The sequence below is a fragment of the Enterobacter sp. AC1 genome (assembly GCF_050434705.1).
GTDB lineage: Bacteria > Pseudomonadota > Gammaproteobacteria > Enterobacterales > Enterobacteriaceae > Enterobacter > Enterobacter cloacae_L.
Genome location: NZ_JBNDIZ010000001.1, coordinates 1 through 115,343 on the forward strand (window position 1 = coordinate 1; position 115,343 = coordinate 115,343).

At 55.8% G+C, this 115,343-nt stretch carries 111 protein-coding genes, 2 pseudogenes and 1 riboswitch (1 of these 114 running past the window's edge); of the genes and pseudogenes, 73 read left to right on the plus strand and 40 right to left on the minus strand.

The window, feature by feature from the left end:
- Positions 1 to 327, plus strand: a pseudogene (locus M2433_RS00005) (IS481 family transposase); the annotation flags it as partial.
- A 331-nt stretch (positions 328 to 658) separates the two neighbouring features.
- Here M2433_RS00005 and M2433_RS00010 read toward each other — a convergent pair.
- Positions 659 to 1,162 (minus strand): non-heme ferritin-like protein, encoded by a 504-nt coding sequence (locus M2433_RS00010; RefSeq protein WP_429051998.1) that lies wholly within the window; start codon positions 1,160 to 1,162, stop codon positions 659 to 661.
- Between the two features lie 789 nt (positions 1,163 to 1,951).
- Here M2433_RS00010 and araF point away from each other — a divergent pair.
- From araF to otsA, 5 genes are all read left to right on the plus strand, one after another.
- A complete protein-coding gene (araF, locus tag M2433_RS00015; protein WP_008500409.1) occupies positions 1,952 to 2,941 on the plus strand; it encodes an arabinose ABC transporter substrate-binding protein AraF in 990 nt (329 codons plus the stop codon).
- Positions 2,942 to 3,012: 71 nt separating this feature from the next.
- Positions 3,013 to 4,527, plus strand: a complete 1,515-nt coding sequence (araG, locus tag M2433_RS00020; RefSeq protein WP_429052000.1) for an L-arabinose ABC transporter ATP-binding protein AraG — start codon at positions 3,013 to 3,015, stop codon at positions 4,525 to 4,527.
- Between the two features lie 14 nt (positions 4,528 to 4,541).
- Complete coding sequence (araH, locus tag M2433_RS00025) at positions 4,542 to 5,528, plus strand: L-arabinose ABC transporter permease AraH (protein ID WP_023336141.1); 987 nt, start codon at positions 4,542 to 4,544, stop codon at positions 5,526 to 5,528.
- A 177-nt stretch (positions 5,529 to 5,705) separates the two neighbouring features.
- Complete coding sequence (gene otsB, locus M2433_RS00030) at positions 5,706 to 6,509, plus strand: trehalose-phosphatase (RefSeq protein ID WP_429052002.1); 804 nt, start codon at positions 5,706 to 5,708, stop codon at positions 6,507 to 6,509.
- Positions 6,484 to 7,908 carry an alpha,alpha-trehalose-phosphate synthase gene (gene otsA / locus M2433_RS00035; RefSeq protein ID WP_429052003.1) on the plus strand — a complete coding sequence of 475 codons (1,425 nt, stop codon included), beginning with the start codon at positions 6,484 to 6,486 and terminating at the stop codon, positions 7,906 to 7,908. The genes otsB and otsA overlap by 26 nt, the downstream gene beginning before the upstream one ends.
- Before the next feature lie 15 nt (positions 7,909 to 7,923).
- On the opposite strand, the gene uspC is transcribed toward otsA, so the two are convergent.
- Entirely contained in the window at positions 7,924 to 8,352 is a 429-nt protein-coding gene (gene uspC, locus M2433_RS00040) for a universal stress protein UspC (protein WP_063957580.1), read from the minus strand.
- A gap of 794 nt (positions 8,353 to 9,146) precedes the next feature.
- Between uspC and flhD the strand changes: the two genes are divergently transcribed.
- The 6 genes from flhD to cheW all read left to right on the plus strand — a co-directional run bounded on the left by flhD (position 9,147) and on the right by cheW (position 14,579).
- Entirely contained in the window at positions 9,147 to 9,497 is a 351-nt protein-coding gene (flhD, locus tag M2433_RS00045; protein ID WP_023336137.1) for a flagellar transcriptional regulator FlhD, read from the plus strand.
- 2 nt (positions 9,498 to 9,499) lie between these two features.
- Complete coding sequence (gene flhC, locus M2433_RS00050) at positions 9,500 to 10,078, plus strand: flagellar transcriptional regulator FlhC (protein ID WP_013096051.1); 579 nt, start codon at positions 9,500 to 9,502, stop codon at positions 10,076 to 10,078.
- Positions 10,079 to 10,201: 123 nt separating this feature from the next.
- On the plus strand, positions 10,202 to 11,089 hold the full coding sequence (motA, locus tag M2433_RS00055) for a flagellar motor stator protein MotA (RefSeq protein WP_008500417.1): 888 nt from the start codon (positions 10,202 to 10,204) through the stop codon (positions 11,087 to 11,089).
- Positions 11,086 to 12,015 (plus strand): flagellar motor protein MotB, encoded by a 930-nt coding sequence (motB, locus tag M2433_RS00060; protein WP_429052005.1) that lies wholly within the window; start codon positions 11,086 to 11,088, stop codon positions 12,013 to 12,015. Before motA ends, motB begins: the two co-directional genes overlap by 4 nt.
- 4 nt (positions 12,016 to 12,019) lie before the next feature.
- Positions 12,020 to 14,056, plus strand: a complete 2,037-nt coding sequence (cheA, locus tag M2433_RS00065; RefSeq protein ID WP_429052006.1) for a chemotaxis protein CheA — start codon at positions 12,020 to 12,022, stop codon at positions 14,054 to 14,056.
- A gap of 19 nt (positions 14,057 to 14,075) precedes the next feature.
- On the plus strand, positions 14,076 to 14,579 hold the full coding sequence (gene cheW / locus M2433_RS00070) for a chemotaxis protein CheW (protein WP_008500420.1): 504 nt from the start codon (positions 14,076 to 14,078) through the stop codon (positions 14,577 to 14,579).
- A gap of 105 nt (positions 14,580 to 14,684) precedes the next feature.
- On the opposite strand, the gene M2433_RS00075 is transcribed toward cheW, so the two are convergent.
- A complete protein-coding gene (locus M2433_RS00075; protein ID WP_429052008.1) occupies positions 14,685 to 15,950 on the minus strand; it encodes a dicarboxylate/amino acid:cation symporter in 1,266 nt (421 codons plus the stop codon).
- 430 nt (positions 15,951 to 16,380) lie between these two features.
- On the opposite strand from M2433_RS00075, the gene M2433_RS00080 reads away from it, so the two are divergent.
- The 16 genes from M2433_RS00080 to M2433_RS00155 all read left to right on the plus strand — a co-directional run bounded on the left by M2433_RS00080 (position 16,381) and on the right by M2433_RS00155 (position 34,744).
- Entirely contained in the window at positions 16,381 to 16,953 is a 573-nt protein-coding gene (locus tag M2433_RS00080; RefSeq protein WP_429052010.1) for a spore coat protein U domain-containing protein, read from the plus strand.
- 12 nt (positions 16,954 to 16,965) lie between these two features.
- Positions 16,966 to 17,514 carry a Csu type fimbrial protein gene (locus M2433_RS00085; protein ID WP_429052012.1) on the plus strand — a complete coding sequence of 183 codons (549 nt, stop codon included), beginning with the start codon at positions 16,966 to 16,968 and terminating at the stop codon, positions 17,512 to 17,514.
- A gap of 16 nt (positions 17,515 to 17,530) precedes the next feature.
- Positions 17,531 to 18,286: a fimbrial biogenesis chaperone gene (locus tag M2433_RS00090; RefSeq protein ID WP_429052014.1), complete on the plus strand. Its 756-nt coding sequence runs from the start codon at positions 17,531 to 17,533 to the stop codon at positions 18,284 to 18,286.
- On the plus strand, positions 18,262 to 20,646 hold the full coding sequence (locus M2433_RS00095) for a fimbria/pilus outer membrane usher protein (RefSeq protein ID WP_429052016.1): 2,385 nt from the start codon (positions 18,262 to 18,264) through the stop codon (positions 20,644 to 20,646). The genes M2433_RS00090 and M2433_RS00095 overlap by 25 nt, the downstream gene beginning before the upstream one ends.
- Positions 20,643 to 21,605 (plus strand): Csu type fimbrial protein, encoded by a 963-nt coding sequence (locus M2433_RS00100; RefSeq protein WP_429052018.1) that lies wholly within the window; start codon positions 20,643 to 20,645, stop codon positions 21,603 to 21,605. The genes M2433_RS00095 and M2433_RS00100 overlap by 4 nt, the downstream gene beginning before the upstream one ends.
- A gap of 84 nt (positions 21,606 to 21,689) precedes the next feature.
- The gene (gene tar, locus M2433_RS00105; protein WP_429052020.1) at positions 21,690 to 23,357 is read left to right on the plus strand and encodes a methyl-accepting chemotaxis protein II; all 1,668 of its coding nucleotides are present in this window, start codon (positions 21,690 to 21,692) and stop codon (positions 23,355 to 23,357) included.
- A gap of 44 nt (positions 23,358 to 23,401) precedes the next feature.
- Positions 23,402 to 25,003: a methyl-accepting chemotaxis protein IV gene (gene tap / locus M2433_RS00110; RefSeq protein WP_429052022.1), complete on the plus strand. Its 1,602-nt coding sequence runs from the start codon at positions 23,402 to 23,404 to the stop codon at positions 25,001 to 25,003.
- A gap of 19 nt (positions 25,004 to 25,022) precedes the next feature.
- Positions 25,023 to 25,889: a protein-glutamate O-methyltransferase CheR gene (cheR, locus tag M2433_RS00115; RefSeq protein WP_023312253.1), complete on the plus strand. Its 867-nt coding sequence runs from the start codon at positions 25,023 to 25,025 to the stop codon at positions 25,887 to 25,889.
- A complete protein-coding gene (locus M2433_RS00120) occupies positions 25,886 to 26,935 on the plus strand; it encodes a protein-glutamate methylesterase/protein-glutamine glutaminase (protein WP_029741783.1) in 1,050 nt (349 codons plus the stop codon). Before cheR ends, M2433_RS00120 begins: the two co-directional genes overlap by 4 nt.
- A gap of 16 nt (positions 26,936 to 26,951) precedes the next feature.
- Positions 26,952 to 27,341: a chemotaxis response regulator CheY gene (gene cheY / locus M2433_RS00125; RefSeq protein WP_006176072.1), complete on the plus strand. Its 390-nt coding sequence runs from the start codon at positions 26,952 to 26,954 to the stop codon at positions 27,339 to 27,341.
- 10 nt (positions 27,342 to 27,351) lie between these two features.
- Positions 27,352 to 27,996 (plus strand): protein phosphatase CheZ, encoded by a 645-nt coding sequence (gene cheZ / locus M2433_RS00130; RefSeq protein WP_063957575.1) that lies wholly within the window; start codon positions 27,352 to 27,354, stop codon positions 27,994 to 27,996.
- 148 nt (positions 27,997 to 28,144) lie between these two features.
- Entirely contained in the window at positions 28,145 to 29,293 is a 1,149-nt protein-coding gene (flhB, locus tag M2433_RS00135; protein ID WP_429052025.1) for a flagellar biosynthesis protein FlhB, read from the plus strand.
- Positions 29,286 to 31,364 (plus strand): flagellar biosynthesis protein FlhA, encoded by a 2,079-nt coding sequence (gene flhA / locus M2433_RS00140; protein WP_047345946.1) that lies wholly within the window; start codon positions 29,286 to 29,288, stop codon positions 31,362 to 31,364. Before flhB ends, flhA begins: the two co-directional genes overlap by 8 nt.
- The gene (gene flhE / locus M2433_RS00145) at positions 31,364 to 31,756 is read left to right on the plus strand and encodes a flagellar protein FlhE (protein WP_429052027.1); all 393 of its coding nucleotides are present in this window, start codon (positions 31,364 to 31,366) and stop codon (positions 31,754 to 31,756) included. The genes flhA and flhE overlap by 1 nt, the downstream gene beginning before the upstream one ends.
- 260 nt (positions 31,757 to 32,016) lie before the next feature.
- Positions 32,017 to 33,600: an MFS transporter gene (locus M2433_RS00150; protein WP_429052029.1), complete on the plus strand. Its 1,584-nt coding sequence runs from the start codon at positions 32,017 to 32,019 to the stop codon at positions 33,598 to 33,600.
- A 4-nt stretch (positions 33,601 to 33,604) separates the two neighbouring features.
- On the plus strand, positions 33,605 to 34,744 hold the full coding sequence (locus M2433_RS00155) for a glycoside hydrolase family 88/105 protein (protein ID WP_429052030.1): 1,140 nt from the start codon (positions 33,605 to 33,607) through the stop codon (positions 34,742 to 34,744).
- A 32-nt stretch (positions 34,745 to 34,776) separates the two neighbouring features.
- Here M2433_RS00155 and argS read toward each other — a convergent pair whose 3' ends face one another.
- On the minus strand, positions 34,777 to 36,510 hold the full coding sequence (argS, locus tag M2433_RS00160; protein ID WP_429052032.1) for an arginine--tRNA ligase: 1,734 nt from the start codon (positions 36,508 to 36,510) through the stop codon (positions 34,777 to 34,779).
- 239 nt (positions 36,511 to 36,749) lie between these two features.
- On the opposite strand from argS, the gene M2433_RS00165 reads away from it, so the two are divergent.
- Both M2433_RS00165 and cutC read left to right on the plus strand, forming a co-directional pair.
- Entirely contained in the window at positions 36,750 to 37,310 is a 561-nt protein-coding gene (locus M2433_RS00165; protein ID WP_059312735.1) for a VOC family protein, read from the plus strand.
- Between the two features lie 78 nt (positions 37,311 to 37,388).
- A complete protein-coding gene (gene cutC / locus M2433_RS00170) occupies positions 37,389 to 38,132 on the plus strand; it encodes a copper homeostasis protein CutC (RefSeq protein WP_429052034.1) in 744 nt (247 codons plus the stop codon).
- Between the two features lie 135 nt (positions 38,133 to 38,267).
- On the opposite strand, the gene cmoB is transcribed toward cutC, so the two are convergent.
- The 5 genes from cmoB to M2433_RS00195 are packed head-to-tail and all read right to left on the minus strand — an operon-like array spanning position 38,268 to position 41,848.
- Positions 38,268 to 39,239, minus strand: coding sequence for a tRNA 5-methoxyuridine(34)/uridine 5-oxyacetic acid(34) synthase CmoB (cmoB, locus tag M2433_RS00175; RefSeq protein ID WP_063428214.1), 972 nt, complete (start codon positions 39,237 to 39,239; stop codon positions 38,268 to 38,270).
- The gene (gene cmoA, locus M2433_RS00180) at positions 39,236 to 39,979 is read right to left on the minus strand and encodes a carboxy-S-adenosyl-L-methionine synthase CmoA (RefSeq protein WP_429052035.1); all 744 of its coding nucleotides are present in this window, start codon (positions 39,977 to 39,979) and stop codon (positions 39,236 to 39,238) included. The genes cmoB and cmoA overlap by 4 nt, the downstream gene beginning before the upstream one ends.
- Positions 39,980 to 40,019: 40 nt before the next feature.
- Positions 40,020 to 40,415 carry an MAPEG family protein gene (locus M2433_RS00185; protein WP_429052036.1) on the minus strand — a complete coding sequence of 132 codons (396 nt, stop codon included), beginning with the start codon at positions 40,413 to 40,415 and terminating at the stop codon, positions 40,020 to 40,022.
- Positions 40,416 to 40,466: 51 nt separating this feature from the next.
- A complete protein-coding gene (locus M2433_RS00190; protein WP_429052038.1) occupies positions 40,467 to 41,285 on the minus strand; it encodes a DUF72 domain-containing protein in 819 nt (272 codons plus the stop codon).
- Complete coding sequence (locus M2433_RS00195) at positions 41,282 to 41,848, minus strand: hydrolase (protein ID WP_047345936.1); 567 nt, start codon at positions 41,846 to 41,848, stop codon at positions 41,282 to 41,284. The genes M2433_RS00190 and M2433_RS00195 overlap by 4 nt, the downstream gene beginning before the upstream one ends.
- Before the next feature lie 263 nt (positions 41,849 to 42,111).
- Here M2433_RS00195 and aspS point away from each other — a divergent pair, with 263 nt between their 5' ends.
- The 6 genes from aspS to ruvB all read left to right on the plus strand — a co-directional run bounded on the left by aspS (position 42,112) and on the right by ruvB (position 47,368).
- On the plus strand, positions 42,112 to 43,884 hold the full coding sequence (gene aspS, locus M2433_RS00200; protein WP_047345935.1) for an aspartate--tRNA ligase: 1,773 nt from the start codon (positions 42,112 to 42,114) through the stop codon (positions 43,882 to 43,884).
- Position 43,885: 1 nt separating this feature from the next.
- The gene (gene nudB / locus M2433_RS00205) at positions 43,886 to 44,329 is read left to right on the plus strand and encodes a dihydroneopterin triphosphate diphosphatase (protein WP_047345934.1); all 444 of its coding nucleotides are present in this window, start codon (positions 43,886 to 43,888) and stop codon (positions 44,327 to 44,329) included.
- Positions 44,330 to 44,356: 27 nt separating this feature from the next.
- Positions 44,357 to 45,097 carry a YebC/PmpR family DNA-binding transcriptional regulator gene (locus tag M2433_RS00210; protein WP_047345933.1) on the plus strand — a complete coding sequence of 247 codons (741 nt, stop codon included), beginning with the start codon at positions 44,357 to 44,359 and terminating at the stop codon, positions 45,095 to 45,097.
- Between the two features lie 34 nt (positions 45,098 to 45,131).
- Positions 45,132 to 45,653: a crossover junction endodeoxyribonuclease RuvC gene (gene ruvC, locus M2433_RS00215; RefSeq protein ID WP_003859749.1), complete on the plus strand. Its 522-nt coding sequence runs from the start codon at positions 45,132 to 45,134 to the stop codon at positions 45,651 to 45,653.
- 81 nt (positions 45,654 to 45,734) lie between these two features.
- Complete coding sequence (gene ruvA / locus M2433_RS00220) at positions 45,735 to 46,349, plus strand: Holliday junction branch migration protein RuvA (protein ID WP_429052042.1); 615 nt, start codon at positions 45,735 to 45,737, stop codon at positions 46,347 to 46,349.
- A gap of 8 nt (positions 46,350 to 46,357) precedes the next feature.
- Positions 46,358 to 47,368, plus strand: coding sequence for a Holliday junction branch migration DNA helicase RuvB (ruvB, locus tag M2433_RS00225; protein ID WP_047345932.1), 1,011 nt, complete (start codon positions 46,358 to 46,360; stop codon positions 47,366 to 47,368).
- Between the two features lie 59 nt (positions 47,369 to 47,427).
- Here the strand turns inward: ruvB and znuB are convergent, their stop codons facing one another.
- On the minus strand, positions 47,428 to 48,213 hold the full coding sequence (znuB, locus tag M2433_RS00230; RefSeq protein WP_429052044.1) for a zinc ABC transporter permease subunit ZnuB: 786 nt from the start codon (positions 48,211 to 48,213) through the stop codon (positions 47,428 to 47,430).
- Entirely contained in the window at positions 48,210 to 48,965 is a 756-nt protein-coding gene (gene znuC / locus M2433_RS00235) for a zinc ABC transporter ATP-binding protein ZnuC (RefSeq protein ID WP_429052045.1), read from the minus strand. Before znuC ends, znuB begins: the two co-directional genes overlap by 4 nt.
- Positions 48,966 to 49,042: 77 nt before the next feature.
- Between znuC and znuA the strand changes: the two genes are divergently transcribed.
- The 3 genes from znuA (at position 49,043) to lpxM (ending at position 52,414) form a co-directional block, all read left to right on the plus strand.
- A complete protein-coding gene (gene znuA, locus M2433_RS00240) occupies positions 49,043 to 49,987 on the plus strand; it encodes a zinc ABC transporter substrate-binding protein ZnuA (RefSeq protein ID WP_429053091.1) in 945 nt (314 codons plus the stop codon).
- A 15-nt stretch (positions 49,988 to 50,002) separates the two neighbouring features.
- A complete protein-coding gene (mepM, locus tag M2433_RS00245; RefSeq protein WP_264437894.1) occupies positions 50,003 to 51,322 on the plus strand; it encodes a murein DD-endopeptidase MepM in 1,320 nt (439 codons plus the stop codon).
- A gap of 120 nt (positions 51,323 to 51,442) precedes the next feature.
- Entirely contained in the window at positions 51,443 to 52,414 is a 972-nt protein-coding gene (gene lpxM / locus M2433_RS00250; RefSeq protein ID WP_429052049.1) for a lauroyl-Kdo(2)-lipid IV(A) myristoyltransferase, read from the plus strand.
- 44 nt (positions 52,415 to 52,458) lie between these two features.
- Here the strand turns inward: lpxM and pyk are convergent, their stop codons facing one another.
- Together pyk and M2433_RS00260 are read right to left on the minus strand one after the other, a co-directional pair.
- A complete protein-coding gene (gene pyk, locus M2433_RS00255) occupies positions 52,459 to 53,901 on the minus strand; it encodes a pyruvate kinase (RefSeq protein WP_008500455.1) in 1,443 nt (480 codons plus the stop codon).
- A gap of 114 nt (positions 53,902 to 54,015) precedes the next feature.
- Complete coding sequence (locus tag M2433_RS00260) at positions 54,016 to 54,885, minus strand: MurR/RpiR family transcriptional regulator (protein ID WP_063957565.1); 870 nt, start codon at positions 54,883 to 54,885, stop codon at positions 54,016 to 54,018.
- 356 nt (positions 54,886 to 55,241) lie between these two features.
- On the opposite strand from M2433_RS00260, the gene zwf reads away from it, so the two are divergent.
- The 3 genes from zwf (at position 55,242) to kdgA (ending at position 59,443) form a co-directional block, all read left to right on the plus strand.
- Positions 55,242 to 56,717 (plus strand): glucose-6-phosphate dehydrogenase, encoded by a 1,476-nt coding sequence (gene zwf / locus M2433_RS00265; RefSeq protein WP_047345927.1) that lies wholly within the window; start codon positions 55,242 to 55,244, stop codon positions 56,715 to 56,717.
- 233 nt (positions 56,718 to 56,950) lie between these two features.
- Positions 56,951 to 58,762 carry a phosphogluconate dehydratase gene (gene edd / locus M2433_RS00270; RefSeq protein WP_429052052.1) on the plus strand — a complete coding sequence of 604 codons (1,812 nt, stop codon included), beginning with the start codon at positions 56,951 to 56,953 and terminating at the stop codon, positions 58,760 to 58,762.
- Between the two features lie 39 nt (positions 58,763 to 58,801).
- The gene (gene kdgA / locus M2433_RS00275; RefSeq protein WP_429052055.1) at positions 58,802 to 59,443 is read left to right on the plus strand and encodes a bifunctional 4-hydroxy-2-oxoglutarate aldolase/2-dehydro-3-deoxy-phosphogluconate aldolase; all 642 of its coding nucleotides are present in this window, start codon (positions 58,802 to 58,804) and stop codon (positions 59,441 to 59,443) included.
- 41 nt (positions 59,444 to 59,484) lie between these two features.
- Here kdgA and purT read toward each other — a convergent pair whose 3' ends face one another.
- Entirely contained in the window at positions 59,485 to 60,663 is a 1,179-nt protein-coding gene (gene purT, locus M2433_RS00280; protein ID WP_429052057.1) for a formate-dependent phosphoribosylglycinamide formyltransferase, read from the minus strand.
- A gap of 170 nt (positions 60,664 to 60,833) precedes the next feature.
- Between purT and M2433_RS00285 the strand changes: the two genes are divergently transcribed.
- Together M2433_RS00285 and ptrB are read left to right on the plus strand one after the other, a co-directional pair.
- Entirely contained in the window at positions 60,834 to 61,484 is a 651-nt protein-coding gene (locus M2433_RS00285; protein ID WP_429052059.1) for a tellurite resistance TerB family protein, read from the plus strand.
- Between the two features lie 85 nt (positions 61,485 to 61,569).
- Positions 61,570 to 63,630 carry an oligopeptidase B gene (ptrB, locus tag M2433_RS00290; protein ID WP_429052061.1) on the plus strand — a complete coding sequence of 687 codons (2,061 nt, stop codon included), beginning with the start codon at positions 61,570 to 61,572 and terminating at the stop codon, positions 63,628 to 63,630.
- On the opposite strand, the gene exoX is transcribed toward ptrB, so the two are convergent.
- The 3 genes from exoX to M2433_RS00305 form a co-directional block, all read right to left on the minus strand.
- Complete coding sequence (exoX, locus tag M2433_RS00295; protein WP_047345922.1) at positions 63,627 to 64,289, minus strand: exodeoxyribonuclease X; 663 nt, start codon at positions 64,287 to 64,289, stop codon at positions 63,627 to 63,629. The two genes, ptrB and exoX, sit on opposite strands and share 4 nt — an antisense overlap.
- A 24-nt stretch (positions 64,290 to 64,313) precedes the next feature.
- Positions 64,314 to 64,964, minus strand: a complete 651-nt coding sequence (locus M2433_RS00300; protein ID WP_429052063.1) for a nitrilase-related carbon-nitrogen hydrolase — start codon at positions 64,962 to 64,964, stop codon at positions 64,314 to 64,316.
- 110 nt (positions 64,965 to 65,074) lie between these two features.
- The gene (locus tag M2433_RS00305) at positions 65,075 to 65,305 is read right to left on the minus strand and encodes a DNA polymerase III subunit theta (RefSeq protein WP_013096102.1); all 231 of its coding nucleotides are present in this window, start codon (positions 65,303 to 65,305) and stop codon (positions 65,075 to 65,077) included.
- A gap of 137 nt (positions 65,306 to 65,442) precedes the next feature.
- Here M2433_RS00305 and yobA point away from each other — a divergent pair, with 137 nt between their 5' ends.
- Genes yobA through M2433_RS00320 form a run of 3 tightly spaced genes read left to right on the plus strand, consistent with a single transcriptional unit; the run spans position 65,443 to position 67,040 of the window.
- The gene (yobA, locus tag M2433_RS00310) at positions 65,443 to 65,814 is read left to right on the plus strand and encodes a CopC domain-containing protein YobA (protein ID WP_429052066.1); all 372 of its coding nucleotides are present in this window, start codon (positions 65,443 to 65,445) and stop codon (positions 65,812 to 65,814) included.
- A 1-nt stretch (position 65,815) separates the two neighbouring features.
- Positions 65,816 to 66,685, plus strand: a complete 870-nt coding sequence (copD, locus tag M2433_RS00315) for a copper homeostasis membrane protein CopD (protein ID WP_429052068.1) — start codon at positions 65,816 to 65,818, stop codon at positions 66,683 to 66,685.
- Between the two features lie 16 nt (positions 66,686 to 66,701).
- Positions 66,702 to 67,040: a YebY family protein gene (locus M2433_RS00320; RefSeq protein ID WP_429052071.1), complete on the plus strand. Its 339-nt coding sequence runs from the start codon at positions 66,702 to 66,704 to the stop codon at positions 67,038 to 67,040.
- 407 nt (positions 67,041 to 67,447) lie between these two features.
- On the opposite strand, the gene M2433_RS00325 is transcribed toward M2433_RS00320, so the two are convergent.
- Positions 67,448 to 68,389: a VirK/YbjX family protein gene (locus M2433_RS00325; protein ID WP_429052073.1), complete on the minus strand. Its 942-nt coding sequence runs from the start codon at positions 68,387 to 68,389 to the stop codon at positions 67,448 to 67,450.
- Between the two features lie 166 nt (positions 68,390 to 68,555).
- Between M2433_RS00325 and pphA the strand changes: the two genes are divergently transcribed.
- On the plus strand, positions 68,556 to 69,200 hold the full coding sequence (gene pphA, locus M2433_RS00330) for a protein-serine/threonine phosphatase (RefSeq protein ID WP_429052075.1): 645 nt from the start codon (positions 68,556 to 68,558) through the stop codon (positions 69,198 to 69,200).
- Positions 69,201 to 69,234: 34 nt separating this feature from the next.
- On the opposite strand, the gene M2433_RS00335 is transcribed toward pphA, so the two are convergent.
- The 4 genes from M2433_RS00335 to yebS all read right to left on the minus strand — a co-directional run bounded on the left by M2433_RS00335 (position 69,235) and on the right by yebS (position 74,986).
- The gene (locus M2433_RS00335) at positions 69,235 to 69,474 is read right to left on the minus strand and encodes a YebV family protein (protein ID WP_008500472.1); all 240 of its coding nucleotides are present in this window, start codon (positions 69,472 to 69,474) and stop codon (positions 69,235 to 69,237) included.
- Between the two features lie 106 nt (positions 69,475 to 69,580).
- On the minus strand, positions 69,581 to 71,023 hold the full coding sequence (gene rsmF / locus M2433_RS00340) for a 16S rRNA (cytosine(1407)-C(5))-methyltransferase RsmF (RefSeq protein ID WP_429052079.1): 1,443 nt from the start codon (positions 71,021 to 71,023) through the stop codon (positions 69,581 to 69,583).
- Between the two features lie 77 nt (positions 71,024 to 71,100).
- Positions 71,101 to 73,734 (minus strand): MlaD family protein, encoded by a 2,634-nt coding sequence (locus M2433_RS00345; protein WP_429052081.1) that lies wholly within the window; start codon positions 73,732 to 73,734, stop codon positions 71,101 to 71,103.
- Positions 73,703 to 74,986 carry a membrane integrity lipid transport subunit YebS gene (yebS, locus tag M2433_RS00350; protein ID WP_047345852.1) on the minus strand — a complete coding sequence of 428 codons (1,284 nt, stop codon included), beginning with the start codon at positions 74,984 to 74,986 and terminating at the stop codon, positions 73,703 to 73,705. The genes M2433_RS00345 and yebS overlap by 32 nt, the downstream gene beginning before the upstream one ends.
- 132 nt (positions 74,987 to 75,118) lie before the next feature.
- Here yebS and M2433_RS00355 point away from each other — a divergent pair, with 132 nt between their 5' ends.
- From M2433_RS00355 to htpX, 4 genes are all read left to right on the plus strand, one after another.
- Complete coding sequence (locus M2433_RS00355; RefSeq protein WP_047345851.1) at positions 75,119 to 75,616, plus strand: GAF domain-containing protein; 498 nt, start codon at positions 75,119 to 75,121, stop codon at positions 75,614 to 75,616.
- Between the two features lie 96 nt (positions 75,617 to 75,712).
- The gene (proQ, locus tag M2433_RS00360) at positions 75,713 to 76,399 is read left to right on the plus strand and encodes an RNA chaperone ProQ (protein ID WP_047345850.1); all 687 of its coding nucleotides are present in this window, start codon (positions 75,713 to 75,715) and stop codon (positions 76,397 to 76,399) included.
- Positions 76,400 to 76,418: 19 nt separating this feature from the next.
- Positions 76,419 to 78,467 (plus strand): carboxy terminal-processing peptidase, encoded by a 2,049-nt coding sequence (prc, locus tag M2433_RS00365; protein ID WP_429052086.1) that lies wholly within the window; start codon positions 76,419 to 76,421, stop codon positions 78,465 to 78,467.
- A 193-nt stretch (positions 78,468 to 78,660) separates the two neighbouring features.
- On the plus strand, positions 78,661 to 79,542 hold the full coding sequence (gene htpX, locus M2433_RS00370) for a protease HtpX (protein ID WP_014884290.1): 882 nt from the start codon (positions 78,661 to 78,663) through the stop codon (positions 79,540 to 79,542).
- Positions 79,543 to 79,592: 50 nt separating this feature from the next.
- Here htpX and M2433_RS00375 read toward each other — a convergent pair whose 3' ends face one another.
- Positions 79,593 to 80,966, minus strand: a complete 1,374-nt coding sequence (locus tag M2433_RS00375) for an MFS transporter (protein WP_429052090.1) — start codon at positions 80,964 to 80,966, stop codon at positions 79,593 to 79,595.
- A 179-nt stretch (positions 80,967 to 81,145) separates the two neighbouring features.
- On the opposite strand from M2433_RS00375, the gene kdgR reads away from it, so the two are divergent.
- Positions 81,146 to 81,937 (plus strand): DNA-binding transcriptional regulator KdgR, encoded by a 792-nt coding sequence (gene kdgR / locus M2433_RS00380; RefSeq protein ID WP_059312762.1) that lies wholly within the window; start codon positions 81,146 to 81,148, stop codon positions 81,935 to 81,937.
- A 65-nt stretch (positions 81,938 to 82,002) separates the two neighbouring features.
- On the opposite strand, the gene M2433_RS00385 is transcribed toward kdgR, so the two are convergent.
- Complete coding sequence (locus M2433_RS00385; RefSeq protein ID WP_429052093.1) at positions 82,003 to 82,242, minus strand: YobH family protein; 240 nt, start codon at positions 82,240 to 82,242, stop codon at positions 82,003 to 82,005.
- 160 nt (positions 82,243 to 82,402) lie between these two features.
- Between M2433_RS00385 and mgrB the strand changes: the two genes are divergently transcribed.
- From mgrB to rlmA, 7 genes and pseudogenes are all read left to right on the plus strand, one after another.
- On the plus strand, positions 82,403 to 82,546 hold the full coding sequence (mgrB, locus tag M2433_RS00390; protein ID WP_006175995.1) for a PhoP/PhoQ regulator MgrB: 144 nt from the start codon (positions 82,403 to 82,405) through the stop codon (positions 82,544 to 82,546).
- Between the two features lie 74 nt (positions 82,547 to 82,620).
- Positions 82,621 to 82,911 carry a YebO family protein gene (locus tag M2433_RS00395; RefSeq protein WP_024909723.1) on the plus strand — a complete coding sequence of 97 codons (291 nt, stop codon included), beginning with the start codon at positions 82,621 to 82,623 and terminating at the stop codon, positions 82,909 to 82,911.
- Positions 82,912 to 82,934: 23 nt separating this feature from the next.
- A complete protein-coding gene (locus M2433_RS00400) occupies positions 82,935 to 83,924 on the plus strand; it encodes an MBL fold metallo-hydrolase (protein WP_429052098.1) in 990 nt (329 codons plus the stop codon).
- 525 nt (positions 83,925 to 84,449) lie between these two features.
- Positions 84,450 to 84,594: pseudogene (locus M2433_RS00405) on the plus strand (DUF2627 domain-containing protein).
- Positions 84,595 to 84,606: 12 nt separating this feature from the next.
- Positions 84,607 to 84,816: a transcription antiterminator/RNA stability regulator CspE gene (gene cspE, locus M2433_RS00410; protein WP_001062678.1), complete on the plus strand. Its 210-nt coding sequence runs from the start codon at positions 84,607 to 84,609 to the stop codon at positions 84,814 to 84,816.
- Positions 84,817 to 85,035: 219 nt separating this feature from the next.
- The gene (gene ftsI, locus M2433_RS00415) at positions 85,036 to 86,754 is read left to right on the plus strand and encodes a peptidoglycan glycosyltransferase FtsI (RefSeq protein ID WP_429052141.1); all 1,719 of its coding nucleotides are present in this window, start codon (positions 85,036 to 85,038) and stop codon (positions 86,752 to 86,754) included.
- A 65-nt stretch (positions 86,755 to 86,819) separates the two neighbouring features.
- Positions 86,820 to 87,635, plus strand: coding sequence for a 23S rRNA (guanine(745)-N(1))-methyltransferase (rlmA, locus tag M2433_RS00420; protein ID WP_429052143.1), 816 nt, complete (start codon positions 86,820 to 86,822; stop codon positions 87,633 to 87,635).
- Here the strand turns inward: rlmA and mntP are convergent.
- The 5 genes from mntP to manX form a co-directional block, all read right to left on the minus strand.
- Entirely contained in the window at positions 87,632 to 88,198 is a 567-nt protein-coding gene (gene mntP, locus M2433_RS00425) for a manganese efflux pump MntP (RefSeq protein ID WP_429052145.1), read from the minus strand. The genes rlmA and mntP overlap by 4 nt on opposite strands.
- Before the next feature lie 10 nt (positions 88,199 to 88,208).
- Positions 88,209 to 88,398, minus strand: a riboswitch (yybP-ykoY riboswitch).
- Between the two features lie 198 nt (positions 88,399 to 88,596).
- Positions 88,597 to 89,055, minus strand: a complete 459-nt coding sequence (locus M2433_RS00430; RefSeq protein ID WP_429052147.1) for a DUF986 family protein — start codon at positions 89,053 to 89,055, stop codon at positions 88,597 to 88,599.
- 62 nt (positions 89,056 to 89,117) lie between these two features.
- A complete protein-coding gene (locus tag M2433_RS00435; protein ID WP_006810994.1) occupies positions 89,118 to 89,969 on the minus strand; it encodes a PTS mannose transporter subunit IID in 852 nt (283 codons plus the stop codon).
- Positions 89,970 to 89,981: 12 nt separating this feature from the next.
- Positions 89,982 to 90,782: a PTS mannose transporter subunit IIC gene (gene manY / locus M2433_RS00440; RefSeq protein ID WP_024909729.1), complete on the minus strand. Its 801-nt coding sequence runs from the start codon at positions 90,780 to 90,782 to the stop codon at positions 89,982 to 89,984.
- Positions 90,783 to 90,828: 46 nt separating this feature from the next.
- Complete coding sequence (manX, locus tag M2433_RS00445) at positions 90,829 to 91,794, minus strand: PTS mannose transporter subunit IIAB (protein WP_429052152.1); 966 nt, start codon at positions 91,792 to 91,794, stop codon at positions 90,829 to 90,831.
- 316 nt (positions 91,795 to 92,110) lie between these two features.
- Here manX and M2433_RS00450 point away from each other — a divergent pair, with 316 nt between their 5' ends.
- Complete coding sequence (locus M2433_RS00450) at positions 92,111 to 92,269, plus strand: protein YoaL (RefSeq protein ID WP_406915712.1); 159 nt, start codon at positions 92,111 to 92,113, stop codon at positions 92,267 to 92,269.
- Positions 92,257 to 93,816 carry a CNNM family cation transport protein YoaE gene (yoaE, locus tag M2433_RS00455; protein ID WP_047345840.1) on the plus strand — a complete coding sequence of 520 codons (1,560 nt, stop codon included), beginning with the start codon at positions 92,257 to 92,259 and terminating at the stop codon, positions 93,814 to 93,816. The genes M2433_RS00450 and yoaE overlap by 13 nt, the downstream gene beginning before the upstream one ends.
- Positions 93,817 to 93,822: 6 nt before the next feature.
- Here yoaE and M2433_RS00460 read toward each other — a convergent pair whose 3' ends face one another.
- From M2433_RS00460 to pabB, 4 genes are all read right to left on the minus strand, one after another.
- Positions 93,823 to 95,421, minus strand: a complete 1,599-nt coding sequence (locus M2433_RS00460; RefSeq protein ID WP_429052154.1) for an EAL domain-containing protein — start codon at positions 95,419 to 95,421, stop codon at positions 93,823 to 93,825.
- Positions 95,422 to 95,551: 130 nt separating this feature from the next.
- Complete coding sequence (gene sdaA / locus M2433_RS00465) at positions 95,552 to 96,916, minus strand: L-serine ammonia-lyase (RefSeq protein ID WP_025756887.1); 1,365 nt, start codon at positions 96,914 to 96,916, stop codon at positions 95,552 to 95,554.
- Positions 96,917 to 97,101: 185 nt separating this feature from the next.
- On the minus strand, positions 97,102 to 97,680 hold the full coding sequence (locus M2433_RS00470) for a CoA pyrophosphatase (protein ID WP_047345838.1): 579 nt from the start codon (positions 97,678 to 97,680) through the stop codon (positions 97,102 to 97,104).
- A gap of 6 nt (positions 97,681 to 97,686) precedes the next feature.
- Positions 97,687 to 99,012 carry an aminodeoxychorismate synthase component 1 gene (gene pabB / locus M2433_RS00475; RefSeq protein WP_429052156.1) on the minus strand — a complete coding sequence of 442 codons (1,326 nt, stop codon included), beginning with the start codon at positions 99,010 to 99,012 and terminating at the stop codon, positions 97,687 to 97,689.
- 61 nt (positions 99,013 to 99,073) lie between these two features.
- Here pabB and M2433_RS00480 point away from each other — a divergent pair, with 61 nt between their 5' ends.
- Positions 99,074 to 99,259 carry a YoaH family protein gene (locus M2433_RS00480; protein ID WP_047345836.1) on the plus strand — a complete coding sequence of 62 codons (186 nt, stop codon included), beginning with the start codon at positions 99,074 to 99,076 and terminating at the stop codon, positions 99,257 to 99,259.
- A gap of 6 nt (positions 99,260 to 99,265) precedes the next feature.
- Here the strand turns inward: M2433_RS00480 and M2433_RS00485 are convergent, their stop codons facing one another.
- A complete protein-coding gene (locus M2433_RS00485; RefSeq protein WP_429052158.1) occupies positions 99,266 to 99,610 on the minus strand; it encodes a RidA family protein in 345 nt (114 codons plus the stop codon).
- A gap of 134 nt (positions 99,611 to 99,744) precedes the next feature.
- Here M2433_RS00485 and M2433_RS00490 point away from each other — a divergent pair, with 134 nt between their 5' ends.
- From M2433_RS00490 to rnd, 5 genes are all read left to right on the plus strand, one after another.
- On the plus strand, positions 99,745 to 101,655 hold the full coding sequence (locus M2433_RS00490) for an ATP-dependent DNA helicase (protein ID WP_429052159.1): 1,911 nt from the start codon (positions 99,745 to 99,747) through the stop codon (positions 101,653 to 101,655).
- Between the two features lie 66 nt (positions 101,656 to 101,721).
- Positions 101,722 to 102,417 (plus strand): tRNA (adenosine(37)-N6)-threonylcarbamoyltransferase complex dimerization subunit type 1 TsaB, encoded by a 696-nt coding sequence (gene tsaB, locus M2433_RS00495; protein WP_429052162.1) that lies wholly within the window; start codon positions 101,722 to 101,724, stop codon positions 102,415 to 102,417.
- A 37-nt stretch (positions 102,418 to 102,454) separates the two neighbouring features.
- Positions 102,455 to 103,036 carry a Slp family lipoprotein gene (locus M2433_RS00500; RefSeq protein WP_023344403.1) on the plus strand — a complete coding sequence of 194 codons (582 nt, stop codon included), beginning with the start codon at positions 102,455 to 102,457 and terminating at the stop codon, positions 103,034 to 103,036.
- A 203-nt stretch (positions 103,037 to 103,239) separates the two neighbouring features.
- Entirely contained in the window at positions 103,240 to 104,925 is a 1,686-nt protein-coding gene (gene fadD, locus M2433_RS00505; RefSeq protein ID WP_429052164.1) for a long-chain-fatty-acid--CoA ligase FadD, read from the plus strand.
- Between the two features lie 71 nt (positions 104,926 to 104,996).
- On the plus strand, positions 104,997 to 106,124 hold the full coding sequence (rnd, locus tag M2433_RS00510) for a ribonuclease D (RefSeq protein WP_429052165.1): 1,128 nt from the start codon (positions 104,997 to 104,999) through the stop codon (positions 106,122 to 106,124).
- Positions 106,125 to 106,196: 72 nt separating this feature from the next.
- On the opposite strand, the gene minE is transcribed toward rnd, so the two are convergent.
- From minE to minC, 3 genes are read right to left on the minus strand one after another with little or no spacing between them, the layout of a single operon-like run.
- Complete coding sequence (minE, locus tag M2433_RS00515) at positions 106,197 to 106,466, minus strand: cell division topological specificity factor MinE (RefSeq protein WP_008500504.1); 270 nt, start codon at positions 106,464 to 106,466, stop codon at positions 106,197 to 106,199.
- Positions 106,467 to 106,469: 3 nt separating this feature from the next.
- Positions 106,470 to 107,282 (minus strand): septum site-determining protein MinD, encoded by an 813-nt coding sequence (gene minD / locus M2433_RS00520; RefSeq protein WP_047345831.1) that lies wholly within the window; start codon positions 107,280 to 107,282, stop codon positions 106,470 to 106,472.
- A 23-nt stretch (positions 107,283 to 107,305) separates the two neighbouring features.
- Positions 107,306 to 108,013: a septum site-determining protein MinC gene (gene minC, locus M2433_RS00525; protein ID WP_059312772.1), complete on the minus strand. Its 708-nt coding sequence runs from the start codon at positions 108,011 to 108,013 to the stop codon at positions 107,306 to 107,308.
- Between the two features lie 123 nt (positions 108,014 to 108,136).
- Here minC and M2433_RS00530 point away from each other — a divergent pair, with 123 nt between their 5' ends.
- The 3 genes from M2433_RS00530 (at position 108,137) to M2433_RS00540 (ending at position 109,653) form a co-directional block, all read left to right on the plus strand.
- A complete protein-coding gene (locus tag M2433_RS00530; protein WP_429052166.1) occupies positions 108,137 to 108,412 on the plus strand; it encodes a YcgL domain-containing protein in 276 nt (91 codons plus the stop codon).
- Between the two features lie 47 nt (positions 108,413 to 108,459).
- Positions 108,460 to 109,119 carry a fumarylacetoacetate hydrolase family protein gene (locus M2433_RS00535; protein WP_429052167.1) on the plus strand — a complete coding sequence of 220 codons (660 nt, stop codon included), beginning with the start codon at positions 108,460 to 108,462 and terminating at the stop codon, positions 109,117 to 109,119.
- Positions 109,120 to 109,212: 93 nt separating this feature from the next.
- Positions 109,213 to 109,653 carry a YcgN family cysteine cluster protein gene (locus M2433_RS00540; RefSeq protein ID WP_429052169.1) on the plus strand — a complete coding sequence of 147 codons (441 nt, stop codon included), beginning with the start codon at positions 109,213 to 109,215 and terminating at the stop codon, positions 109,651 to 109,653.
- Between the two features lie 125 nt (positions 109,654 to 109,778).
- On the opposite strand, the gene dsbB is transcribed toward M2433_RS00540, so the two are convergent.
- A complete protein-coding gene (gene dsbB / locus M2433_RS00545) occupies positions 109,779 to 110,309 on the minus strand; it encodes a disulfide bond formation protein DsbB (protein WP_429052171.1) in 531 nt (176 codons plus the stop codon).
- 143 nt (positions 110,310 to 110,452) lie between these two features.
- Positions 110,453 to 111,991 (minus strand): Na(+)/H(+) antiporter NhaB, encoded by a 1,539-nt coding sequence (gene nhaB / locus M2433_RS00550; RefSeq protein ID WP_429052173.1) that lies wholly within the window; start codon positions 111,989 to 111,991, stop codon positions 110,453 to 110,455.
- A 201-nt stretch (positions 111,992 to 112,192) separates the two neighbouring features.
- Between nhaB and fadR the strand changes: the two genes are divergently transcribed.
- Complete coding sequence (gene fadR / locus M2433_RS00555) at positions 112,193 to 112,912, plus strand: fatty acid metabolism transcriptional regulator FadR (RefSeq protein WP_059312775.1); 720 nt, start codon at positions 112,193 to 112,195, stop codon at positions 112,910 to 112,912.
- 109 nt (positions 112,913 to 113,021) lie between these two features.
- On the opposite strand, the gene M2433_RS00560 is transcribed toward fadR, so the two are convergent.
- Positions 113,022 to 114,554, minus strand: coding sequence for a SpoVR family protein (locus M2433_RS00560; RefSeq protein WP_032658465.1), 1,533 nt, complete (start codon positions 114,552 to 114,554; stop codon positions 113,022 to 113,024).
- Positions 114,555 to 114,875: 321 nt separating this feature from the next.
- Between M2433_RS00560 and M2433_RS00565 the strand changes: the two genes are divergently transcribed.
- Positions 114,876 to 115,343, plus strand: partial view of a D-amino acid dehydrogenase gene (locus M2433_RS00565; RefSeq protein WP_429052175.1) — the 5' portion only. 831 nt of this gene lie beyond the right edge of the window; 468 of the gene's 1,299 nt are visible here — the first part of the coding sequence; it begins with the start codon at positions 114,876 to 114,878; its stop codon lies beyond the right edge, outside the window.

Genomic DNA, 115,343 nt, shown 5'->3' on the forward strand with positions numbered 1-115,343 from the left:
TGGCGGACGGTCTATAACCTTGAACGCCCGCATGAAGCGCTGGATATGGCGGTACCGGGCTCGCGGTATCAGCCGTCTGCGCGGCAGTACAGCAGCAACACAACGCCCCCGGAATACGACGAGGACGTGATGGTCAGGAAAGTGGATATCAGCGGGAAGCTGAGCGTGAAAGGGGTAAGTCTGAACGCAGGCAAGGCGTTCAGGGGAGAACGGGTCGGGCTGAAGGAGATGCAGGAAGACGGCAGCTACGAGGTGTGGTGGTACAGCACGAAAGTGGGGGTGATCGACCTGAAGAAAAAGTCGATCACCATGGGTAAAGGATGTTAAAAAGTGTTCACCATGTCCCCGAACACCTGTCTACCATGTCCCCGGACCGTACAAGGGAGAGGGCTGGGGTGAGGGGGAACATACGGCTATGGAGGTTATTCCGTCACTTTATGTTCCTTGCTACTCTGTAACGGCATGACCTGTGAACGTGCCAGGGTGGCTCAGTCGCCACCACCCTGCACCTCGCCCCGGCCTTACGGAAACGCTTCGGGGATTTACAGCCGGACCAGGACATCGCTGCAAGTTATCCACTTGCCTGATACAAAACTCATCGCTTCAGGTTAATAAATTCCTGGGAAACCCTCAGCCCGGGTTGGAGCAGATTAAAAACTCAGTGGTGTTGCACCGCCACAATGTCGAGCAGATGACGGTCGGTTTGCTCAGGGCATAAACCCGCCTGCTGCGCATGATGAATCTCATCCGCCAGCGTCTTCAGCAGCATTCCGTCCTGCTGCTGTTCTTTGTCCATATCACGTAAGAACATGAGGGTGGTCATGTCCTGCTGCGCTTTGGCTTCATCGGCCAGTTTACTGAGCGTGCTGCAGCGTTGTTCATACTCTTCAAGCGTTTTCTGGAAAAGCTCTTCCAGGGAGGAGTAGTTTTCATTAATTCCATCAAGGGCTTTCACGACAGGATTTGCCCCTGAGGCCTTAAGGAAGTTAAAGACGCGCATCATGTGAGTGACGTTACTTTGCGCCTGTGAGCGAAAGAATGTGGCAGAGCCCGTGAGGCTATTCTCGGCGCACCATGCGCTTAAGTGAAGGTGCAGATTCGAAGCGTAGAACTCAAGGTTCATCTGCGCGTTAAGTTTTTGCATCATCGTTTGGGTAGCCATACTCATATCCTTATTGACTGTGGGACGTGATGTCCGTTGCTTAACCTGAGCGCCAGGCAAATGCGGAGAAAAAAGCAGAAATACAATTTCTGCAGTGACCTAAGTCGACCGAAATACACTTCCTGTGTTCGATATAAATAAGCATACCCTTGTCTATGGTCTAAGAAAACTCTTAATTAGGCTGTGTTTACCATACATTACAAAGTTTAATATAGTACAGAAATGCAATAAGCTCGCGATGAAATAAATATTTCTTAATTCTTTGATAACTAATGTTTTTCATCAGGTGTGTACATTGTTGCTCTTTCGGGATTATTTAGCTGGAATAATCATCCGTGAAAAAGAGAAATACGGATTTATCAATTTGAATATATGATGTTTTAGTAAATTTGCGCTAAATCAATTTCTGCGAAATAACGGTTTTTCAGGTTCGTTATGCTTTCGTGATGAAACACATGCTCAATGCTTTTTAGGAATGGGTGCCATTTTGCTCGCCGTAGGGCATCAGGGATTTCTTAGCTAATCTTATGGACAATTCTGCTTAGGCACCTTTCATTTGTCAGACAAATCCTGCCTTTTTTATGTCATTTTTCGCTGAATTTATGTACGCAATTACTGTAATTCTGCGGTGTGATGGGGCTCTCTTATGGATGATTAATTTCCCGCTAAAACTATCACCAGCAATAACGCTTATGACGAGGTAAGCGCTAATGCCTTGTTTTAAGTCCGATTAAATAAGAAGCACGCAAATATTCCCTACAGAAAAGAATGCTAAAGCTGGAGTTTACCATGCACAAATTTACTAAAGCGCTGGCGGCCATCGGTCTGGCTGCCGTTATGTCACAATCCGCTATCGCTGAGAATTTAAAACTCGGTTTTTTGGTAAAACAACCCGAAGAACCCTGGTTCCAGACCGAGTGGAAATTCGCCGATAAGGCCGGGAAAGATTTAGGTTTTGAAGTGATTAAAATCGCCGTGCCTGACGGTGAGAAAACCCTGAACGCCATCGACAGTCTGGCGGCCAGCGGTGCGAAAGGTTTCGTTATCTGTACTCCGGATCCAAAGCTCGGTTCGGCCATCGCGGCGAAGGCCCGCGGTTACGACATGAAAGTGATTGCCGTTGACGATCAGTTCGTGAACGCCAAAGGTAAGCCAATGGACAGCGTTCCGCTGGTGATGATGGCGGCAACCAAGATCGGCGAACGTCAGGGCCAGGAACTTTATAAAGAGATGCAGAAGCGTGGCTGGGATGTCAAAGAGACCGCGGTGATGGCCATCACCGCGGATGAGCTGGACACGGCACGCCGTCGTACTACCGGTTCAATGGACGCGCTGAAAGCGGCCGGCTTCCCGGAAAAACAGATCTACAAAGTCCCAACCAAGTCCAACGATATCCCGGGCGCTTTTGACGCCGCGAACTCCATGCTGGTTCAGCATCCGGAAGTGAAACACTGGCTGGTGGTTGGCATGAACGACAACACCGTGCTGGGCGGAGTACGCGCGACGGAAGGCCAGGGCTTCAAAGCGCCTGACGTCATCGGGATTGGTATCAACGGCGTTGACGCCGTCAGCGAGCTGTCCAAAGCGCAGGCCACCGGCTTCTACGGCTCTCTGCTGCCAAGCCCGGACGTTCACGGCTACAAATCCAGCGAGATGCTCTACAACTGGGTAACCAAAGGGGCTGAACCGCCGAAATTTACCGAAGTGACCGACGTGGTGTTAATCACCCGCGACAACTTCAAAGAGGAGCTGGCGAAAAAAGGACTGGGCGGTAAGTAATACGCTGTGATTGTGCCCCTCACGCATCGTGAGGGGCCAGACGTACACACTACTGGAATCACGGAGACGTTATGCGACAGTCTGATCCGTATCTCTCTTTTCGCGGCATCGGGAAAACCTTCCCCGGTGTTAACGCGCTGACCGATATCAGCTTCGACTGCTATGCCGGCCAGGTTCACGCCCTGATGGGGGAAAACGGTGCGGGAAAATCCACGCTGCTAAAAATTCTTAGCGGCAACTACGCGCCAACGACCGGCACGCTGGCTATTCGCGGCGAAGAGATGACCTTTGCCGATACCACGGCGGCGCTCAATGCCGGCGTGGCTATTATCTATCAGGAGCTGCACCTCATTCCTGAGATGACCGTGGCGGAAAACATCTATTTAGGGCAGCTTCCGCACAAAGGCGGCGTGGTGAATCGTTCGCTACTTAATTATGAAGCGGGGCTGCAGCTTAAGCACCTGGGTCTGGACGTCGATCCCCAGACGCCGCTGAAGTATCTCTCCATCGGCCAGTGGCAGATGGTAGAAATTGCCAAGGCGCTGGCGCGTAACGCCAGAGTGATTGCCTTCGATGAGCCCACCAGTTCGCTCTCCGCGCGTGAAATCGACAATTTGTTCCGCGTGATCCGCGAGCTGCGTCAGGAAGGCCGTACGATTTTGTATGTTTCACACCGTATGGAAGAGATATTTGCCCTGAGCGACGCCATCACCGTGTTTAAAGATGGCCGCTATGTGCGCACCTTTACCGACATGGCGCAGGTTAACCACGACCAGCTTGTTCAGGCGATGGTTGGGCGCGAGCTCGGTGATATTTATCACTGGCAGCCGCGGGCGTACGGGCCTGAACGCCTGCGTCTGGACAGCGTCAAAGCGCCGGGCGTGCGTACGCCGGTGTCGTTATCCGTGCGCAGCGGCGAAATCGTCGGACTGTTTGGCCTGGTCGGGGCAGGGCGCAGCGAGTTAATGAAAGGCCTGTTCGGCGGTACCCGCATTACCGATGGGCAGGTCTCCATTGACGGCGAGCGGGTAGACATCCAGAAACCGGCCCACGCGATCAGGGCGGGGATGATGCTCTGCCCGGAAGACCGCAAAGCCGAGGGGATCATTCCGGTACACTCGGTGCGCGACAACATCAACATTTCCGCCCGCCGCAAGTTTATTCACGCTGGCTGCCTGATAAACGATAGCTGGGAGTCGAGCAACGCCGACCATCATATTCGCTCCCTGAATATCAAAACGCCGGGTCCGGAACAGCTCATCATGAATCTTTCCGGCGGCAACCAGCAGAAGGCCATTTTGGGCCGCTGGCTGTCAGAGGATATGAAGGTCATTTTGCTGGACGAGCCGACGCGCGGTATCGATGTGGGGGCAAAACACGAGATTTATAACGTGATCTATGAGCTGGCAAAACGCGGCGTGGCGGTGCTCTTCGCCTCAAGCGATCTGCCGGAGGTGCTTGGCGTGGCCGACCGCATTGTGGTGATGCGAGAAGGTGAAATTGCCGGCGAATTGCTTCATGAACAGGCGAATGAACAACAGGCGTTGAATCTCGCCATGCCTAAAGTCAGCCAGGCTGTCGCCTGAGTAAGGAGTTAATGATGTCCTCTGTTACTACATCCGGAGTGCCGAAGTCGAAATCGGCGTTGAGTTTTGGGCGTATCTGGGATCAGTACGGCATGCTGGTAGTCTTTGCCGCGCTCTTCCTCGCCTGTGCGATTTTCGTCCCGAATTTTGCCACCTTCATTAATATGAAGGGGCTGGGGCTGGCCATTTCCATGTCCGGAATGGTGGCCTGTGGGATGCTGTTCTGCCTGGCTTCCGGCGATTTTGACCTGTCGGTGGCGTCGGTGATTGCCTGTGCGGGCGTCACGACGGCAGTGGTGATCAACATGACCGAGAGCCTATGGATTGGCGTCCTGGCCGGTCTGTTACTCGGCGTCATCAGCGGTCTGGTGAACGGTTTTGTTATCGCCCGCCTGAAGATCAACGCCCTGATCACCACGCTTGCGACGATGCAAATTGTCCGCGGGCTGGCCTATATCATCTCCGACGGTAAAGCGGTGGGGATTGAGGACGAGCGCTTCTTTACGCTGGGTTATGCCAACTGGCTGGGTTTGCCTGCGCCTATCTGGCTGACCGTGGCCTGCCTGATCCTGTTCGGCTTCCTGCTGAACCGGACCACCTTTGGCCGTAACACGCTGGCGATTGGCGGCAATGAAGAGGCCGCTCGACTGGCCGGCGTGCCTGTCGTGCGAACCAAGATTATTATCTTTGTGCTCTCAGGACTGGTTTCTGCCGCCGCGGGGATTATTCTGGCTTCGCGTATGACCAGCGGCCAGCCAATGACCTCCATCGGTTATGAGCTGATCGTCATTTCGGCCTGCGTTTTAGGGGGCGTTTCCCTCAAGGGTGGCATCGGAAAAATCTCATATGTGGTGGCCGGTATCCTGATTTTAGGGACGGTAGAGAACGCCATGAACCTGCTGAATATTTCGCCGTTCTCTCAGTACGTGGTTCGCGGCCTGATCCTGCTGGCAGCCGTGATTTTCGACCGTTACAAGCAAAAAGCGAAGCGTACGGTGTAACCTCAATCTCTCTCTTTTATTGCTCAACTTATAACCTTAGTTGACTCCTTAACCGCCCCGCCAGTAAAACTGGCGGGGCGGTTGTCAAATGGCGAGCGACGTCACACTGTCTATACTTACATGGCTATGAAAGAGGTAAAGGCGTTTACCTCTCAGTAAACCGTAAGGAGGAAAAGGGTGGCTGACTTGTTAACCGCACCGCCTGTACTGCCCGGACATTATGCTTTCTTTTTTGATCTCGACGGCACGCTCGCCGGGATAAAACCGCACCCCGATCAGGTGTCTATTCCGGATGCGGTGTTACAGGATTTGCATCGGCTCTCGCTTATGAATGAGGGAGCACTGGCATTGATATCAGGGCGCTCAATGGCCGAGCTGGACATGCTCGCCAGTCCTTACCACTTTCCGCTGGCCGGTGTACACGGAGCGGAGCGCCGCGACATCCATGATCACACGCATATCGTTTCACTCCCCGACGCACTCACGCAAACGCTGCAGAAGCAGCTTTCTGCAGCGCTTGCCGAACTGCCAGGCACCGAGCTGGAAGCTAAAGGCATGGCCTTTGCCCTGCACTATCGTCAGGCACCGCAGCATGAAGAGGCCGTGCTTGCTCTGGCTCAGGCGGTTGCGGATGCGCATCCACAGGTGGCATTGCAGCCCGGCAAATGCGTTGTGGAGTTAAAGCCGAAAGGGATTAATAAAGGCGCGGCCATTGCCGCGTTTATGGCGACACCGCCTTTCAACGGGCGGACGCCCGTTTTCATTGGGGATGACCTGACCGACGAGGCCGGGTTTCGCGTGGTGAATCAGGCCGGAGGGATCGCCGTCAAGGTGGGGCCTGGTGACACCGTAGCCGAATGGCGGCTGGCGGATGTCGCCAGCGTCTGGCAATGGATATCTGACATCGCTAACCAGCAACAACAACAAATAGCGCAAAGCAAAGGGGGAAACCATTATGGGTCGCTTAGTCGTCGTCTCTAACCGAATCGCACCGCCGGATGATAAAAAAGCCAGCGCGGGTGGCCTGGCGGTAGGGGTGTTAGGTGCCTTAAAAGCCGCTGGCGGGCTGTGGTTTGGCTGGAGTGGGGAAATCAGTGAGGAAGAGAAACCGCTCAAAAAAGTGACGCGCGGAAATATCACGTGGGCTTCATTTGCATTGAAGGAGAAAGACTATGACGAGTACTACTCGCAGTTCTCCAATGCTGTCCTGTGGCCCGCATTCCACTATCGTCTTGACCTGGTCAAATTCCAGCGGGAATCGTTCGAAGGCTATTCACGGGTGAACGCGCTGCTGGCGGATAAACTGCTGCCTTTAATCGAAGAAGACGATATTTTATGGATCCACGATTACCATCTGCTGCCGTTTGCCAGAGAGCTGCGAAAAAGGGGCGTAAATAACCGAATTGGATTCTTCCTGCACATCCCGTTCCCGACGCCGGAAATCTTTACCGCACTGCCGCCGCACGAAGCGCTGCTTGAGGCGCTGTGTGATTACGATTTGCTGGGCTTCCAGACCGAGAATGACCGCCTCGCGTTTCTTGACTCCGTGTCAGGTAAAACGCGTCTGGTCACCAAAGGCGGGAAAACCCATACGGCGTGGGGGAAAACCTTCCACACTGAAGTGTATCCGATAGGGATTGAGCCGGACGAAATTGCGGAGCAGGCCTCGGGCCCGCTGCCGCCGAAGCTGGCGCAGCTTAAGAATGAACTCAAGCACGTGAAAAATATCTTCTCGGTTGAGCGTCTTGATTATTCCAAAGGGCTGCCGGAACGCTTCCTGGCGTATGAGACGCTGCTGGATAAATACCCGCAGCATCACGGCAAGATTCGCTATACCCAGATAGCGCCAACGTCGCGCGGTGAAGTTCAGGCCTACCAGGATATTCGCCATCAGCTGGAGACGGAAGCAGGGCGCATTAATGGCCGCTACGGCCAGCTGGGCTGGACACCGCTCTTCTACCTGAATCAGCACTTTGACCGTAAGATCCTGATGAAGGTCTTCCGCTATGCGGACGTTGGCCTGGTCACGCCGCTGCGTGACGGGATGAACCTGGTCGCGAAAGAGTATGTGGCGGCCCAGGACCCGGCCGATCCGGGCGTCCTGGTGCTTTCCCAGTTTGCCGGCGCCGCGAATGAACTCACGTCAGCGCTTATCGTTAACCCTTACGATCGGGATGACGTGGCTAACGCGCTGAATCGCGCCCTGACGATGCCGCTCACGGAGCGTATTTCCCGTCATGCTGAAATGATGGAAACGATCCGTGAGAACGATATTAATCACTGGCAGGCGCGCTTTATTGAGGATCTCCGGGATATTGCCCCGCAAAGTCATGAAGGGGATCTGCAAAAAAAGATCGCGACCTTTCCTAAACTAGCCTGATATTCCCCTGGGGGGTTAACGCCCCCCAAGCGGAACTAACAGCACATCAACCTGGCTTGACGCGACAATAGATTTTGCCGCACAGGCCGCGCGCGATAAAAAGCTGTGGTTATGATTCCCGCATATCACTAAATCAATATGGTGCTTACGGCACATATCGAGAATATGGGCGTTAAGTTCCCCCGTCGCAATAACGGTTTCAGAAACCGGATATTGTGCCTTTTCAACTAACTCTCGCAGAAATTGCTGCGTTTCCTCCTGAAGAACCTCACGAATATCCTCCAGCATCGGGGCAGCCAGCTGATTATACATCTCTGGCTCGGCCGCGAGAGTGATGAGGCTGATGCGGGCATTGTGGGGTCTGGCAATGGAAACGGCCCGGGCGACGAGCTGATGGCTTTCGGGGGAAACTGCAACAGAAACAAGAATATGGGAGTAACTCATGGCGCACTCCTTAGGTGTCTGACAGACAGCGTTTGATCACCATTACCGCGATTTGCCCGGTTCTGCAAGAGCGGATTACGACATTAGTGTGAAGCTTATCATAATTATTCATTAATTATTCTTATAAGAAGAATAACTAAAAAAAGCGCCTAAATGAAAAAAATTAACAACTTAACGTAAATCACACAAATTCCCGCTTTCACTGTTAAATGGTTTTGACAGGTAACAAAATCATTTCGAATGATTACTACTTGAAACAACATTTTTATACTACCTGCATAACTATATGTTTTTTCACGGTAAGAAAAATGTTTCCACGAGAGGTGCTCGATGTGAATGTTTCCGCGCGCCGCTTAAGGCAGCAAAAGCACGTTATGTGCCAGTTCGGATCGCCTTTTCGCATGAGTATTCGTCAATTAAGAATACAAAACAGTGCTGATTGGTTAAATAATGAACAAATTACAAGTCATACTGATGGATTTATGGATGATATTCACTTAAATTGTGTGACGTGGATCACATTTTTTTTAAATTTGAGGATGGCTGGATTGTATGTGGCAAAACTGACGAGTAGAGTTTGCGTCGAATTAGGAAAAATCTTAGTTATTTGTAAGAAATGATAAATCATGTAAGAGACGCACTCGCGTTTCATCTTTACGTGTTTCAGTGAATACAAACCTAAATTCAACTATGCATTTAGCCTTTTCTTTTTTATACCGGGTGATTTCCCGGCGACATCACGGGGTGCGGTCTTTCCGCATAAAAATAATAGTTGGTTATTCGGGATGGGAACAATGCATACATCCGAGTTGCTAAAACATATCTATGACATCAATTTGTCGTATTTACTGCTCGCGCAGCGTTTAATTAGTCAGGACAAGGCGTCCGCGATGTTTCGTCTGGGTATTAACGAAGAAATGGCAACCATGCTGGGTGGGTTAACCCTCCCGCAGATGGTTAAACTGGCTGAAACGAATCAACTGGTTTGCCAGTTCCGCTTCGACGATTCGCAGACAATAACGCGTCTGACGCAGGACTCCCGTGTTGACGATCTTCAACAGATCCATACCGGTATTCTTCTCTCCACCCGCTTGCTTAACGAAATCAGCCAGCCTGATGACGCAGCCCGTAAGAAAAGGGCCTAGCAATGAGCGAGAAAAGCATTGTTCAGGAAGCGCGTGACATACAGCTGGCCATGGAGCTGATTACGCTGGGTGCTCGTTTACAAATGCTCGAAAGCGAGACTCAGTTGAGCCGTGGCCGTCTCATCAAACTGTACAAAGAGTTACGTGGTAGTCCCCCGCCGAAAGGCATGCTGCCGTTTTCTACCGACTGGTTTATGACGTGGGAGCAGAATATTCACGCTTCCATGTTCTGTAATGCCTGGCAGTATCTTCTCAAAACCGGTTTGTGTAGCGGCGTTGACGCCGTGATCAAAGCGTACAAACTTTACCTTGAACAATGCCCACAGCAGGAAGAAGGCCCTCTGCTGGCGCTGACCCGCGCATGGACGCTGGTGCGTTTTGTTGAGAGCGGAATGCTTGAACTGTCGCGCTGCAACTGCTGCGATGGCAATTTCATTACCCATGCTCACCAGCCTGCAGGCAGCTTCGCCTGTAGTTTATGTCAGCCTCCATCCCGCGCAGTAAAAAGACGTAAACTTTCCCGGGATGCTGCCGATATTATTCCACAACTGCTGGATGAACAGATCGAACAAGCTGTTTAACCCGAACGTGTGGGCAAGATTCCAGCAGCGGTAAGCAATTACCGCTGCTTTTTTTTACCCCGCAAACGGTAAACGCTGCGAGCTGGACGTCCTTGCCATAGTCACTAGCGGAAGGATGATGTCGTGCTTATCTTATTAGGTTACCTGGTAGTTCTCGGTACAGTTTTCGGCGGTTACATGATGACCGGCGGGCACCTTGGAGCACTCTATCAACCGGCTGAACTTATTATCATCGGCGGTGCAGGGGTAGGGGCTTTTATCGTTGGCAACAACGGTAAATCGATCAAGGGGACGCTGAAAGCTATTCCACTGCTGTTCCGTCGGTCGAAATACACCAAAAGCATGTATATGGATCTGCTGGCACTGCTCTATCGCCTGATGGCGAAGTCGCGTCAGCAGGGGATGTTTTCTCTTGAACGGGATATTGAAAATCCTAAAGAGAGCGAAATTTTTGCCAGCTATCCGCGCATTCTTGCTGACGCCATGATGCTGGATTTCATCGTCGATTATCTGCGACTGATCATCAGCGGCAACATGAATACCTTCGAAATCGAAGCGTTGATGGACGAAGAGATCGAAACCCACGAAAGCGAATCTGAAGTGCCGGCCAACAGCCTGGCGCTGGTGGGCGACTCCCTCCCGGCGTTCGGTATCGTTGCCGCGGTCATGGGGGTGGTTCACGCCCTGGCTTCAGCAGACCGTCCGGCAGCCGAGCTGGGTGCGCTGATTGCCCATGCGATGGTGGGCACCTTCCTCGGTATTTTGCTGGCCTACGGCTTCATCTCTCCGCTGGCAAGCGTGCTGCGCCAGAAGAGCGCGGAAACCACCAAAATGATGCAGTGCGTGAAGATCACGCTGCTCTCAAACCTCAACGGTTACGCGCCACCGATCGCGGTTGAGTTTGGCCGTAAAACGCTTTACTCCAGCGAGCGTCCGTCGTTTATCGAGCTTGAAGAACACGTTCGCGCGGTCAAAAACCCAAACCAACAGACGACAACTGAGGACGCATGAAAAACCAGTCCCATCCGATCGTCATCGTAAAAAAACGCAAGCACAAGGGCGGTGGGCATGGCGCTCATGGCTCGTGGAAAATTGCGTACGCCGACTTTATGACCGCAATGATGGCGTTCTTTCTGGTGATGTGGCTGATCTCCATCTCCAGCCCAAAAGAGCTGATCCAGATTGCCGAGTATTTCCGAACGCCGCTGGCGACGGCGGTGTCCGGTGGGCCGCGTATCTCTAACAGCGACAGCCCGATCCCCGGCGGGGGGGATGATTACACCCAGCAGAAGGGTGAGGTGAAAAAAGAGCCGAACATCGACGAGCTGAAAAGAAAGATGGAACAGGCGCGTCTGAAGAAACTGCGCGGCGATCTCGACCAGCTCATTGAAGCCGATCCGAAGCTGCGTGCGTTACGCCCGCACCTGAAAATCGATCTGGTGCAGGAAGGGTTACGTATTCAGATTATTGATAGCCAGAACCGCCCGATGTTTAAAACCGGGAGTGCGGAAGTTGAACCGTACATGCGCGATATTCTGCGCGCCATTGCCCCGGTGCTGAACGGCATTCCTAACCGGGTCAGCCTGTCAGGACACACGGATGATTTCCCGTACGCCAGTGGGGAGAAAGGATACAGCAACTGGGAGCTTTCTGCCGATCGTGCCAACGCCTCGCGTCGCGAGCTGGTGGCCGGTGGGCTTGATGATGGCAAGGTACTGCGCGTGGTCGGCATGGCAGCAACCATGCGCGTCTCCGACCGCGGGCCGGATGACGCCATCAACCGTCGTATCAGTCTTTTAGTGCTGAACCAGCAGGCGGAGCAGGCCATCCTGCATGAAAACGCCGAAAGTCAGAATGAGTCACTGGACGATTTAAAACAGCCTGGGGCCGTTCCTTCGGCTGCCGTTCCAACATCGCCACCAGCCAACCCGAGGTGATAGCGTGAGCATGGATATTAGCGATTTTTACCAGACATTCTTTGATGAAGCCGACGAATTGTTGGCCGATATGGAGCAACACTTACTCGATCTGGTGCCCGAAGCACCGGACTCCGAGCAGCTCAATGCCATCTTCCGTGCGGCGCATTCCATTAAAGGCGGAGCCGGAACGTTTGGATTTACCATCCTGCAGGAAACAACCCATTTAATGGAAAACCTGCTTGATGAAGCACGACGCGGTGAGATGCAGCTCAATACCGACATTATCAACCTGTTTTTGGAAACCAAAGATATTATGCAGGAACAGCTCGACGCCTATAAAAGTTCGGCAGAGCCTGACGCCGCCAGCTTTGAATACATCTGCAACGCGCTGCGCCAGCTCGCGCTGGAAGCCAAAGGTGAGGTTGCCGCAGCCGTGGTTCCGGCCGCAAAACTGAGCGTTGTCGATGCGGTTGCCGCGCAGGAGTCAGCCCCTGCCGACGCACCAGCGGGCAAATTGCGCGTTGTGCTGTCACGCCTGAAAGAGAATGAAGTTAGCCTGCTGGAAGACGAGTTGGGTAACCTGGCGACGTTAAGCAACGTGGTCAAAGGCAAAGACAGCCTTGCCGCGACGCTTGATGGCGGTATTGGCCAGGACGATATCGTGGCGGTGCTGTGCTTTGTGATTGAAGCCGATCAGATTGCCTTTGAAACCGAAACCACCGCGGTTGAAGCCCCGGCGGCTGAGGACGCGGTGGCCGTCGTCGCTCAGGCTGCGGCACCGGCCGTTGCCCCTGCGGCTCCGGCGTTAAAAGCGGTGCCAAAAGAGGCGGCCGCGCCGGGCCGTGGTGAAAAACCTGCCGCGCGCGCCAGCGAGTCTACCAGTATCCGCGTTGCGGTTGAGAAGGTCGATCAGCTGATTAACCTGGTGGGTGAACTGGTCATCACGCAGTCGATGCTGGCCCAGCGTTCTAACGAACTGGACCCGGTTACCCATGGCGACCTGATTACCAGCATGGGGCAGCTACAGCGTAACGCCCGCGATCTGCAGGAATCGGTCATGTCCATCCGTATGATGCCGATGGAATACGTCTTCAGCCGCTTCCCGCGCCTGGTTCGCGATCTCGCCAGCAAGCTGAATAAACAGATTGAACTGACCCTGATGGGCAGCTCAACGGAGCTGGATAAGAGCCTGATCGAGCGCATTATCGACCCGTTAACGCACCTGGTGCGTAACAGCCTCGACCACGGTATCGAACTGCCGGAAAACCGCATTGCCGCTGGAAAATCTCCGGTCGGGAATCTGATCCTCTCTGCGGAACACCAGGGCGGGAACATCTGCATCGAAGTGACCGATGACGGCGCGGGCCTTAACCGCGAGCGCATCCTGGCAAAAGCCATTTCGCAGGGGATGGCGGTCAATGAAAACATGACCGACGAAGAAGTGGGCATGCTGATCTTCGCGCCGGGCTTCTCAACCGCAGAGCAGGTGACCGACGTGTCCGGCCGCGGCGTGGGCATGGACGTGGTGAAACGTAACATCCAGGAGATGGGCGGCCACGTTGAGATCAACTCTAAACAGGGTTCCGGCACCACCATTCGCATCCTGCTGCCGCTGACGCTGGCGATCCTTGACGGCATGTCGGTGAAAGTGGCGGACGAAGTCTTTATCCTGCCGCTGAACGCGGTGATGGAATCCCTGCAGCCGCGTGAGGAAGATCTGCATCCGCTGGCGGGCGGCGAACGCGTTCTCGAAGTGCGCGGTGAGTACCTGCCGCTGGTGGAACTGTGGAAAGTGTTCGAGGTGGACGGGGCGAAGACGGAGGCCACGCAGGGTATCGTTGTGATCCTGCAAAGCGCGGGCCGCCGCTACGCGCTGCTGGTCGATCAGCTGATTGGTCAGCACCAGGTTGTTGTGAAGAACCTCGAAAGCAACTACCGCAAAGTGCCGGGTATTTCTGCCGCCACCATTCTGGGTGATGGTAGCGTGGCGCTGATCGTCGACGTGTCGGCGCTTCAGGGATTAAATCGTGAACAACGTGTGGCGTACACAGCCGCCTGATTAAGTAGAAGGTAAAAACATGACCGGTATGAGTAACGTAACGAAACTGGCGGGCGAGCCATCAGGGCAGGAATTCCTGGTATTCACTTTAGGCGATGAGGAGTACGGCATCGATATCCTGAAAGTGCAGGAAATCCGTGGTTATGATCAGGTTACCCGCATCGCCAACACGCCTGCTTTTATTAAAGGTGTCACCAACCTGCGCGGCGTTATTGTCCCTATCGTCGATCTGCGCGTGAAGTTCAGCCAGGGCGACGTTGATTACAACGACAACACCGTGGTGATCGTCCTGAACCTGGGTCAACGCGTGGTGGGCATTGTGGTAGATGGCGTCTCAGACGTGCTTTCCCTGACGTCCGATCAAATCCGCCCTGCACCGGAGTTTGCGGTTACGCTGTCGACCGAATATCTGACCGGTCTGGGCGCGCTCGGCGAACGTATGCTGATCCTGGTGAACATCGAGAAGCTGCTGAACAGCGACGAGATGGCGCTGCTGGATATCGCGGCGAGCCACGTAGCGTAGGTAAATGCAAAACGGCAACCCAGGTTGCCGTTTTTTGTGTTTGCTCATTCTCCCTGAGGGAGAGGGCTGGGGTGAGGGCATCAGGCCTCACCCTTTTTTACATCCTTACGCTTCCTGCTTCACCAGCTCAGCTTCCGCTTCCGCTTCACGCGCGCCTTCATTCTGCGACAGCATCGCGGTTGCAATCCCGTTCCCCAGCACGTTAATTGCAGAGCGGCCCATATCCAGGAAGTGGTCGATCCCCATCAGCAGCAGAATGCCGGCTACCGGAATGTTAAAGCTCGGGATCGTCGCGGCCAGCACCACCAGCGAGGAGCGCGGCACGCCCGCAATCCCTTTTGAGGCCAGCATCAGGGTCAGCATCAGAACCGTCACCTCAGAGAAGCTCAGGTGAATATTGTACGCCTGAGCGATAAACATCGAGGCGAATGAGCAGTACACCATCGAACCCACCAGGTTGAAGGAGTAGCCAATCGGCAGAACAAAAGAGGCGATATTGCGTGAACAGCCAAAGCGCTCAAGCTGCTCCAGCGTTTTTGGATAGGCCGCTTCTGAACTGCTGGTGGTAAACGCAACCAGTACCGGGTCCTTCAGCATGCTGACCAGGCGAAACACCTCTTTTTTCAACACCATGTAACCCACGGCCAGCAGCACCATGCAGGTGAGAAGAATGGCAACATAGTAGCCGCCAATAAAGGAGGCATAGTTCAACAGAATGCCAAGACCCTGAGTGGCAATCACGGACGAAATCGCCGCGAAAATGGCCAGCGGCGCAACGTACATGACGTAACCCGTCACCTTGAGCATGATATGGGAAACCACGTCCAGCGCGGCCACCAGCGGTGCGTTGAACTTCTGCCCCAGCGACGCGCCGCCGATGCCAAAGAACATCGAGAACACCACAATCTGCAGGATCTCATTGTTCGACATCGCCCCTGCGATGCTGGTTGGAATGGTGTGGGACAGGAACGCTTTCAGCGTCATGCCCCCAACGGCCAGACCGGTATCGACCGCCTCGGTTGGGATCGTCAGGTTCAGACCGCTGCCCGGATGTTCCAGGGTGACAATAAACAGGCCCACCAGAATCGAGAGCACGGATGAGCTGATAAACCACACCATCGCTTTGCCACCCACGCGGCCAATGGTGGAGGTTTCGCCCAGCTTCATGATGCCGACGGTGAGCGTGCTGAAGACCAGTGGTGCAATGACCATTTTGATCAGACGAAGGAAAATATCGGTCAGAAGGGTAATATTATCCGACCAGGATTTGATGGCATCCGCAGATGCATACTCATGAATTGCTGCCCCTGAAAGAATACCCGCCAGCATGAATATCACGATGAAGAGTGTGAGTTTGTTTGCACTTGCCACGAAAAAAGACCCTCTATGCGCTTCGGTTGTCACTCGCATCGATACATATAAAATTTTTATTACGACGCGGGAAATTATTCGACACATAAATTGACGCAAAGTGTAGGGGGTTACAACTCCTTTTTAATTTTTATTAATTTTGTTGTTAATGCGCTGACGATATATTGTGATAAAGATCACACTTTAATGGATATATTCTCTCTGAATACAATAAAATTCCTGCCTGCATTAATTTAACCAGCTGTTATTTAAATAAAAATCCCGTCAATAAGACATATGCCTTATACGTCATGGGGCAGGTGGTCGAAGCGATATCCGTAAACTAAATTCACAATAACCCCCTCAGAGGAACCTTAAGCGGGGCTAACATCTTGAACGGCCAAAATAAAATATGGTCAGGGAACGGAGACGTCTTCTGGAGGGTGGTAAAATGAATAGAAAACTCCTGTTGATCTGTGCAGGCACTTTATTGACGGCGACAATTGCCCCGCGGGCGCTGGCCGTCACCAGTAGCGGCACTATCGGCGCGACGCTGACGCTGACAAACGGTTGCCTGATAAACGGATCGCCCACGCAAAACGGCATTAACTTCGGGACGCTCAATTTCGGCACCCATCCCGCCACATTTTCCACCCTGACTACGCAGTTAACCGGTGCCAGCGGCGGAAACACCTTCACCATTCAATGTACGACCGCCAGCTATACGGTGGCGATTACCGGCAACACCAACTCCACGGCACCTGGTACCGTTGTCGGCACGCCGGGAACGCCTGCGCGTTATCTGATCAACACCGCCAACGCGGCACAGGGCGTGGCATACAGCCTTTACAGCGACAGCGGGTTTAACAACGTTGTTGCCAACAACGCCGCGTTGCCTGTCGCGTCTACGACGGGAGGAGTGGATAGTTACACGCTCTACGGACGTATTACCGGCGGCGGTAACAGCGTAGCGGTCGTACCGGGAACCTACACCGACACGATAAACGTCAGCGTGACCTATTAGTCCTGCATCGCCATGAAGGCATTTATAACGGGTCTGCGCAAATGCGCAGAGGGACACGTGCAGCCTTTTTTCGCGCTGGTGGTCGGATTGCTGATGACGCCCGTAGCCGGCGCGGTGACGTCACAGTCCTTCAAGGTGAGCGCGACCATTGTACCGGGATGTGCGGTGGCCACCGGCAGCGGGGGGATTCTCGGTACATTGGATTTTGGCAGCCATAACGGCGTCGAGAGCGCGCCGGTAAGCACCAGCTTTGTGCCAAACGGGGCCTTATCCATCGCCTGTACGCCAGGCGTGGCGCTGAGCATGAGCATTAACGGCGGTCAAAATTATGCATCCATTCGCCGCATGAAGCGCACGGATGGTGCCGACCTGGTGGGTTACCGGCTCTACAGCAGCAGCTCGCTGGCCGCGAACAGCGAAATTGGCGTCAACCAGGCAATACCGGTGACCTACACCAACAGCAATAATATCGCGCTGCCGCTTTTCGGCGTGGCGCTACTGACCGGGTTTAGCCCGGCAGGAACGTATTCCGATCAGCTCACCGTGACCTTGTCATGGTAATAAAGGGAGAGTGCCGATGAAGCCATTTTTCAGACCTCTTTGTCTGGCGGGCGCGTTGGGAATGTCGACAGCCGGTCAGGCGCAGGCGGCAGCCACCATTCTGCTATGGCCTATCGATCCGTGGCTTTCTGCAGACGCCAAAGCCACGGAGCTGTGGATCCAGAACCAGAGAAGCAGCGCGGCGACGATGCAGGTGCGCATTGTGCGCTGGAAGCAGGAGGACGGGCACGAGCGTTACACCGCGCAGCAGGACGTGGTGGCCAGCCCGCCCATCGTCACAATTGGCACAGGCAGTAAGCAGCTTATTCGTCTTATTAAACAGGCTTCAGTTCCCGCAGGCGTTGAACAAGCCTACCGCATTATTGTGGATGAAATCCCCCAGCCGGATGCCAAAGCCGAACCCTCCATCGGCCTCAAATTACAGATGCGTTACTCCATTCCTCTGTTTGTTTATGGGCAGGGGATCCCGACAATAAAAGAGGGCGCGCATCACGCGCTGGCAGAGACCCAAAGCCTGAGCTGGCGGGTGACGCAGGCGGGTGGACAACCCGCGCTGGAAGTCCGAAACCGGGGTGATGTCCACGTCAGGCTGAGCCAGGTCTCGCTGGAGCAGGGAGGGCAGAAACGAACGGTTGCGGAGGGATTGCTGGGCTACGTGCTCCCGGGCAGCACCCGCAGCTGGCCGATACCCGCTGGCGTTCGTCAGCCAGAGCGGATGAGCGCGCAGATTAATGCCAGGGACGCACAATGGCAGTCGACCCCCGTCAACTGAAGCCGGCGATGATGATCCTGCTTTGCGTCAGTTCCGCGGCCTGGGCCGATCCCGGCGACGACAGTTTGCCGCCGCCTCCCCAGGCGCAGGCGATAAACGACGAGGCGGTGTTCCAGCTTGCGCTCGTGCTGAACCACTACGATACCGGCCTGGTCGTACCGGTGACGCAGCGTAAAGGCGCGTTCTTTATCTCCAGCGCCGACCTGCTGCGCGCGGGGCTGCCCCCGGAGCATGTGCCAACCGGAGAGGTGAATCTTTCCTCCCTTGCCCGGGTGCGGGTGGAGTACGACAGCGCCGCGCAGCGCCTGCTGCTGACCGTTCCCCGCGACTGGGTCACCGCCCGCGCGACTCCCTTTAGCGCCCAAACGGCGCAGACCAAACCGCATTTCGGACGCGGGGCGCTGCTGAATTACGATTTCTACACCAACCACACGGAGCATATCGGCGGCCAGGCCTCGCTCTGGCATGAGTTCCGCTACTTCAATGAGAACGGTTCGTTTTCCTCTACGGGCTATGCCCGGGAAAATTTCACCGGTAACCACGGCCAGCAGGAGGGGTATGTCCGCTACGACACGACCCTGCTGTTCACGAATGAAGAAGATGCGATGAGCTGGAGCGTGGGGGACGTGATCAGCGATGCCCTGAGCTGGAGCTCCAGCGTGCGGATTGGCGGGGTAAGCGTCGGGCGGGATTTCTCCCTGCGCCCCGATCTGGTGACGTGGCCGCTGCCCGAGTTCTCGGGAGAAGCCGCGGTTCCCACCTCGGTCGATCTCTTTATCAACGGCTATCGCTCCGGCTCAACCCAGCTTCAGCCGGGGCCATTTACCCTTACGAATCTGCCCTATATTAACGGCGCCGGGGATGCGGTGCTGGTGACCACCGATGCGCTGGGGCGCCAGGTGAGCACCACGCTGCCGTTTTACGTCACCAGTGATTTGCTGAAGCAAGGGCTGAGCGACGGCGCCGTGACCCTGGGCAGCCTGCGGCGAAATTACGGCATTAAGAATTTCGACTACGGTTCGGCGGCCGGCAGCGGCTCGTATCGCTACGGGGTGACGGACTGGCTGACGCTGGAGGGGCACGCGGAAGGAGCACAGGAGCTGGCGCTGGGCGGGGCAGGGACGGTAATAAAACTCGGGCAGCTTGGCGTGGTGAATACCGCCTACTCGCAAAGCCGCATGCGCGGGGACACGGGCGGGCAAATCAGCTGGGGTTACCAGTACAGCACCAGCGAATTTAGCGTCGCGACCCAGCACACGCGCCGCGGCCGCGGTTTTGGCAACCTCGCCCTCTACGACCAGCCGACGGTCTATGACGAAAACGACAAACCCATCGCCAGCTTTAGCCGCAATACGGACCAGTATTCTCTGACGTTCAATCTGGGACAGTACGGCAACATTGGCGCGGCCTGGATTGGCGTCGAGAGCTTTGACAGTCAAAAAACAGAGCTGCTGAACCTCTCCTGGAGCCGCAGCCTGTGGGGGGCGAGCAGTATTTACCTGGCCGGAAGCCGGGATCAGCAGCGGGGAGACTGGACGGTGGCGCTGTCGCTGCAGGTCCCGCTGGGCGCGCGCGACAGCGCTGCCTTCACCGTTGAAAACACCCCTGACGCAGGCAGTACCCAGCGGATCAACTACAACCACTCCATGCCCTCAGACGGTGGGTTTAGCTGGAACATGGCGTGGGCCAACCAGTCGAGAGCCAGTAATTATCAGCAGGGCACGCTGGGCTGGCGCAACAACAACGTTGAGCTGCAGGGCGGCGCCTATGGCGAAAGGGACATGATGACCTGGTGGGGCGAGGCGATGGGCTCTGTTGTTCTGATGGACGGCGAACTGTTTGCGGCGAACAAGATCAACGATGCGTTTGTGGTCATCAGTACCGACGGTCATCCGGATGTGCCCGTCAGCTATGAGAACCAGCCCGTCGGGAAAACAAACCGCAACGGTTACCTGCTGGTCAGCGGAGTGTCGGCCTATTACCCGGCAAGCTACCGGATTGATACCCTGAATCTGCCTGCGGATACCCAGCTGAAAGAGACCGAACGGCGAATTGCGATCCGCCGCCATAGCGGTTACCTGGTTGATTTCCCGATGGAGCAGGAGCGGGTCGCCAGCGTCATCCTGCACGATGCGCGCGGGCAGGCGATTCCGGTGGGCAGCCAGGTGCGCAGGGCCTCGCGCGGCAATGCGGTGGTGGGGTATGACGGCATCGCCTGGCTGGAAAATCTCAGCGATGTGAACCCGCTTGAGGTGGTGACGCCTGACGGGAAACGCTGCACGACCACCCTGACCGTGGGGACAAACCCGGAGCACAAGCTGGAAACCTACGGTCCGCTGGTTTGTCGGGAGGGGCCATGAGGCGCCTGCTGCTGTGGGTGCTGCTGCTGTTCTCCGGCGGCGGCTGGGCGGCGTGTACCGTCAGTACGGTCAATGCGTCGTTTGGCAGCGTCACGTCGTTCGCGCTCAGCGGAACCGGGGAGGTGGAAACGACCGGCACGCTGGTGGTGGCGTGTGATACCGTGCTCAACGTTCTGACCAACGACTCGGTGACGCTGAACTACACCGCGGCATCGGTGTCGGGCAGCAGTCGCGCGACCATGAAACGTACGGATAATACGGCCATCGCGGACGTTATCCCCACTCGGCTGTGCGGATTATCGGGCTGCGCGAGCAGCAGCGAGGTACAGATAAGTAAATCGTATACCTGGAGCGGAAACACCCTGCTGGGATTGCTGGGATCAAAGCAGTACAACATACCGCTCTATTTCCGCACCGTCGCCGGTCAAAACGTCACCGCCGGGCCTTACCAGGTGCTGTTGACGTTCAGCGTCAACTACAGCGTCTGCGCGTTAGGCGTGGGAAGCCTGTGTACGAATCCCCAGACGGGAACCGCGACGACCACTATTCTGCTTAATATGACCGTTACCAACGACTGCAGCGCGATGACCACCCCGGACGTCAACTTTAACAGCGCACCGCTGGTGCAAAGTTTCCCGACCGTCTCGCAGGCGATTGCCGTCACCTGTACCAAAGGCAGTACCTATACCATCGGCATTAATAATGGTGCTAACGCGCTGAATAACGTGCGGCGGATGGTGAGCGGCAGCAACTATATGAGCTACGACATCTATAAAGAAGCCACGACTAACCGCTGGGGCGGCAGCGGCAGCGAGCGCTGGGCCAGCGCGACGTCGTCGCAGGTCAGCACCGACGGTTTACTACGTACCTATAACTACACCGCGAAAGTCCTGACCAGTCAGGCCACGCCACCCGCAGGAGCCTACACCGACACGCTGATTGTCGACGTGGCGTTTTAACCCCGCGCTTTTCCCTTTCTCAAATGTAAAGTTCCTGTGGGCAATGCCGATAACACCGTTAATAAATCTATGAGAAGGTGTTGTATGTTGAACCGTATCCGCGTTGTCACAATGCTCATGATGGTGCTGGTCATTTTCGCACTTCTTCAGCTCATCTCCGGCGGGCTTTTTTTCTCGTCATTAAAACAGAACCAGGACAGCTTCGCGGCCTCGAACGATCTCCGCCTGCAGCAGAGTGAACTCACGTCGACGTGGGATTTGATGCTGCAAACGCGTATCAACCTGAGCCGTTCGTCCGCGCGCATGATGATGGACCCCAACAATCAGCAGAGCAGCGCGAAAACCGATCTGTTGAAAAATGCCCGCGCCACGCTCGCTGACGCCGCTAAACACTACGACGCCTTCAAAAAGATTACGCCGCAGCCTGCCATGGAGCAGGTGAGCCAGAATATTGATGAAAAATACAACGCCTACCATGCCGGTCTGACGGAGCTGATTCAGTTCCTGGAGAGCGGCAACATGGACGCCTATTTCGCGCAGCCGACGCAAGGGATGCAAAACGCCCTCGGCGCGGCGCTGGGGGAATATGCAAAGGCCAGCGGCGACCTGTACCACTCGGCCTTTACGGAAAGCCAGAATGACTACCGCTTTGCGAAATGGCAGATGGCGGTGCTGGCGCTGGCGCTGGTCATCGTACTGATTGCGGTATGGTACGGCATTCGCCATATCCTGCTGAACCCTCTCGGGCGCGTTATTGCCCACATTCGTGAAATTGCCGGCGGTGACCTGACCAAAACGCTGACCGTTTCCGGACGCAATGAGATCACCGAGCTGGCAAACAGCGTAGACCATATGCAACGTTCGCTTATTGAGACCGTCGCCAACGTGCGTAACGGATCCGAAGCAATCTATACCGGCACAAGCGAAATCGCGATGGGGAATAACGACCTCTCTTCTCGCACCGAACAGCAGGCGTCCGCCCTGGAAGAGACGGCTGCCAGCATGGAGCAGCTCACGGCAACCGTGAAGCAGAACGCCGATAACGCCCGCCAGGCGTCTCAGCTGGCGGAAAGCGCCTCCGAGACGGCGCAGCGCGGCGGTCGCGTGGTGGATGGCGTAGTCAAAACCATGCACGAAATCGCCGACAGCTCGAAGAAAATTGCCGACATCATCAGCGTGATCGACGGCATTGCTTTCCAGACCAACATCCTGGCGCTAAACGCCGCCGTGGAAGCGGCGCGCGCGGGCGAACAGGGGCGCGGGTTTGCCGTGGTGGCCGGTGAGGTACGTAACCTGGCCAGCCGCAGCGCCAACGCGGCAAAAGAGATCAAGTCGCTGATTGAAGATTCCGTCTCCCGCGTGGATACCGGCTCCGTGCTGGTGGAAAGCGCCGGGGAGACCATGAATGACATCGTGAATGCCGTTACCCGCGTGACGGACATCATGGGTGAAATCGCCTCTGCGTCCGATGAGCAGAGTCGTGGTATCGACCAGGTTGCCCTAGCGGTATCGGAAATGGATCGCGTGACACAGCAAAACGCCGCCCTGGTGCAGGAGTCCGCCGCGGCGGCCGCTGCGCTGGAAGACCAGGCGAGCCGTCTGAAGATGGCCGTCTCGGCGTTTCGTCTCGCTTCACTCGCTGGAAACACGGTCACCCCGCAGGCGACGTATCGCGCGCCAGCCGCTGAATCGGCTGCCAACCGTACGCGTACCGCGACGACCGGACAAGATGAAAACTGGGAAACATTTTGACTGACAATTAAACCGCGGCTGCTTGCCGCTTGATGGGAGCGTGGATGTTAAATCGTATTCGTATCTCGACCACACTGTTTTTGATTCTGATCCTTTGCGGTGTGTTGCAGGTTGGCAGTAACGGGTTGTCTTTTTGGGCGTTTCGCGATGGCTATCAGAATTTGCAGGAAGTTGAGGCGAGTAACCAGCAGCGCTCCGCACTGGCACAAACGCGTGCCGTGCTGTTGCAGGCAAGCACCGCGCTGAACAAGGCGGGAACCTTAACCGCCCTGAGCTATCCGCCGGATGACATTAAAGCGCTGATGGCGACCGCGCGCGACAGCCTGAAACAGGCAGACGCACAGTTTAAGGCCTTTACGGCGCAGGCCGCCGACAGCGAGAAAGAGAAAGCGCTGAAGGCCGCCATGAAGACGAACTTTGAGCAGTGGTACGGCGATCTGGACCACCAGGCGACCTGGCTTGAGAACAACCAGCTGTCGGACTTTATGACCGCGCCGGTTCAGGCCTCTCAGGCGGCGTTTGACGGCAGCTTTAACGCGTGGCAGCAGAATATTAACCAGACCGTTCAGCGTGCCGGTGAAGACAGCCGTAAAAGCTATCACATGTCCGGCGTCATCTTTGCCGCGGTTGTGATTCTGGCAGGGGTGCTGACCGGCGGGGCGCTGCTCTGGGCGCGCAGAATGATTGTGCAGCCGCTGGCGATCGTCAGCAGCCACTTCGACAGCATTGCGAAGGGGGACCTGGCGCGACCGGTGGCGGTGTTCGGCAAGAACGAAATTTCGGCGATCTTTGCCAGCCTGAAGGCGATGCAGGGATCGCTCAGGGAAACGGTATCCGACGTGCGTCAGGGCAGCTATGCCATGCACACCGGGATCTCAGAGATTGCGGCAGGCAATAACGATCTTTCGTCCCGCACCGAGGAGCAGGCGGCCTCGCTGGCGCAGACGGCGGCCAGCATGGAGCAGCTGACCGCGACGGTAAGCCAGAACGCCGATAACGCGCGTCAGGCGTCTGACCTGTCAAAACAGGCGGCGATGACGGCGAAGAAGGGCGGCGACCAGGCCTCTCACGTGGCCAGCACCATGCAGGATATCGCCGCCAGTTCGCAGAAAATTGGCGACATCATCAGCGTGATTGACGGTATCGCGTTCCAGACCAACATTCTGGCGCTCAACGCCGCCGTTGAAGCGGCGCGTGCGGGGGAGCAGGGGCGCGGGTTTGCGGTCGTTGCGGGCGAAGTGCGCAACCTGGCGAGCCGCAGCGCCAACGCGGCGAAAGAGATTAAAGGGCTGATAGAAGAGTCGGTCTCCCGTGTTCAGCAGGGATCAGCTCTGGTCGATACGGCGGCGAAAACCATGACCGAGATTGTCACTTCCGTCACACGGGTTAACGACATCATGGGTGAAATCGCCTCGGCGTCGGATGAGCAGCGCCGTGGGATCGAGCAGGTGGCCCAGGCCGTCAGCCAGATGGATCAGGTCACGCAGCAGAACGCGTCGTTAGTGGAAGAGGCGGCAGCCGCGACCGATCAGCTGGCCAGCCAGGCGGATCGTCTGACCGGGCTGGTCGCGGTATTTAATGTGAAAGAGCACGTTGAAGCAGTAACAGAAGTCGGGCGGTCGCAGGCCGTGCCAGTTGTATCCTGAATGTAATTAAGAAGGCGCTATGACATCACCAATGCCCCCTGGGCAAACGTCATTATTGTTGCAGATGACACAGCGCCTCGCGCTGTCCGACGCGCATTTTCGTCGGATATGTCAGTTAATCTACCAGCGTGCGGGGATCGTGCTTGCGGATCATAAGCGAGACATGGTCTACAACCGACTGGTGCGGCGCTTGCGTACGCTGGGGCTGGATGATTTTGGTCGCTATCTGAGCATGCTCGAAGCGAACCAGAACAGCGCTGAGTGGCAGGCATTTATTAACTCCTTAACCACCAACCTGACGGCGTTTTTCCGTGAAGCTCACCACTTCCCGGTACTGGCAGAGCACGCGCGCCGTCGCACCGGGGAGTACCGCGTCTGGAGTGCCGCCGCCTCGACGGGCGAAGAGCCTTACTCGCTGGCGATCACCCTTGCCGACACGCTGGGAATGACGCCCGGACGCTGGAAAGTTTACGCCAGCGATATCGATACCGAGGTGCTGGAGAAGGCGCGCAACGGTGTTTATCGCCAGGATGAGCTGAAAACGCTGTCGCCGCAGCAGCTGCAGCGCTACTTCATGCGCGGGACAGGCCCGCATGAAGGCCTGGTACGCGTACGCCAGGAGCTGGCGAACTGCGTTGAGTTCGCGCCCGTTAACCTGCTGGATAAGCAGTACAACGTGCCGGGGCCGTTCGATGCGATTTTTTGCCGTAACGTCATGATCTATTTTGATAAAACGACGCAACAGGACATTCTGCGTCGGTTTGTTCCGTTGCTCAAGCCTGACGGTTTACTGTTTGCCGGGCACTCGGAAAACTTCAGCAACCTCGCGCGTGAGTTTAGCCTGCGTGGGCAAACGGTATATGCGCTGAGTAAGGAAAAAGCATGAGTAAAATCAGGGTATTGTCTGTCGATGATTCAGCGCTGATGCGTCAGATCATGACTGAAATAATCAATAGCCACAGCGACATGGAGATGGTGGCGACAGCGCCCGATCCCCTGGTAGCGCGGGATTTAATTAAAAAATATAACCCCGATGTGCTAACGCTGGATGTCGAGATGCCGCGCATGGATGGCATAGATTTCCTCGAAAAGTTAATGCGTCTTCGGCCCATGCCGGTGGTGATGGTCTCCTCCCTGACCGGGAAAGGATCGGAAATCACCCTGCGCGCGCTGGAGCTGGGGGCGGTGGATTTTGTCACCAAACCGCAGCTCGGCATTCGTGAAGGGATGCTGGCGTACAGCGAAATGATCGCCGAGAAAATTCGCACCGCGTCGCGCGCGAAGCTTGCTGCCCACACGCCGCTGGCCGCGCCGGCAACCCTGAAGGCCGGCCCGTTACTCAGCTCGGAAAAACTGCTGGTCATTGGGGCGTCAACCGGAGGAACAGAGGCAATTCGCCATGTACTCCAGCCATTGCCGCTTTCAAGTCCGGGTATTCTGATCACTCAGCATATGCCGCCAGGCTTTACCCGGTCGTTCGCCGAACGCCTGAACAAGCTGTGCCAGATCAGCGTGAAAGAGGCGGAAGACGGCGAGCGCGTGCTTCCGGGACATGCGTATATCGCCCCGGGCGACAAGCATATGGAGCTGTCGCGCAGCGGCGCTAACTATCAAATCAAAATTCATGACGGACCGCCGGTTAACCGGCACCGTCCGTCGGTGGATGTGCTGTTTCATTCGGTGGCGAAACATGCGGGGCGCAACGCCGTTGGGGTGATCCTGACGGGGATGGGCAACGACGGTGCCGCCGGAATGCTTGCAATGCACCAGGCTGGCGCCTGGACGATTGCGCAGAATGAAGCAAGTTGTGTGGTGTTCGGCATGCCGCGCGAGGCCATCAATATGGGTGGCGTGAGCGAAGTGGTCGATCTTAGCCAGGTAAGCCAGCAGATGCTGGCGAAAATCAGTGCCGGACAGGCAATACGTATTTAAAGAGGAGTGTAGTTTTATGGCGGACAAAGAGCTCAGATTTTTGGTTGTGGATGACTTTTCCACCATGCGTCGCATTGTGCGTAACCTGCTGAAAGAGCTGGGCTTCAACAACGTTGAAGAAGCAGAAGATGGCGTTGATGCGCTGAACAAACTGCAGGCTGGCGGGTTTGGTTTTGTCATCTCTGACTGGAACATGCCGAACATGGACGGTCTGGAACTGCTGAAAACCATTCGTGCGGACGCGGCAATGGCCTCTCTGCCGGTTCTGATGGTTACCGCAGAAGCGAAGAAAGAGAACATCATTGCCGCTGCACAGGCGGGCGCAAGCGGCTATGTGGTGAAGCCATTTACCGCGGCGACCCTGGAAGAGAAGCTCGGCAAGATCTTCGAGAAACTCGGCATGTGAGGTGTTGGTCATGATGCAACCTGCTATGAAACCCGTTGAAGAACACTCGCCGAGCGACATCATCGTCCGCATCGGCAGCCTGACGCGCATGCTGCGCGACAGCCTGCGTGAGCTGGGACTGGATCAGGCAATTGCCGAAGCGGCGGAAGCAATTCCTGATGCCCGCGATCGTCTGGACTACGTGGTACAGATGACCGCTCAGGCCGCGGAACGTGCGCTCAACAGCGTTGAAGCGTCACAGCCGCACCAGGATGCGATGGAAAAGGGCGCGAAAGCGCTGAGCAAGCGCTGGGACGAGTGGTTTGAAAACCCGATCGAGCTGGCGGATGCCCGCGAGCTGGTGACGGATACCCGTCAGTTCCTGGGTGATGTGCCGGGTCACACCAGCTTCACCAACGCCCAGCTGTTGGACATCATGATGGCGCAGGATTTCCAGGACCTCACCGGTCAGGTTATCAAGCGCATGATGGATGTGATCCAGGAGATTGAGCGCCAGCTGCTGATGGTTCTGCTGGAGAACATCCCGGAACCGGCAGCCCGTCCAAAACGCGAGAATGAAAGCCTGCTCAATGGTCCACAGCTCGACGCCAGCAAGGCGGGCGTTGTGGCAAGCCAGGATCAGGTAGACGACCTGCTGGACAGCCTCGGCTTCTGATGGTCCGTTCCGCCTCAGGAGGTTAACGCCCTCTGAGGCGGTTTGCGCCAAAATCACCGAAAAGAGCCCGAATAAACGGGCTTTTCCCGCCATTGGATTTCCGCTGCGCTGGCATGATACCCGTGACGTAATGGGCTGAGCATGCACTGTGGCAGAAGAGAACGACGACAAAACGGAAGCCCCCACACCCCACCGACTTGAAAAAGCGCGTGAGGAAGGGCAGATCCCCCGATCCCGAGAATTGACCTCCCTGCTGATCCTTATCGTAGGCGTGTGCATTATCTGGTGGGGCGGGGAGTCGCTCGCCCGCAAGCTGGCGGGAATGCTCTCAACCGGCTTACGGTTTGACCACAGCATGGTCAACGATCCGAACCTGATACTCAGCCAGATTATTCAGCTTATTAAAGGGGCCATGGCCGCGCTGCTGCCCCTGATTACCGGGGTTGTGCTGGTCGCGCTGGTTTCTCCGGTGATGCTCGGCGGTCTGGTCTTTAGCGCCAAATCGCTGCAGCCGAAATTTTCCAAACTGAACCCGCTGTCGGGCATTGCGAAAATGTTCTCTGCCCAGACCGGGGCCGAGCTGCTCAAAGCCATTCTCAAATCGGTGCTGATGGGCAGTTCCGCGGGTTTTTACCTCTGGTACCACTGGCCGGAGATGATGCGTCTTATCAGCGAATCGCCGCTCACCGCGATGAGCAACGCGCTGAATCTGGTCGGACTCTGCGCGCTGCTGGTGGTGCTCAGCATTATCCCGATGGTGGGGTTTGACGTGATCTTCCAGCTTTATACCCACTTCAAGAAGCTGCGGATGTCGCGTCAGGATATCCGTGACGAATATAAGCAGATGGAAGGTGACCCGCACGTCAAAGGGCGTATCCGCCAGATGCAGCGTGCCGCCGCCCGTCGCCGCATGATGGAAGACGTGCCGAAGGCCGACGTTATCGTCACCAACCCGACACACTATTCCGTTGCGCTGCGCTATGACGAAAACAAAATGAGCGCGCCGAAGGTGGTGGCGAAAGGGGCGGGGCTGATCGCGCTGCGTATCCGCGAAATTGGCACCGAACACCGCGTGCCGATCCTCGAAGCCCCTCCGCTGGCGCGTGCCCTGTACCGCCATGCGGATATTGGACAACAGATCCCCGGACAACTCTACGCCGCCGTGGCGGAAGTGCTGGCCTGGGTATGGCAGTTGAAGCGCTGGCGTCTGGCCGGTGGTCAACGGCCTGTGAAACCTGAGAACCTTCCGGTGCCTGCCGCGCTGGATTTTATGAACGAGAAGGACACTGATGGCTAATCTGGTGGCAATGTTGCGCCTGCCCGGCAACCTGAAATCGACCCAATGGCAGATCCTTGCCGGACCGATTCTGATCCTGCTAATTCTGTCGATGATGGTACTGCCGCTTCCGGCGTTCATCCTCGATCTGCTTTTCACTTTCAATATTGCGCTGTCCATTATGGTGCTGCTGGTGGCGATGTTCACCCAGCGTACCCTGGAGTTCGCCGCGTTCCCGACCATTCTGCTGTTTACCACCTTGCTCAGACTGGCGCTGAACGTGGCGTCCACGCGTATCATCCTGATGGAAGGGCACACCGGTGCGGCAGCGGCGGGTAAAGTGGTGGAGGCGTTCGGCCACTTCCTGGTGGGCGGCAATTTCGCTATCGGTATCGTGGTGTTCGTTATCCTCGTTATCATCAACTTTATGGTTATCACCAAAGGTGCAGGGCGTATCGCGGAAGTGGGCGCGCGTTTTGTGCTGGACGGGATGCCGGGCAAGCAGATGGCGATCGACGCCGACCTGAACGCCGGTCTTATCGCCGAAGATGAAGCCAAAAAACGCCGTTCGGAAGTGACGCAGGAGGCGGACTTCTACGGCTCCATGGACGGTGCGAGTAAGTTTGTGCGCGGCGACGCCATCGCGGGCATTCTGATCATGGTGATTAACGTGGTCGGCGGCCTGCTGGTGGGGGTACTGCAGCACGGAATGGACATGGGCCACGCAGCGGAAAGCTATACGCTGCTGACCATTGGTGACGGTCTGGTCGCTCAGATCCCGGCGCTGGTTATCTCCACGGCGGCGGGTGTGATTGTCACCCGCGTCAGCACCGACCAGGACGTTGGCGAGCAGATGGTGGGCCAGCTGTTCAGTAACCCGCGCGTTATGCTGCTGGCCGCTGCGGTTCTCGGCTTGCTCGGCCTGGTGCCGGGGATGCCAAACCTCGTCTTCCTGCTGTTCACTGCGGCTCTGCTGGGGCTTGCCTGGTGGATGCGCGGCCGTGAAATCAAACCGGCGGCGGAGCCTGTTCCGGTCAAAATGCCGGAGAACAACCAGGCCGTAGAAGCCACCTGGAACGACGTTCAGCTGGAAGATTCCCTGGGAATGGAGGTCGGGTATCGCCTGATCCCGATGGTTGATTTCCAGCAGGACGGCGAGCTGCTTGGTCGTATCCGCAGTATTCGTAAAAAATTCGCGCAGGATATGGGCTTCCTGCCGCCGGTTGTGCACATCCGGGACAATATGGACCTGCCGCCCGCGCGCTATCGCATCCTGATGAAAGGTGTCGAAATAGGCAGCGGTGATGCCTATCCGGGCCGCTGGCTGGCGATCAACCCGGGCACCGCCGCAGGCACGCTGCCGGGCGAGCAAACCATCGACCCTGCCTTTGGCCTGGCCGCGATCTGGATTGAAAGCGCGTTGAAAGAGCAGGCGCAGATCCAGGGGTACACGGTTGTCGAAGCCAGTACCGTCGTAGCGACCCACCTTAACCACCTGATTGGGCAATTCTCGGCGGAGCTGTTCGGCCGTCAGGAAGCGCAGCAGCTGCTCGACCGCGTTACGCAGGAGATGCCTAAGCTGACCGAAGATCTGGTCCCGGGCGTGCTGACCTTAACCACGCTGCACAAGGTGCTGCAAAACCTGCTCGAGGAAAAGGTGCCGATCCGCGATATGCGCACCATTCTGGAAACGCTGGCAGAGCATGCGCCAATCCAGAGCGATCCGCACGAGCTGACGGCGGTGGTGCGCGTGGCGCTGGGACGTGCGATCACCCAGCAGTGGTTCCCGGGAACCGGGGAAGTGCAGGTCATTGGCCTCGATACGCCGCTTGAGCGTCTGCTGCTTCAGGCCCTGCAGGGCGGTGGCGGGCTGGAGCCGGGCCTGGCAGACCGTCTGCTGGCGCAAACGCAGGAGGCGCTGGCGCGTCAGGAGATGCTGGGCGCACCGCCGGTGCTGCTGGTGAACCACGCGCTGCGTCCGCTGCTGTCGCGCTTCCTGCGCCGCAGCCTGAACCAGCTGGTCGTGCTGTCGAATCTGGAACTGTCGGATAACCGCCATATCCGCATGACGGCGACGATTGGAGGAAAATAATGCGTAAATGGCTATGGATTTTGCTCTTCCCGCTGGTGGCGCAGGCAGCCGGCGAAGGCACCTGGCAGGCAAGCAGCATGGGCGTAACGCTCAGCAACCGGGGCGTGGCGATGTCCTCTAACCCGCTGGCGCCTTCTGACGCGGTATCCGGCCTGATGGGCCTTGTGGTCTGGAACTACCGGCTGATTGGCCCAACGCCTGCCGGGCTGCGGGTGCGCCTCTGTTCTCAGACGCGCTGCACGGAAATCGATGGAGAAAGCGGTACGACGCAGGCCTTCAACGGCGTGCCGGCAATCGAACCTTTGCGTTTTATCTGGGAAGTGCCGGGCGGGGGACGTTTGATCCCGGCGCTGAAAGTGCAGAGTAATTCCGTCATCGTGAACTATCGCTAAATCCCGCCTGACCTGCAGCCATCAGCATTTCTGATGGCTGTCTCGCAAAATTCGACCTCTCATTTTGAACTAAAAGAAACGCTGTTTTATAAAACGGTGACACGCGTAATGATACTCTTTGCATTTTTGCCAGCCAGACCCTATTGGTGGCAGAAATAGAAAGGTATCACCAGGACGATACTTCTACTGTAGCCGTGTAAAAACTCCCGGAACAGGTTTGCTGACAGGGAGTCTCCCAAACGTGACCAGGGGTGACGGCAATGAAAACACGCAAAATTGGATTGGCAAACTACCTTGCTTATGGGGCAGGCGATTTTCTTGGGGCGGGAACCACCGCCCTTACGGCGGCCTGGCTTTTATATTTTTATACGACGTTCTGCGGGCTCACACCGATAGAAGCAACGTTCATCTTCGCCGCCGCCAGGGTACTGGATGCTGTTGTCAGCCCGCTGATGGGCTTTCTGACGGATAATTTCGGTACGACGTGGCTCGGTAAGCGCTTTGGCCGCCGTAAGTTTTTCATTCTGCTCGGCATTCCCTGCGTATTCAGCTATTCCCTGATGTGGGTCGGGGACATGAGTTTTTGGTATTACCTGCTTACGTATCTGGTATTCGATATCGTCTACACCATGATCCTGGTTCCCTATGAAACGCTGGTGCCGGAGATGACGGACGATTTCAAACAGAAAACCAAATTTTCGGGCGCGCGTATCTCAATGGCGCAGATGTCCGCCATTCTGGCCTCATTCCTGCCGGGGATCCTCCTCACGCAGTTCGGTAAAGACAACGCGATTTCCTTCTTTTACGCCAGTCTGGTCTTTTCCGTCCTGTGCGCGCTGATGCTGACTTTTGTCTGGTTCTTCACCTGGGAGCGCCCGCGTGAAGAGTGGTCCGAAGCGGCCCTGCGCGCGGAAGCAGAGAAGAAAACCCTCACGCTCGGGCAGAGCCTGAACCGTCTGTTCGTGGAGCTAAGCTCGACGCTGCGAGTAAGGATTTTCCGTCAGCATCTGGGCATGTACCTGGGCGGCTATATCGCCCAGGACGTCTTTAATGCCGTGTTTACCTACTATGTGGTCTTTGTACTGATGCAGGAAGCGTCAATGGCTTCAAACCTGCTGGGCACAATGGCCATCTTCCAGTTCCTCGCCGTGATCGGCATGATCCCGCTGTGCATTCGCTTTGGACCTGCGCCGTCTTACCGCATGGTGGTGGTGCTGTTCGGCCTGGCTTCTCTCTCTTACGCCATGCTCTATTACGCGGGACTGAGTGACGTCTACGCTCTGCTGCTGCTTGTCTCAGCGGTGGCGGGCCTGGGTCGAGGCGGTATCAACTATGTGCCGTGGAACACCTATACCTACATTGCTGATGTGGACGAAGCGATCACCGGGCAGCGTCGCGAGGGCATCTTCGCCGGCATCATGACCCTCACCCGTAAAGCGTCTCAGGCCGGTGCGGTGATGCTGGTGGGCATCGTGATGCAGATGTCCGGCTTTGTCAGCGGTCAGAAAGTGCAGCCTGCGGGAGTGAGCCACACCATTCTGATGATCCTGAGCATCGGAACCCTTCTGGTGCTGTTCTGCGGCTTCCTTGTCTCCCTGCGCTTCAGGCTCAATCTGCAAACCCACAGCACGCTGCGCGAAGAGACCGCGAAAATGCGCGAGTCCGGCTATGCGATGCCTGAAGCGGCAACCCCGCAAGCCCGTGCCACCGTGGAAATGCTGGCCGGTATGCCGTTCGAATCCCTTTGGGGCAACAACAACATCGGTTACCTGAACCGCAATAAGCCAGCGGCCCTTTCGCTGAAGGATCGCGCTGTACTGAATTCGTCATATCACGGAGGTTAAGATCATGAAAGTTTGGCCTGTCAAACATAGCCCGCTACTGCGCCAGCCTGAGCGCTTTATTGCTAGGGATGAGCTGAAATCGCTGATTCAAAAAGTGACGCACAGTCTGGTCAATATCCACGACAAGACGGGGGAGTTTTTGCTGCGGCTGGACGACGGACGCGCGATCGATACCAAAGGCTGGGCCGGGTGGGAATGGACGCACGGCGTCGGTTTGTACGGTATTTGGCAGTATTACAGCCAGACCGGCGACGAGGGGATGCGCGATATTATCGACCGCTGGTTTGCTGACCGTTTTGCGGAAGGAGCAACCACCAAAAACGTGAATACCATGTCACCGTTCCTGACCCTCGCATATCGCTACGACGAAACCAGAAACCCGGCCTGGCTGCCATGGCTGGAAAGCTGGGCGGAGTGGGCGATGAACGACATGCCGCGTACCAACCACGGCGGCATGCAGCATATCACTCTGGCGGAAGAGAACCATCAGCAGATGTGGGATGACACGCTGATGATGACGGTGCTGCCGCTGGCGAAAATCGGCAAGCTGCTCAACAAACCTGACTACGTAGAAGAAGCTATTTATCAGTTCCTGCTGCATGTGCAAAACCTGATGGATCGGGAAACCGGCTTGTGGTTCCACGGCTGGAATTATGAAGGCAACCATAATTTTGCGCATGCCCGCTGGGCCCGCGGCAACAGCTGGCTCACCATCGTGATCCCGGACTTCCTCGAAATGGTGGATCTGCCGGAAAACAATGCCGTACGTCGCTACCTGGTGCAGGTGCTGAATGCTCAGATTGCCGCGCTGGCGAAATGCCAGGACGACAGCGGCCTGTGGCATACGCTGCTCGACGATCCTCACTCCTATCTGGAGGCCTCCGCCACGGCCGGTTTTGCCTACGGGATCCTGAAAGCGGTGCGTAAGCGTTACGTTGGTGCAGAATATGCTGACGTTGCTGAGAAAGCGATTCGCGGTATCGTGAAAAATATCTCACCGGATGGAGAGCTGCTGCAAACGTCGTTCGGTACGGGGATGGGAAGCAATCTTGAGTTTTATCGCCAGATCCCGCTGACGTCGATGCCGTATGGACAGGCAATGGCGATTCTGTGCCTAACGGAATATTTACGGAAATATTTTTGATAATAAAAAACCCGGCGAGTGCCGGGTTTCTTTTACATACGCTCTACGGTTTCGATACCCAGGGTATCCAGACCCAGCTTCAGGGTCTTCGCCGTGAGCTGCGCCAGCTTCAGGCGGCTGTTGCGGACCGATTCATTTTCCGCAGACAGAATAGGGCAGTGCTCGTAGAAGCCAGAGAACAGACCTGCCAGATCGTAAAGGTAAGCACACATCACGTGTGGGGTGCCGTCACGGGCGACAACCGTCAGCGTCTCTTCGAACTGCAGCAGGCGCGCCGCCAGCTGCGCTTCACGATCTTCCGTGATGGTCACGGCAGCGTTCGCCAGCGCGCTTTCGTCGATACTGGCTTTACGGAATACCGAGAGCACGCGGGTATAGGCGTACTGCATGTACGGCGCGGTGTTGCCTTCAAACGCCAGCATGTTATCCCAGTCGAAGATATAGTCGGTGGTCCGGTTCTTGGAAAGATCCGCGTATTTCACCGCACCGATGCCTACGGCGTTGGCCAGTTTTTCCAGCTCATCGGCAGGCATATCCGGGTTCTTCTCTGCCACCAGGCGACGGGCACGTTCCAGCGCTTCGTCCAGCAGGTCGGAAAGCTTCACGGTACCGCCCGCGCGGGTTTTGAACGGCTTGCCGTCTTTACCCAGCATCATGCCGAACATGTGGTGCTCCAGCGGAACGCAGTCTGGCACGTAGCCGGCTTTACGCACGATCGTCCACGCCTGCATCAGGTGCTGGTGCTGACGGGAGTCGATGTAGTAAAGCACGCGGTCGGCGTGCAGCGTTTCGTAACGATATTTCGCGCAGGCGATATCGGTCGTGGTGTAAAGGTAGCCGCCATCCTTTTTCTGGATGATCACGCCCATCGGTTCGCCTTCCTTGTTTTTGTACTCATCAAGGAATACCACTGTCGCGCCTTCGCTCTCAACCGCCAGGTTTTTCGCTTTCAGGTCGGCCACAATGCCCGGCAGCATTGGGTTGTACAGGCTTTCGCCCATCACATCGTCACGGGTCAGGGTGACGTTCAGACGGTTATAGGTGAGCTGGTTCTGAGACATGGTGATGTCAACCAGCTTGCGCCACATCTCGAGGAAGTATTGATCGCCGCCCTGCAGTTTTACCACGTAGCTGCGCGCGCGCTCGGCAAAGGCTTCGTCTTCATCGTAGTGTTTTTTGGCTTCGCGGTAGAACCCTTCCAGGTCAGCCAGCGCCATTTCACCCGCGTTTTCCTGCTGCTGTTTTTCCAGGTAGGCAATCAGCATGCCGAACTGCGTGCCCCAGTCGCCCACGTGGTTCGCGCGGATCACCTTGTGACCGAGGAACTCAAGCGTGCGCACTGCGGCATCACCGATGATGGTGGAGCGCAGGTGGCCGACGTGCATCTCTTTCGCCACGTTCGGGGCGGAATAGTCGATCACGACGGTCTGTGCCTCCGGCTGGGACACGCCCAGACGGTCAGATTTCAGCGCCGCGTCAACGTGGCGTGCCAGGAACGCAGGTTCCAGGAAGATATTGATAAAGCCCGGGCCGGCAATTTCGGTTTTGCTGGCAATGCCGGTGAGATCCAGATGCGTCAGTACCTGCTCAGCGAGCTGTCGCGGCGGCATGCCCAGTTTTTTAGCTACTGCCATCACGCCATTAGCCTGATAGTCGCCAAACTGTACTTTTGCTGACTGACGAACCTGCGGTTCGCAATCCGCAGGCGCACCTGCGGCAATCAGTGCCTGACTGACTTTTTCGGAGAGAAGAGCCTGAATATTCACCTGGATACCTTACGTTTTTGATGCGGGCCAACAACCGCCCGCGCCAGTTAAAGAATTTAGGGCGGGAGTATACTGCAAATGCCTTCTGGCGTCAGCATCGCGGGGGCCGAAGATTGTTCAGAATCCAGGCTAAGAAGGCGTGCATAATCATGCACTCATAAAAAGCCGTAATCTGCGGTTGGTCAAAACAGGGCAACAGAGTAAATTAGCGCCTTTGCGACACGAAAAGAGACTGATTTATGGCGAACTGGCAATCCATTGACGAACTGCATGATATTTCCGCAGATTTACCGCGCTTCACCCAGGCGTTCACAGAACTTGCCACCCGCCTCGGTCTGGATATCGCGCCGCTTGAGGCCGATCACATCTCTTTGCGCTGTCATCAGAACGCGACCGCCGAGCGCTGGCGTCGCGGGTTCGAACAGTGTGGCGAGCTGCTGTCCGAGAACATCATTAACGGTCGCCCCATTTGCCTGTTCAAACTGCACCAGCCGGTCTGCGTGGCGCACTGGCAATTCACCGTGGTTGAGCTGCCGTGGCCGGGCGAAAAACGCTATCCGCACGAAGGCTGGGAACATATCGAAATTGTCCTGCCGGGTGAGCCGGAAACGCTGAACGCCCGCGCGCTGGCCCTGTTATCTGATGAAGGCTTAAGCAAGCCGGGGATCGTTGTGAAGACGAGCTCACCCAAAGGCGAGCGCGAGCGGTTACCTAACCCGACGCTGGCCGTCACGGACGGACAGGTCACGGTGAAGTTTCATCCGTGGACCATTGAGCAGATCGTTGCCAGCGAAGCCTGAGAGTTGTGATTCCACGCTGAGACCGAAACCGGGCAGCGTGTCATGATGGTGCGTTACGTGGATTTTAAGGAGGATTGAATGGCGCTGCTGGAGATTTGCTGTTACAGCGTGGAGTGTGCCGTGACTGCACAACGGCAGGGTGCTGACCGCATTGAACTGTGCGCGGCCCCGAAAGAAGGGGGGTTAACGCCCTCGTACGGCGTGTTGAAGTCTGCCCGCGAGGCTGTCACCGTTCCGGTACACCCCATTATTCGTCCTCGCGGCGGTGATTTTTGTTATACGCCAGGCGAGTTCAGTGCCATGCTTGATGATATCGCCCTCGTGCGCGATCTGGGATTCCCCGGGCTGGTGATCGGTCTACTTGATGAAGACGGTCAGGTCTGCCTGCCGCGTATGCGTCAGGTTATGGACGCCGCGAAAGGGATGGCCGTCACTTTTCATCGCGCGTTTGATATGTGTAAAGATCCCCTGCAAGCGTTTGATACGCTTGCCGAACTGGGTGTGGCACGCATCCTGACATCCGGGCAGCAGGCCTCTGCTGAAAAAGGACTGCAATTAATTACGGAACTAAAAGCACATTCCGGTGTTCCAATAATAATGGCGGGTGCGGGAGTCCGTGCCAGCAATCTGGAACTGTTTTTAAACGCCGGGGTAGAAGAGCTTCACAGCTCGGCAGGCAAATGGATGCCGTCGCCCATGCGTTATCGCAATACAGGGTTGTCAATGTCGACGGATGCTGAAGCGGATGAGTATTCTCGCTACGGTGTAGATGGAGAGTCGGTTGCGGAAATGAAGTCGCTGATTGAGCGCCATCACGTGTAGCAACGTACCGATTTTTACCGCGCATCATGTCGCCCAATATGATGCTTGCTTGTACCAGGCCCCTGCAATTTCAACAGGGGCCTTTTTTTATTCGCCCCTCTCCCCTATGGGGAGAGGGTTAGGGTGAGGGGAAAACTACGGCTTCGTTGCAATCAACACCGCACGCATCGGGGCAGGATAGCCTTCAATGGTTTTGCTGTGGTCGGCCGGGTCGAGGAACTGCTCCAGCGATTCGGTGATCATCCAGTCGGTGCGGCGCTGTTCTTCGATAGAGGTCACGCTGACGTCGGCAATTCGCACATCCACAAACCCGCACTTCTCCAGCCAGTTTTTCAGCGCCAGCGCGGAAGGGATGAAGTAAACGTTGCGCATCTGCGCGTAGCGGTCGCCCGGCACCAGAACGGCATGTTCATCGCCTTCAATCACCAGCGTTTCCAGCACCAGCTCGCCGCCGCTGACCAGCTGGTCTTTCAGTTGCCACAGGTGCTCAAGCGGGGAACGACGGTGATACAGCACGCCCATGGAGAAGACGGTATCAAACGCCTTCAGGGCGGGGAGCTGCTCAATACCCAGCGGCAGCAGGTGCGCGCGCTGGTCGTTACCCAGCAGTTTACGCACCGCTTCAAACTGGCACAGGAAGAGCTGCATCGGGTCAATACCTACCGCCAGATGCGCCCCTGCGCCAATCATGCGCCACATGTGATAGCCGCTGCCGCAGCCGACGTCCAGAATAGTGCGCCCGGTCAGGTCGGAAAGATGCGGCAGAACGCGATCCCATTTCCAGTCAGAGCGCCATTCGGTATTGATGTTCACGCCGTAAAGGGAAAACGGCCCTTTGCGCCACGGCATCAGGTTACGCATCAGCGTTTCGATGCGGTTGACCTGACCTGCCGGAAGCGGCTCTTCACTCTCTGCGGTCACGCTGTGCAGGAGATCCAGACGATGCGGGGTCAGCTCGGGCAGAAACTCCACCGCGTTTGACCACTGCTTTAGCAGGCCGTGCTGCTGATCCCGCTGCCAGGCGGCAATCTGTGCAGGCAGCGTCTCCAGCCAGTGGGAGAGCTGGTTTTTGGCAATCAGCTGATAGAAATTGCTGAACTCGATCATGCGGGTTCCCCCGCTTTCAGCGCTACCAGAGAGCCAAAGTTAAAGCACTGGAACCACAGTTCGCTATGCTCAAATCCAGCCTGACGCAGGCGCGCCTTGTGGGTTTCCACGGAGTCCGTCAGCATCACGTTTTCGAGCATGCTGCGCTTCTGGCTGATCTCCAGCTCGCTGTAGCCGTTCGCACGCTTGAAATCGTGGTGCATATTGAACAGCAGCTCGCCAACCTCGGCATCTTCAAAGCTGAATTTCTCTGAGAGCACCAGCGCGCCGCCAGGATTCAACCCTTTATAAATTTTGTCCAGCAGCAGCTGGCGGTCTTCGGGCACCAGGAACTGAAGGGTGAAGTTCAGCACCACCATCGACGCGTTTTCGATCTCAATCTCGCGAATATCGCCTTCCACCACGTCCACCGGGGTAGGCGCTTTATAAGCGTTAATATGGCGACGGCAGCGTTCAACCATGGCCGGGGAATTATCGACAGCAACGATCCGGCAGCCTTCGTGGTGAACGTTACGACGAACCGACAGCGTTGCCGCGCCGAGCGAGCAGCCCAGGTCATAGACCTGCGTGCCGGGTTGAACGAAGCGCTCAGCCAGCATGCCGATCATAGAGATAATATTGGAATAACCGGGAACAGAGCGCTGGATCATATCCGGGAAGACTTCGGCTACCCGTTCATCGAAGGTCCAGTCGCCCAGGCTGGCGATAGGCGCGGAAAAAAGCGTGTCGCGATCTGACATAACGTAAAAATCCGGGAAAAATAAAGTGGCGTATTGTGCGCTAATGGAGGGAGAAAACCAACTCCCACGGCATATACCACAGGTTAGCCAGCACCATCAGCACAAGTGAGCACCAGGTCGCACTCATGCCGGAACGACGCCAGCGGAATAAGCGGTGGTGAAAGCCGTAATAATGCATCAGCCGGCCCGCAATCAAAAGCAGGCCGCAGATGTGCACCATCCAGGTTTCTGCGCCATTCATCTCCATAAAAAGCAGCAGGATTAATGCCGCGGGGATGTATTCGACCGCATTGCCGTGAATGCGGATAGCGCTCTGTAGCTCGGAAAACCCGCCGTCGCCGTAAGAGACGCGGTACTGCATTCTGAGGCGCACAACATCAAATGAAAACTTAATCAGCAGTAATGCACCTAACACCGCATACAGCGCGCTGACCATACAAACTCCCTGTTTTTGGCAGATGGCACTTCACTATGATAGGGGGTGATATCAGAAAAGAGAAGATTGTTGTGGGATGGAAGGGGCGCTGCCCACGGACGGCACCGCAGCCTGCAAGGCCTGCCAGAGAGCATCGACCAGTTCTGGCGCCTGGGCGATATCCGGCGTGTGCAAAAAGAGATACGGCGTGGTGGTATGTTCCCACTTCGCTAACGTTTGCAGCCAGACGGCGAACATCGCCTGGTTTTGCTGCATGTTATCGCTGCCGATGAACCGAACCATGGGGTGATGAGCGGTTACCAGGGCGTGAACAGGTACTTTGGGCTTTTTACGCTGCGCATCAATGATGGCCTCACTGTGCGGTATAGCGCTGTGCACCGGACGGCTGTCGAGGATCACCCGGTTAACGGAGCGCTCAAGCAGGCCCCGATTGAGCGCCTTTTCGGCTTCACCTTTTGCAAAAAACTCAGGATGCCTGACTTCCACGCCGTAGGTAAATGACCGGGGAAGCGCATCAAGAAACTGCCAGAGTGCGGGCAGATCGCGCGGGCCAAAGACGGCCGGAAGCTGCAGCCAGTACTGACCGATGCGGTTCGCCAGCGGCGACATGCGCGTAAAAAATTCTTCGGTCAAATCCCCGCAGTTGCGCAGCGCGGCCTGGTGGGAAATGGTGGCCGGAAACTTGAAGCAGAAGCGGAAGTCGTCGGTGGTTTGTTCCCGCCAGCGCGCCACAATCTCTGTCCTGGGAAGCGCGTACAGGGTAGTGTTACCCTCGACGCAGTTGAAGTGTCGGGCATATTCTTCAAGGCTGGTGATGCCAAGGCGCACCCATTTCGGGTGCGACCACTGGGGCAAACCGACATACATCATAGCGCGCTGATAATCTCATCCGTGCTGCGCACGCGACCGATGCGCGGGAAGATATGAGTCATACTGCCCTGATGCTGTTCCGCGGAGGCCGCGCTGCAGGCATCTTCCGCAATCACCAGATTAAAGCCCAGCTCCCAGGCGTTACGGGCGGTAGACTCCACGCCGATATTGGTGGAAATGCCGCATAGAATGATGGTGTCGATGCCGCGACGGCGCAGCTGCAGCTCGAGATCGGTACCGTAGAATGCGCCCCACTGGCGTTTAGTCACTTCGATATCGCTGTCGCGTTTGCCGAGTGAGACCGGGTACGTCCACCAGTTTTCAGGCAGGGCATGTGCCGCGGCCTGCGCGTCGACGGGCTGTTTTAAGGCTTCGGCAAAATCAGCGGACCAGCCGACGCGCACCATGACAACAGGGGCACCGCTGGCGCGGCATTTTTCCGCCAGGCGGGCGGCGCGGCTGACGACATCGTCCGCAGCGTGCGGGCCGCCGGCAAAGGGCAGAATGCCTTCCTGTAAATCAATCACAACAAGCGCGGTTTTGCTGGCATCAAATGTTAACATCGTTACTCCCGTTAAATTAATCGCTTCCTGACACCATACGACGTGATGGCCTGTTATCGGTCGGATAATTTTGTTAATTTTTGTGAGAATACGCAATAAGAGTGCAGCAAACGAGCGTCTGGCCGTGGTTCGCTCTTATCGTCCGGCGGAATTTCCAGTATAATAGCCGCCTTTTTTCATCCAGTTGTGACATACAGAAAGCTGCGACATAGTAGCCTGCATACCAGGCGACATTTAGCCTGCGGCTAATTAAGGGATATCTCATGCGTACAGAATATTGCGGGCAGCTGCGTCAGTCCCACGTCGGACAGCAGGTCACCCTGTGTGGTTGGGTCAATCGTCGTCGTGATCTTGGTAGCCTTATCTTCATCGATATGCGCGACCGCGAAGGTATCGTTCAGGTGTTCTTCGATCCGGATCGCGCAGACGCATTGAAGCTGGCTTCTGAGCTGCGTAATGAGTTCTGCATTCAGGTCACCGGCACCGTGCGTGCGCGTGACGAGAAAAACGTCAACGCGGATATGGCGACAGGCGCCATTGAAGTGCTGGCGTCCGATCTGACCATCATCAACCGTGCTGAAGCGCTGCCGCTGGACTCCAACCACGTCAACACTGAAGAAGCGCGTCTGAAATACCGCTACCTGGATCTGCGTCGCCCGGAAATGGCTCAGCGCCTGAAGACCCGTGCGAAAATCACCAGCCTGGTGCGTCGCTTTATGGATGACCACGGTTTCCTCGATATCGAAACCCCGATGCTGACCAAAGCCACGCCGGAAGGCGCGCGCGATTACCTGGTCCCATCCCGCGTTCATAAAGGCAAATTCTACGCGCTGCCGCAGTCACCGCAGCTGTTCAAACAGCTGCTGATGATGTCCGGCTTCGATCGCTACTATCAAATTGTAAAATGCTTCCGCGACGAAGACCTGCGCGCTGACCGCCAGCCAGAATTTACCCAGATCGATGTGGAAACCTCCTTCATGACCGCCGAGCAGGTGCGTGAAGTGATGGAAGCCCTGGTGCGTAGCCTGTGGAATGACGTGAAGGGCGTAGAGCTGGGCGATTTCCCAATCATGACCTTCGCCGAAGCCGAGCGTCGCTACGGTTCTGATAAGCCAGACCTGCGTAACCCGATGGAGCTGGTGGACGTGGCTGACCTGGTGAAATCCGTTGAGTTCGCGGTATTCGCGGGCCCGGCTAACGACGCCAAAGGCCGCGTAGCAGCGCTGCGTGTACCTGGCGGTGCGGCTCTGAGCCGTAAGCAGATCGACGACTACGGCAACTTCATCAAGATCTACGGCGCGAAAGGTCTGGCCTATATTAAAGTGACCGAGCGTGCGAAAGGCCTGGAAGGTATTACTAGCCCGGTCGCGAAATTCCTGAACGCGGAAATCGTAGAAGCAATCCTTGAGCGCACCGGCGCGCAGGACGGCGATATGATCTTCTTCGGGGCAGACAACAAGAAAGTTGTTGCGGATGCGATGGGCGCGCTGCGTCTGAAGCTCGGCAAAGACCTAAACCTGACCGACGAGAACAAATGGGCGCCGCTGTGGGTTATCGACTTCCCGATGTTTGAAGACGACGGTGAAGGCGGTCTGACCGCAATGCACCACCCGTTCACGTCGCCAAAAGACATGACGGCGGCAGAGCTGAAAGCGGCGCCGGAAGACGCGGTCGCTAACGCTTATGACATGGTTATCAACGGCTACGAAGTGGGCGGCGGTTCCGTGCGTATTCACAGCGGTGAAATGCAGCAGACCGTGTTCGGCATCCTGGGCATCAACGAGCAGGAGCAGCGCGAGAAATTCGGCTTCCTGCTGGACGCGCTGAAATACGGTACGCCTCCGCACGCGGGTCTGGCCTTCGGTCTTGACCGTCTGACCATGCTGCTGACCGGCACCGATAACATCCGTGATGTTATCGCCTTCCCGAAAACCACCGCAGCGGCGTGTCTGATGACCGAAGCGCCAAGCTTTGCTAACCCGGCCTCTCTGGCCGAGCTGGGCATTGAAGTGGTGAAGAAGGAAGAGAAAAACTGATATGGCATATAAGCTTCCCGTTTCGGTCCTGGTGGTCATTTATGCAGAAGACACGAAGCGGGTGCTGATGTTGCAGCGGCGCGATGACCCTGATTTCTGGCAGTCGGTTACCGGCAGTCTGGAAGAGGGGGAAACCGCGTCGCAGGCCGCCGCGCGCGAAGTAAAGGAAGAGGTCGCCATCGATGTTGCCCGCGAGCAACTGACCCTGAAGGACTGTCAGCGCACGGTGGAGTTTGAAATTTTTAGCCATTTACGTCATCGCTACGCGCCGGGTACCGAGCGCAATACGGAATCGTGGTTCTGTCTCGCACTCCCCCACGAGCGGGAGATCGTGTTTACCGAACACCTGACCTACCGCTGGGTGAATGCGGCGGATGCCGCCGCACTGACCAAGTCGTGGAGCAACCGGCAGGCGATTGAAGAATTTGTAATTAACGCAGCCTGAAAAGGTGCGATTTTTGGAGAACTTTTTATGGCAGGTCATAGTAAGTGGGCCAACACCAAACACCGCAAAGCGGCACAGGATGCCAAGCGCGGTAAGATCTTTACCAAAATCATTCGCGAGCTGGTAACCGCAGCGCGTCTGGGCGGCGGCGACCCGGCTTCTAACCCGCGTCTGCGCGCGGCGGTAGATAAAGCGCTGTCTAACAACATGACGCGCGACACCCTGAACCGTGCTATCGCACGCGGCGTGGGCGGCGATGAAGACGCGAACATGGAAACCATCATTTATGAAGGTTACGGTCCTGGCGGTACGGCGGTAATGGTTGAGTGTCTGTCAGACAACCGTAACCGTACCGTAGCGGAAGTGCGCCACGCGTTCACCAAAACCGGTGGCAACCTGGGCACCGACGGTTCCGTTGCGTACCTGTTCAGTAAAAAAGGCGTCATCTCCTTCGAGAAGGGCGACGAAGATGTCATCATGGAAGCGGCGCTGGAAGCCGGTGCGGAAGACGTCGTGACCTTCGACGATGGTGCTATTGACGTTTACACCGCGTGGGAAGAGATGGGCGCCGTGCGCGATGCGCTGGAAGCGGCTGGCCTGAAAGCGGACAACGCTGAAGTCTCCATGATCCCGTCTACCAAAGCGGACATGGATGCGGAAACGGCACCAAAACTGCTGCGTCTGATCGACATGCTCGAAGACTGCGATGACGTGCAGGAAGTGTATCACAACGGTGAAATCTCTGATGAGGTTGCAGCGACTCTCTAATGAGAGCGTGTAAATCCGTTACAGGAGACGCGTGATGTCGATTATCCTTGGGATTGACCCCGGCTCGCGCGTCACCGGTTATGGCGTTATCCGTCAGGTGGGACGCCAGCTAACCTACCTCGGAAGCGGGTGTATTCGCACCAAAGTGGACGATCTTCCTTCGCGCCTCAAGCTCATTTATGCGGGCGTGTCGGAGATCATCACCCAGTTTCAGCCTGACTATTTCGCCATTGAGCAGGTCTTTATGGCGAAAAACGCCGATTCGGCGCTAAAGCTGGGTCAGGCACGCGGTGTCGCCATCGTGGCTGCGGTGAACCAGGATTTGCCGGTATTTGAATACGCGGCAAGGCAGGTTAAGCAGACGGTGGTGGGCATCGGAAGCGCGGAGAAAAGCCAGGTGCAGCACATGGTGCGAACCTTGCTCAAGCTCCCGGCGAACCCGCAGGCGGACGCCGCGGATGCGCTGGCTATCGCGATTACCCACTGCCACGTCAGCCAGAACGCGATGCAAATGAGCGAGTCGCGGCTCAATCTGGCGCGGGGCAGGTTACGATAATCAGAAATCAGGCTGGATGTTTATCCAGCCTTTTTTTATTATATCGCCAGTCCAACATTTTCCAGAACGCAGGAGCGTCACGTGATAGGCAGACTCAGAGGCATCATCATTGAAAAACAACCCCCGTTAGTGCTGCTGGAAGTGGGTGGCGTGGGCTATGAAGTCCATATGCCGATGACCTGCTTCTACGAGCTGCCGGACGCGGGCAAAGAGGCGACTGTCTTTACCCAGTTTGTGGTGCGTGAAGATGCTCAGCTGCTGTACGGCTTCAATAACAAACAGGAACGCACCCTGTTCCGCGAGCTGATTAAAACCAACGGAGTGGGGCCGAAGCTGGCGCTGGCGATTTTATCCGGCATGTCAGCCCCGCAGTTTGTGAATGCCGTTGAGCGAGAAGATCCTGCGGCGCTGATTAAGCTTCCTGGCATCGGCAAAAAAACCGCCGAGCGCCTGATTGTCGAAATGAAAGACCGCTTCAAAGGGCTGCATGGCGATCTCTTCACCCCGGCGGCCGATCTGGTGCTCACGTCACCTGGCGGCCCTGCGACGGATGACGATGCCGAGCAGGAAGCGGTTGCTGCGCTGGTGGCGCTGGGCTATAAACCTCAGGAGGCCAGCCGTATGGTGAGCAAAATTGCCAAACCGGATGCCAGCAGTGAAACCCTGATTCGTGAAGCGCTGCGCGCTGCATTGTGAGGTAAAGGATGATTGAAGCAGATCGCCTGGTGTCGGCAGGCACCCTTCAGGCAGAAGACGTGGTGGATCGCGCGATCCGCCCGAAACTGCTTGATGAGTATATCGGCCAGCCGCAGGTGCGTTCCCAGATGGAGATTTTCATCCAGGCGGCAAAACTGCGCGGCGATGCGCTCGATCACCTGCTGATTTTTGGCCCTCCGGGTTTGGGGAAAACCACGCTGGCGAATATCGTCGCCAATGAAATGGGCGTTAACCTGCGTACCACCTCTGGCCCGGTACTGGAGAAGGCGGGGGATCTGGCGGCGATGCTGACCAACCTCGAACCCCATGACGTGCTGTTTATCGATGAAATCCACCGTCTGTCGCCGGTGGTGGAGGAAGTGCTCTATCCGGCGATGGAAGACTACCAGCTGGATATCATGATCGGTGAAGGCCCGGCTGCGCGCTCCATCAAAATCGATCTCCCGCCGTTTACCCTGATTGGCGCTACCACCCGAGCGGGATCGCTGACCTCACCGCTGCGCGACCGTTTCGGCATTGTGCAGCGCCTGGAGTTTTACCAGGTGCCCGATCTCCAGCATATTGTTGGCCGTAGCGCCCGCTATATGGGCCTGGAGATGAGCGAAGAGGGGGCGTTTGAAGTGGCGAAGCGTTCCCGCGGCACGCCGCGTATTGCCAACCGCCTGCTGCGACGCGTGCGCGACTTTGCCGAAGTAAAGCATGATGGCTCGATTTCCGCCGAGATTGCCGCGCAGGCGCTGGACATGCTGAACGTCGATGCAGAAGGCTTTGACTATATGGACCGCAAGCTGCTGCTGGCGGTGCTGGACAAGTTCTTTGGTGGTCCGGTCGGGCTGGATAACCTGGCGGCGGCTATCGGTGAAGAGCGCGAAACTATTGAGGACGTGCTTGAGCCGTATCTGATCCAGCAGGGCTTCCTGCAGCGCACCCCGCGTGGACGCATGGCGACGGTGCGGGCGTGGAATCATTTCGGCATTACGCCACCGGCAATGCCGTAATGCGGAACACCCTCTCCCCGTGGGAGAGGGGCAGGGTGAGGGCATCAGCGCCCTCGATGTTAACTTGCCGTCTTCTTCATCATACTGAAGATAAACAGCACCGCCGCGCTCAGCACCACGGACGGCCCCGCAGGCGTATCGTAGAACGCCGAGAAGGTTAACCCCCCCGTTACCGCAACCATCCCAACAATCACGGCCACGCCAGCCATCTGCTCCGGCGTACGGGCAAAACGACGCGCCGTGGCGGCGGGAATGATCAGCAGCGAGGTGATAATCAGCGCGCCGACGAACTTCATCGCCACGCCAATGGTTAACGCCGTCACCAGCATCAGCAGCAGCTTCACGCGCTGCAGCTTCACGCCGTCGACAAACGCCAGGTCCGGGCTGACGGTCATCGCCAGTAAATTACGCCACTGCCAGAGCAAAATCCCCAGGACTACAACCACGCCGATAGCGATGGCGATCAGATCGTCCGGCGTCACGGCCAGCAGGTCGCCGAACAGGTAGGCCATCAGGTCAACGCGAATGTTCGACATCAGGCTGACCACCACCAGACCCAGAGACAGGGCGCTGTGCGCCATAATACCCAGCAGCGTGTCGACAGCGAGGTGAGGGCGTTTTTCCAGCCAGACCAGACCGGCCGCCAGCAGCAGCGTGACCACAATTACCGCGTAGAAGGGATTCACATCCAGCAGCAGACCAAAGGCAACGCCCAGCAGAGACGCATGCGCCAGGGTATCACCGAAATAGGACATTCTGCGCCACACCACAAACGAGCCCAGCGGCCCGGCGGCGCAGGCGAGCATAATCCCGGCCAGCCAGCCGGGCAGTAACAGTTCAATCATGAGTGTCCATTTCCCCGGCGCAGGACAATTCGTCCCTGTAAATCATGGCGATGATTATGATGATGGCGATAAATGCCCAATTGTTCAGCGCCGCGAGGGCCGAACATGGAGATAAATTCAGGGTGCATTGACACCACTTCAGGCGTGCCGGAGCAGCAGATATGATGGTTGAGACACAGCACTTCGTCGGTTTTCGCCATGACCAGATGCAGATCGTGGGACACCATCAGCACCGCGCAGTTCAGCTCCCGGCGCAGCTGGTCGATAAGGTCGTAAAGCGCGACCTGGCCGTTGACGTCGACGCCCTGGGTTGGCTCATCCAGTACCAGCAGCTGCGGGCTGCTCAGCAGCGCGCGGGCCAGCAAAACGCGCTGCGTTTCACCTCCGGACAGTTTTTGCAGCGGCGCATCAATAAGATGGCCCGCCTGCACGCGTTTCAGCGCCGGAAGAATATCGGCTTTCCGCGTGCCGGGGCGCAGACGCAGGAAACGGCTGACCGTCAGCGGCAGCGTGGCGTCGAGGTGAAGCTTTTGCGGCACATAGCCGATGCGCAATTTTTCCTCACGCTTGATCACACCTTCGTCGGGAGCGACCAGACCCAGCACCACGCGCACCAGGGTGGATTTACCTGCGCCATTGGGACCGAGTAGCGTCAGAATTTTACCGGGCTTCAGATCAAGCGACACGTCAGAGAGGACGCGGCGCTGGCCAAATGAGACCGTAATATTTTCAAGAGAAACCAATGTCGTCATGTCATTTTAAGCTTGAAGAAGTCAACGAATGTTATAATATCACATTTCACGCATTCACTACGATGATTAGTCGCATTATGTTACATAAAAATACGCTTCTTTTCGCAGCATTATCCGCTGCCCTTTGGGGAACAACCGCACAAGATGTTAACGCGGCTGTTGTCGCTTCGCTTAAACCGCTCGGTTTCATCGCGTCGGCCATTGCAGATGGGGTCATTGAAACCCAGGTTCTGCTTCCCGACGGCGCATCTGAGCATGACTATTCTCTGCGTCCTTCGGATGTAAAGCGCTTACAAAACGCGGACTTAGTGGTATGGATTGGTCCTGAAATGGAAGCGTTTATGCAAAAGTCAGCAAAACAGGTTGCTGGCGAAAAACAGGTCGCGATTGCCGCGCTACCAGGCGTGAAACCGTTGCTCATGAAAGGGGCCGACGACGACGGCGACGACCATGACCATCACCCTGCAGATGCAGAAAAAGGTGACGGAGATCACCATCACGGCGAGTACAACATGCATCTTTGGTTATCCCCAGAGATAGCGCGCCTTTCGGCGGTTGCAATCCATGACAAATTAGTGGAACTTATGCCGCAAAGTCGAGCCAAACTTGACGCCAACCTGAAAGATTTTGAGGCACAATTAGCCGCAACCGATAAGCAGGTAGGTAATGAGCTCGCACCGTTGAAAGGAAAAGGGTATTTCGTTTTTCATGACGCCTACGGCTATTACGAAAAACACTACGGCCTGACCCCGCTGGGTCACTTCACCGTCAACCCTGAAATTCAGCCTGGTGCGCAGCGTTTACATGAAATCAGAACACAGCTGGTTGAGCAAAAAGCGACATGCGTTTTTGCTGAGCCACAGTTCAGGCCAGCGGTCGTAGAAGCCGTGGCCAGGGGGACATCCGTGCGCATGGGAACCCTTGACCCGCTAGGTACGAATATCCAGTTGAGCAAAGCGAGCTATTCGCAGTTCCTCAGCCAACTGGCGAACCAGTATGCGAGCTGCCTGAAAGGAGATTAACGAGGAAGTGAATACGTGCAACAGATAGCCCGCTCTGTCGCCCTGGCATTTAACAATCTGCCTCGACCCCATCGCGTTATGCTGGGGTCGCTTACAGTACTCACCTTAGCGGTCGCCGTCTGGCGGCCCTATGTTTACCACCCGAGTTCTGCCCCTATCATCAAAACCATTGAGCTCGAAAAGAGCGAAATCCGCTCTTTGCTGCCTGAAGCCAGTGAGCCTATCGACCAGGCGGCTCAGGAAGATGAAGCTATTCCACAGGATGAACTGGACGATAAAACCGAGAACGAAGCGGGTATCCACGAATATGTTGTGTCTACCGGGGACACGCTGAGCAGCGTGCTGAACCAGTACGGCATCGACATGGGTAATATCAGCCAGCTGGCGGCTGCGGATAAAGATCTTCGCAACCTGAAAATCGGTCAACAGCTCTCCTGGACATTAACGGCCGATGGGGACCTGCAGCGTCTGACCTGGGAAATGTCCCGCCGCGAAACCCGCACCTACGATCGCACTGCAAACGGTTTCAAAATGACCAGCGAAATGCAGAAGGGCGACTGGGTTAACAGCGTTCTGAAAGGCACCGTGGGTGCGAGCTTTGTCTCCAGCGCGCGAGATGCAGGATTGACCAGCGCTGAAATCAGCTCGGTGATCAAAGCCATGCAGTGGCAGATGGATTTCCGCAAGCTGAAGAAGGGTGATGAGTTTTCCGTTCTGATGTCCCGTGAAATGCTCGACGGCAAGCGCGAGCAGAGCCAGCTGCTGGGTGTGCGTCTGCGCTCCGAGGGCAAAGATTACTACGCGATCCGTGCCGAAGACGGCAAGTTCTATGACCGCAGCGGTACGGGCCTTGCGAAAGGTTTCCTGCGCTTCCCGACGGCTAAACAGTTCCGTATCTCCTCTAACTTTAACCCCCGTCGTCTGAACCCGGTGACCGGGCGCGTCGCACCGCACCGCGGCGTTGACTTTGCCATGCCTCAGGGCACGCCGGTACTGGCGGTAGGGGATGGTGAAGTGGTGGTCGCCAAACGTAGCGGTGCAGCCGGATATTATGTCGCGGTGCGTCATGGCCGTACGTATACGACCCGCTACATGCACCTGCGTAAGCTGCTGGTTAAACCTGGCCAGAAAGTGAAGCGTGGTGACCGTATCGCGATCTCCGGAAACACCGGGCGTTCTACCGGCCCGCACCTGCACTATGAAGTGTGGATCAACCAACAGGCAGTGAACCCGCTGACGGCGAAACTGCCGCGCACCGAAGGCCTGACGGGTAAAGATCGTGCTGATTACCTGGCGCAGGTGAAAGAGGTGCTGCCGCAGCTGAGCTTAAACTAAGCCCTCTGTTTTTGTTAAAAAGCCGGCGTCAGTATGCGCCGGCTTTTTCTTTTGTGCGTGAGCGCCAGCCTCGCTACACTATCTGAATATTTTTTTGCGTCATCAGACCCTGGATCCAGCATGGAAACCCCAAAAAACAATATTGAATACATTCCTGAGTTTGAGAAATCTTTCCGCCATCCGCGCAACTGGGGCGCCTGGCTTGGCGTTTACGCCTTTGCAGGGATGGCGATGTTACCCGCTGCCGTTCGCGATCCTGTGCTGGGTAAAATAGGCCGTCTGGCAGGGCGCTTAGGCAAAAGTGCTCGTCGTCGCGCACAAATTAACCTCTATTACTGCTTCCCGGAAAAGAGCGACGCGGAGCGAGAGGCCATTATTGATGCCATGTATACCACTGCGCCTCAGGCAATGGCGATGATGGCGGAGCTGGCGCTGAAAGGGCCGGAAAAAGTCATGGAACGCGTTGACTGGAAAGGGCTGGAGATCATTGACGAGATGCGCCGCAACGATGAGAAGGTCATTTTTCTCGTTCCGCACGGCTGGGGCGTTGATATTCCAGCCATGCTGATGGCATCACAGGGCCAGAAGATGGCGGCAATGTTCCATAACCAGGGCAACAAGATCTTCGATTACGTCTGGAATACTGTGCGTCGTCGTTTTGGTGGTCGTCTTCATGCGCGAAATGATGGCATCAAGCCGTTCATTCAGTCCGTGCGCCAGGGATACTGGGGTTACTATTTGCCGGATCAGGACCACGGCCCCGAGCACAGCGAGTTTGTTGATTTCTTCGGGACCTACAAGGCGACTCTGCCTGCGATTGGCCGTCTGATGAAAGTGTGTCGTGCCCGGGTCATTCCGCTTTTCCCGGTCTACGATGGCAACACTCATCGTCTGAGCATTGAGGTTCGCCCGCCGATGGACGATCTCCTCACCGCGGACGATCGCACCATTGCGCGTCGAATGAACGAAGAGGTGGAGATCCTGGTGGGACCGCATGTTGAGCAGTACACGTGGATACTGAAGCTGCTCAAAACGCGCCAGCCGGGTGAGATTGAGCCGTATAAGCGCAAAGAGCTGTATCCGACGAAATAAAAAAAGCCCTCTCCACTGGAGAGGGCTTTTTAACAGAGACGTTATTACTCGACGGTCATAACGCGCGTGGTGTTGGTTGAGCCGATGGTGCTCATCACATCGCCCTGGGTCACAATGACGATATCCCCGGAAACCAGATAGCCTTTGTCGCGCAGCAGGTTTACAGCATCGTGCGCCGCAGCCACGCCATCATTGGTGCTGTCAAAGTGAACCGGCGTTACCCCGCGGTACAGCGCCGTCAGGTTCAGCGTGCGTTCGTGGCGAGACATGGCGAAGATCGGCAGGCCGGAGCTGATACGGGAGGTCATCAGCGCAGTACGGCCGGATTCGGTCATAGTGATGATCGCCGTTACGCCCTTAAGGTGGTTCGCGGCGTACATGGCAGACATCGCGATCGCTTCTTCCACGTTGTCGAACTGCACGTCCAGACGGTGTTTAGAGACGTTAATGCTCGGGATCTTTTCCGCGCCCAGGCAGACGCGCGCCATGGCTGCCACGGTTTCTGCCGGATACTGGCCCGCGGCGGTTTCCGCAGAGAGCATGACCGCATCGGTACCGTCCAGCACGGCGTTGGCCACGTCCATGACTTCCGCACGGGTCGGCATTGGGTTAGTGATCATGGATTCCATCATCTGAGTGGCGGTGATCACCGCGCGGTTCAGCTGACGGGCGCGACGAATCAGCGCTTTCTGGATACCCACCAGTTCAGGGTCACCGATTTCCACGCCCAGGTCGCCGCGCGCAACCATCACGACGTCAGACGCGAGGATCACGTCGTCCATCGCGTCCTGATCGCAAACCGCTTCCGCACGTTCAACCTTGGCGACGATTTTGGCATCACAGCCTGCATCACGTGCCAGACGACGCGCATAGTTAAGATCTTCGCCGCAGCGCGGGAAGGAAACGGCCAGGTAGTCAACGCCAATCAGCGCTGCAGTCACGATGTCCGCTTTGTCTTTATCGGTAAGCGCCTCTGCAGAGAGGCCGCCGCCCAGCTTGTTGATGCCTTTATTGTTGGAGAGCGGGCCGCCGACGGTGACTTCGGTGAACACTTTCATGCCCTGAACTTCCAGCACTTTCAGCTGTACGCGCCCGTCGTCGAGCAGCAGAATATCGCCTGGCACCACGTCAGCCGGCAGGCCTTTATAGTCGATACCGACTTTCTCTTTATCGCCTTCGCCTTTGCCCAGGTTGGCATCAAGCAGGAATTTGTCGCCGATATTGAGGAAAACTTTACCCTCTTTAAAGGTCGAAACACGAATTTTAGGGCCCTGTAAATCGCCAAGGATAGCAACGTGGCGGCCCAGTTTTGCTGCGATTTCACGCACTTTATCGGCACGTAATTTATGGTCTTCTGGCGTACCGTGAGAGAAGTTCATACGCACCACGTTGGCACCAGCGGCGATAATTTTTTCAAGATTATTATCGCGGTCGGTGGCCGGGCCTAAGGTGGTTACGATCTTGGTTCTGCGAAGCCTTCTGGACATGTAATACTCCGTTGACTGAAACAACTTTGGTGTTGCGTGAACATTGAATCGGCCTTCATCTGCCGCAAGGCAGCAAAGAGGGGACCGAATGCCGTAAGTCGTACATCTTAGTTATTAGGGAACATCGCTCTTTATAAGCAATTCTTTATCAAAACGCGATTCCTTCAGCGCTTCCTTGACCCGCTTCAAGTTATCCCGGAATTTTGCGCCCCGACGCAAGGTAAAACCGGTCGCCAGCACGTCAATCACCGTAAGCTGCGCCAGACGGGAGACCATCGGCATATAGATGTCGGTGTCTTCCGGCACGTCGAGAGTAATTGCCAGCGTCGCTTCACGCGCCAGCGGCGTGCCCGCCGTGGTAAGGGCGATCACCATGGCATCGTTTTCACGGGCCAGCTGCGCCAGCTCGACCTGACTCTTGGTGCGGCCGGTATGCGAAATCAGCACCACGACGTCATCCTCACTGCAATTCATACAGCTCATGCGTTGCAGCACAATGTCATCGGAGTAAATCACCGGGACGTTAAAGCGGAAAAATTTGTTCATGGCGTCATGCGCCACGGCCGCCGACGACCCGAGACCAAAGAAGGCAATCCGCTTGGCCTGGGTGAGCAAATCCACCGCGCGATTCACGGAGCTCATATCCAGAGACTGGCGAACGTGATCAAGCGAGGCCATGGCCGACTCAAATATTTTCGCGGTATAGGCATCAACGCTGTCGTCTTCATCCACATTACGATTAACATAAGGGGTGCCGTTAGCCAGACTTTGTGCCAGATGCAGTTTAAAATCAGGAAAGCCGCGCGTTTCCATGCTGCGGCAAAAGCGATTGACCGTCGGTTCGCTAACACCCGCTTCCTGTGCCAGAGCGGCGATGCTTGAATGGATCGCCTGAGCGGGAGAGGCCAGAATGACCTCGGCCACTTTTCGCTCGGATTTGCTAAGGTGTTCCAGTTGAAACTGGATTTTTTCCAGCATGTTCATGTTAACAGGACGCTCATGGGTGTAAACGATTTCATAGATTGATGAAATCGTGATTCGATTTAGCCGATATTACCCTTGCGGCTTCCATAAAGGGTAACAATCGACAAGATAATGTTGTTGTTTTTTTTCATTACTTGATCGGTGTCGGGTTTTGCTGTGACCCTGTTGCGCAAAGAATCGACGCTTGTTGCGTCATTACGCCACCGTAACCCGCTAACGGGTGAAAAATCACGGTATCGCACGCGACGTTAAGCGCTAATGGTTTCGGGAATGACGTAAAAGCAGTACAGTGCATTGTAATAAAATTACAACGATACCTGGCAGAAGCACCAGGTGATCCAACTGAGGAGAATGACATGGCGGTAACGCAAACAGCCCAGGCATGTGACCTGGTCATTTTCGGCGCGAAAGGCGATCTTGCACGCCGAAAATTGCTGCCTTCCCTGTATCAACTGGAGAAAGCGGGCCAAATTCACCCGGATACCCGTATCCTGGGTGTTGGGCGCGCCGACTGGGATAAGGACGCTTATACTAAAGTCGTCCGCGAGGCGCTCGAAACGTTCATGAAAGAAAAAATTGATGAAAGTTTGTGGGATACCCTGAGTGGACGCCTCGATTTCTGCAATCTGGACGTCAATGACGTCAGCGCGTTTACCCGCTTAGGCGCGATGCTGGATCAGAAAAACCGTGTCACCATTAACTATTTCGCCATGCCGCCAAGCACCTTCGGCGCCATCTGCAAAGGCCTGGGCGAAGCCAAACTGAACGCCAAACCGGCTCGCGTCGTGATGGAAAAACCGCTGGGTACCTCACTGGCCACCTCGCGTGAAATCAACGACCAGGTGGGCGAGTTCTTTGAAGAGTGCCAGGTTTACCGTATTGACCATTACCTCGGTAAAGAGACGGTACTGAACCTGCTGGCACTGCGCTTTGCCAACTCCCTGTTTGTGAATAACTGGGACAACCGCACCATCGACCACGTGGAAATCACCGTGGCGGAAGAGGTGGGCATTGAAGGCCGCTGGGGTTACTTTGACCAGGCCGGCCAGATGCGCGACATGATCCAGAACCACCTGCTGCAAATTCTGTGCATGATCGCCATGTCCCCACCGTCTGACCTGACGGCTGACAGCATCCGCGATGCAAAAGTAAAAGTGCTGAAATCGCTGCGCCGCATCGACCGCTCCAACGTGCGCGAGAAGACCGTTCGCGGTCAGTACACCGCCGGGTTTGCGCAGGGCAAAAAAGTGCCAGGCTACCTGGAAGAAGAGGGCGCGAACAAGGCCAGCAACACCGAGACGTTTGTGGCGATCCGCGTGGATATCGACGACTGGCGCTGGGCGGGTGTTCCATTCTACCTGCGCACCGGTAAACGTCTGCCGGCCAAGTGCTCCGAAGTGGTGGTTTACTTCAAAAACCCGGAACTGAACCTGTTCAAAGAGTCCTGGCAGGAGCTGCCGCAGAACAAACTGACCATTCGTCTGCAGCCGGACGAAGGGGTGGATATCCAGATCCTGAACAAAGTGCCGGGTCTGGATCATAAACACAACCTGCAGACCACCAAGCTGGATCTGAGCTACTCAGAAACCTTCAACCAGACGCACCTGGCCGATGCTTACGAACGTCTGCTGCTGGAAACCATGCGCGGCATTCAGGCGCTGTTCGTGCGTCGCGATGAAGTGGAAGAGGCGTGGAAATGGGTCGACTCCATCACCGAAGCCTGGGCGGCCGATCAGGATGCGCCAAAACCGTATCAGGCGGGCACATGGGGACCTGTTGCGTCGGTGGCGATGATCACCCGCGATGGCCGCTCCTGGAACGAGTTTGAGTAAGATACTCCTCTAGTTCGAAAGTGTTATTTTACCGGTAACATGATCTAACACAGCTAGTGGCATAATTTTCAACTTTTAAGCTCCGCGTGGATTCACCCGCGGAGCTTTTTTTATTACACTGCCGGAAGTGATTTTGCCCCTGAGCTCCGGACAGCAAGCGTTTCAGCGTTGTTAACAACTGCCAGCGACTTTGTAAACTCCCGAGCCCGGACAGATAAATGAGAGGAGCTTTTATGAATCCGACATTGTTACGCGTAACACAGCGCATTATCGAGCGCTCGAAAGAGACCCGTTCGGCCTACCTCGCCCGGATTGAACAGGCAAAGAGCAACACCGTACATCGCTCGCAGCTGGCCTGCGGTAACCTGGCACACGGTTTCGCCGCCTGCCAGCCTGAAGATAAAGCCTCATTAAAGAGCATGTTGCGTAACAATATCGCCATCATTACCTCCTACAACGATATGCTTTCCGCGCACCAGCCATATGAGGTTTATCCCGATATCATCCGTAAAGCGCTGCACAGCGTGAATGCCGTGGGCCAGGTGGCGGGCGGCGTACCCGCCATGTGCGACGGCGTGACGCAGGGGCAGGACGGTATGGAGCTGTCTCTGCTCAGCCGAGAAGTGATTGCCATGTCCGCGGCGGTGGGTCTGTCACACAACATGTTTGACGGCGCGCTGTATCTCGGCGTGTGCGACAAGATTGTCCCGGGCCTGGTGATGGCCGCGCTGTCGTTTGGCCATCTGCCTGCGATCTTTGTGCCGTCCGGCCCGATGGCAAGCGGCCTGCCGAACAAAGAAAAAGTCCGCATTCGCCAACTGTATGCGGAAGGGAAAGCAGACCGCCAGGCGCTGCTGGAGGCGGAAGCAGCGTCCTACCATGCGCCGGGCACCTGTACGTTCTACGGCACGGCTAACACTAACCAGATGGTCGTGGAGTTTATGGGGATGCAGCTTCCGGGCTCGTCCTTTATCCAGCCGGATGCACCGCTGCGCAAGGCGCTGACCGAGGCTGCGGCACGTCAGGTCACGCGTCTGACCGGTAACGGCAACGAATGGATGCCGATGGGCAAAATGGTCGACGAAAAAGTCATCGTCAACGGTATCGTGGCGCTGCTGGCAACCGGGGGGTCAACTAACCACACCATGCACCTGGTGGCCATGGCGCGTGCGGCGGGCATTCTGATTAACTGGGATGATTTCTCCGAAATCTCTTCCGTGGTGCCTCTGATGGCACGCCTCTATCCGAACGGCCCGGCGGATATTAACCACTTCCAGGCCGCAGGCGGCGTACCGCTGCTGATGCGCGAGCTGCTGAAGGGCGGCCTGCTGCATGAAGATGTAAACACCGTGGCGGGCTTTGGCCTGCAGCGCTACACCCAGGAGCCGTGGCTGAACAACGGCGAGCTGGACTGGCGCGATGGGGCGAGCGTCTCTCTTGATGCGCAGGTGATTGCCACCATCGATAAACCGTTCTCTCCTCACGGCGGCACCAAAGTCCTGAGCGGCAACCTTGGTCGTGCGGTGATGAAAACCTCTGCCGTACCGGAAGAGAACCAGATTATCGAAGCACCGGCGGTGGTGTTTGAAAGCCAGCATGACGTATTACCCGCTTTTGATGCCGGTCTTCTCGATAAGGACTGCGTGGTGGTGGTGCGTCATCAGGGGCCAAAAGCCAACGGGATGCCAGAATTACATAAACTTATGCCACCACTTGGTGTATTATTGGACCGCCGTTTCAAAATTGCACTGGTAACCGATGGACGCCTCTCTGGCGCATCCGGTAAAGTGCCTTCAGCCATCCACGTGACGCCGGAAGCATACGACGGCGGCCTGCTGGCGAAAGTGCGTGACGGCGACATGATCCGCGTTAACGGTCAGACAGGCGAGTTAACCCTGCTGGTTAATGACGCAGAGCTGGCGGCACGTCAGCCCCATATTCCTGACCTGAGCGCCTCGCGCGTGGGGACTGGACGCGAAATGTTTGGTGCGCTGCGTGAGAAACTCTCCGGTGCTGAGCAGGGCGCAACCTGTATTACGTTTTAAGACGACTTGATTTTAACGATCTGGCGAGAGAAGACTCTGATGAAAAACTGGAAAACAAGTGCAGAAGCAATCCTGACCACTGGCCCTGTCGTGCCGGTTATCGTGGTAAACAAGCTGGAACACGCTGTACCGATGGCGAAAGCGCTGGTTGCGGGCGGCGTTCGCGTTCTGGAAGTGACCCTGCGTACCGCCTGCGCGATGGACGCGATTCGCGCTATCGCCAAAGAAGTGCCGGATGCCATCATTGGTGCGGGTACCGTTACGAACGCAAAACAGCTGGCTGACGTGACCGAAGCGGGCGCGCAGTTTGCCATCAGCCCGGGCCTGACCGAGCCGCTGCTGAAAGCGGCAACCGAGGGCACCATCCCGCTGATCCCAGGGATCAGCACCGTTTCTGAACTGATGCTGGGGATGGACTACGGTCTGAAAGAATTCAAATTCTTCCCGGCGGAAGCGAACGGCGGCACCAAAGCGCTGCAGGCGATTGCGGGTCCATTCTCTCAGGTGCGCTTCTGCCCGACCGGCGGTATCTCTCCTGCTAACTACCGTGACTACCTGGCGCTGAAAAGCGTGCTGTGCATCGGCGGCTCATGGCTGGTTCCGGCGGATGCGCTGGAAGCAGGCGACTGGGATCGTATCACCAAACTGGCTCGTGAAGCGGTTGAAGGCGCGAAGCAGTAAGTCATTCGCCGCATGAGAAACGGGCCTTACGGCCCGTTTTTTTATCCTGCTACCTTAACGTTTGCTGCGGCCGCTTTCGCTCTCGCCACGGCGGCGTCCACGTTATCCCCGGTGGCTAATGCCACGCCAAGACGACGGGAGCCATCGATTTCCGGCTTGCCAAACAAACGCACCTGCAGCCCTGCGCCCACCGCCGCGTCGACGTTATCAAACGTGACGTTCTGGCTGGTTAACTGCGGCAGGATCACCGCCGAGGCGGCCGGGCCGTACTGACGGATCCCGCCGACGGGCAGGCCGAGGAACGCGCGCACGTGCAGGGCGAATTCGGAGAGATCCTGCGAAATGAGCGTGACCATGCCGGTGTCATGCGGGCGAGGGGAAACTTCGCTGAAAATCACCTCATCACCGCAAACAAACAGCTCCACGCCGAACAGGCCGTATCCGTCCAGCGCCAGGACGGTCTTGCGGGCAATCTCCTGCGCACGTTCCAGCGCAAGGGCACTCATCTGCTGCGGCTGCCAGGATTCGCGGTAATCGCCATCTTCCTGACGGTGGCCAATCGGATCGCAGAAATGGACGCCGTCAACGGCGCTGACGGTCAGCAGTGTGATCTCGAAATCAAACTTCACCACGCCCTCGACGATTACGCGACCGGCTCCGGCGCGGCCACCCTGCTGGGCGTAATCCCACGCCTTGTCCAGCGTGCTGCTGTCGCGAATGAAGCTCTGCCCTTTACCGGAGGAGCTCATCACCGGCTTAATGATGCACGGGTAGCCAATCTCCTCGACGGCCTGCAGGAACGCGGCCTTATCGCCAGCAAAGCGGTAGCTCGAGGTGGGCAATCCCAGCTCTTCCGCCGCGAGGCGACGGATGCCTTCGCGGTTCATGGTCAGCTTTGCGGCTTTGGCACAGGGCACCACGCGCTGGCCTTCCTGTTCAAGGGCGATCAGCGTATCGGTGGCGATGGCTTCAATTTCCGGCACAACGAAATCCGGTTTTTCGCGCGTAATCAGCTCGCGAAGGGCATCGCCATCCAGCATATTAATCACATAAGAACGATGGGCGACGTGCATGGCGGGTGCGTCGGCGTAACGATCTACGGCAATGACTTCCACGCCTAGGCGCTGACACTCAATGGCGACCTCTTTCCCCAGTTCGCCCGACCCTAATAGCATCACTCGCGTCGCCGCAGGTCGCAGCGCGGTTCCTAAACGAATCATAACAATCCCCCTAAAAAAGTTGCGCGCAGTATAAACGAAAACGTTTGCGTCTGTCTTGTGCAGGGCTAAAGGCGCGGGCAGAAATTTGCGCTTCTTTAGCCCGTCCAGACATTTCCTGACGCCTGCTCGCTTACGCTGTGGAGCATGTTCACCGTTAAGTGAGGTAAACCATGTCTGGCTGGTTAAATCAATTGCAATCCCTGTTAGGGCAGAAAACATCCACCTCTGGCGAACAGGGGCTCAGTAAACTGCTGGTCCCCGGGGCGCTTGGCGGGCTGGCAGGCCTGCTGGTCGCGAATAAATCCTCGCGAAAATTGCTGGCAAAATACGGCACAGGCGCGCTGCTGGCCGGCGGTGGCGCCATCGCCGGCACCGTACTGTGGAATAAATACAAGGACAGGGTACGGACCGCGCACGGCGATGAGCCGCATTACGGCGAGCACACCTCGCCGCTGGATCTGCGGACCGAACGGCTGATCCTTGCGTTGGTCTTTGCCGCGAAAAGTGACGGGCATATCGACGATAAGGAGCGATCGGCGATTGAGCAGCAGCTGCACGAAGCCGGTGTCGAAGAGAAGGGAAGAGCGCTGGTGGCGCACGCGATTGAACAGCCGCTCGATCCGCAGCGTCTTGCGCAAAGTGTAAAAAATGAGGAAGAGGCGCTTGAGCTTTATTTCCTCAGCTGCGCCGCCATTGATATCGATCACTTTATGGAGCGGAGCTACCTTAACGCGCTCGGCGACGCGCTGAAGATCCCGCAGGATGTACGCGAGGGTATTGAGCGGGATATCAAGGAGCAAAAACAGGCGTTGCAGGGATAGCCATCGCCGTCCCGGCCATGTTTCGCTTGCATCATGCTCGGGTTTTGCCAACCTTATAGGGTGTAAAACTTAAAAGAATGATGCTATGCCACCGAAAGCCCGACGTACTCCTTATGCGATCGTCACGCATGGCGATACGCGTATAGACAACTATTACTGGCTACGGGATGATTCACGATCCCGGCCAGAGGTGCTCGACTACCTGCACGCGGAAAATGACTATGGCCGCAAGGTTATGTCCAGTCAGCAGACGCTTCAGGATCAGTTGCTGAATGAAATGGTGCAGCGCATTCCCCAGCGCGATATCTCCGCGCCCTGGACCAAAAACGGCTATCGCTATCGCCATATTTACGAGCCCGGCAATGAGTATCCCATCTACCAGCGTCAGTCGGTGTTAAGCGCCGAATGGGACGAGTGGGATATTCTGCTGGATGCTAACCAGCGCGCCGCCCACAGCGAGTTTTATACCCTGGGCGGCATGTCCATTTCGCCGGATAACGCGGTGATGGCGCTGGCGGAGGATTACCTCTCCCGTCGCCAGTACGGCCTGCGTTTTCGCAATCTCGAAACGGGTAACTGGTATCCGGAAATGCTGGAAAACGTCTCCCCGGATTTTGTCTGGGCGAATGATTCCGAAACGGTTTACTACGTTAAAAAGCACGCCTCCACGCTGCTGCCTTACCAGGTGTGGCGACACACCGTGGGAACGGACTCCGCAGACGACGAGCTGGTCTATGAAGAGAAAGACGAAACGTTCTATGTCAGCCTGCATAAAACCTCTTCCCGCCACTATGTGATTATCTTCCTTGCCAGCGCGACGACGTCTGAAGTCCTGTTGCTGGACGCCGAACTGCCTGACGCCCAGCCGCTTTGCTTCCTGCCGCGTCGTAAAGATCACGAGTACAGTCTGGATCACTTCCAGCACAGCTTTTACTTGCGCTCGAATCGCGAGGGCAAAAACTTTGGTCTTTATAAAACCAAGGTGCGCGATGAGCGCAAGTGGGAGGTGCTTATTCCCGCGCGGGATCAGGTGATGCTGGAAGGGTTCACCCTGTTTACCGACTGGCTAGTGGTGGAAGAGCGCCAGCGGGGATTGACCAGTATCCGGCAAATCAACCGCAAGACCCGGGAAGTGGTGGGGATTGCGTTCGACGACCCGGCGTATGTGACGTGGATTGGCTTCAACCCTGAGCCCGAATCGTCGCGGTTGCGCTACGGCTACTCGTCCATGACCACGCCGGACACCCTGTTTGAGCTGGATATGGCAACCGGGCAGCGTCAGGTGATCAAACAGACCGAGGTAAAAGGGTTTGAGTCCGAAAACTACCGAAGCGAGCACGTGTGGGTCATCGCCCGCGATGGGGTAGAGGTGCCCGTCTCGCTTGTCTATCACAAAGCACATTTCCAGAAAGGCAAAAATCCGATCCTGGTCTACGGCTACGGCTCTTATGGCTCCAGCATGGACGCCGATTTCAGCAGCAGCAGGTTAAGCCTGCTCGATCGCGGCTTTGTGTTTGCCATCGCCCATATTCGCGGCGGCGGTGAGCTGGGGCAGCACTGGTATGAAGACGGGAAATTCCTGAAAAAGAAAAACACGTTCAACGACTACCTCGACGTCTGCGATGCGCTGATTGAGCAGGGGTATGGCGATCCGCAGCTCTGCTTTGGCATGGGAGGCAGCGCGGGTGGCATGCTGATGGGGGCGGTTATCAACCAGCGTCCCGACCGCTTTAAGGGGATTGTTGCGCAGGTTCCGTTTGTTGATGTGGTTACGACCATGCTCGATGAATCCATCCCACTTACAACCGGGGAGTTTGAAGAGTGGGGGAATCCGCAGGATGAGATTTACTACCGCTATATGAAAACGTACAGCCCGTACGATAACGTAGAGGCGAAAGCCTATCCCCACATCCTGGTGACTACCGGTTTGCATGATTCTCAGGTGCAATACTGGGAGCCGGCAAAATGGGTGGCGAAACTGCGCGAGCTAAAAACCGATGACAATCTGCTGCTGCTGTGTACGGACATGGACTCCGGACACGGCGGGAAATCGGGACGGTTTAAATCGTATGAAGGCGTGGCCCTGGAGTATGCCTTTTTGATAGGCCTGGCGCAGGATACGCTGCCAGGCCGTGCGGAGCGTTAAGCCTCGCCCAGATAATGTTTCAGCGTTAAGCGCAGCTCCGGGCTCATTTTGTCGAGGTTGTTATACAGCCAGCGCAAATAGCCCGGGTCTTTATCTGCAATATCCGACACCGCTTTGCCCCGGTATTTACCAAAGGTGAACGTGGTCAGAAGCGCAGGGCGACCGGTAATCGTCGCCATATCATCCGGCGTCCAGCCAGAGATATTCATAATATCAATGAGCAACGCGGCGGTGATATAGCAGTCATACAGCGCGCGGTGATGGTGAAGCCCCTCAGGGGTACGAACGCTGAGCTTGCGGGACTTGTACAGCGCCATATTACTGTATTTGATCCCCGGCCAGAGGCGACGCGCCAGCTTCATAGTACAAATCCATTCGCCTGGCATTTCAGGCAACACCCGGCGGTCAAAGCTGGCGTTATGCGCGACGTACCACGGGCTACCGTAATAGTGGGGAATGATCTCTTCTATCCACGGCTTATCCGCCACCATCGATTCGGTAATGCGATGGATAGCCATAGCCTGCGGGCTGATGGGGCGATCGGGACGCACCAGATGGCTCATTGGGTTGACGATTTTACCGTCAACCACATCGACAGAGGCCACTTCCACAATTCCGCCCTGAAGATCGCAAGTTTCGGTATCGATGACGCGCAGCATTGAAAACTCCTGAGCTTAAAACGCTTAGCCTAAAGGAATGATATCGCCTTGCCAACCCCGTCTGCTGAGCGTACCGGTCAACAGCAGCTCGCCTTTATCCGCCCGGACAATTAGCTGGCCTCTTTCATCCCACAGCGCGCTGCCGCCGCAGGCATTCGCCATTAACACCGCGATGGCATATTTATGTGCAAACCGCTGCAGGGCGCTGATGGACTGCCGCCAGCGGTGATCCCCGACAGACTGACAGCTGGTAACAAGCGTGGCCCTGGGATCGAGAAGGGGAGAATCGGCATGGGCATCAATAATGGCAAGCTGTTTATCCCCCGGAATCAGGCTTGCACCGCTACCCTGCGGGTAGCGCAAAATACTCTGGCGAGAGGGTGAAAACAGGGCGAGGCCTTTCTGGCGCTGGCCATTCCGCTCAAGGGGGAGCCCGGCAATAACCGTAATCCGGTAAAAATGGGCCGCGTCAAGCAGAGGTTCCAGCTGCGCGTCGCCGGGTGGGGGAGGTAACGTCAGCGTACCTGACCCCGTTAACGACAGTTCAGGGAAGACCAGCAGATCGCACCGCTGCCGTGCTGCTTCAGCAATGAAGCGGAGGTGGTGCGTAACGTGTTCATCAACACTCTGGTGCTGCCCGCCATACTGGGCTGCCGCTATATTCCAATGTGACATCGTGACTTCCTTATACACTGAGTCGCAGAGATTTAAGAATACACCTAATTTTATCAGGGCTTTCTTATCCTGGCAGATTCCGCGTAAGGAAGTGTAACGACTCGTTAAGCTTATTTAACTTTAGGCTCGTACGGCAAACGAGAGAGGTTGACCGAGGCGAGACGGTGGGCGATTAACCTTTCGCGAAACCAGTCGCGCAGATGGGCGGGTTGTTCACGTTCTACCACTTCAGCCACGATGGGCATGTTGTAACGCTCTTTAAAAGCGACGCCAGCGGCAGCGAGATCGACATTCACTTTATCCATCTCGTCCTGAGGAAGGGCGGCCAGATTGATCTTCATTACCTTCTCCTTATTATGCGGCGGCAACGTTACCGCGATTGCACGACGATGACAAGCGGAGGTGGGATGATCCTCGACTCGTTTATTATACAGCGTTATTCTTTAGCATACAGACATAACAAAAAGGAATGATTGCGATGGGTTTCTCCGCTTCCCGCGCGGTATGCGCGCTGGTTTTTCTGTCCTCTACCCTCGTTACTCCCTCCGTGCTGGCGCATGCGCACCTTAAGCAGCAGATCCCGGCAGCTGACAGCCTGGTAACCGCACCGAAGGCATTAACGCTGAATTTTTCGGAAGGTATCGAACCTGGGTTTAGCGGCGTGGTGGTAACGGATGCGCAAAAGCAGGTCATCAGAACGGGCACCGCTACGCGAGATGAAAAGAACAATGCTCAGCTCAACGTGCCGCTGGAGCAAACGCTGACGTCCGGCATCTACCAGGTCGACTGGCACGTGGTCTCCGTAGACGGCCATAAAACCGCGGGCAGCTATCACTTTAGCGTGAAGTAACATGCTGGCGTTGTTTTATATCGGGTTGCGCTTTATCCATTTCGCGGCGCTGATGCTGGTTTTTGGCAATGCGCTTTACAGCGTCTGGTTTGCGCCTTCCTCTCTCCACCGTCTGATGTCCCGGCGTTTCCAGCGGCAGCAGAAAGTGGCATCCCTAATCTGCCTGGCGGCTGCACTCCTGATGTTTATGCTGCAGGGCGGACTGATGGGAAGCGGATGGGGCGATGTGTTTGCCCCGGCGGTCTGGCGCAGCGTGACGGGCACACAGTTTGGTGGCGTCTGGCTGTGGCAAATTATACTTGCGGCGATTACGGTCGGCGCAGCATGGCTCGCACCGCTGAAAGGTTCACGGCTGCTGCTGCTCGCAATGGGCCAGCTTATCCTGCTCGCCGGGGTAGGGCACGCGGCAATGAACGAAGGCCCGTTGGGGGCTTTGCAGCGTGTTAACCACGCTATTCATCTGATATGTGCCGCAACCTGGCTTGGTGGCTTATTGCCGCTGCTGTTCTGCATGCGGCTGGCGAAAGGTGACTGGCAGAATGCTGCCATCTATACCATGATGCGCTTCTCGCGCGTGGGCCATTACGCCGTCGCAGGCGTGCTGCTCACCGGCGTTGTTAATTCGCTATTGATACTGGGCGTTCATATTCCCTGGCAGGCTGGCTACGTGCAGTTTTTGTTGTTCAAATGTGCGCTGGTGGCGTTGATGGTGGTAATTGCGCTGGCAAATCGGTATTTTCTGGTGCCACGGTTTCGTTCAAAGACCGGGCGAGCACAACAGATTTTTATCAGGATGACACAGGCAGAAGTGGTTCTGGGGGCACTGGTGCTGGCAGCGGTCAGCCTGTTCGCCACCTGGGAACCCTTCTGACAAGGTTAAATATCATATGAAAAAGACAGTACTTTCTCTCGTATTGCTGGCCTGCACGGGTAGCGCTCTTGCCGCACCGCAGGTTATCACCGTCAGCCGTTTTGAAGTGGGTAAGGACAAATGGGCGTTCAATCGCGAAGAGGTGATGCTGACCTGCCGTCCGGGCCATGCGCTGTACGCGATTAACCCGAGCACGCTGGTGCAATACCCGTTAAATGATATTGCTGAGCAGCAGGTAGCCAGCGGCAAGAGCAGCGGCCAGCCGATTAGCGTGATTCAGATCGATGACCCGGCTCATCCGGGACAGAAAATGAGTCTGGCGCCGTTTATCGAGCGCGCCGACAAGCTCTGCTAACGTTCAGGTTTCCAATAAAAAACCGCAGATGCTCGCGAAAGCACTGCGGTTTTTTACATTTAATGATGCTCTGGCGCTTTTTTTCCGACCGCTTTAACTGTGGACTGGAAAACCTGGCGTCGTCATCTATTCTTAAAAGGCAAGGCGACTTAGCCTGCATTAATGCCAACTTTTAGCGCACGGCTCTCTCCCAAGAGCCATTTCCCTGGACCGAATACAGGAATCGTATTCGGTCTCTTTTTATCTGTATGAAAGTCAACGCGAAATCCCAACGCTATCTTTCCCATACAGCGCGCACATCCTGTACGTCCTGTTAAAACATAACACAACACAGCATGCGGAAGTCCAGCCCTTTTTGCCTGTTTTGTTAAATTATTGTGTGCAGTCAGCAAAAGCAGGAGCCGCGATTAAAAGCGGGATTTAACGGAAGCCTCAATTTCATCAAGCAGTTCAAAGCGACGGCGGTATTCGGCACGCTTTTTACTGGCAATGTCCTCAAGCGATTTGCGTTCCATCTGCAGCGGGAGTTGCCAGCAGAAGGCGGAGAGCTTTTTGCCGTCCAGCGAGCCCCAGAATTCGTCATAGCTGGCATGAAAATGGCGGCCTTTACTGAGGCGATAGCGCAGCGCGCGAAAAACGTGCCCCTCATCGCTGACGGCAAAAATGGCCCGGATAGATGACTGCGCTGCCAGCTGGAACAAGACTTCCATCAACACTCTTTTGGGGAATAAGCCGTGACAGGCGCGGGTGGCTTGCTTAATAGCGTCCCGCGTTACGTTCCGTCGGGGGCCCTGAAGCCCGCCAATGACCATGACCTGCTGACCATTGCTGCGTGCGACGCTGAACGTCAGGCTGGCAAGCACGGTATTCTCAGGGTCGCGCAGCCACAGCGTGCTTTCACCTTCACGTTCGGCTTTTCCGGCAGAAGAGACATTGACGGTAAAAATCGCGTCGTTTTTGGCGCTGAACCGGACGAACGGTTGCTCCAGCGGACTGGTCAGCGCCTGGGCGAGGCCGTTATCTTTCAGGCTATCAATCCAGTGGTAATGGTGAATGATAGCGTCAGCGCGATCGTTCGCCGTCAGACCGCGCATCAGGTACTGGCGATGGGTCTTGCTGGGTAATGTAATTTGAGAGGCAAGCAGTTTGTCGAAATCGTCTCGGCCTGAAAGGGCTTCCAGCATGCGATGAGTGGAAGACCAGAACAGGAGCGAACGTAAAAAGAACTTGAGTCGATAATCGCGTTTTTGCCAGATAGGCCCCGGGATGCGTTCGCCTTTCACCAGCTCGGAAATAATGTTTGTGCGATGCGGATAGAAAACATCGTTATGCAGGTGTGTATTAGACACGTTGAGGCCCTCGTTTTTTTCTACCCTTATTCTAAAGAGTCAGTAAAAAGGGATTAATAGTGCGAGGATCTATATTTCCGTTTGGTTTACCGTTTGTTTGATTTGGTGAGGGCTGCACCTGTCTGTCGTGTTTTCTGCGGCGGCTATACTACTAAAGGGAGGCCTTATGTATCAGCGAATAGAGGGGCAAATGTGGCGTCACGTCTGGGTTGTCAGCGATATACATGGCTGTTATCAGTGGCTTATGGATGAGCTTAAACGCCGTCACTTTAACCCGTATGAGGATTTACTCATTTCTGTAGGCGATATGATCGATCGTGGCCCTGACAGCGTGAAATGCCTGCAGTTAATGAATGAAAAATGGTTTCGCGCCGTGCGCGGCAATCACGAGCAAATGGCTCTCGACAGTCTGGATAATAACGATTTTGCGCTCTGGACGATGAATGGCGGAATGTGGTTTGCACAACTTAAACGCGACCAAAAACAGCTCGCGCTGGGGTTGCTCAATGCCTGCCGCAGTTTACCGCATATTATAGAGATAACCTGTGCTAACGGTCTGAATGTAATAGCCCATGCCGATTATCCGGCAGCTGAATATCGCTGGCAAAAACCGCTCAGCGCCCATCGCGTTTTATGGGACCGCGAAAGGTTAATGGGGTTTATGGTAGGTAAAGGGCAGGGCATCAGCGGCGCGGATCATTTCTGGTTTGGGCATACGCCCGTCGACAGACGATATGATTTTGATAATCTCCACTACATTGATACGGGGGCTGTTTTCGACGGTTACTTTACGCTGGCGCAGCTTCAGTAATAAATAACCCGCCTTCGGGCGGGTTCTTTTTAGGTCAGGCAAGGCGCATGACCCAGGCATCGGTTTTGCTATCGTAATGCTCACGGTAAAGGACAGAATGTTCGCCATCAAGTATTGCCGGGACGCTGGTGTCTGCATCCCATGCATCAAGCTGCATGCACAAATCCGGGTCGGATTTGCAGGGAATACTTAACGTTCGATCGCCTTGTGCTTCGCCGCGCAATTCTGCGTCGTCGATCTCAAAAGCGCCAATACGCACGCTGGTTTTCGTCATAGTGCTCTCCGGGTCGGTTGTCAAAATCTGGTATGACCAGTGCGGTCACCCATTTTTGATCGTAGACAAGGAGAGCAAAATCGCCAGTAAAAAAATGCGCTTTTTTTCAGGCCGTACGATCGTTACCGGTAAACAGCCGGCCATCCCGAACCAGCTCGCGCGGATAGCTATTTTTGAGGCGCGAGCCGACTTTTTTTGCCAGTCCCAGCGGATATCCCTGATACGTCACCACCACTTCATCGCCTGATGGCGTGTTTTCGGGATAAACATCGCGACCGCGATACCACTCTTCGGCTTCCTGATGCGTCAGGGCAAAGGTATTCTCGTGCCCGGCAAGCGCGATGACGGCCTCGTGCTGCCAGCGATAGCCTTTATTATGGACTTCTGCCAGGCGGATCCCGATGCGGGAGAAACGAACTTTGCCAATAAGTGGCTCAATATTCGCAGGGAACAGCCAAATCTCTTTATCTCGCTGCCAGAGATGGAGCGTTTCATCCCAGTTTAGTCCGGCTTTACCCGCGGCGAGGGTAACCTGTCCGGCCTCACGACCTTTTAGCGGCGCGAACGGGAAATTGCCGACCTTGAATTTAGGGGCTGGCAGGGGAGCAACCGCCTGCGTTTTACGCAGACGCGCCACAAAGAACCCTTCGCAGTCGTAGATCTGCGGAAACACGTGGAGAAAACCTTCAGGTGTGACGGCCTCTCGCGCTGAGGCAAACAGATCGTTAAGCGGCAGGAATTCGACTGCATCCGGATATTGCGCTTTCAGCCATAGACAGACCTCTTCGTTTTCATCGCGGTTGAGGGTGCACGTTGAATAGACCAGCGTGCCGCCGGGGCGCAGGGCGTGAAAGGCACTCTCGATCAGCTCTCGCTGCGTGGCGGCAATCTCAAGGTTGCTTTCCACGGACCAGTTTTTTAACGCATCGGGATCTTTACGCACCACCCCTTCGCCGGAGCAGGGGGCGTCCAGCAGAATGGCATCAAAGGCTTCCGGTAAGGCGGCGCCAAACACGCGTCCATCGAAGTGCGTCAGAGCGACGTTATGAATGCCGCAGCGGCTGATGTTGGCATGCAGCACTTTCACACGGCTGGCGGAAAACTCGTTGGCGAGGATCGCTCCGCGGTTACCCATCCGGGCGGCAATTTGCGTGGTTTTCGAGCCGGGCGCCGCCGCGACGTCCATCACGCGTTCGGGCGCATTGCCCTCTGCGAACAGGGCGGCAACCGGCAGCATCGAGCTCGCTTCCTGAATATAAAACAGGCCGCTCAGATGTTCAGCGGTACTGCCCAGCGGCACGGCGTCTTCGTCATCGCGTTCGATCCAGAAACCTTCAGCACACCACGGTACCGGCGTAAGCTGCCAGCCGTATGGCGCGACCAGCGTCAGAAAATCCCCGACGCTGATTTTCAGCGTGTTGACGCGAATGCTCCGGCGCAGCGGGCGCTGGCAGGCGGCAATAAAATCGTCTAACGACAGGTGAGAGGGAAGCGCCTCGCGCATCTGCGCCAGGAATTGTTCAGGAAGAAATACGGAGTTTTGAGCCACGGGCACACCACAGGGAAAAGTTCAGGTGCGCAGTGTAACATAAAGGCCCCGGCGCGTTGACACCGGAGCCTTTCAGATTAACGCGGCAGGGCCGTTCCCCATTCGCGCCACTCTTTCGGTTCACTTTCGAGCAGCAGGAAATGTTTACCCGGCTGCGCTTTCGGCGCCAGCGGCGTTCCCGGCGGCGTGGCAAACGCGATACCGCCGCGAATGAACTGGTTGAAGGTGCCGGTTTTCACCACGCCTCCCGTCAGGCCAAAGTCCAGCGAGTAGCCTGATGCCAGCCAGAATACCGAGTTATTACGGACCAGGTGCTGGTACCGTTCGCTGATACGCAATGCCACCATCACGCGGTCAGAGAGCGTACCGAGCGTCAGGCCCGTAACCGTACCCACCTCAATGCCGCGGAACAGTACCGGCGTGCCGATGTTCAGCGAGCCCGCTTCCGGCACTTCCACCACAATGCTCAGGCCACCAAGGTAGCGCGAGTCGGTGATCGTCGCTTCCTGCAGCTCAAAATCACGGCGGGCATTGCCCTGGCCGGGCTCAACGTTGATGTACGGCTGCAGGATAGTGTCGAGATGCTCAACGCCCGCGGCCGAAATCTGCGGTGTGACCACCGAGAAGCGCGAACCCGAACGGGCGAAGGTCTGCACATATTCCGGGTAAAGCACGGCGGTGGCCTGCACCTCGTTACGCGCCGTGATCAGCGTTAGCTTCTGGATTTGCCCGATATCAATGCCCAGGTAACGGATTGGCATGCCCTCCGCCAGTTTGCCGGCATCAAACGCGTGCAGGGTAATTTGTCCACCCACGGCACGCGCGGCGGTTTCGGACGGGAAGAGAATGCGTTTATCGCCTTTGCGCAGATTCGCGCCCGCACCGCTGAGATTATCGAAGCTAATCGCCCCGCGCAGTGCGCGTGAGAGCGGAGAGGCCTGCACGGTCAGTCCATTGCCGTTTAGCTGAACTTTCGCGCCGCCCTCGGCCCAGAAGACGCTGTTTGGCGTCAGCAGCTTGCGGTACTCTGGCTTGATATGCAGTTCAATATCAAACGCGTCCGCACGGGGGCGTACGGTGATGACTTCCCCGACTTCAAACTTGCGATACAGCACCACGGAGCCTGCCTGCACGTCCGGCAGCGTCTCGGCGCTTAACGTCAGCGTGGTGGTAGGGAGATCGCTCAGGCTGTTTTCTATCGCTTTATCCAGGTTGGCATACAGCGGGTAGCTCTCGCGTACGGGGCCTTTATTGCCCGGTAAAATACGGATGCCGCCGTTAACCCATTCGCTGGCGCTGGCCCCGAGGAACTCCACGCCGTCCAGACCTACCTTCACGTCGACGCGGCTATTCACCACGAATTTACTGTCGCCATGCACAAGGTCGCTGTATTGCGGATCGATGGCGACCGAGAAGCTCACTCCATTCGCGGAGAGCGTACGCTCCAGCACCTGCCCGACCTGCACGCCGTGCAAAATCAACGGCTGGCCGGCTTCGATACCGTAGCTTTCTGGCGCATTCAGCGTAACGGTTACCACTCCCGGCTTTTGCAGCAGGGCTTTATCCGCCGGGGCAATCACGAAGCTATTGCTGGGTTGACCATCGCCGGGGATCAGCTCAAACGTGTTTCCGGTCAGCAGGGTGCTGAGGCTGGCATCGTTCAGGGAGAGCTTTGGACTGCGCATTTCGATGCGCGTCTTTTCGCGCAGGAGATCGACCACGCTTGGATCGACCGTCATCTCGCCGGTGACCGAGCCGCCCGGGTTGAGCGTCATTTTGGTGAGCTGGCCAACCTGCAACCCCTGATACATCAGCGGCGTTGAACCGGCTTTTAGCCCCTTCGCATCGGGCAGGGCGAGTTTGACGATTACGCCGCGCTGGCTGTGCGCCAGGTCAGCGTACAGCCCGAACGTGTCATCGGCAGTGGCAGGACTTGAGTTTTCCGGGGAATCAAAGGCAATGGCGCCATTCACCAGGGCGGCCAGACTCTCCAGCTTCACCTTCGCACCGCTCAGGCTGAGGTCTGCGTCCACGCCGGAGACGTTCCAGAAGCGGCTGCCTTTTTTCACCAGGTTAGTGAAGCGACGCTCGATCAGAACATCAATGGTGACGCCCTGTTTATTCGGATTAATCGCGTAGTCGTACACGCGGCCAACCGGGATTTTACGGAAATAGACAAGAGAACCACTGTTCAGAGAACCGAGGTCCGGTGCCTGAAGGTGGATCATTAAATCGCCGTTATTGAGACGGTATTTGGGCTGGGTATCCAGCGCCACAAAGTGATCCTGAGGCTCACCTTTGCCCGGCATCATGCCGATATAGTTACCGCCCACGAGCGCATCAAGCCCGGACACGCCGGCCAGAGAGGCTTTCGGCGTCACCAGCCAGAACTGCGTTTCGCTGCGCAGGGCATCCTGCATGTCAGATTTAATACTGACCCGCACCTGTATTTTGTTTAGCCCCTTTCCAAGGGAAATATCCTGAACCGTCCCGACTTCAACCCCCTGGAAGCGAACCGGGGTTCGCCCGGCGACGATGCCGTCAGCGGTCTGAAAATCAATGGTGACCGTGCTTCCGCGATCTTCATAGCTCGTCCAGATAAGCCAGCCTGCAATCATCAGCGCGATGACGGGCAGCAGCCAGAATGGCGAAATGCGGCGTTTTGTTTTAATTCTCGCTTCAGTCGGCGAAGCGGGGGTTTCCTGACTCATGTGCATCCCAAAGTAAGCGGCTATCCAGCCATTCCACAGCAAGAATAGTCAATATCACCGCAGAGCCGAAATAAAAAGCCGCGGGTCCCATTGTAAAAGCAAGTAACTGGTCGCGATTGATTAGCGACATCATCAGCGAAATCACAAACAGATCTAACATTGACCAGCGGCCAATCCAGGTGACGAATCGCAGAAGCAGAATACGGGTACGTAAGCCTTGTTCACACTTAAAGTGAATGCTGATAAGCAGGGTAATCATCACCACGACTTTGGTAAAGGGAACCAGGATACTGGCAATAAACACAATCGCGGCCACCCCGACGTTGCTGTGCGCAAGGGAGATAATGCCCGAAAGGATAGTATCCTCCTGCCGCCCGCCATTCACGTAAATAATGGAAATAGGCAGCATATTGGCCGGGATCAGAAACACCAGGGAGGCAATCAGCGCGGCCCAGCATTTTTGCAGGCTGTTGTTGCGCCGCAGCCTTAATGGAATATGGCACCTTGGGCAGCGCCCACGCGCGTCGGGCAACCCGGTATAGTGGCATCCCAGGCAGACGCGGAGATTTTCATCAGGACGCGTGGCGGGGCGCTGAGGGTAAAATCGCTCCCAGAGCTGCTCAACGTTCAGATGTATCAGCGTCAGGATGCTCAGCAATACCAGACTGATGAAGGCAAAGAGCCCGATGCCGGGCTGCAAGAATGCATAGTCTTGCACCTTGATTGACGCAACGCCCACCCCCACCAGATAAATATCCAGCATCACCCACTCTTTGAGTTTGTCCAGCATTAGCAGCACCGGGCGAAGATTCATGCCAAGAATATTGCCAAACCAAAGATAGGCAATAGCGGCGACCAGCACCAGCGGCGCGCCGACGGTGCAGAACAGCACCATGGCAGCGGTGATCGGATCGCCCTGACGGGTCATCTGCCAGATACCCTGCAGCACGTTGGCATCGATGCGTACGCCAAGCAGGTAGAGCTTCAGCAGCGGCTCGCTCCAGGCGAAGGGCATCAGCAGCAGCATGGTGACGGCCATTGCGGCGAGGCGGGTTAACGACCAGTCGCGGCCGTCACGAATTTTGGCGTCGCAGCGGGGACAAAAGGCACTTTGGTGCGATTTCATCTTCGGCAACATAAAAAGCGTATCGCACTGCGGGCAACGCTGATAATGTGCACGGGGCAAAGCTTCGCTTACCGTATGGACAGTTATCTTTCTTGTCGGCGTAATTTTGGTTGTTTTTAAGGCCATCAGCTGCGCACAAATAAGTATTGTTGAAAGTTATAATAACTCATGAATGGATTCATCTTGAGCATGAGCGCATTTAATGCTTATTTTAATAGGCTCTGCGGTAATTTTGTAAGACAACCAAGTGATTGAATAATGAACAAAACAGAATTCTACGCGGATCTGAACCGCGATTTTAAGGCATTGATGGCGGGTGAGACCAGCTTCTTAGCCACTCTGGCAAATACGAGCGCATTGCTGTTTGAACGTCTCTCTGACGTGAACTGGGCTGGCTTTTACCTCCTGGAAGGTGAAACGCTGGTGCTGGGTCCGTTCCAGGGCAAGCTGGCCTGCGTGCGCATTCCGGTAGGGCGCGGCGTATGCGGCACGGCGGTGGCCGAAAATCAGGTACAGCGTGTGGAAGACGTTCATGCGTTTGACGGGCACATTGCCTGTGATGCCGCCAGTAATTCTGAAATCGTTCTGCCGCTGGTGGTAAAAAATCAGATTATTGGCGTTCTGGATATCGACAGTACGGTCTTCAGTCGCTTTACAACCGAGGACGAACAGGGGCTGCGCGAGCTGGTAGCGAATCTGGAAAACGTACTCTCTGCAACCGATTATCAAAAATTCTTTGCGAGCGTCGCAGGATAATCAACGGATAACGTAGCATTTACTGATAGCGTCATTATAATGACGCCTGTTCATGCCTGCGCTTGTTGGCAACGTCCGTTGTAATCAGGAAATTTCATGGAAAATCAACCTAAGTTGAATAGCAGTAAAGAAGTTATCGCATTTCTGGCCGAGCGTTTCCCGCAGTGCTTCAGCGCGGAAGGTGAAGCTCGTCCCCTGAAAGTCGGTATTTTTCAGGATCTGGTGGCGCGCGTTGAGGGGGAAATGAACCTCAGCAAAACTCAGCTGCGTTCCGCCTTACGTCTTTATACTTCGAGCTGGCGTTACCTGTACGGTATCAAAGCGGGCGCGACGCGTGTGGATCTCGACGGTAACCCTTGTGGTGAGCTGGACGAGCAGCACGTTGAGCACGCCCGTAAACAGCTGGAAGAAGCCAAAGCACGCGTTCAGGCACAACGTGCAGAACAGCAAGCGAAAAAACGCGAAGCCGCAGCGGCAAACGGTCAGGAAGAAGCGCCTCGTCGCGAGCGTAAGCCACGTCCTGCGCCGCGTCGTCACGAGAATAACGATCGCAAACCGCGTGCTGACAAACCAGCAGCTAAAGCCCCGCGTGCCCCTCGTGAAGAGCCGCGCCATACTCCAGTTTCAGACATTAACGCACTGAGCGTTGGTCAGGCGCTGAAGGTAAAAGCGGGTAACAATGCTATGGACGCCACCGTACTGGAAATCACCAAAGATGGCGTTCGTGTACAGCTGACTTCTGGTATGTCAATGATTGTACGCGCAGAACACTTGTTGTTCTGAAACGGAGGCCAAGCCTGGCATGAACACTTTTTTTAAGCTCACCGCGCTGGCGGGCCTGTTTGCCATAACAGGTCACGCTTTTGCAGTGGACGATATCACCCGTGTTGATCAAATTCCTGTACTCAAGGAAGAGACGCAACATGCGACGGTGAGCGAGCGCGTGACCTCACGTTTTACCCGTTCGCACTATCGTCAGTTCGATCTCGATCAGGCCTTTTCGGCCAAAATCTTTGACCGCTATCTGAACTTGCTGGATTACAGCCATAACGTTTTGCTCGCCAGCGATGTCGAGCAGTTCGCTAAGCGCAAATCCGAGGTGGGTGACGAGTTGCGTTCAGGCAAGCTGGATCTGTTTTACGATCTCTATAACCTGTCGCAAAAGCGCCGCTTTGAACGCTATCAGTATGCGCTGAAAGTGCTGGAGCGTCCGATGGACTTCACCGGTACCGACACTTTTAATCTGGACCGCAGTAAAGCACCCTGGCCGAAAGATGAAGCCGAGTTGAATGCGCTGTGGGACAGCAAAGTTAAATACGACGAACTGAGCCTTAAGCTGACCGGCAAAGATGAAAAAGAGATCCGTGATACGCTGACGCGTCGTTACAAATTTGCCATTCGTCGTCTGGCACAGACCAACAGTGAGGATGTCTTCTCGCTGGCCATGACTGCCTTTGCTCACGAAATCGATCCGCACACCAACTATCTCTCTCCGCGCAACACCGAACAGTTCAATACCGAGATGAGCCTGTCTCTGGAAGGTATCGGCGCGGTGCTGCAGATGGACGATGATTACACGGTGATCAATTCAATGGTCGCGGGTGGCCCGGCATCCAAAAGCAAAGCGATTAGCGTAGGCGATCGTATTGTGGGTGTAGGACAAACCGGCCAGAACATGGTCGACGTGATTGGCTGGCGTCTTGATGACGTGGTTGCGCTGATTAAAGGCCCGAAAGGCAGCAAGGTTCGTCTCGAAGTTCTGCCTGCTGGCAAAGGTACCAAAACCCGTATCGTTACCCTGACCCGAGAGCGTATCCGTCTGGAAGACCGCGCGGTGAAAATGTCGGTGAAAACCGTGGGTAAAGAGAAGGTGGGCGTCCTGGACATTCCTGGCTTCTACGTCGGCCTGACAGACGATGTGAAAGTACAGCTGCAGAAGCTTGAAAAGCAGAACGTCAGCAGCGTTATCATCGATCTGCGCAGTAACGGCGGCGGTGCGCTGACGGAAGCGGTTTCTCTCTCTGGCCTGTTTATTCCATCTGGCCCGGTGGTTCAGGTGCGCGATAACAACGGTAAAGTACGTGAAGATGCCGACAACGACGGTGTGGTCTACTACAAAGGCCCGCTGGTGGTCCTGGTTGACCGCTTCAGTGCCTCCGCGTCTGAAATCTTTGCCGCTGCCATGCAGGACTATGGTCGTGCGCTGATCGTCGGTGAGCCAACCTTCGGGAAAGGTACTGTACAGCAGTATCGCTCTCTGAACCGTATTTACGACCAGATGCTTCGTCCGGAATGGCCTGCACTGGGCTCGGTTCAGTACACCATTCAGAAATTCTACCGCGTGAACGGCGGCAGTACGCAGCGTAAGGGCGTAACGCCGGATATCATGATGCCGACTGGCACGGAAGAGACTGAAACCGGCGAGAAGTTTGAAGATAATGCGTTGCCGTGGGACAGCATCAATGCCGCGACGTACGTGAAGGCGGGCGACATGACGCAGTTTGGTCCTGAACTGCTGAAGGCGCATAACGATCGCATCGCGAAAGATCCGGAATTCCAGTACATCATGAAGGACATTGCTCGCTTCAATGCCCTGAAAGATAAACGGAATATTGTTTCTCTGAACTACGCTCAGCGTGAGAAAGAGAACAACGAAGACGATGCAACGCGTCTGGCGCGTATCAACGATCGCTTCAAGCGTGAAGGTAAGCCTCTGCTCAAGAAACTGGACGATCTGCCTAAAGATTACCAGGAGCCCGATCCGTATCTGGACGAGACGGTGCATATCGCCCTCGACCTGGCGAATCTGGAAAAAGATAAGCCTGCCGTACAGCCCGCTCCGGCAAAATAACCTCCCAACAGGCACAAGAAATTGTGCCTGTTTCTTTTTGTTCTGCATCCTTCCGTCAGCCTGATTTCCAATTGTGTAAAGTTGTGTCTTTCTGGTGACTTACGCCCGCCGGATGCTTGAAAATAGCCGCAATACCCATACGATGTGGGTAATCGCATAGTGCGTTTTGTTAAACTGAGGTAAAAAGAAAATTATGATGCGAATCGCGCTCTTCCTGCTCACCAACCTGGCGGTAATGGTGGTTTTCGGGCTCGTGCTAAGCCTGACAGGAATTCAGTCGAGCAGCGTTCAGGGTCTGTTGATTATGGCGCTGCTGTTTGGTTTTGGTGGCTCTTTCATTTCCCTGCTGATGTCAAAGTGGATGGCTCTGAAATCGGTAGGCGGTGAGGTTATCGAGCAACCGCGTAACGATATGGAACAGTGGCTGATGAATACGGTGGCTCAGCAATCCCGTCAGGCTGGGATCGCCATGCCGCAGGTGGCCATTTACCACGCTCCGGATATCAACGCCTTCGCCACGGGTGCCCGTCGTGATGCGTCACTGGTTGCCGTCAGCACCGGGCTGCTGCAGAACATGAGCCGTGACGAAGCCGAAGCGGTTATTGCCCACGAAATCAGCCATATCGCTAACGGTGACATGGTAACCATGACCCTGATTCAGGGCGTCGTGAACACCTTCGTTATCTTTATCTCCCGTATTCTGGCGCAGATTGCGGCAGGCTTTATGGGGGGTAACCGCGACGAAGGCGAAGAGAGTAACGGTAACCCGCTGATCTATTTTGCTGTCTCCATGGTTCTGGAGTTGGTGTTCGGTATTCTGGCCAGCATCATCACCATGTGGTTCTCACGCCACCGTGAGTTCCACGCGGATGCCGGCTCTGCGAAACTGGTTGGTCGTGAGAAAATGATTGCGGCGCTGCAGCGTCTGAAAACCAGCTACGAGCCGCAGGAAGCGAACAGCATGATGGCTTTTTGCATTAACGGTAAATCGAAATCATTGAGCGAGCTGTTTATGTCTCACCCGCCGCTGGATAAGCGTATTGAAGCGCTGCGCAGTGGGGAATACCTGAAGTAACGCGAAGAACCGCAATAAGCCGGGCAGGAGAATACTCCGCCCGGCTTTTTTTATGCCTGTGCCCTGGGCTGGGTCACCCGCAGTCCGCTGACGACAGCCGCGAGGGTGGCAAGGACGCCTGCGGTGAGTAGCGCAACGTGGTTACCGTTTTGTCCGGCGAGGTTAAACATCAGGGCAACCAGTGCCGCACCGGTGCTTTGCCCTAACAGACGCGCGGTCCCCAGCATGCCGCTGGCACCTCCGCTGCGATGACGCGGCGCTGAGGTGATAATGGTATGGTTGTTGGGGGACTGGAACAGGCCAAACCCCGCGCCGCACAGTATCATGCGCCAGATGATGTCCAGGTCGGTTGGTGATGACGGTAGCAACGCCAGCGCGAAGAGGCCTGTTGCCATCACCCCCAGCCCTAGCGCACCCAATAAACCGGCATGGACGCGTTCAATTAAGTAACCTGCCAGCGGTGCCATCACCATCGTGGCCAGCGGCCACGGGGTTAACAGCAGTCCGGTCTCCACTTCTGAACGTCCAACCACGCTCTGCAAAAAGAAGGGCAGAGATACCAGAGCCAGCATCTGAGCGCAGAATGAGCAAACAGAGGTACAAATAGAGAGCGAAAAGAGGGGGATGCGCAGCAGATCAACAGGCAGTAAAGGCACCGGGAGAGTGAGCTGGCGGCGAACAAAGAAGAAGCCTATGAACAGCAACGCGAGCAGTTCCACTCCGGTCAGCACCAGTGATTGCCCCTGCGCAAAGCCGCTCAGGGCTGTAATCAGCAGGCCAAAGGTGAGGGCATTCATCACCGCGCTCGCGACGTCGAAGCGCGGCATGGTGCTTTTGGGGCCGTTAGCGGGCAGGAAGCGCAGGGCAAAAAAGATGGCCACGATACCCAGCGGCACGTTAATGGCGAAGAGCCATTGCCAGGATGCAACGGAAAGAATAGCCGCCGCAATGGTTGGCCCGGCGGCGGAAGAGACGGCGACAATGAACGAGTTTATTCCCATGCCGCGCCCCAGATGACGCTGAGGATAAATTAAGCGAATCAATGCCGTGTTTACGCTCATGAGCGCCGCGCCACCAAAACCTTGCGCAATGCGTGCCAGCGTCAAGGTATGCAGTGAATCAGAAAGGGCACATAACAGTGAGGTAATGGTGAAAACCACCAGACCACACTGATACACCCGACGGTAGCCGAACATATCGCCGAGGAAGGAGAACGAGAGCAGGGAAACCACAATCGCAATCTGGTAGGCGTTAACAATCCAGATTGAACTGGCTGGGGAAGCATGCAGGTCGCTGGCGATAGTTGGGAGGGCAACGTTCGCAATTGCGCCGTCAAGGACGGCCATTGAGATACCGATAATAATGGTCGCTATCGCGCCGTACCGCTGGGGTAGCGGCAGGCCATCGGAAAGATTCTTTTCCATTAGGATTAAAAAAGCTCAACGTGAAATTATTCTCAGAGTAACTATTTTAGCATTGTTACTGCCGCGATATGTCGCAGATTTGTAACGAAGTAAACGCGGATTGATTGCAGGTGACATGACGGGAACTTATAATAAAAACCGGTTCTGATTTTTATAAAACACTCTCTATGAGGTGGTAAATGGCTATTGCGGATTTGGATAAACAGCCAGATTCTGTTTCTTCCGTGCTGAAAGTGTTTGGCATCTTACAGGCGCTCGGGGAAGAGCGTGAAATTGGTATTACAGAGTTGTCGCAGCGCGTGATGATGTCGAAAAGCACCGTTTATCGCTTTTTGCAAACCATGAAGTCACTGGGCTATGTTGCACAGGAAGGCGAGTCAGAAAAATATTCTCTGACCCTGAAACTGTTCGAACTCGGTGCCCGCGCGCTGCAAAATGTTGACCTGATCCGCAGCGCTGATATTCAGATGCGTGAAATCTCGCGCCTGACTAAAGAGACTATCCATCTCGGTGCGCTGGATGAAGACAGCATTGTTTACATCCACAAAATCGACTCCATGTACAATCTGCGCATGTATTCGCGCATTGGTCGTCGCAACCCGCTCTACAGTACCGCCATCGGTAAGGTTCTGCTGGCGTGGCGCGATCGCGAGGAAGTGAAGCAGATCCTCGATGGCGTGGAATACAAACGCAGTACGGCGCGAACCATTACCAGCACGGACGAACTGTTAACGGTGCTCGATCGCGTGCGTGAGCAGGGGTATGGCGAAGATAATGAAGAACAGGAAGAAGGGCTGCGCTGCATCGGCGTTCCGGTGTTTGACCGCTTTGGCGTGGTGATCGCGGGCTTAAGTATCTCATTCCCAACCCTTCGCTTCTCTGAAGAGCGTCTGCACGAGTATGTGGCTATCCTACACACCGCCGCACGTAAGATTTCGGAACAGATGGGCTATCACGACTATCCGTTTTAATCTCTGTTTGCATAAAAAACGCCGCGGATGTTGCGGCGTTTTTGTCAGTGATTAAAACCCGTTGATTAGCCATTATCGATGACGACGGACGTTTTACGCAGTACAGGACAGTTCGTTAAGCCAATGATTCCGCTGTCAGAATGTAGATACTGTGCAGTGCTCATTCCTTGTGCCGTTAAATACTTACACTGAATGCCTAACCCGGCTGCGTTTTCGGTGCTTCCCACAAGCACCCCATAACCCGTTAACAGAAGACCAATCCAGACGATGGCCAGTACAATAACTGTTCGAATGATTAAGCGCATCTTTACCTCTTTTATCGTTGTTATCATATAGCTAGCGTAAACGGTTTACGCGATGAAACAAGTGCACGATTCTGAAAAAGGCGCGATGGCGGTACAGTTAGTCCTTGTTTAAGATAACCGTGATAACCTGGTTACATCAGGTCTTTAGACGGAGTGTGGAGTGAAAAAAATACGCTGGGTGATTCTGATTATCGTGCTGATAGCGTGCGTGGTGTTATGGACGCAGACTATCAATGTCATGTGCGATCAGGATGTACAGTTTTTTAGCGGCGTCTGCGCAATCAACAAGTTTATTCCGTGGTAACACGCATTTTTTCTCAAGGTGATTTCCTTCCTTCGCGCCAGTGGTAAAATAGACGTTTTTATTGAGGTGGTGAAATGGGTGAGTTACTGAATTCAGGGCTGCTGAATATAGCATCCCTGATGATTTCTTTGGTTGTTCTGCTTGTGGGGCTAGTCATCTGGTTTTTCGTAAACCGGGCCAGTTCGCGTACGAATGAGCAGATCGAACTGCTGGAAGCGCTGCTCGATCAGCAAAAACGTCAGAATGCGCTGCTGCGCCGCCTGTGTGAAGCTAACGAGCCGGAAGAGAAAGACGCGCCGAAAGACGCGGTCGCTGAAGATAACAAAGACGAAGACGACTTTATCCGCCTGGTGGCTGAGCGTTAATCTTTTCGTGCTGGGAGGTGGCTGTGGTCTGGAAAAATCCCTGGTATGACCCCTCCCTGCAACATCACACCCCAAACGGCTTTCGTAATACCCACCCTGCAGAACATCAACCCGGCGACCTGGATCGCTGGCGTAAAGCGCGTAAAGAAGCCGGTTTGCCGAAACCACCCGCGCTGGGTTATGAAGATTTTATCCGTCAGTGGTGGCAACCCGCCGAGCTAACGCAGCCTCAGGAAGATGGGGTGTGGTGGCTGGGACATGCGAGTGTGTTACTCCAGCTAGACGGTAATTTCATCCTTACCGACCCGGTTTTTTCACAGCGCGCCTCTCCGCTCCCTTTTCTGGGACCACAGCGTAAGACGCCTCCTGCACTGTCTGTCGAAAAACTGCATCAGCTTGATGCGGTCGTCATTTCCCATAACCATTACGATCATCTGGATGATGCGACCATTCGCCGTATTCTCAAACGCTTTCCCGACGTGAGTTTCTTTGTCCCGTTAGGACTGGCCGCCTGGTTTCGACGTCGGGGAGCAAGGTGCGTGGTGGAGCTCGACTGGTGGCAGAGTTTCAGCTGGCAGGGGATGACGCTGACCGCCGTACCTGCGCAGCACTGGAGTATGCGCACGCCGTGGAACCGCAATCGCTCATTATGGTGCGGCTGGGTCATGGAAGGGCGGCATCATCGTTTCTGGTTTAGCGGTGATACAGGTTATTCGCCTGAACTGCTGTTGATACCTGAACGTCTGGGGCCTCTTGATGCTGCCGCGTTACCGGTGGGTGCCTATGCCCCACGATGGTTCATGGCGGTACACCATATGGATCCGCAATCTGCGGTGGCATTGTGGCAGCAGCTGGGTTGCCCTCTGGCGTTTCCCATTCACTGGGGTGTGTTTGAACTGGCAGATGAAGCGTTGGATGAGCCGGTGCAGGAGTTAACTGACGCGCTAGATAATTTAGCACCAGTTAACCATTCTTTCAGGATACTGAAAATTGGCGAATATTTATCCTTATAAACGACGCGATAAATTGTTGCATATATTCTGTAAGAAAACGCGCTTAAGAATGATTTATTTTTATCGAAACGTTTTGCTTGCCTTGTTTTGATGCAGAGTCATAAAAATTTCATTATTTTGGTGCATAACACTGTTTATTACCTGATGCATTTTAATACAGTTGGGCGCGTGTTATTAACCCTGTTTTTTCTCTGAAACAATTTGGCCGCGTTACAATGATTTAAGCATAAGTTTTCACAAATTGTTCTAACTCAATCAATGCGTAAAATTTCTTTTCCCGGTTGCTGGACGCTTTGTAATGATTGAGCTATGTTAAAAATGTCTTAGATTACAGCGGCCGTGCAAACAGCGTTGGATCTTTGTTGCGAAGCAGGGCTGTCTGTATGTGATGCGCATAATTGTGCAAAACCTGACGGGCATTGTTCGAATTTGTGCGGCGGATCGAGACATGTTTAAAAATGGCTTGCCATATTAAACATTGTGTGTGATAACACGTTTTGGGTCAAACGAGGTACAGTTCTGTTTATGTGTGGCATTTTCAGTAAAGAAGTCCTGAGTAAACACGTTGTCGTTGAATACCGCTTCTCTGCCGAACCTTATATTAGTGCCTCATGCAGTAATGTCTCAGTTTTATCTCAGTTAATGCCTGCGGGCTAAGAAAACACTCTAAGGAATTTTGCAAATGGCAAAGATTAAAGGTCAAGTTAAGTGGTTCAACGAGTCTAAAGGTTTTGGTTTCATTACTCCTGCTGACGGCAGCAAAGACGTGTTCGTACACTTCTCTGCAATCCAGGGTAACGGCTTCAAAACTCTGGCTGAAGGCCAGAACGTTGAGTTCGAAATTCAGGATGGCCAGAAAGGCCCTGCTGCAGTTAACGTAACTGCTATCTGATCGAACCACTGCTGACTGAAACGCACCGCGTTTCAATCTCAGACATAAAGCCTCGCATAACGCGGGGCTTTTTTATGCCCCTTATCTTTCAAAATATTACGATCCGCGGCCTTGTTAGTAACTTGTTTCAAAGCTGCGAGATTAGTAGCACTGTTTCGCCACCTTCCTCACGGCTTTTCCCGTTAAATCAGGGCGTTGTTTAACAGCCCTGGGGTTCAGGTGAAGAAGAAATTGATAACGGCCACTGGAAATTTCACGCCGGCGCGTTTTGCTCTGCTCTGTTTAGCTATTTTTTGTAGTCTGGCTTTTTTGCTGGGCCGCGTTGCCTGGCTGCAAATTATCAAGCCTGACAATCTGGTAAAGCAGGAAGATATGCGATCCCTCCGCCAGCTGGCGATTGATGCGCCGCGCGGCATGATAATGGATCGTGAAGGCCGACCACTGGCGGTGAGCGTGCCTGTCCGGGCCGTATGGGCCGATCCCAAAACGGTGCTGGCAAAAGGGGGCGTCGGTGCTGATGAACGCTGGCAGGCGTTGGCAAATGCGCTGCATCTCTCCCTGGATACGCTTTCGGCTCGCATCAACGCCAGTCCACAGGGGCGTTTCATTTACCTTGCCCGTCAGGTCGATCCAGCGCAGGCAAAGTGGATCGATAAACTGAATCTGCCCGGCATCAATCTACGCGATGAGTCCCGCCGTTTTTATCCTGCCGGTCATGTGGCTGCGAACCTGATTGGTTTCACCAATATTGACGGGCAGGGCATTGAAGGTGTGGAAAAAAGCTTCAATACGCAATTGACGGGTAAGGCCGGGGTGCGGCAGGTAAGGGAAGACCGCTATGGACGCGTGGTTGAAAACCTGACCGAAGTTGCTCCCGCGCCCGCGCACAACATTCAGTTGAGTATTGACGAGCGGCTGCAAACCATTACCGAAGATGCGCTAGATAATGCCGTGGCCTGGAACAAAGCCGAGTCAGGCGCATCGGTGTTAATTAATATCCCAACCGGGGAAATACTCGCCATGGCGAGCTATCCGGACTTCAACCCCAACAATCGGGAAGGCGCGACGATAAACGATTTCCGCAACCGCGCGATCAGCGATACGTTCGAACCCGGTTCGACCGTCAAGCCGCTGGTGCTGATGACGGCCCTGCAGCAGGGGCTGGTCCAGCCGGACAGCGTGATTGACACTCACCCGTATATCCTTGACGGGCATCGTATCCGCGATGTGGGCTACTATCCGGAACTGACGATGACCGGGATCCTGCAAAAATCGAGCGACACCGGCGTATCCCGGCTCTCGCTGGCGATGCCCGTTCAGCATCTTATTGATACCTATCGAAACTTTGGCTTTGGCACCAATACGGGGCTTGGCTTAACGGGTGAGAGTGCGGGACTGTTGCCACAGCGTAAATACTGGAGCCAGCTCGACAGAGCGACTTTTGCCTTCGGCTACGGGCTGATGGTAACCCCGCTCCAGCTGGCGCACGTCTACGCCACCATTGGCGGCTTCGGGCTTGAGCGTCCCCTTTCCATTACCCGTATCGATCCCCCCGTCATTGGCCACCGCGTCATGCCTGAAGAGATTGCCCATGAAGTGGAACACATGATGGAGAGCGTAGCGCTGCCCGGCGGCGGGGGCGTTAAGGCCGCCGTTCGTGATTACAGGGTGGCGGTAAAAACCGGTACGGCGAAGAAAATTGACGATAGCGGAAAATATGTTGATAAATACGTTGCTTACACCGCGGGCGTTGCGCCTGCCAGCGACCCGCGCTTTGCCCTGGTGGTGGTGATCAACGATCCCCAAAACGGGGCCTACTACGGCGGTGCCGTTTCCGCCCCTGTTTTCAGTGAGATCATGGGCAACGTGCTGCGTCTGGAGAACGTTAAGCCTGACGGATTACCGGCGGGTTCCGATCACCTCATCGTTATGCGCTAACCGGGCGTTTATAACCAGGGCGAATAGCGGTACACTTCGCCCTTTGATTATGCTCCGGAGTTGCCATGTCCTTCAGTTGTCCCCTTTGCCACGCGGTCCTGACGCGCTCAGATAAAAGTTATAGCTGTCCGCAGGGGCATCAGTTTGATATGGCGAAAGAAGGCTACGTGAATCTTCTGCCGGTACAGCATAAGCGCTCCCGCGATCCCGGGGACAGCGCTGAGATGATGCAGGCGCGCCGCGCGTTTCTGGACGCCGGACACTATCTGCCGCTGCGGGAGACTGTCGCGCAAATACTGAACGATATTTTGCCTGGTTCATCAACCGCCCTGCTCGATATCGGCTGCGGGGAAGGGTACTACACCGCGCGGTTTGCGGAGGTGGCACGCGAGAAGGGCGCGCTGACATTCGGTCTGGACGTGTCGAAAGTGGCGATTCGCGCGGCGGCAAAACGTTACGTTGACGTGACGTTCTGCGTGGCGTCCAGCCACCGGCTGCCGTTTGACGATGCCAGTATGGACGCGGTTATCCGCATTTACGCGCCCTGTAAGGCCGAAGAGCTGGCACGCGTGGTGAAACCGGGCGGACGGGTGGTCACCGTTACGCCAGGGCCGCGTCATCTGATGGAGCTGAAAGGGCTTATCTACGACGAGGTGCGTCTGCATGCCCCTCATTCTGAGCAGCTGGCCGGTTTTAGCCTGAAGCAAACGCAAAGCGTAGCGTATGACATGACGCTCAAAGGGGAAGAGGCTACCGCGCTGCTGCAGATGACGCCGTTCGCGTGGCGGGCAAAACCGGAAGTGTGGGAAGCGTTAGCTGCACACTCAGCATTTTGCTGCCAGACGGATTTCAGTATTCACGTCTGGCAGCGCGAGGATTAACCCGCGAAGTGTGCCCAGAGGATCTGGGCACCAATCCCAATCAATACAATCCCGCCCAGGATCTCGGCGCGTTTACCCAGCAGTGGGCCGATAAACCGTCCGACCATCATTCCCAGCGTGGCCATAATTAGCGTTGCACAGCCAATGGCCAGCGCGGTGGCGATAATATTAACCTGCAGGAAAGCCAGGCCGACGCCGACGGCCATCGCATCCAGACTGGTGGCGATGGCCGTGGTAACCAGCAGCCAGAATCCGTGACGGTGCAGCGGCTCCTCAGCTTCATCATCATTGCCGCGAAAACCTTCAATCACCATTCGACCGCCGAGAAATACCAGCAGGACGAACGCAATCCAGTGGTTCCACTCCAGCACAAACTGGCTGGCAAGCATGCCAAGGCCCCAGCCAATAAGGGGTGTCAGCGTTTCGATAGCGCCGAAAATCAGGCCGGTGCGCAGGGCTTCTGAGAATTTAGGTTTGTGGAGCGTGGCACCTTTCCCGATGGAAGCAGCAAAGGCGTCCATGGACATGCCAAAAGCGAGAAGGATCGTAGCGGAGATATTCATAACAGCGTCCAGACCGGGGATATCCATATGACACATCACTGCCCCCAGTAAACAGCAGTTGATGTATCTATGGTCTCGCCTGATCGCTTTGCACATAAAATGTGCTGAAAACGATCCGTACGCGCCACGTTTTTCAACGAGTATGTTGACACGTACATTTCCTGTGAACAGGAAATCGGCTACTCCCCAACGACGGGCGCAACCTTAACATATTTTGAGAATATAAAACAACAATGAAAAAGCATTATTTAAAACGCTTATTGATAACGATTTTCATTTGTCTTTAAGCGTAAAAATAGCGTTAAAAAATAGAGATAAAATTAACGTCCTGGATATAGCTTTGGCTATATTTCGTGCGCAAAATAAACACAGGATATAGCCATTGCTATATATCTAACTTATTGAGTTTTAAGGAGTAGGTTGTATATTTTTTCCAGGTCGTCAATATTCTTCACCCGGATAAGCAGGCGCCGCTGTTCTAATTGCATAACCAGCACACCGTCTTCGGATAAATTCATCTCTTTAATACGGTTATATTCTATCCATACGTTGGCGAAGAAAAATCCACGGGATTTAAAAATGATTTTCGGCGTGCGGATCCAGAACAGATAAATCGCCATTAATGCCAGCGCACATAATAACCATGTGGTTAATATTGCACCATGGCTGGTGACGTTATTGTAAATAAGGATGACGATGAGACCGGCGAAGATAAACGCATCCACGCGCCCGCGTCGCAGAAGGGGAAGGGAGAGCAGCGTCTCGCCGTGACGGCGGGGCATGATGAACTCGTCATAGATCGCGTAAGCCAGAAGGGCTGCAATAAAGAAAACCAGTACGATGTCCGTGACAGTCATTCATCCTCCAGAAAACAGATAAAAAAACCGGGGGCAAGCCCCCGGCGTCTAACGTTATTGCTTTACAGGCCCAGCAGACCGACCGCGTAGCCCGCGATACCGATGACGAAGAAGCCAACGATAATCCACAGCGGGTTCACTTTCTTACGCAGCAGCCACATACAGGCGAAGGTCAACAGCAGCGGGACCAGGCCAGGCATGAGCTGATCCAGGATAGTCTGCACGGTGGTGACGCGGGTCTGGCCATCCTGCCCGGTGATGGTCGATACCACCAGCGGGATGTTGACGTGCGTCCACTTGTTAACCAGCGCCCCCATGACAAACAGGCCGAGGATTGATGCCCCCTCTGTCAGTTTCTGCAGGAAGCCGCCGCCCATGTCCTTAACAATGTCCACCCCTTTACGGTAGCCGTAGGCCACGCCGTAGTAACGGGTTAGCAGGCGCACGGCGTTGAACAGGATGAAGAACAGCAGTGGACCCAGCAGGCTGCCGCTCATCGCGATACCGGCACCCAGTGCCGCAAAGACCGGACGCACGGTACCCCAGAAGATAGGGTCACCAACGCCGGCCAGCGGACCCATCAGACCGACTTTGATACCGTTGATGGCACCGTCATCAATCTCTGCGCCGTTCGCTCGCTGCTCTTCCATCGCCAGCGTAACGCCCAGAACCGGAGCTGCTACATAAGGATGGGTGTTAAAGAATTCCAGGTGACGCTTGATCGCCTGACGGCGCGCCTCGTTGTTTTCCGGATACAGGCGTTTGATCGCCGGTACCATGGAGAAGCAGAAGCCCAGCGCCTGCATACGTTCGAAGTTCCATGAACCCTGAAACAGGTTAGAACGGATGAACACGCCACGAATATCACCCGGAGTGAGTTTTTTCTCAGTGGTAGTTTTTGTCATATCAACCATTTCGCTCACCTGTTAGTCCAGTTCGTTATCGAGATCGTTGTTACCAGCAGCCTGCGCTGGGGCACCCGCGACGCGGTTATATTTCGGGCTGAGCTGGATGTAGAGAATCGCCATCACCGCACCAATCACACCCAATGCAACCAGGTTGAAGTTGGTGAATGCAGCGGTCACGAAGCCGAGGTAGAAGAACGGCATCAGGTAGCCTGCGCGCATCATGTTGATGACCATCGCATAACCGACGACCACGATCATACCGCCCGCGATGTTCAGACCGCCGGTGACCACTTCAGGAATGGCGTTCAGCATGCTCTGGACTTCACTGGTTCCGACGGAAATCGCAACGATGACGGCTGGGATCGCAATACGCATCGCCTGCAGGAACAGGGACGAAACGTGGATCCACGACAGTGCCGTGAGGTTACCGTTATCAGCCGCCTTATCCGCCGCGTGCTGGAAGGCCACGGTGATAGTACGAACGATGATGGTCAGAACCTGGCCTGCGGCTGCCAGCGGGATCGCCAGGGCGATACCTGCACCAATACTCTGGTGACCGGCAATAACCAGAACGGTAGAAATGATAGAGGCCAGCGCGGCATCGGGCGCAACCGCCGCACCGATGTTCATCCAGCCCAGGGCGATCATTTCCAGGGTACCACCGATGATGATACCGGTTTTCATGTCACCCAGAACGGCCCCGATCAGCGTACAGGCCACCAGAGGGCGGTGGAACTGAAATTCATCAAGTACGGATTCCATACCCGCAATACATGCGACGACGAACACCAGCACAATCTGAAGAGTGGTAATCTCCATTGCACTTCTCCTATTACATAAGCTTTATGTGAGAACCGGCGCGGGCTTATTTCCCAACTTTGCCGATCAAATCCATCATTTTCAGTTTTTGATCCGTGGAAACCTTACGGGCTTCCAGCTCAATACCGCGCGCATTCAGCTTGTTGAATGCGTCGATATCTTTCGCATCGACTGAAATGGCGTTGTTGACCTGCGTTTTGCCCTGACGGAATGCCATACCACCAATGTTCACGGAGGTGATTTTCACGCCGCCTTCAACAATGCGCTCAACGTCTGTCGGGTTAGTGAACAGGAGCATGACGCGTTCACCCGCATATTTCGGGTTGTTGTACACGCGGATCATCTTGGCGACATCCACGACGTGCGCGGTAACGCCAGGAGGTGCAACCTGCGTCAGAAGGGTTTTACGAACGGTGTCGGCGGCAACTTCGTCGCTGACCACGATAATGCGTCGAACGTTGGTCTCTTTGGTCCAGCGCGTGGCAACCTGGCCGTGGATTAAGCGGTCATCAATACGGGCAAGGCCGATAACCATGTAATCATTCGGGCCCATCGGTTTTGCCGGCGCTGCCGCTTTCGGTGCCGCCGCAGGGGCAGGGGCTGCTTTTTCTACCGGCTGCGCTTTCAGGGCTTTTACCCCTTCGCGACCGGTTTCAACGGCCAATGCCACCAGCTCATCGAAAGACGGATTGTCGTCGCGCGCCATAAAGGTTTCCACCAGCATGGGGATATTGACCCCGGCGACAACTTCATAATGCTCTTTATCGACGACAATGCGGCTGGCAGCATTAAACGGGCTGCCGCCCCATGTATCAACGAGAAACAGCACGCCCTTGCTGGTATCCAGCTTCGCGAGTTGAGCGTTGTACTTCTCAATCAGCGTCTCGGCGTTTTCACCGGGAACGAAATCGATCCAGCCGACGTTTTCCTGCTCGCCCAACAGCATCTCTGCCGTTTTGAGTAGCTGCTCAGCAGCCCAACCATGTGTGCCTATGACAATAGCAATGGTCACTTGCTACCTCCTTTTATTATCATTAATACGCCTGCCGGGCAGTCGTACTGAGAATCGTATTGGCGAACCGAATCGATTCAGATAAGGGTTAGAGTTCAAAAAACTAAGACTTCCGCGAATTATTTTAGATAGTGAAAAAATAATTTATGTGATGAAGATCCGTAATTTAGCCACACGTGACAGATTTATCTTAAGGTTACAGCCCCTGTGTTACAGATCTTTGCAAAGGAACGTAAATCTTTGCTAAAAATGCATTGTCTCTGATATGTTTAGCCTCCGTTTAATTGTTCAGGAGTATAGGGCTACAGCCCACTATATGGACCGTCACCGACGTCAGTCATCTTCAAGGCCATTTCGCGCCTTTTTCACCGGCGATCCTCGCCACGTATCGACTCTGTCTGCCTCTGTTTTGCCCACGTTGAGTGGGGCACCGTTTCGTCATTCCTTTAGCAGGAGCTTGTCATGGAATTCTTAATGGACCCGTCAATCTGGGTAGGTTTGCTCACGCTGGTGGTGCTGGAGATTGTTCTCGGCATCGATAACCTGGTGTTTATTGCCATCCTCGCGGACAAACTGCCGCCAAAACAGCGTGATAAAGCGCGTCTGATTGGTCTTTCGCTGGCGCTGGTCATGCGACTGGGCCTGCTGTCCGTCATCTCCTGGATGGTCACGCTAACCAAACCGCTGTTCTCCGTCATGGATTACACCTTCTCCGGCCGTGATTTGATCATGCTGATCGGGGGAATATTCCTGCTCTTCAAAGCGACGACGGAGCTCCATGAGCGGCTGGAAAACCGGCAGCATGACGATGGGCACGGCAAAGGCTATGCCAGCTTCTGGGTGGTGGTGCTGCAGATTGTGGTCCTCGATGCGGTCTTCTCGCTGGATGCGGTGATCACGGCGGTCGGCATGGTGAACCATCTGCCGGTGATGATGGCTGCGGTCGTTATTGCAATGGCGGTCATGCTTCTGGCCTCGAAACCGCTGACGCGTTTCGTGAACCAGCATCCCACGGTGGTGGTTCTGTGTCTGAGCTTCCTGCTGATGATCGGTCTGAGCCTGGTGGCCGAAGGCTTTGGCTTCCATATTCCGAAAGGTTACCTGTACGCCGCGATTGGCTTCTCGATCCTGATCGAGCTGTTCAACCAGATTGCGCGCCGTAACTTCATTAAGCAGCAGTCTAATCAGCCGCTGCGCGCCCGTACCGCAGATGCCATTCTGCGCCTGATGGGCGGTCGTCGTCAGGTGAACGTGCAGTCTGATTCCGAAAATCATAACCCGGTTCCGGTCCCGGAAGGGGCGTTTGTGGAACAGGAGCGCTACATGATTAACGGCGTGCTCTCCCTGGCCTCTCGTTCACTGCGCGGGATCATGACCCCGCGCGGGGAAATCAGCTGGGTTGATGCGAACCTGAGCGTGGATGAAATTCGTCAGCAGCTGCTCTCTTCACCGCACAGCCTGTTCCCGGTGTGTCGTGGGGAACTCGATGAGATCATCGGCGTCGTGCGGGCAAAAGAGATGCTGGTCGCCCTGGAAGAGGGCGTCAACGTCGAAGCCGTTGCTGCCGCATCGCCTGCGATTGTCGTGCCGGAAACGCTGGATCCGATTAACCTGCTGGGCGTACTCCGCCGCGCGCGCGGTAGCTTTGTTATCGTTACCAACGAGTTTGGTGTGGTGCAGGGGCTGGTGACGCCGCTGGACGTGCTTGAAGCGATTGCCGGTGAATTCCCGGATGCCGACGAAACGCCGGAGATCGTCGCCGACGGCGAAGGCTGGCTGGTTAAAGGAACGACCGACCTGCACGCGCTCTCGCACACGCTGGGCCTGGAAAATGTCGTTAACGATGAAGAAGACATCGCGACCGTTGCCGGTCTGGTTATCGCCGTTAACGGACAAATCCCGCGCGTAGGTGATGTGATTGAGCTGCCGCCGCTGCACATTACGATCGTCGAAGCCAACGACTATCGCGTTGATATGGTCCGCATTGTTAAAGAACAATCTGCCCACGACGAAGATGAGTAAGTCTGCTTAACGCAGCGGCATTAAGGGCACGATGTGCCCGTTATGACGCGCTGGCGGGGGAGTACGTCCCGCCAGCCAGTCTGGAAAGTCCCGTAGCGGCATCGGCCGCGCATAGAAAAATCCCTGCAGAACAGGTACGCCATGGCGGCGTAAATATCGCGCCTGTTCCTCCGTCTCGACCCCTTCAGCCACCAGTTCGATATTCAGCCGCTGACCCAGAGCAATAATGATATCCGTCACCGTTGAATTCACGGCATCAGTGCCAATGGCCGTGGTAAACGACTGGTCGATTTTCAGCACGTCCGGGTGCAGCTTTTCAAGCCAGGAGAGGGAGCTGTTTCCGGTGCCAAAATCGTCGATGGCGAGCTTCACCCCTTTGCGATGCAGTTCGCGCACGATGCGATAGTCCGCATCCAGCAGCGCATCCCGCTCCGTTAATTCAATCACCAGCTGCTGGCGCGGATGGGCGCTGAACCAGAGACGGTTAAGGTCCTGCAACAGCACCGCGCGACGGAAATGGCTGGCGGCGACGTTGATGCCGATGTGAAAACCGGCGCTGTCAGGGAAGTAGCCTATCTGGCGCACCGTTTCGGCGATCACATAACGGGTGAGGGGGACAATCTGGTTGTGCTCTTCGGCCAGAGGAATAAACACCTCCGGGGAGATCCACCCCTGACGGGGGTTATTCCAGCGCAGCAGGATCTCAACGCCCGTGCATTTTTGGGTACGGGCGTTCACCAGCGGCTGGCAGAAAAGTTCAAATTCCCGCGATGCGATCCCCATGTCGATCTCCCACATGAAGCTCATCCGGTTTGCCGTGGCCAGCCAGGCGAGATAGCCCAGCAGCAGGCTGAGCATGAGCCCCAGCGGCAGCTGGGCTGGAAGACTTTTTAAGGCAAGCTGTCCGGGGCCCGGCCCGCTAACCGTAATGGTGAAAGGGTTTCGGGATGATGACTGCTGGAAAATGGAGCCATCCACATCAAACGCCAGGCTATCGGTGACGCGTTGACCATAGCGCAAAAAGCGATCGCCCACGCTTAGCGCCACGTCATTGATAAGCGGACGCTGAGGCTCCAGAATCATTTTGGTGATCAGATCGATATTGATGATTTCGATGATGCCATCTTCACCGTTCTGAGAAACGGGATACCACTGGATCACTATCGGGCTGCCCTTCAGCAGCCACTGGTCGGTCGATAAAATCAGTTTTGCGGTGCTGGCGGGTAATTCCTGCAGAAAGTCGCGAACGGGCACATCGCGGCTTCCGAAAATACTCGAGCAATACAGGATACCGTCTTTAATCAGGGCGATGGAGCGCACCGTCTGCAAAATGGCGGCCTGCTTTCGCAGGGCCAGGTGCGCCTGCGGGCACGGCTGACCGACCAGCGGCTGTAGCACGCTGCGGCGGTTTTCCAAAGAAAGCAGAACGTTATCAAGGGCGCGAACGGAATGGCTGGTAAAATCGAGGATCCGCTGCTGGTTAACGTTGCGCTGTGAAATAAAGCGAATGCCTAACGTCAGGATGAGGGTCAGGAGCGCAACCGTCATACAGACGATAACGCGTTTTCGGCGATAGTTTTTAATGATCGTTTGTGCAGTTTGCATGAACGGTCGCCTGATAAGCCACCAGCCACAAAAGCCGGACGCAACAGTGAAAGTGTAGTGGGGAAAGCAGAAGGAGACGAGGAAGAAGTGGGAAATTCGCCCATCCGTTGCAGATGGGCGAAAGGCAGTATTAGTCGCACTGCACCTTAATGGCCAGGCCACCACGGGACGTTTCACGGTATTTCGCGTTCATGTCTTTGCCCGTTTCGTACATGGTTTCAATCACCTTATCCAGCGATACGCGAGGTTCGCTGGTACGGCGCATCGCCATACGTGAGGCGTTGATGGCCTTCACCGATGCAATCGCGTTACGCTCGATGCACGGCACCTGCACCTGGCCTGCGACCGGGTCACAGGTCAGACCGAGGTTATGCTCCATACCGATTTCTGCCGCCACGCAGACCTGCTCAGGGCTTGCGCCCAGCAGCTCTGCAAGACCGGCCGCCGCCATGGAACAGGCCACGCCCACTTCACCCTGGCAGCCGACTTCAGCACCGGAGATGGAGGCGTTCATTTTGTACAGCGCACCGATGGCACCCGCCGCCAGGAAATAACGGATGTAGATATCCGGCGTCACGGGCTCAATAAAGTGGTCGTAATAGGCCAGCACCGCGGGAACAATACCGCACGCGCCGTTGGTTGGCGCGGTCACGACGCGGCCGCCGGCGGCGTTTTCTTCGTTAACCGCAAGGGCAAACATGTTCACCCAGTCGACGACGTTCATCGGGTCGTTGGAGAATTTGTCTGTGGTCACCAGCATGCGGCGCAGGGCAGAGGCACGACGCGGCACGCGCAGCGGACCCGGCAGGACACCTTCGGTGTTCATCCCGCGATCGATACAGGCGCGCATGGTTTGCCAGACGTTCGCAAAATAGTCTTCAATCTCTTTTTTGCTGTGCAGCGCCAGTTCGTTCTGCATCACCATGCCGGACAGTGAAAGACCGGTCTGTTTGCAGTAACCCAGCATTTCGGTAGCCGATTTGAACGGATACGGAACGCTGACGTCGCCAACGCTGTCTTTGCCAAAATGCTCTTCATCCACGATGAAGCCACCGCCGATGGAGTAGTACGTCTTGCTGTAAATCTCTTTTTCACCGCTAAAAGCGTGAATGGTCATACCGTTCTCATGCAGCGGCAGGTTGTCGCTGCGAAAACGCATGCCGTCATCCTGCGGGAAATCGACTTCCTGCTGACCGTTTGCCAGCAGCAGGCGGCCGCGTGTTTCCACGTCGCGGATGAATGCCGGAATGGCATCAATATCTACGGTATCCGGCATATTGCCCGCCAGACCCATAATAATGGCGATATCGGTGTGGTGGCCTTTACCCGTCAATGACAGCGAGCCGTAAACATCCACGGCGACACGGGTAACGCTTTCCAGTAATCCTTTTTCGACCAGATCATCGACGAACTGTTTACCGGCCTTCATCGGACCAACAGTATGGGAAGACGAAGGGCCAATTCCCACTTTGAACATGTCGAATATACTAATCACTTTCACACTCCTGACAGGGTTACCGGGGTTCCAGTAACGATGTTATAACTGCGCATAGTGTAAGAGGGAACACCGGCCTCGGCTTAACTATTCACATGAATTAAACTAATGGTTGGCGATGGGTTTTGCTAATAGCGCGACGCGGATCGCAAACCTGGCAGAAGAGGGTGGAATGTAAAGTATAGTCAAGGCTTCAGGCCGATTTGCAACGCCAGCTCACGAATAATCCCCGCCGTCATGCCCCAGACAAAATAATGCTGATACCAGGATAACCACACCCGATGGTCATGCCCCCGGCGCTGGATATCCAACGGGTGATAACGACTCAGCCGAAGGGCCTCTTCCAGCGGCATTTCAAACACCGCTGAGACTTCATCGACGCTGGCGTGATACTGCAGGTCCGGCGGGATAATACCGACCACCGGCGTAACCTGAAAGCCGGTGACGCTGTTGACGGGCGGCAGCACGCCGATGACCTCAACCGCTTCCGGCGGAATGGCGACCTCTTCCTGCGCCTCCCGCAGCGCGGCGGCAATCAGCGAGGCGTCGGTGCTATCGACTGCGCCACCCGGAAAGGCGACCTGACCGGCGTGCTTGCGTAAATGGGGAGAACGCTGGGTGAGCAGCAGGCCCGGCTGTGCGCGGCGCACGACCGGGATCAGCACGGCCGCCTGGCGTTGATTCAGCGCTTCGCGGTTGACCTGCGGTCGTAATAGCTGAAAGCGAGATAAAAAGTCATCCAGCGTCAGGTTCTCTTTTTCCACCCGTGATTACTCCAGTTGTTTCAGGATACGGTTAACTTTATCAAAGGTTTCCTGATATTCCGCATCGACCTGGCTGTCGGCGACAATGCCGCCCCCGGCAGAACAGTATACATTCCCGCCGCAGGCGGTCAGCGTGCGTATGGTAATGCTGGTATCCAGCGTGCCGCACAGGCTGATGTAGCCAATACTGCCGCACCAGGCGTTGCGGCGCTGCGGCTCCAGCTCATCAATGATCTCCATCGCCCGCACCTTTGGTGCACCGGTGATAGAGCCGCCCGGAAACGCGGCGCGCAGCAGATCGCAGGCCGTGCGTGAAGCCGGCAGCCGTGCGGTAATCGTACTGACCAGATGATGCACGGCCGGGAAAGGCTCGACGACAAACAGTTCCGGCACGCGCACGCTGCCCGGAACGGCCACGCGACCGATATCGTTGCGCATCAGATCGACAATCATCAGGTTTTCAGCGCGGTCTTTCGGCGAGGCGGCCAGTTTTTCCGCTTGCTGACGATCGGCATCGGGATCCGAAAGGCGCGGCATGGTGCCTTTGATCGGGCGGGTCTGAATAGTGCCCTCCGCCAGATGGATAAAACGCTCGGGCGACAGGCTCAGGATAGCTCCCTGTTCCAGACGTACGAATGCGCTGAATGGCGCCCTGTTGCTGGCATTCAGACGGGTAAACGCCTGCCATTCATCTCCCTGATAGGTCGCCTGGAAACGCTGTGCAAGGTTGACCTGATAACAGTCGCCGCTGTGCAGGTACGCCTGAACGCGCGCGAATTTTTCTGCATACTCCGCTGCGCTCATATTCGAGCGCCATTCGGAGGTCAGCGTGAACGCCTGTGCCGGAGCAGCCTGCTGCGCCTCAAGCCAGGCCAGACGCGCCTGCACGTCATGATGGCTCAGCAGTGAAACCGTTTTTTTCTGGTGATCAACAATTAACGCCCAGTCATACAGCCCGACGGCCATGTCTGGCAGGGAAATATCCGCCTGCGCGCGCTCGGGAAGTGTTTCGAAACGACGGCCTAAATCATAGCCAAACAGGCCCAGCGCGCCTCCCTGAAAGGGGAGGTCCGGGGTTGGCGTGGCAGCCAGGCCAAGCGCATTAATTTCCTGCTGAAGCAGCATCAGCGGATCGTCCGTTAACGACATGTCATCGGTTGTCATCGTCTTTAGCGGATCGGCTACCAGGATATCAAAGCGGCTATAAGGGTGGTCCGCGTGGCCGGAATGCAGCAGCATCGCAAAAGGAAGGTGGCTCAGGCGGGCAAACCAGAATTCCGCAGCGTCTGTACGCCAGGGCAAGGTAATAACAGTGGGGAAGCGCATGTTCATGTGTGGCATACTACCGGGCAGCGTGAAATAATTAGCGCGAATAATTTAGCAGGAGTTGACGATGTTTGCAGGTTTACCTTCTCTCAGTCATGACCAACAGCAGAAAGCGGTTGAACGCATTCAGGAACTGATGACCCAGGGTATGAGCAGCGGAGAGGCGATTACCGTTGTCGCTCAGGAGATTCGCGCCAGTCATACCGGCGAGCGGATTGTGGCGCGATTCGAAGATGAAGATGAAGAAGAGTAACCGGGCTTAAACCGCCGCGATAATCTTGATCTCAACCTTATACTCTGGTTTCATCAGCGTGGCCTGTACGGTGCAACGTACAGGCGCGTGACCCGCCACGACCCATGCATCCCAGGCTTTGTTCATTGCCGCGAAATCGTCTTTGTTTGCCAGGAAAATCGTCGCATCCAGAATGCGGGATTTGTCGCTACCTTGCTTAGCAAGTACCGCATCAATTTGCGCCAGGGTATTAGCCGTTTGTTCGAAGGCATCCGCGTCCAGATTAGTCGGTACGCCGGTGTAGTACAGCGTCTGGTTATGGATCACCACATCAGACCAGCGGGCTTCGGCATCAATGCGCACAATCGTCATAAACGTTTCCTCGTTATTTTTCGTCATCAGGCGGCAAGACTGCCATATTGTTCCGCCGTCGTCACTATTTGGGGTGGCACTGGAGAGGATGGGCTGACATAATCCCTGTGCAAAAATACAGTGAGAGAGCACCCGTGGCAGACGATTTTTCCCCTGAAGGTCAATTAGCACAGGCTATTCCCGGCTTCAAACCGCGTGAACCTCAGCGGCAGATGGCGCACGCCGTTGCGCATGCCATTGATAAGGCGCAGCCGCTGGTGGTGGAGGCCGGAACCGGCACGGGAAAAACCTACGCGTATCTCGCTCCGGCGCTGCGGGCCAAAAAAAAGGTCATTATCTCAACGGGGTCGAAAGCGCTGCAGGATCAGCTCTACAGCCGGGATTTGCCCACCGTCGCAAAGGCGCTGAAATATAAAGGTCGGCTGGCGCTGCTGAAGGGACGCTCCAACTATCTCTGCCTGGAACGTCTTGAGCAGCAGGCGCTGGCCGGCGGCGATCTGCCGGTACAAACCCTGAGCGACGTCATTATTCTTCGCGCCTGGGCGAACCAGACGGAAGAGGGGGATATCAGTACCTGCGCGAGCGTCCCGGAAGACTCTCCTGCCTGGCCGCTGGTGACCAGCACCAACGACAACTGCCTCGGCAGCGACTGTCCGCTGTATAAAGACTGCTTTGTGGTGAAAGCGCGCAAAACGGCGATGGATGCCGATGTGGTCGTGGTTAACCACCATCTGTTCCTCGCGGATATGGTGGTCAAGGACAGCGGCTTTGGTGAGTTGATCCCCGAGGCGGACGTCATGATCTTCGATGAAGCCCACCAGCTGCCGGATATCGCCAGCCAGTATTTCGGCCAATCGCTCTCCAGCCGCCAGCTGCAGGATCTGGCGAAAGATTTCACCATTGCTTACCGCACCGAACTGAAAGATACCCAGCAGCTGCAGAAATGTGCCGACCGCCTGGCGCAAAGCGCGCAGGATTTCCGGTTACAGCTCGGCGAGCCGGGCTATCGCGGTAACCTGCGGGAACTGCTGGCGGATAAAAATATCCAGCGTGCGCTGCTGCTGCTCGATGATGCCCTGGAACTCTGCTACGACGTGGCGAAACTGTCGCTCGGCCGTTCCGCGCTGCTGGATGCCGCCTTCGAGCGTGCCACCCTCTACCGCGGGCGGCTCAAGCGGCTGAAAGAGATTAACCAGCCGGGGTTCAGCTACTGGTACGAGTGCACCTCACGCCATTTCACGCTGGCGCTGACGCCGCTGACGGTGGCGGATAAATTTAAAGAAGTGATGGCGCAAAAGCCGGGAAGCTGGATCTTCACGTCGGCAACCCTGTCGGTGAATGACGATCTGCACCACTTTACCGGGCGTCTGGGCATTGAGCAGGCGGAGTCGCTGCTGTTGCCAAGCCCGTTCGACTATGAAAAGCAGGCGCTGCTCTGCGTCCCGCGCAATCTTCCGCTGCCGAATCAGCCGGGCGCGGCGCGCCACCTGGCGGCGATGCTAAAACCGATGATCGAGGCCAACAACGGCCGCTGTTTTATGCTCTGCACCTCTCACGCCATGATGCGTGACCTCGCGGAGCAGTTCCGCGCCACCATGACCTTGCCGGTGCTGCTGCAGGGTGAAACCAGTAAAGGACAGCTGCTGCAGCAGTTCGTCAGCGCCGGTAATGCCCTGCTGGTGGCCACCAGCAGCTTCTGGGAAGGGGTCGACGTGCGGGGGGACACCCTTTCGCTGGTGATCATCGATAAGCTGCCGTTTACCTCCCCGGACGACCCGCTGCTGAAGGCGCGGATGGAAGACTGCCGCCTGCGTGGCGGCGATCCGTTCGACGAGGTACAGCTGCCGGACGCGGTGATTACCCTCAAGCAGGGGGTAGGGCGCCTGATCCGCGACGTCACCGATCGCGGCGTGCTGGTCATTTGCGATAACCGGCTGGTCATGCGCCCTTACGGCGCCACCTTCCTTGCAAGCCTGCCGCCCGCACCGCGGACGCGGGACATAAAACGCGCGGTGCGTTTCCTGGCAAACCCAACGGCGGAGTAATTTACCCCGGAGTGTGCTAAGATGCGCGCCATTTTGTGACTGACCCTTGCGAGAGCGCGACGACCCATGCGAATTCTGGCTATTGATACCGCAACAGAGGCTTGCTCTGTTGCTCTGTTGAACAACGACGCTGTTTCTGCTCATTTCGAAGAGTGCCCGCGGGAACACACCCAGCGCATTCTGCCCTTGGTAAAAGAGATCTTAACCCGGAGCAATACCTCCTTAACCGACCTCGACGCGCTGGCCTTTGGCCGCGGCCCCGGCAGCTTTACGGGCGTACGCATCGGGATTGGCATTGCGCAGGGGCTGGCGCTGGGCGCCGAACTGCCGATGATTGGCGTCTCTACTCTCGCCACTATGGCGCAGGGCGCATGGCGCATGACCGGAGCAACCCGTGTTCTGGCCGCAATTGACGCCCGCATGGGTGAAGTCTACTGGGCCGAATACACCCGCGACGAGCAGGGCGTGTGGCACGGGGAAGAGACGGAGGCCGTTCTTAAGCCGGAAGCGGTCACTGACAGGCTGAAACAGCTCTCCGGTGAGTGGGCGACCGTCGGCACGGGCTGGCCGGCGTGGCCTGATATGGCGAACGACACCGGGTTGACGCTGGTGGACGGCAACATGCTTCTACCGGCCGCTGAGGATATGCTTCCCATTGCCTGTCAGCTGCTTGCAGCAGGAAAAACCGTTGCCGTTGAACACGCGGAGCCGGTTTATTTGCGAAACACCGTCGCGTGGAAGAAACTTCCGGGCCGCGAGTGAATCTCAGTAACAGGAACTGAGAAAAAGGAGTCGCATCATGGCGGTTCAGACTAAAGTAGTACGCCTTATTATGGCAGGCGCGGTAGCCATAGCACTGAGCGGATGCGTTTCCGTTCCTGATGCGATCAAGGGCAGTAGCCCGACGCCCCAGCAGGATCTGGTTCGGGTGATGAATGCGCCTGAGCTATACGTTGGTCAGGAAGCGCGCTTCGGCGGTAAGGTGATCGACGTGCAAAACCAGCAGGGGAAAACCCGTCTGGAGATCGCGACCGTTCCGCTGGACAGCGGCGCGCGGCCCGTACTGGGTGAAGCCTCCCGGGGACGTATCTATGCGGACGTCAATGGTTTCCTCGATCCGGTTGATTTTCGCGGACAGCTGGTGACCGTCGTCGGACCGATTACCGGCGCCGTGCAGGGCAAAATCGGCAGCACGCCGTATAAGTTTATGACCATGCAGGTCAACGGTTATAAACGCTGGCGTCTGGCGCAGCAGGTGATCATGCCGCCTCAGCCAATCGATCCGTGGATGTGGGGTCCACACCCTTATCGTTATGGCTACCCTGGCTGGGGCTGGTATAACCCGGGACCTGCACAGGTACAAACGATCGTTACTGAGTAACTTACTGTTATTATTACTAAAGAGACAGCGGCTCAGCCGCTGTCTCTGTTTTTTTACGGCTACAACGAAAAAAAAGAGTGACGCGCTTCGCAACCTTAAATCTGGGCAATTAATAAACTGGTACGCTGAGTTAATATAATGTTAACAAACTGTTTATTATCGGGGTTGTGATGACGACGAACACTCAGTTCAGAGGTGATGCATTGAAAAAGGTTTGGCTTAACCGTTATCCCGCAGATGTGCCTGCGGAGATCAATCCTGACCGTTATCAATCCCTGGTGGAATTATTTGAGCACTCGGTAAGGCGCTACGCCGACCAGCCCGCATTTGTGAATATGGGCGAGGTGATGACGTTCCGTAAGCTTGAGGAGCGTAGCCGCGCGTTTGCGGCCTATCTTCAGGAAGGGCTGGGGCTGCAAAAAGGGGACCGCGTCGCGCTGATGATGCCAAACCTGCTGCAATACCCGGTGGCGCTGTTCGGTATCCTGCGTGCCGGGATGATTGTCGTCAACGTCAACCCGCTATATACCCCGCGCGAGCTGGAGCATCAGCTGAACGACAGCGGCGCGGCCGCGATAGTGATTGTGTCCAACTTCGCCCATACGCTGGAAAAAGTGGTCGACAAAACCCAGGTGAAGCACGTCATCCTGACGCGCATGGGGGATCAACTCTCCACTGCCAAAGGCACGCTGGTTAACTTTGTCGTCAAGTACGTCAAACGTCTGGTGCCAAAATACCACCTGCCGGATGCGATCTCTTTCCGCCGTGCGCTGCACGCGGGCTATCGTATGCAGTACGTCAAGCCGGAAGTGGTTTGCGAAGACCTGGCCTTCCTGCAATACACCGGCGGCACCACCGGCGTAGCGAAAGGCGCGATGCTGACCCACCGCAACATGCTGGCGAACCTGGAACAGGTTAACGCCACTTACGGGCCGCTGCTGCACCCGGGTAAAGAGCTGGTGATCACCGCGCTGCCGCTGTATCACATTTTCGCGCTGACCATGAATTGCCTGCTGTTTATTGAGCTGGGCGGTCAGAACGTCCTGATTACGAACCCGCGCGATATTCCGGGGCTGGTGAAAGAGCTGGCGAAATATCCGTTCACCGCCATGACCGGGGTGAACACCCTGTTTAACGCGCTGCTTAATAACAAAGAGTTCCAGCAGCTGGATTTCTCCACGCTGCATCTCTCTGCGGGCGGCGGCATGCCGGTTCAGCAGGCGGTGGCCGAGCGCTGGGTGAAGCTCACCGGCCAGTATTTGCTGGAGGGCTATGGCCTGACGGAATGCGCGCCGCTGGTCAGCGTTAACCCGCATGATATCGACTATCACAGTGGGAGCATTGGTCTGCCGGTCCCTTCCACCGAGGCCAAACTGGTCGACGATGACGATAACGAAGTCGCCCCGGGCGAACCTGGCGAGCTGTGCGTCAAAGGCCCTCAGGTGATGCTGGGCTACTGGCAGCGCCCCGATGCGACCGACGAAATCATCAAAGACGGCTGGCTGCATACCGGTGATATCGCGGTGATGGACGAAGAGGGCTTCCTGCGCATCGTCGATCGTAAGAAAGACATGATCCTCGTCTCCGGCTTCAACGTTTATCCGAATGAGATTGAAGACGTGGTTATGCAGCATAGCGGCGTGCTCGAAGTGGCGGCCGTGGGCGTCCCTTCCGGCAGCAGCGGCGAGGCGGTCAAGATATTTGTGGTCAAGAAAGACGCTTCACTCACGGAAGAGGAGCTGATAACGTTCTGCCGTCGTCAGCTGACGGGCTACAAGGTGCCGAAACTGGTTGAATTCCGCGATGAGCTGCCGAAATCCAACGTCGGAAAGATATTACGACGAGAATTACGTGACGAAGCCCGTGGCAAAGTAGACAATAAGGCCTGAGCTTCACGCTAATCGCCCAGACGCCGGTTAAGCCGGCGTTTTTTATGGGCGCAAACAAAAGAGAACCCGTTTTGAATTACCAGATGATCACGACCAACGACGAGCTGGCTTCGCTGTGCGAAGTGACGCGCGACTTTCCTGCCATTGCCCTGGATACCGAGTTTGTCCGTACCCGGACGTACTATCCTCAGCTGGGTTTGATTCAGATGTTCGACGGTAAACACGTGTCGCTGATTGACCCTCTCGGGATTACCGACTGGGCGCCGATGCGCGATCTGCTGCTCGATACCGCCGTGACGAAATACCTGCACGCAGGCAGTGAAGATCTGGAAGTCTTTCTGAACACCTTCGGCATCATGCCCCAGCCGCTGATTGATACGCAAATCCTCGCGGCATTCAGCAATCGTCCGCTCTCATGGGGCTTTGCCGCCATGGTGGAGGAGTATACGGGCCTGGCGCTGGATAAAAGCGAATCCCGTACCGACTGGCTGGCGCGTCCGCTTACCGAGCGTCAGCTGGAGTATGCGGCAGCTGACGTGTTTTACCTGCTGCCAATTGCAGGACAGCTGATGAAAGAGGCAGAAGCCTCTGGGTGGCTCTCCGCGGCGCTGGACGAGTGTCGCATGACCCAGCAGCGCCGCCAGGAAGTGGTTGACCCGAAAGAGGCCTGGCGCGATATCGGCAACGCCTGGCAGCTGCGTACGCGCCAGCTGGCGTGCCTGCAGCTGTTAGCGGACTGGCGCTTGCGTAAAGCGCGCGAGCGCGATCTGGCCGTGAACTTTGTCGTTCGCGAAGAGCATCTCTGGGCGGTCGCGCGCTATATGCCGGGTAGCCTCGGCGAGCTGGACAGCATTGGGCTTTCGGGCAGTGAGATCCGTTTCCACGGAAAAACCCTGCTGGCGCTGGTCGCAAAGGCGCAGGAATTACCCGACGACGTGCTGCCGGAACCGCTGCTGAATCTGATGGATATGCCGGGCTATCGCAAGGCCTTCAAGGACATTAAAGCGCTGGTGCAGGAAGTCGCAACGGAAAGCAAGCTGAGCGCTGAACTGCTCGCATCACGCCGACAGATTAATCAGCTGCTGAACTGGCACTGGAAGCTGAAGCCGCAGAATGGCGTGCCGGAGATGATGGCGGGATGGCGCGGCGAATTGATGGCCGATCGCCTGAATATGCTGCTGGAAGGTTATCCGAGATAAAAAATATGCCGGGCATAGGCCCGGCGTATCCCCCGGTGGCGCTGCGCTTACCGGGGCTACAAAATCACAAACCTACGGACGCGACTCTTCCGCTTCCGGGAGCGTAACGTTCAGCTCCAGAATCGAAATATCCCCGTCTTTTTGTTCCAGCTGTACCGTGACCATCTCCGGGTCAATCTGCACGTACTTACAGATCACTTCCAGGATGTCCTTGCGCAGCTGCGGCAGGTAGTGAGGCTCGGCGTCGCTACGACGACGCTCCGCTACGATAATTTGCAGACGTTCTTTTGCGATGTTGGCGGTGTTCTTTTTCCGCGAGAGAAAAAAGTCCAGTAATGCCATAACTTATCCTCCGAACAGGCGTTTGAGGAAACCTTTCTTCTCTTCTTCAATGAAGCGGAAAGGACGTTCTTCTCCCAGCAGACGGTCAACGGTATCGGCGTAAGCTTTACCTGCATCTGCCATTGTATCAAGGATCACTGGCTCGCCCTGGTTAGAGGCGCGTAACACGGACTGATCTTCCGGGATGACGCCCACCAGTTTAATGCGCAGGATCTCAAGCACGTCTTCCATGCTCAGCATGTCACCTTTGTTCACGCGGCCCGGATTGTAGCGGGTCAGCAGCAGGTGCTCTTTAATCGGGTCTTCGCCATTTTCCGCACGGCGGGATTTAGAGGCGAGGATCCCCAGAATACGGTCTGAGTCACGCACGGATGAAACTTCAGGGTTAGTGGTGATGATCGCTTCATCTGCGAAGTAGAGCGCCATCAGGGCACCGGTTTCGATGCCGGCAGGGGAGTCGCAAACAATGAAGTCGAACTCCATCTTTTTCAGCTCGTCGAGCACCTTTTCCACCCCTTCACGGGTCAGGGCGTCTTTGTCACGCGTCTGAGAAGCCGGAAGAATGTAGAGGTTGTCGGTGCGCTTGTCTTTAATCATCGCCTGGTTCAGCGTGGCATCGCCCTGAATGACGTTCACGAAGTCATACACGACGCGACGCTCACATCCCATGATGAGGTCGAGGTTACGCAGACCGATATCGAAGTCGATAACGATGGTTTTCTTTCCCTTCTGGGCCAAACCAGTAGCGATGGCCGCGCTGGAGGTGGTCTTGCCAACGCCTCCTTTACCCGAAGTAACAACAATAATGCGTGCCATAGAAATTCCTTGTTAAAAAGGGATCAATTCAACGGTTGAACGGTCAACGCGTCGTCTGCCAGAAGCAGGCGAGCCGCTTTGCCATAAAATTCGGCTGGGATCTTATCGCTCAGCCAATATTCACCTGCGATGGACACCAGTTCCGCCGTCAGGTGAGTACAAAATATTTGCGCATCTCGATCGCCACTTGCACCCGCGAGCGCACGTCCACGCATCATACCGTATACGTGAATATTGCCATCTGCAATCAGCTCAGCGCCAGCACTGACGTGGCTTGTAACAATTAGATCACAGTTTGGTGCATAAATGCGCTGACCGGAACGAACCGGCACATCAATCATTCGCGTTTTTGTGACGGTAGTAACGTTTTGCACCGCAGGAGGGGGCGTTTGCACGGCAACGGGTGCCGCTCGTGGGGCTTTTTCTTTGCCTTCGTTCAGAAGAGGCAGCCCCGCACGGTCAATTTCCGCTTTCAGTTCAGTATCTTTACAACCGCTGATGCCCACAATACGTAGCCCGGTCGAGGAGACGGCCTGCTGGAGAAGTGTCCAGTTAACCGGAGCCTCAAGACCGCTGACGTTGATAACAACAGGGGCGTGTTTCAGAAAGGCGGGAGCCTGGGCGATTTTGTCTTCTAACGCCTGACGAATAACCTCGGGTTTTGCATCATGCAAATGTACCACTGATAAGGTGAAGCTACTGCCTTTAAGCTCGATGGGCGTGTTTGACATCCTGGCCTTACTCAATTTGCTATTAACCGCAACCACTCGCTGCGATATTCCGAAGAGTATCAGGCATGTTATAGTCAGGAGTATATTGAGGCAAGCAACCACCCATTAATTCAGCGTAAAAACATGTTTTGTGTGATCTACAGAAGTACAAGCCGTGACCAGACCTATCTTTATGTCGAAAAGAAAGACGATTTTTCACGCGTGCCTGAAGAATTAATGAAGAGCTTTGGCCGACCACAGCTGGCGATGCTGCTGCCGCTCGATGGTCGCAAGAAGCTGGTTAATGCCGATCTGGATAAAGTGAAAACGGCATTGGCCGACCAAGGCTATTATTTACAGCTTCCACCGCCACCCGAGAATTTATTAAAACAGCATCTTGAGGCGAACGGTAAAAAATAGTCTCAACTGTTTTCGGGCATAACACATCAACCGTTTAGGGGTCGACCATGTATCAACATCATAACTGGCAAGGTGCATTACTGGATTATCCCGTCAGCAAAGTGGTTTGCGTGGGCAGCAACTATGCAAAACACATCCAGGAGATGGGCAGTGCGACGCCAGAAGAGCCGGTCCTGTTCATCAAGCCAGAAACGGCGCTTTGCGATATCCGCCAGCCGCTGGCGCTGCCGCAGGGGCTGGGTTCGGTGCATCACGAGGTTGAACTCGCGGTGCTGATCGGCGCGACGCTGCGTCAGGCCTCGGAAGAGCATGTTCAGAAAGCGATTGCCGGATACGGCGTGGCGCTGGATCTGACCCTGCGTGATGTTCAGGCCAAAATGAAGAAAGCAGGGCAGCCGTGGGAAAAGGCCAAAGGGTTTGATAACTCCTGCCCCATCTCGGCGTTTGTTCCGGTGAGCGAATTCACCAACGACCCGCAGGACACCCCGCTCAGCCTGAAGGTTAACGGCGAGATCCGCCAGCAGGGCTCCACGGCAGATATGATCCATAAGATTGTGCCGCTGATTGCCTACATGAGCCGCTTCTTTACCCTGAAACCGGGTGATGTGATCCTGACCGGTACGCCTGAAGGCGTTGGCCCGCTGCTCAGCGGCGATGAACTGGAGGTCGGGTTTAACGGCCTGTCGCTGAAAACCCGCGTGCTGTAACCCCATCTTGCCGCCTGAAGAGGGCGGCAAAACTTGCAACAACGTGCCAGACTCGTTATAAGGTGCGCTTTCTTTTGACGTGTGGACATCCTGATGAACGACATCCCTTTCTGGCAAAGCAAAACTCTCGACGACATGACTGACGCAGAATGGGAATCATTGTGCGACGGCTGTGGCCAGTGCTGCCTGCACAAGCTGATGGATGAAGATACGGACGAGATCTACTTCACCAACGTTGCCTGCAAGCAGTTAAACATTAAAACCTGCCAGTGCCGCAACTATGAGCGTCGGTTTGAATTTGAGCCGGACTGCATCAAGTTAACCCGGGATAACCTGCCCACCTTCGAATGGTTGCCGCATACCTGCGCGTATCGCCTGCTGGCGGAGGGAAAAGGCCTGCCTGACTGGCACCCGCTGCTGACCGGCTCTAAAGCGGCGATGCACGGCGAGCGTATTTCCGTGCGCCACATTGCGGTGAAAGAGTCCGAGGTGCGTGACTGGGAAGACCACATCCTGAACCACCCGACCCGTTGAGAATAAAAAACCCGCCGAAGCGGGTTTTTTATTGTGTTTGTGCGGCCTGATGCCCTTACCCCAACCCTCTCCCACGGGAGAGGGCGCAAACACTCAAAACGGCAACCGAGGTTGCCGTTTTGCTTTTACCTTCCGAACAGATCGCGTTTCTTCGGCTTAAGCGGCTGAGCAATCAGCACCAGCAGCGCCACGACGAGGTAGGCGGCAAAAATACCCACCAGCCACTGCGGCATCTCCAGGGTCAGGAACTCCCACTGACGAACGGAGCAGTCACCGGATGCAACAAACACCTGCGGCAGCCATTTATCCAGCGGCAGCCAGCTCGGGAAGCGGGCGGCAAAATCACAGGTCATAAACGGTGACGGATGCAGCTGCATCATGGTGTGCTGCCAGGAGAGTTCAAGCCCTTTCCAGGCGCTGTAGATCCAGATGGCGATACCGGCATAGCGAAGCGGTGATTTTGGCGCAATGGCGCCGACCAGGCCTGCACCCATAATGCCGAACAGCGCGCAGCGTTCGTAAATGCACAGCACGCAAGGCTTGAGTCCCATTACGTGCTGGAACCACAGCGCGACCATTTCCAGCGCAAAGGCGGTCAGGGCCATTAGCAACCACGCTCCGCGACCGCGGGAGCACTGGTTTAAAAATCTCAACATAATCATTTCCCTGGAACATGCTTAGAAAGCGCAGTGTAAACGAATTCGTTTTTTGCGCCACCTGTACCTGGCGAAATAAAACGTAATTGGATGTTTATCGTGCGAAAAGGCAAACGGGCAGCGAACTGCCCAAGATGCATTGTTTACTGCGCCGCAAGTATACCCGCTTGTATCAACCATTGCGTACAGGGAATGAGGGTAATTTTGACGCAAAGCAATCCCACGATCGTGAGCACTATCGTATACGGCAGCGCCATCCATACCATCCTGCCGTAGGAAAGGCGTATGAGCGGCGCGAGGGCGGAAGTCAGCAGGAACAGGAAGGCGGCCTGTCCGTTGGGCGTCGCCACCGACGGCAGGTTGGTGCCCGTATTGATAGCCACGGCCAGTAGCTCAAACTGTCCGGCGCTGATGACGCCTTGTTCCATCGCGGCCTTAGCCTCGTTTATATAGACCGTCCCGACAAAGACGTTATCGGAGATTGACGAGAGCAGACCGTTGAACAGATAAAACAGCGTCAGCTGAGCGTCCGGCGCGGCCTGTAAGACAAAGGCAATAATCGGCGCGAACAGGTGCTGGTCGATAATCACGGCCACGACCGCAAAGAACACCGCCAGCAGGGCGGTAAACGGCAGGGCTTCGGTAAAGGCTTTGCCGATAGCGTGCTCATCCGTCACGCCGGTAAAGGTGGTGGCGAGAATAATGACCGACAGGCCAATCAGCCCTACCTCGGCAAGATGGAGCGCCAGCGCCGCGATAAGCCAGACGCCGATAATCCCCTGGGCAATCAGGCGCAGCGTCTCCTGGCGCGTCCGCTGGCTTCGGCTCTGTAAATCGAATTTATGCAGCTCCTGACGCACCGGGTCCGGGAGCTGTGCGCCGTAGCCAAAGAGACGAAACCTCTCCACCAGCAGACAGGTCGCCAGACCGCAGATAAGCACCGGTACGCTCACCGGCGCCATTCTCAGGAAGAAATCACCGAAGTGCCAGCCCGCCGCTTTGGCAATGATCAGGTTTTGCGGCTCGCCCACCATCGTCATCACGCCGCCCAGCGCGGTACCGACGCCGGCATGCATCATCAGGCTGCGCAGGAAGGCGCGAAACTGCTCCAGTACGTCACGGTTATGCGCCTCGACGTGGCTATCATCCTGAAGATCTTCGCCCGGGCGAGAGGAGGCGACACGGTGGTAAATACCGTAGAACCCAACCGCTACGCTTATCACCACCGCGACAACCGTCAGCGCATCCAGGAAGGCCGACAGGAAGGCAGCCGCCAGGCAAAACGCCAGCGAGAGAAACATTTTCGACGGGATGCTGAGCAGCAGACGGGTGAAGATAAACAGCAGCAGCTGCTTCATAAAGTAGATGCCGGCCACCATAAACATCAGCAGCAGAAGCACTTCAAGATTAGACGCCAGCTCTGCTTTGACGTGCTCGGCGCTGGTCATACCGATGACCACGGCTTCAAACGCCAGCAGCCCGCCCGGCAGCAGGGGATAACATTTCAGCGCCATGGCCAGTGTAAAGATAAACTCCGCGACCAGCAGCCATCCGGCAATGAACGGGCTCACGCTAAAGATAAGAGGGTTAACGACCAGGAATACCAGAAGTATCAGTTTGTACCAGTCAGGAGACTGGCCTAAAAAGTTGCGCCACAGCGCGCGCCCAAGAGAAATTTCCACGACAGACGTCCTTCCCCGTCAAGTAAGACAAAACGTCAGTATACGCAAAAATCGCGGCCTGGAGGCGGATAAGGCTCGATTGTAAATTTCATAAAAATGAAACGGCGATCCCTCTTTTCTCTCTTTGCCGCGCTACCTGCCACTGCACGCCTCTGGTATGATGAGTCCAATTTGCTAAAGCTGTGTAATGGAAATCTCACTATGGTCATTAAGGCGCAGAGCCCGGCGGGTTTCGCGGAAGAGTACATCATTGAAAGCATCTGGAATAATCGTTTCCCCGCGGGGTCCATTCTTCCAGCTGAACGCGAACTCTCTGAACTGATTGGCGTCACTCGCACCACGTTGCGCGAAGTGCTCCAGCGGCTGGCGCGTGATGGATGGTTGACGATCCAGCACGGCAAGCCAACGAAAGTAAACAACTTCTGGGAAACCTCGGGGCTGAACATTCTTGAAACGCTGGCGCGTCTCGATCATGAAAGCGTGCCGCAGCTGATTGATAACCTGCTCTCCGTTCGCACCAACATCGCGACGATCTTTATCCGTACCGCTTTCCGTCAGCATCCGGAAGATGCCCTTGCGGTGCTGGCCACGGCGAACGAGGTGGAAGATCACGCTGACGCGTTTGCCACCCTCGATTACAACGTGTTTCGCGGCCTGGCGTTTGCCTCCGGCAACCCGGTGTACGGTCTTATCCTCAACGGCATGAAAGGGCTCTATACCCGCATCGGCCGCCACTACTTTGCTAATCCGGAAGCGCGTAGCCTGGCGCTGGGCTTCTACCACAGGCTGAGCAAGCTCTGTACCGAAGGCCTGCACGATCAGGTTTATGAAACGGTGCGCCGCTACGGTCACGATTCCGGTGAAATCTGGCACCGTATGCAGAAAACGCTGCCGGGTGATTTGGCGATTCAGAGTCGCTGAAACAAAAAACCTCTCATATGAGAGGTTTTTTTTCGCCCGGTGGCGCTTCGCTTACCGGGCCTACAAAACCCGTAGGCCGGGTAAGGCGTAGCCGCCACCCGGCAAAAAACTACAGCGTATTCAACCGCGCCGGGCAGCGTTCCAGCAGCTCGACGCTCCCGTCTTCATTCTGCTGCTCCAGCTGTACGTCAAAGCCCCACAGCCGATGCACATGCTTCAGCACCTCTTTACGCCCTTTATCCAGCGGCGCGCGGTTGTGCGGGATATAGCGCAGCGTCAGGGAGCGGTCACCGCGCAAATCCACGTTCCACACCTGAATATTGGGCTCAAGGTTGCTCAGGTTGTACTGGGAAGAGAGACGAGAGCGGATCTCACGGTATCCCTCCTCGTTATGGATCGCAGAAATCTCCAGATAGTTGTTTCGGTCATCGTCCAGCACGGTGAAGAAGCGGAAATCACGCATGATCTTCGGTGACATAAACTGGCTGATAAAGCTCTCATCCTTGAAGTCACGCATCGCAAAATGCAGCGTTTCCAGCCAGTCGGAGCCGGCGATATCCGGGAACCAGTACCTGTCTTCTTCCGTCGGCGACTGGCAGATACGTTTGATGTCCTGGAACATGGCAAAGCCAAGCGCATACGGGTTAATCCCGCTGTACCACGGGCTGTTGTAGGGCGGCTGGAACACCACGTTGGTATGGCTGTGGAGGAATTCCATCATGAACCGCTCGGTGACTTTCCCCTCATCGTACAGATGGTTGAGAATGGTGTAATGCCAGAACGTTGCCCAGCCTTCGTTCATCACCTGCGTCTGCTTTTGCGGGTAAAAATACTGGCTCACCTTGCGCACGATGCGCAGGATCTCACGCTGCCACGGCTCCAGCAGCGGGGCGTTCTTCTCCATAAAATAGAGCAGGTTTTCCTGCGGCTCGGACGGATAGCGACGCGCTTCGGCGATCGTTTTTTCCTCCTCACGCTTAGGCAGGGTACGCCACAGCATGTTCACCTGGCTTTGCAGATACTCTTCGCGGCTTTTCTGCCGGGCTTTCTCCTCCTGCAGGGAGATCTTCTGCGGGCGTTTGTAGCGGTCAACGCCGTAGTTCATTAGCGCATGGCAGGAGTCGAGCAGTTTTTCCACTTCGTCCACGCCGTAGCGCTCTTCACAGTCGGTAATGTATTTACGGGCGAAGATGAGGTAATCGACGATGGAGCTGGCGTCGGTCCAGCTGCGGAACAGGTAGTTATTCTTGAAAAAGGAGTTGTGCCCGTAGCAGGCGTGCGCCATCACCAGCGCCTGCATGGTAATGGTGTTCTCTTCCATTAAATAGGCGATGCACGGGTTGGAGTTAATGACAATCTCGTACGCCAGCCCCTGCTGGCCGTGCTTGTACAGCCGCTCGGTTTCAATAAATTTTTTACCAAACGACCAGTGCGGATAGTTAATCGGCATCCCGACGCTGGAGTAGGCGTCCATCATCTGTTCGGACGTGATGACTTCAATCTGATGGGGATAGGTATCCAGACGATAGAGTTTTGCGACCCGGTCGATTTCGGCGAGGTAGACATCCAGCAGCTCGAAGGTCCAGTCGGGTCCATCGCTCAGACGTGTGTTGTCCTTGTTCAGGGAATCAATAGTAGCCATTAGCGCGCCCTCGTTGTGGGTGCTCTCTCTGTCTGGAGAGCCTCCTTTCAAGCATAGATCAACGTGTTAAAAAGCGTGCTGGGGCAGAAATTTTTTCTTTGCGATTTCGCGTTTTTGATACGGCAAAAAAACGGTGTCCCTCAGCATATTATGCTGGTTAAAAATAACGCGCAGCAGGAGATCCCAAATTAGCGCTATCCCCTGATGCTGGGGGATGTGTGAGGTAAGTCACCATAAAAAAGTCATATGTTGAATAATATTTTCAACTAGGTTATCAATCTGTAATTAGAAGATTGTTCTTTTGCACATTATGGAGTGGCTATGCGTGTTGTCATACTGGGAAGTGGAGTCGTTGGCGTAACCAGCGCCTGGTATTTAAGTCAGGCGGGACATGACGTAACCGTTATCGATCGTGAGCCAGGCCCTGCGCTGGAAACCAGCGCGGCGAACGCCGGGCAAATCTCTCCGGGCTACGCGGCACCGTGGGCTGCGCCGGGTGTTCCGCTGAAAGCGATTAAGTGGATGTTCCAGCGCCACGCGCCGCTGGCCATCAGCCTTGACGGCACGCAGTTCCAGCTGAAGTGGATGTGGCAGATGCTGCGCAACTGCGACACCCGCCACTACATGGAAAACAAAGGGCGCATGGTGCGCCTTGCGGAATACAGCCGCGACTGTCTGAAAGCGCTGCGCGCATCGACCGGAATTGAGTACGAGGGCCGGCAGGGCGGGACGTTACAGCTGTTCCGCACCGAGCAGCAGTACGAAAATGCGACCCGCGATATCGCCGTG

Coding starts and splice junctions, on each gene's coding strand:
- M2433_RS00300 (WP_429052063.1), bottom strand. CDS start 64,964: ATGTCACATTGGAATATAGCGGCAGCCCAGTATGGCGGGCAGCACCAG.
- araH (WP_023336141.1), top strand. CDS start 4,542: ATGTCCTCTGTTACTACATCCGGAGTGCCGAAGTCGAAATCGGCGTTG.
- M2433_RS00195 (WP_047345936.1), bottom strand. CDS start 41,848: ATGTTAACATTTGATGCCAGCAAAACCGCGCTTGTTGTGATTGATTTA.
- kdgR (WP_059312762.1), top strand. CDS start 81,146: ATGGCTATTGCGGATTTGGATAAACAGCCAGATTCTGTTTCTTCCGTG.
- cspE (WP_001062678.1), top strand. CDS start 84,607: ATGGCAAAGATTAAAGGTCAAGTTAAGTGGTTCAACGAGTCTAAAGGT.
- M2433_RS00100 (WP_429052018.1), top strand. CDS start 20,643: ATGAGGCGCCTGCTGCTGTGGGTGCTGCTGCTGTTCTCCGGCGGCGGC.
- motB (WP_429052005.1), top strand. CDS start 11,086: ATGAAAAACCAGTCCCATCCGATCGTCATCGTAAAAAAACGCAAGCAC.
- ruvB (WP_047345932.1), top strand. CDS start 46,358: ATGATTGAAGCAGATCGCCTGGTGTCGGCAGGCACCCTTCAGGCAGAA.
- M2433_RS00120 (WP_029741783.1), top strand. CDS start 25,886: ATGAGTAAAATCAGGGTATTGTCTGTCGATGATTCAGCGCTGATGCGT.
- yobA (WP_429052066.1), top strand. CDS start 65,443: ATGGGTTTCTCCGCTTCCCGCGCGGTATGCGCGCTGGTTTTTCTGTCC.
- M2433_RS00150 (WP_429052029.1), top strand. CDS start 32,017: ATGAAAACACGCAAAATTGGATTGGCAAACTACCTTGCTTATGGGGCA.
- cmoB (WP_063428214.1), bottom strand. CDS start 39,239: ATGATCGAGTTCAGCAATTTCTATCAGCTGATTGCCAAAAACCAGCTC.
- M2433_RS00430 (WP_429052147.1), bottom strand. CDS start 89,055: ATGACTGTCACGGACATCGTACTGGTTTTCTTTATTGCAGCCCTTCTG.
- M2433_RS00090 (WP_429052014.1), top strand. CDS start 17,531: ATGAAGCCATTTTTCAGACCTCTTTGTCTGGCGGGCGCGTTGGGAATG.
- cmoA (WP_429052035.1), bottom strand. CDS start 39,979: ATGTCAGATCGCGACACGCTTTTTTCCGCGCCTATCGCCAGCCTGGGC.
- nudB (WP_047345934.1), top strand. CDS start 43,886: ATGGCATATAAGCTTCCCGTTTCGGTCCTGGTGGTCATTTATGCAGAA.
- exoX (WP_047345922.1), bottom strand. CDS start 64,289: ATGCTGCGCGTCATCGATACCGAAACTTGCGATCTTCAGGGCGGAATT.
- zwf (WP_047345927.1), top strand. CDS start 55,242: ATGGCGGTAACGCAAACAGCCCAGGCATGTGACCTGGTCATTTTCGGC.
- prc (WP_429052086.1), top strand. CDS start 76,419: ATGAACACTTTTTTTAAGCTCACCGCGCTGGCGGGCCTGTTTGCCATA.
- M2433_RS00305 (WP_013096102.1), bottom strand. CDS start 65,305: ATGAAGATCAATCTGGCCGCCCTTCCTCAGGACGAGATGGATAAAGTG.
- edd (WP_429052052.1), top strand. CDS start 56,951: ATGAATCCGACATTGTTACGCGTAACACAGCGCATTATCGAGCGCTCG.
- fadR (WP_059312775.1), top strand. CDS start 112,193: ATGGTCATTAAGGCGCAGAGCCCGGCGGGTTTCGCGGAAGAGTACATC.
- M2433_RS00095 (WP_429052016.1), top strand. CDS start 18,262: ATGGCAGTCGACCCCCGTCAACTGAAGCCGGCGATGATGATCCTGCTT.
- M2433_RS00335 (WP_008500472.1), bottom strand. CDS start 69,474: ATGACGAAAACCAGCGTGCGTATTGGCGCTTTTGAGATCGACGACGCA.
- M2433_RS00010 (WP_429051998.1), bottom strand. CDS start 1,162: ATGGCTACCCAAACGATGATGCAAAAACTTAACGCGCAGATGAACCTT.
- proQ (WP_047345850.1), top strand. CDS start 75,713: ATGGAAAATCAACCTAAGTTGAATAGCAGTAAAGAAGTTATCGCATTT.
- M2433_RS00535 (WP_429052167.1), top strand. CDS start 108,460: ATGTATCAACATCATAACTGGCAAGGTGCATTACTGGATTATCCCGTC.
- znuB (WP_429052044.1), bottom strand. CDS start 48,213: ATGATTGAACTGTTACTGCCCGGCTGGCTGGCCGGGATTATGCTCGCC.
- M2433_RS00560 (WP_032658465.1), bottom strand. CDS start 114,554: ATGGCTACTATTGATTCCCTGAACAAGGACAACACACGTCTGAGCGAT.
- purT (WP_429052057.1), bottom strand. CDS start 60,663: ATGATTCGTTTAGGAACCGCGCTGCGACCTGCGGCGACGCGAGTGATG.
- znuA (WP_429053091.1), top strand. CDS start 49,043: ATGTTACATAAAAATACGCTTCTTTTCGCAGCATTATCCGCTGCCCTT.
- M2433_RS00260 (WP_063957565.1), bottom strand. CDS start 54,885: ATGAACATGCTGGAAAAAATCCAGTTTCAACTGGAACACCTTAGCAAA.
- znuC (WP_429052045.1), bottom strand. CDS start 48,965: ATGACGACATTGGTTTCTCTTGAAAATATTACGGTCTCATTTGGCCAG.
- M2433_RS00540 (WP_429052169.1), top strand. CDS start 109,213: ATGAACGACATCCCTTTCTGGCAAAGCAAAACTCTCGACGACATGACT.
- minC (WP_059312772.1), bottom strand. CDS start 108,013: ATGTCAAACACGCCCATCGAGCTTAAAGGCAGTAGCTTCACCTTATCA.
- cheZ (WP_063957575.1), top strand. CDS start 27,352: ATGATGCAACCTGCTATGAAACCCGTTGAAGAACACTCGCCGAGCGAC.
- M2433_RS00085 (WP_429052012.1), top strand. CDS start 16,966: ATGAAGGCATTTATAACGGGTCTGCGCAAATGCGCAGAGGGACACGTG.
- ptrB (WP_429052061.1), top strand. CDS start 61,570: ATGCCACCGAAAGCCCGACGTACTCCTTATGCGATCGTCACGCATGGC.
- M2433_RS00320 (WP_429052071.1), top strand. CDS start 66,702: ATGAAAAAGACAGTACTTTCTCTCGTATTGCTGGCCTGCACGGGTAGC.
- M2433_RS00165 (WP_059312735.1), top strand. CDS start 36,750: ATGGCGAACTGGCAATCCATTGACGAACTGCATGATATTTCCGCAGAT.
- minD (WP_047345831.1), bottom strand. CDS start 107,282: ATGGCACGCATTATTGTTGTTACTTCGGGTAAAGGAGGCGTTGGCAAG.
- cheR (WP_023312253.1), top strand. CDS start 25,023: ATGACATCACCAATGCCCCCTGGGCAAACGTCATTATTGTTGCAGATG.
- M2433_RS00485 (WP_429052158.1), bottom strand. CDS start 99,610: ATGACGATTGTGCGCATTGATGCCGAAGCCCGCTGGTCTGATGTGGTG.
- flhE (WP_429052027.1), top strand. CDS start 31,364: ATGCGTAAATGGCTATGGATTTTGCTCTTCCCGCTGGTGGCGCAGGCA.
- flhD (WP_023336137.1), top strand. CDS start 9,147: ATGCATACATCCGAGTTGCTAAAACATATCTATGACATCAATTTGTCG.
- rlmA (WP_429052143.1), top strand. CDS start 86,820: ATGTCCTTCAGTTGTCCCCTTTGCCACGCGGTCCTGACGCGCTCAGAT.
- tar (WP_429052020.1), top strand. CDS start 21,690: ATGTTGAACCGTATCCGCGTTGTCACAATGCTCATGATGGTGCTGGTC.
- M2433_RS00285 (WP_429052059.1), top strand. CDS start 60,834: ATGTCTGGCTGGTTAAATCAATTGCAATCCCTGTTAGGGCAGAAAACA.
- M2433_RS00435 (WP_006810994.1), bottom strand. CDS start 89,969: ATGGTTGATATGACAAAAACTACCACTGAGAAAAAACTCACTCCGGGT.
- M2433_RS00155 (WP_429052030.1), top strand. CDS start 33,605: ATGAAAGTTTGGCCTGTCAAACATAGCCCGCTACTGCGCCAGCCTGAG.
- otsA (WP_429052003.1), top strand. CDS start 6,484: ATGGGTCGCTTAGTCGTCGTCTCTAACCGAATCGCACCGCCGGATGAT.
- cheW (WP_008500420.1), top strand. CDS start 14,076: ATGACCGGTATGAGTAACGTAACGAAACTGGCGGGCGAGCCATCAGGG.
- M2433_RS00355 (WP_047345851.1), top strand. CDS start 75,119: ATGAACAAAACAGAATTCTACGCGGATCTGAACCGCGATTTTAAGGCA.
- pabB (WP_429052156.1), bottom strand. CDS start 99,012: ATGAACATGCGCTTCCCCACTGTTATTACCTTGCCCTGGCGTACAGAC.
- cutC (WP_429052034.1), top strand. CDS start 37,389: ATGGCGCTGCTGGAGATTTGCTGTTACAGCGTGGAGTGTGCCGTGACT.
- flhC (WP_013096051.1), top strand. CDS start 9,500: ATGAGCGAGAAAAGCATTGTTCAGGAAGCGCGTGACATACAGCTGGCC.
- M2433_RS00500 (WP_023344403.1), top strand. CDS start 102,455: ATGGCGGTTCAGACTAAAGTAGTACGCCTTATTATGGCAGGCGCGGTA.
- araG (WP_429052000.1), top strand. CDS start 3,013: ATGCGACAGTCTGATCCGTATCTCTCTTTTCGCGGCATCGGGAAAACC.
- cheY (WP_006176072.1), top strand. CDS start 26,952: ATGGCGGACAAAGAGCTCAGATTTTTGGTTGTGGATGACTTTTCCACC.
- M2433_RS00460 (WP_429052154.1), bottom strand. CDS start 95,421: ATGCAAACTGCACAAACGATCATTAAAAACTATCGCCGAAAACGCGTT.
- M2433_RS00210 (WP_047345933.1), top strand. CDS start 44,357: ATGGCAGGTCATAGTAAGTGGGCCAACACCAAACACCGCAAAGCGGCA.
- tsaB (WP_429052162.1), top strand. CDS start 101,722: ATGCGAATTCTGGCTATTGATACCGCAACAGAGGCTTGCTCTGTTGCT.
- pphA (WP_429052075.1), top strand. CDS start 68,556: ATGTATCAGCGAATAGAGGGGCAAATGTGGCGTCACGTCTGGGTTGTC.
- flhA (WP_047345946.1), top strand. CDS start 29,286: ATGGCTAATCTGGTGGCAATGTTGCGCCTGCCCGGCAACCTGAAATCG.
- M2433_RS00395 (WP_024909723.1), top strand. CDS start 82,621: ATGGGTGAGTTACTGAATTCAGGGCTGCTGAATATAGCATCCCTGATG.
- copD (WP_429052068.1), top strand. CDS start 65,816: ATGCTGGCGTTGTTTTATATCGGGTTGCGCTTTATCCATTTCGCGGCG.
- dsbB (WP_429052171.1), bottom strand. CDS start 110,309: ATGTTGAGATTTTTAAACCAGTGCTCCCGCGGTCGCGGAGCGTGGTTG.
- minE (WP_008500504.1), bottom strand. CDS start 106,466: ATGGCATTACTGGACTTTTTTCTCTCGCGGAAAAAGAACACCGCCAAC.
- araF (WP_008500409.1), top strand. CDS start 1,952: ATGCACAAATTTACTAAAGCGCTGGCGGCCATCGGTCTGGCTGCCGTT.
- tap (WP_429052022.1), top strand. CDS start 23,402: ATGTTAAATCGTATTCGTATCTCGACCACACTGTTTTTGATTCTGATC.
- yoaE (WP_047345840.1), top strand. CDS start 92,257: ATGGAATTCTTAATGGACCCGTCAATCTGGGTAGGTTTGCTCACGCTG.
- manY (WP_024909729.1), bottom strand. CDS start 90,782: ATGGAGATTACCACTCTTCAGATTGTGCTGGTGTTCGTCGTCGCATGT.
- aspS (WP_047345935.1), top strand. CDS start 42,112: ATGCGTACAGAATATTGCGGGCAGCTGCGTCAGTCCCACGTCGGACAG.
- uspC (WP_063957580.1), bottom strand. CDS start 8,352: ATGAGTTACTCCCATATTCTTGTTTCTGTTGCAGTTTCCCCCGAAAGC.
- yebS (WP_047345852.1), bottom strand. CDS start 74,986: ATGGCCTTAAAAACAACCAAAATTACGCCGACAAGAAAGATAACTGTC.
- lpxM (WP_429052049.1), top strand. CDS start 51,443: ATGGAAACCCCAAAAAACAATATTGAATACATTCCTGAGTTTGAGAAA.
- M2433_RS00185 (WP_429052036.1), bottom strand. CDS start 40,415: ATGGTCAGCGCGCTGTATGCGGTGTTAGGTGCATTACTGCTGATTAAG.
- M2433_RS00450 (WP_406915712.1), top strand. CDS start 92,111: ATGGACCGTCACCGACGTCAGTCATCTTCAAGGCCATTTCGCGCCTTT.
- pyk (WP_008500455.1), bottom strand. CDS start 53,901: ATGTCCAGAAGGCTTCGCAGAACCAAGATCGTAACCACCTTAGGCCCG.
- M2433_RS00530 (WP_429052166.1), top strand. CDS start 108,137: ATGTTTTGTGTGATCTACAGAAGTACAAGCCGTGACCAGACCTATCTT.
- M2433_RS00345 (WP_429052081.1), bottom strand. CDS start 73,734: ATGAGTCAGGAAACCCCCGCTTCGCCGACTGAAGCGAGAATTAAAACA.
- M2433_RS00190 (WP_429052038.1), bottom strand. CDS start 41,285: ATGATGTATGTCGGTTTGCCCCAGTGGTCGCACCCGAAATGGGTGCGC.
- ruvC (WP_003859749.1), top strand. CDS start 45,132: ATGTCGATTATCCTTGGGATTGACCCCGGCTCGCGCGTCACCGGTTAT.
- M2433_RS00480 (WP_047345836.1), top strand. CDS start 99,074: ATGTTTGCAGGTTTACCTTCTCTCAGTCATGACCAACAGCAGAAAGCG.
- M2433_RS00375 (WP_429052090.1), bottom strand. CDS start 80,966: ATGGAAAAGAATCTTTCCGATGGCCTGCCGCTACCCCAGCGGTACGGC.
- htpX (WP_014884290.1), top strand. CDS start 78,661: ATGATGCGAATCGCGCTCTTCCTGCTCACCAACCTGGCGGTAATGGTG.
- M2433_RS00385 (WP_429052093.1), bottom strand. CDS start 82,242: ATGCGCTTAATCATTCGAACAGTTATTGTACTGGCCATCGTCTGGATT.
- mntP (WP_429052145.1), bottom strand. CDS start 88,198: ATGAATATCTCCGCTACGATCCTTCTCGCTTTTGGCATGTCCATGGAC.
- kdgA (WP_429052055.1), top strand. CDS start 58,802: ATGAAAAACTGGAAAACAAGTGCAGAAGCAATCCTGACCACTGGCCCT.
- M2433_RS00080 (WP_429052010.1), top strand. CDS start 16,381: ATGAATAGAAAACTCCTGTTGATCTGTGCAGGCACTTTATTGACGGCG.